The following is a 115,343-nucleotide window of genomic DNA, read 5'->3' on the forward strand; positions in this document are numbered from 1 at the left end:
CGGCCGGGCGCGAGAGGGCCGCGTCGTCCCGCTCGCGCAGGAGATAGACGAGATCGCGCTGCACCGCGCTCGTGTCCTGGAACTCGTCGACGAGCAGCACGTCGACCGAGCCGCGGACCGCCGCGCCGATCGCCGGATCGTCCCGCAGGCCGTCGCGGGCGGCGCGCAGGAGATCCCCGAACCCGAGGCCGCCCTCGGTGCGGCGGATCGCCGAGAGCCGCTCGCGGATCTCCTCCAGCAGCTCGACGATCCGCGCCTCGCGGCGCGACAGCGCCGGGGCCTCGCGGAGGAAGCCGAGCAGCTGCTGCGCCTTGTCGCGGTGGGTCTCGCCCGGCAGCGCCTCGCGGAAGGCGATGAGCGCCTCGTCGGCCGGCGTGGACTTGCTCTTGTGCGGCTTGCGCTGCGTGAGGAGCTCGATGAGCGGGGCGCTCGCCGCGCTCGCGGGGAAGGGCGCGCCGCCGTCCTCGCGGCCGAGCGCGGCCGCGAGCGCCGCCGCCGGCGCGCGGAAGGCGGCGCTGCCGAGCGCGGCGCTCTCGGCGGCGAGGCGGCGGAGCTCCCGCGCGAGCGCGCCGGCCTCGGCGGCGTGGTCGGACACGGCGAGCCGGCGCGGCGCGAGGCCGTCCTCGTCGAGCCGGTCGAGCAGCCGCGTGACCTCGCTCCGCGCGGCCTCGACGCCGCCCGTCGCGGCGATGAGCGCGCGCGCGGCCTCGGCGCGCTCGCCCCCCTCGGCGAGCGCGCGGCTCAGCGCCTCGTCGACCGCGAGGTCGCTGAGCGCCTGCGCCTCCTCCTCGTCGAGGATCCGGGCCGAGGGCGAGAGCCCCATCGCGATCGCGTGCCGGTCCACGATCTGCTTCGCGACGCCGTGGAGCGTGTCGATGCGCGCGGCGGGGAGGCGGGCGAGCGCCTCCTCCGCGCGCTTGCGCAGCTCGGCGACGGGCAGCGACGCGCCGCCGAGGCCGGCGACGGCCGCCTGCCGCGCCCGGAGGATGTCGGCGAAGGGGATGTCCGCCTCGCCGTTCCAGCGGGCGATCTCGCGGAGCGAGCGCTCGACGCGGTGGGCGATCTCCCGCGCCGCGGCGCGCGAGAACGTCGTCGCGACGATGCGGTCCGGCGGCACGGGCGGCGCGGCGGACGCGGCGTCGGGCAGGCCGAGGGAAGTGAGGCCGAGCGCGAGCAGCACGTAGAGCGCCGTGAGGCGGTGGGTCTTGCCGGTGCCGGCGCTCGCGGCGACCACGACGTTGCGGCGGAAGGCGTAGATGAGCGCGTCGCCCTCGGCGAGCTCCGCGCCGCGCGGCGCGGCGCTCACGCGACCTCCTCCGCGGCCTCGTCGCTCGGCACGACCGCGGGGCGGCGGCACACGTCGCGCGCGTCGCACCGCGCGCACATCGTCGAGAGCGTCGGCCGCGGCGCGGCCTTGCCCTCCCAGAGCGCGACGACCGCGGCCCGCGCCGTGCGCGCGGCCTCGGCCCAGCCCTCGGCGAGCGCGCGCTGGTCCTCGGCCGTGCGCGGCCACAGCTCGATCAGCCCGCGCTGGCGCACGCCGATGTAGACGGCCCGCACCTCCTCCGCGCCCAGCGCGCGCGCCGCGATGGCGCTGTACAGCGGCAGCTGGAGCGCCCTCCGCCGCTCCTTGGCGTCGGGGAGCTTGCCGGTCTTGTAGTCGACGACCCGCACGACGCGCTGGTCGGTCGATCGATCGAGCCTGTCGATCTGGCCGTCGACCCACAGGCTCGGGCCGCCCTCCTCGTCGGACAGCGGGGGGAGCTCGAGCGGCTGCCAGGGGGGCGGCTCTCCGGCGCCGAAGCGCCGCTCGGCGAGGAAGAAGCGGAGCTCCGGCGACGCGTCCTCCCCGTCTCCGTCGAGCGTGCGGGCCACGACCTCCATCACGTCCGCGATCGCCTTCTCGACCGCCTCGCGGCGGAGCGGGGCCATGGGCGCCGAGACGCCGAGCGCCGCCTCGGCCGCGGCGCGCGCCGCGGCGAGCTGCTCGGCCGGATCGCGCTCCGGGCCGAGCTCGCGCAGCGCCTCGAACGAGGCCTGCAGGGCGCGGTGGATCAGCGTGCCGCGCTCGCGCGCGTCGGCCGACTCGGCGAGATCCTCGGCGCGGCGCACGTGCAGGACGCGGCGGGCGAACGCCGCGAAGGCGCAGCCCACGGCGCGCTCGATGTGGGTGACGGCGATCGGCCTGTCGGGGTGCGCCCCGCCGATCGCGGCCCTGAGCTGCGCGGCGAGCGCGGGGTCGCGGTCGACGAGGACGCGGCCCGTGTGGAGGTCGATCGGCGCGCGCGGATCGAGGAAGAAGTCCGCGCGGGCGCGCTCGATCCGGATCCGCTCCGCGAGGTCCGCCGCCGGCCGCCCGCCGCCCGCGAGGGCGATGAGCTCCGCGTCGCGCGGGCCGAGGGGCGCCGCGTCCGGGGCGACGCGCGAGGCGGGCTCCGTCCGCTGGTGCGCGCCGGCCGCCGCGGCCGCGATGAAGAGCGGGTGCGGCTCGTTCGGCTCGCTGTCGTCCCCGCGCGTGTAGCAGAGGGCGACGCGCCGGGCGCCGGCGAGCGCCCAGCCGAGCTCCGCGCGCTGGGCCGCCTGGCGCTCGCGCCCCGTCGCGGGGCGGCTCGGCGCCGGCAGCCTCCCGCGGAGCGCCTCGCCGAGCAGCGTCTCGTCCGCGCCCGGGCTGCCGCCGTAGGCGCGCGCGTCGAGCCCGGTCACTACCACCACGTCGTTCTCGAGCGCCGTGAACCCCGCGGCGACGTCGATGCGCACCGCGCCGGCGCGGCCGGCGTCGCCGCGCGGCCCGGCGCCCTGCTCGGCCGCGGCCCGCTCGAGCTCCGCGTAGATCTCGGCCGCGGTGGCGGGGCGCTCCTCGCAGCCGAGGTCGTACGCGGCCCGCGCGAGCGCCTCGGCCTGCTCGCGGATCGCGCGCGCGGCCCGCGCGCCCTGACCCATCGCACCCATCGCCTCGAGCGCGCCGCCGCTCCGCCGCTCGCCGCGCAGCGCGGCGCGGAGCTCCTCGATCCCGGGCTCGCCGAAGCCCAGCTTGTCGAGGAGCGACAGGAAGCGCCGCACGATCTCGGGCCGCGTCGTCGCCTCGCCGATCCAGCGGGCGCTGGCGAGCAGCCGCTCCAGCGCGTGCGGCATCCACGCCTCGTCGTCGCCGTCCTCGTCGCCGTGCGCGCCGCCCAGCACCGAAAAGCCCAGGGCGAGCTCCGCGTCGCTCAGCGCCTCTTGCGCGGCCGCCGGCGGCGTCCGCGCCGTCCCTGCGCGGCGGTCCGCGCGGCGGGCCGCCACGACCGAGATGAGGCCGTCGATGAGCAGCCGGCCCGTGCGATCCACCTCGACCGGCACGTCGCGCAGCCGGTGGGCGAGGTCGGTCGAGCGCCGCTCCGCCTCGGCGGCGGACGTGCGGTCCATCCAGGCGCCGGCGTGGACCCCCGGGGCGCGGAGGATCTCGATCGCCTGCTCGCGGCGCACCGGCCCGACGGCGAGGCGCAGGAGGGCGAGCGCGACGCGCCCGTCGGGGCAGCTCGCGGCGGCGCGGCCGCGGGGCTCCGACGAGCGGACGCCCGCGTCGGCGAGGGCGGCGCGGAGGGGCTCGAGCGCGGCGTCGTCGAGCGCCGGCACGACGAGGGCGATCCGCTCGGGCGGGATCCCGCGGCCGAGCGCGGCGGCCACCTCGGCGGCGGCGGCGCGCGCCTCGCCCTCCGGGGTCTTCGCCGCGATGGCGGCGAGCGGCTCCGCTCCGCCGTCGGGCACCCACGCGATCTCCGGCGCGTCCTCGAGCGAGGCCCAGCGCCGCTCCAGGGCGTCGGCGACCGGCGCCGCGCCGTCGTCCGGCAGCGCGGGCAGCTCGACGGTGACGCCCGCGCCGCCGCGGGCGCGGACCGCGGCGTGGAGCGCCTCGACCCAGGCGAGATCGTCGGGCTCCCAGGCCACGGCGCCGCGGATCGCGACCTCGCGCGGGAGCGGGAGCGCGGCGGACGCGCCGGCCGAGCGGAGCGCCCGCGCGAGCAGGAACCCCGCGCAGCGCGGGTCGACGAGGCGCGCTGCCCGCAGGGCGGCGTCCGCCCGATCGAGGACCTCGGCGATGGCGATCGTGTACGGGGTCCCGAGCGCCCGCAGCTCCGCCGGGGAGGTCCCGGCGCGCCGGAAGGCCCCGAGGGCGCGGTCGATGGCGTGCGCGAGCGCGACGCGCGCGGCGGGCTCGACCGGCTGCCGCAGCCGATCCGGCGGCAGGGCGTCGAGGGCGAGCCGGGTGGCGAGGCGGGTGGTGTGAGGGCTCGCTATGGCGGCGTCCGGCGCCAGCAGGGCGAGCGCCTCGGAGACGAAGCTCCACCGTGAGCGGATTTCCTGGTCCGCGGTGCGCGCGTCGCGCAGATCGAGAGAGGCGAGCTCGCGTTCGACGTGCCGCTCGGTCGGGACAATGAGGAGCGATGTTCTGCTCACCACCGCGAGACGGCCGAGCGCCGCTCCCGGGAAGCGCAGGCGCCCGCCGCGGCAGGGGGCTGAGAGGGCGCCGGCGCATCTGAATGCACGTCCAGCAAGGGGTACCTCACGGCAGACCCTTTACTTCATGCATCCGTCCCCTCGCAACCTCCGCCGGGGGCGCGCCTTGTTGAAAAAGTCTCGCGGAATGTGGGAATTCTTGTGGGGAAATCGGAATGCGTGTTGAAAAACCTGTTGGGAACCCTGGACGGTCCGCGCCGTAGCCTCCGTAGATCTGCGGAGTTGCACCCAGCGAGCGCGCGCCGGAGCACGCCCGGGGCGCTCAGGGGTTTTCAACAGGCTCAGCGGCGGGCGGCGGCGATCGGAGGCGACCGGGCGTCACGACGGGGGCGTGAGCCGTCTCGGTAGACCGAGCGGGGAAGGGCGGACGGAAGGAGAGACGGGGAGGGGGTGGCTGGGCGCTCTGTCGCGAGGCGCCCTGTCGGTCGGGTCGGTTGCGTCCGTAGGCGTCGGTTGCGGAGAGAGCTAGCGGCGCGCCACGTCCTTGTCGCGGCGGACGCTTGTGTCGTCGGCCGGCGGCAGATCGGCCACGCTCGCTGGCAGCACGGCGGGCGCCGCTGTCACGCTGCGCTGCTCGTCGCCTCGCGCGGCGGGAGCGGCGCCTGCGGACGCGGCGGCGGACGCGCTCGCCGCGGCGCCCGGCGGAACGTCGGTGGCGGCGGCGGTGGTCGCCCCGGCGCCGGGGGGCACCTCGGACTGTGCGCGATTCCGCACGGCGGTCACCGCCTTGTCGGCCGCCTTGACGAGCTGTGTCGTCACGACCGAGGGCGGGAAAGGGAGCTTCGGGGCGACGAAGAGCTCGAGCTTCAGGATCGTGTGGTGCTCGTCGACGGCGCGGAGCCGCCAGCGGGCGCGGAAGTCGGCGACGTTGCCGCGCTTGTGGCGGCCGGAGATCACCTCATCGGCGCCGTCCTTCGTGGGCGGCGACATGTCGGCGACCGTCCAGATGTGCGCGGCGCCGTTCAGGATCGGCACCTGGAGATAGACCTCGCTCGTGCCCTTGCGCTTCGTGAGCACGCGGCTCTGGTCGAAGGGGCCGATGAACGTCTTGTAGTTGCCGTACGAGGTGACGATCTTCCGGACCGTCGGCAGGGGCGCTTTCACGAGGATCGCCGCGCCCCCGGTGTCGATCGCGGCGACGGGCCCGGTGGTCTTCAGCGTGTACCGGAGCGCCTTCCCGAGCGACGCGAGCTTCTCCGACTCGGCGTCGGCGGCGCGGGCCGCGCGCGGCGAGAGGGAGAGGGCGAGGACGGCGAGCGAGAAGGCGATCAAGGACAGGGACCACAGTTTCTTCATGGACTCTCCTGTTCGAGCGACGTCCGTCAGCGCGGGCTCCCCCCCACGTCGCGGACATGCGCCTCGGGCGGCGAGACCGCAGCCCCTCGCTAGATGTAACCCCGTCAGCACGCGGCCGCACGCCTGCGCACTACAGAAAACATGCTTTCTTCGGACGAGGTCGGAATTCAGCGGTCGGCGTCGGCGCGCTTCGCGTTCACGCCGCGCTGCGCGCTGCCGCCGCTGTCGTCGGTCATCGGCGTCGTGGGCGTCGTGGGCGCGGCGTTCGCGGCCTGTCCGGCAGCGTCGGCGTCGGGCTCGGACGACGCCGCGGGCGGCCGCAGCGGCCGCTCGCCTGGCTCCTCGTCGAGCGGGGCCATCTTGCAGGAGCCGTCGAACTGCACGCCGCGGTCGATGAAGATGGCGGGCGCGTGCAGGGCGCCGGTCACCTTGGATGGAGCGTAGAGCTCGATGGCATCGCGGGCGCGGATGCTCGCCTGGACCTCGCCGCCCGTGACGATGCACGTCACGACGTGGATCTCCCCGATCACGAGCGCCCCTTCGCCGATCACGAGCACGTCCTCGCCGCGGATCTCGCCGCGGAAGCTGCCGTCGATGCGCACGCGGCCCTCGAAGAAGAGCTTGCCTTCGAAGTGCGTACCGCGGCCCAGGAGGGCGTTGATCTCGGTGGGCCGGTGGCCCCCGCCGTCGTCGCCGCGGGGGCTTCCTGGGGATCGCGGCGAGAGGGGCGAATCCCTGTCGCCCGGGAAGGACATCGGCTCCATCGCCTGCTGGCTTACTTCAGGCATCGTCACATTCGCAACGGGGGTGCGCGTCAGTCGCGTAACGGGCGCGCGGCGGTGGCCGTGTATGTTGAATGATTTCAGATGCTTGGGCTCGATTTGCGGCGGGGTACGTTTTCTGCAGAGGGGGCGGACCGAGCAGGTGTTCCGGCGTGCTGATCGCCGGGGGCGCGTGGAGCGTGAGGGTCCGAGGCGACCAGGAGAGGGAGTGGAGATGACGTTCCGATCGTTGCTTGTGGCTGCCGGTGTCCTGGGCAGCATCTCGGTAGCGTCCGCGCAGACGCCGCCCGCGCCGCCGACAGCTCCGCCGGTCGACCCCACGCCGCTCCAGCCGACCGAGCAACCGGCCGCCCCGGCGCCGGCGGCGCCCGGTGCTCCTGCTGCAGCGCCCGGCGCTCCCGCGGCTCCCGGCGCTCCTGCCGCTGCGCCGGGCGTGGCTGCGGCGCCCGCTGCTGCTCCGCCCGCGGAGCCAGCGCCGCCCGCGCAGCCGGCGCCTCCCGGAGAGCCGCCGCCCGCCCCGGTGTCACCGCGGCCCGACGCAGCGGTCTCCCCGACGGTGCAGTGGACTCAGGCCACTGCGGCCGACACCGTCCAGGAGGAAGACGAAGAGACGACCCTGCGCTGGCGAGGGACGACGTTCACCTGGAACCAGGGCGGTAGCACGACCCTGTTCGGTGTCGGCGGGGAGTATATCCCCGCCATCCAGGTCTACGGCTGGGACTTCACGTTCCGGCCCAACTTCTATGTGCTCGACCTGCCCAAGGACAAGGTGTCGGTGTCCGCCGAGATCGGCTGGGTTACCGAGCTCACGAACAGCGACACCACGACGGATTACCGTGAGCCGCAGTTCAAGGACACCGGGCTCAGCGCCCGGTACAGCCGCGAGCTCTGGCAGAGCGGCGGCGCGAACGAAGGCGAGTACAAGACGGACGGGGCCATGCGGCTGCGGGTGCTCCTGCCGACCTCGCCGAACAGCTCGAACTCCGGCAAGTACTTCCTCCTGTCGGTTGGCCCGCAGATCACCCAGAAGATCAAGCTGCTCGGTTCGAAGGCCGACGGGCTGAACAACGTGACGGCGACGCTCGGCGTGACCTACGCCCATCTGTTCGCGGACTCGTACACGCCGGTGAAAACTGGCCTCCGGCGGCCCCGGACGGCCGCGAGCGGTGACCCGATGTTCGACGACCAGCTGAGCGGGTCGTCTCAGACCATGGATAGCCTGAGCACGGGCCTCGAGGTCGATCTGCCGCTCTACAAGGATCTCTCCCTGGCGACGAGCTTCAGGTTCATCAGCCAGTTCAAGCACGAGTTCGAAGGGGGATGCGCCAGGCTCCCGACCGGCTGCGCCCCGTACGAGGGCTCCCAGGGGCCCACCTACGCCGTCCAGACGGCCTTCGATGTCAGCGTGAGCTACCCGGTCTACGAGGTCGTCGGCCTCACGCTCGGGTACAACAACAGCAACATGCAGCTCGGCCTCGACGGCCAGCGCAGGAATTTCTTCCACAGTCCTGACGCTCAGTTCTACCTCGACATCACCGCCAACCTCGACGTCATCTACTCGAAGGTGACCGGCCGCGGGGAGAAGCCCGAGAAGGCGGGCGCCGCCAGCGCTCCGCGCCGGCAGGCGCTCTGACGCGCGCGAGCCGTCGCGGCCCGTCGGCGGCTCGTCAGCGTCCAGTTACGCGCGCCCGCGGCTCTCGCCGGTGGTCAGCCCGCCGGCGATGAGGTGCGCGGCGCGCAGGGGCTCGGGGAGGTGGCCGTTCACCGAGAGCCGCGCGATGAGCGCGCCCGCGTCGTCCAGCGAGATGCCGGCGCGCTGCACGTACACGTCCGCGACCGGCTCCATCGGGCCGGCGCGCTGGATGAGCGCCCACTTGCGGCGCCCTCCGCGGACGCGCGAGAGCAGCGCGTCGCGGATCGCGTCGAGGTCCGGGAGGCGCCGCGCCACCACCACGACCGGCAGGGCGAGGGCTTCGTGGAGCGCCGCGAGATCGACGACGTTGAAGCCCGCCACCGCGATGCCCTGGAGCATGACCACCTGCGCCTGGGCGTAGAAGCGCGAGCCGCGGATCATCGCGGCGATCGCGGGCGTGGCGTTCCGCCCGTCGCGCCTCGCGCGGGTGGAGAGGACGCCCTCGAGGCGCAGCCCCGAAAAGACGGTCCCGACGACCAGCACGTCGCCGCGGTGGTCGCGGGCGAACGGCGCGTCGTCGACGCCGATGACGTGCGAGAAGCGTGGAGCGCGGGCCGGCACACGCGGAGCTTACCGTGCTGCCGTCTTTGCCGGGCCAGGCGGTCGTGCTGTACTGCTAGGATGCGACCTTCCAGGCACCTCTCGCTGAGCCTCTCGCTGGCCCTCGGCCTCGCCTCGTCGCTGGCCTTCGCGCAGGGCGCCACCGCCCAGCCGGCCCCGAAGGCCCCCGCGGCGCCGGAGAAGGCCGCGGCCCCGCAGAAGCCGGCGGTCAACAAGCCGCGCGGCGGCAGCGCGCCGCAGCGCCCCGGGCGCGCGCGCAAGCCCAAGAAGGACGCGCAGGCGAGCCTCGCCGGGCGGCCGGTCGCCACCTTCCCCGGCTTCCGCATGCTCCCGACCGGCGGCTCGCGCGTGTTCGTGCAGATCCACGGCGGCAAGGTCGACGTCGCCGAGTCGAAGGCCGCCGGACGCCTCGTCTACCGGCTGAAGGGCGCGGGGGCGATCCAGACGAACCGCTTCCCGCTCGTGACGTCGTTCTTCGCGACCCCCGTGACCCAGGTGCAGCTCGTCGGCCAGGGCAACGATCTCGACATGGTGATCGACCTCCGCACCCAGGCCGACGCGACCTACCGCGTGCTCGAGACCGATCAAGGGATGGTGCTCCAGGTCGACTTCCCCCCGTCCGTCCCCGAGCAGCGCTCCGCGGCGCCCGCCGAGGGAGCGCGCAAGCGCTCGGAGCGCCGCACGATCTCGCAGGACCCCGGGAGCGACGAGGAGAGCTCGGATCTCTAGAGCGGCGGTCACCCGCTTCGGATACGGGCCCACCTCGACGTTTTCGGTGCTCAGCGCACCGGAGTGCGCTTGCGCGCCGAAAACGCCGATCTGGGCCCGTCTCCTGTGCGGGTGACCGCCGCTCTGCTCTGCATGCAGCACAGGTGGGCGGAAACCGCTGTAGAACTCCGGTCGGCTGCGGCCGAGCTCACCGCCAGACGGCAACTAGATGGCGACGGCCTCCCGCCGGGCCTTCTCCCCGGGCGGGCCCGCGTCCGCGGGCGAGGCCTGCTCGCTCATCGCCGCCGCGGCGAACGTGACGAGGACCATCCACAGGAGATCGGCGAGCAGGAGGTGGACGAGCTGCATCCATACCGGCGCGAGCAAGAAGAGGTTGAGGAGCCCCGCGCCGAGCTGCAGCAGCACGAGCGCTCCGGTCGCCGCCGAGAGCCGCGCGACCTCGGGCGAGGGGCGCCGGGCAGCGACGGCGCCGCGGGCGAAGAGCAGGTAGACGCCGACGGCCGCCGCCACGGTCGGGTGCAGCACGCGCAGCTGCAGCAGGAAGTGCGCCGCGGGCGAGAAATCCTGCGCCAGGCCCTCGCGGAGCGAGGCCGCGGCGAAGAGCGTGTCCCCGAGCGCGGCGATGGCCCCGGTCACGCCCACCGCCAGGACCCCCGCGAGCCCGGCGCCGAGCAGCGCGCCCGTCACCCCCTGGCCGCGCAGGCGCACGCGCCGGCCCCCGCGCGCCCAGTAGAGGGTGCAGGTCATGGCGCCCACCAGCAGGAACGTGTTGATGAGGTGCACGGCCATCCAGATCGCGCGGGCCGCCGACGCGTCGTGGGCGACGTACTCGAGCAGGACGATCCCGGCGCCGACCGCCGCCTCGGTGATCATGAACAGCATCGACGCGGCCGCGCCGCCGCGCACGGGGTGGCCCGACGGATACGCGACGAAGGCCCAGACGAGCTGCAGCGCGACGAGCAGGAACGCGACGCCCGAGGTGGCGCGGTGCGTGAACTCGATGAGGGTCGCCGCGCTCGGAGAGCGTGGGATGACGTCGCCGTTGCACGTCGGCCAGTGGCTGCCGCAGCCGGCCCCCGAGCCGGTCGCGCGCACGAACGCGCCCCACAGGATCACGCCGAGCGTGAAGGCCAGCGCGAGCGCCGCGAGCTTCCAGAACCGCGCCTGAGTCATGCCGGGTCCTTACCGCGAAACCAGCGCGACGGCAGCCCGCGCGAGATCGGCGATGCGGGGGCGACTCGCCCGGGCAACTCCCGCGATCGTCAGCGTAATTGCGCATAATTGCGCGTAATTGCGCGCGACCGCGCGCGAGCGCGCGCGACCTCCGGCGAGGCGGCGTCCGCCGCAGCGCGATCTCGTTGCGCCCGGCCCCGGCTGAAGGGAGGATGTGCCGGTGCCGAACAGCGACGAACTCCGAAGCGCTCCGCTCTCCGCGCCGATCGAGCTCCCGAGCGGTCGACCGGCCAGGATCGTCGTCGCGGACGACGACCGCCTCGCGCGCCAGATGCTGGTGAGCATCCTCCAGAAGGCGGGCTTCCAGGTCGAGGCGGTCGACGACGGTCAGGAGGCGATCGAGCTGATCGGGCGGGGAGGGGTCGATCTCGTGCTCCTCGACATCGTGATGCCCCGGCTCACCGGCCTCGAGGCGTGCAGGCTGCTCAAGAGCATGACCTCCGAGTCGTTCCTCCCCGTCGTGCTGGTCACCGTGAAGAGCGACACGGCGAACCGGGTCGAGGGGCTCAAGATCGGCGCCGACGACTACGTCTGCAAGCCGTTCGAGGAGGAGGAGCTCCTCGCGCGGGTCGGCGCGATGCTCCGGATCAAGCGGCTGCACGACCAGGTCGCGGCGCAGCGCGCCTACCTGGAGCAGCTCTCCATCCACGACGAGATGACGGGGCTCTACAACTACCGGTACCTCTTCACGCGGCTCAACGAGGAGTTCAAGCGCGCGGAGCGCTACCACGAGCCGTTCGCCTGCGTGCTCGTCGACATCGATCGGCTGAAGGTGATGAACGAGACCGGGGGGCGCACGCTCGGCGACGCCGTGATCCGGCGCGTGGCCGATGGGATCCGCCGCTCCGTCCGGGAGGTGGACGTGGTCGCGCGCTACGGCGGCGAGGAGTTCCTCATCGTCCTGCCGAGCACCCACTTCGCCGGGTCGCTGACGGTGGCCGAGCGGATCTGGCGCGAGGCCGCCGGCAACCCGGTCGAGTTCGGCGGAGAGGCGAGGCCGTGCAGCGTCTCGATCGGCGTCGCGCTCTACCCCTCGCGCGACGTCCGCTCCAAGGACGGGCTGATCCGCGCCGCCGAGAGCGCGCTCAACCAGGCGAAGCGCGAGGGCGGCAACCGGATCTGCGTCTTCCAGCAGCACGGCCAGATCTACACGCCGGCGGCGGGCGGCGAGCCGCAGTCCTCGCCGCCGCCGGGGAAGCTCCGCCGCTCCAGCGATCCCGCCTTCGCCGCGACGCACGCGGCGCATACGGCGCATACGGCGCATACGGCGCCTTCGGCTACGGACGAGCCGAGGGAGCCGCAGACGCGCCGGGGCACCGACCTCCCGCCCTTCGCCTCACGCAAGCCGCTGTAGCCCCGCCCCGCCGCGCCGCCTCGTGAACGCCGCAGATCGCGCCCGTATCCTCCTCGTCGACGACGAGCCGGCCCTGCGCCGCGGCCTGGCGCGCGCGCTCGTGCGCGACTTCGACGTCCTCACCGCCGAGGACGGCCCCGCGGCGCTCGGGCTGCTCGCGACGACCCGCGTCGAGGCGGTGCTGCTCGACCTCGCCATGCCGCGCATGAGCGGCGCCGAGGTGCTCGATCGGATCAGGGCGACGTACCCCGACGTCGAGGTCGTGGTGATGGCCGGCCACGCCGACCTCGACGCCGCGATCGCGGCCGTGCGCGCCGGCGCGTACGGGTTCGTGACGAAGCCCGTCGACGCGGAGGCCGCGGTCTCGATCGCGATCGAGCGCGCGATCGAGCGCCGGCGGCTCGAGGGCCGCGCGCGGGCCCTCGAGGAGCGGGTCGACGAGCACGAGCAGCTCGGCGAGGTGATCACGAGCTCAGCCGCGATGCAGGACGCCTACAGGAAGGCGCTCGGCGTGGCGGCCGTCGCCGCGCCCCTCCTGTTGATCGGCGAGCGCGGGACGGGCAAGGAGCTCGTCGCGCGCGCCGTCCACCGGCGCGGCCCGCGCGCCGCGCGGCCGTTCGTCGCCGTCGACTGCGGCGCGCTGCCGGGGTCGCGGGCCGAGGACGAGCTCTTCGGCGAAGGCGGCGACGCCCCGCCGGACGGGCGCGCCCGCGGGGGCCTGATCGAGGCGGCGGACAAGGGCACGCTCTTCCTCGACGAGGTCTCGGCGCTGCCGCCCGCGGCCCAGGCCAGGCTGCTCCGGGTCCTCACGCACGGCGAGATCGCGAGGGCGGGGGGCGAGCCGCGCCGCGTCGACGTGCGCGTGATCGCGTCGACGTGCGAAGGCCTCCGCGAGCTCGCCTCCGCCGGCCAGCTCCGGGAGGATCTCGCGTACCGGCTCGGCGTCATCGTCGTCGAGCTGCCGCCGCTCCGGCGGCGCAAGGAGGACGTCGCGCTGCTCGCGAGCCACTTCCTGAACCGGTGCGCGCGCAGGCACGGGCGCGACGTCAAGCGGATCGGCCCCGAGGCGGCGCGCCTGCTCCGCGAGCACGCGTGGCCGGGCAACGCGCGCGAGCTCGAGAGCGCCATCGAGCACGCCGTGATCTCCGCGCGCGGCGAGGCGATCTTGCCCGCGGATCTGCCGCCCTCGGTGTCGGGGCGCCCCGGGCCGCCGCTTCGCCCTCCGCGGGACGCGCTCGTCTTGCCGGCCGAGCTCTGCGATCTCCCCTACGCGGAGGCCAAGGAGCGCGCCGTCGACGCGTTCGATCAGATCTACGTCGGGCGCCTGCTGGAGCGCACGGGCAACAACCTCAGCGAGGCGGCGCGGCAGGCGGGGATGGATCGCTCGAACTTCCGGAGGCTGAAGAAAAAGGTCGCGTCGCGCGGAGACGAGCCGGCGCAGGGGGAGAGCGACGGGGCGGGGCCGAGCAAGGGCGGCGCGGGCTGACGCGCGGACACGTCGCGCGCGCACGTCGCAGAAGCTTGCGGCCGGCTCGTGCTACGTTGCGCCGAAAATGGCCCGACGCGCTGCACGAGCTGCCCTTGCTGCCGCCGCCGTTTCCCTCGCGGTCCGGCTCGCGCCGCTCCCCGCTGCCGCCGCCGACACCGGCGGGGCGCCCGGGCGGCGGGCGGCGGTGGTCCACGATCTCCCCGGCGTGCTCGCGCTCGCCGACCGCAATCACCCGAACGTCGCCGCCGCGCGCGCGAAGCTCGATCAGGTCCGCGCGCAGCTCGACGAGGCCCGGTACGCCCCGTTCTCGCAGTTCAAGCTGACGGGCGGCGTCGCGCTCGCGCCGACCGTCCGCGGGAACAACGTCTTCAGCCCGAACACCGACGTCTCGCTCACCTCGAGCCTCGGGGTCGGCTGGCGCGTGAACATCGACGGCGTCATCCCGCTCTGGACGTTCGGGAAGATCACGAACCTCTGGGACGCCGCCGAGGCGAACGTCCGGGTCAACCAGGCGAGCGTCGAGAAGGAGCGGGACGCGGTGCGGCTCGACGTCCGCAAGGCCTATTTCGGCCTCCAGCTCGCGCGCGACTCGCGGAGCCTGCTCGTCGACGTGAGGGCCGAGATGGACAAGGCCCTCCGGCGCCTCGAGGAGCAGGTCGAGCGCGAGGAGGGCGATCCCATCGAGCTGCTCAAGCTGCAGACCTTCGGGGCCGAGCTCGAGGCGCGCGGGGCCGAGGTCGACAAATACATCTCGGTCGCGCTGGCGGGGCTGCGCTTCTACACGGGCGTCGCGGATCTCGACATCCCCGACGTCCCGATCCGGCCGCCGAACCACCGGCTCGGCCACGTCACCCGTTACCTGACCGCCGCGCGCCTGTACCGGCCGGAGCTCGCGCAGGCGCGCGCCGGCTTCGACGCGAGGTCCGCGCAGGTGCGGCTCGCGCGCGCGCAGCTGTTCCCCGACATCGGCATCGCCCTGCAGGTCGGGGTGAGCGCCGCCCCGGAGGTCGCGGATCAGCTGAACCCGTTCACCAGCGACCCCGGCAACTTCTTCCATTACAGCGCGGCGCTCGCGGTGCAGTGGAAGCTCGACCTCTTGCCGCAATCGGCGCGCATCCGCGCCGCCGAGGCGCAGCTCGAGGAGATGGCCGCGACGCAGCGCTTCGCCATGGGCGGGGTCGCGACCGAGGTCGAGACCGCCTATGCCGAGGTCGTGGAGGCCCAGAAGCGGCTCGACGCCTACACCAAGGCGGCCAAGTACGGGAAGCGCTGGCTCGTGATGGTGCAGCAAGGAATCGACGTCGGGACGATGGCGGACAAGGATCTCATCGATCCAGCCAAGGCATATGCCACGAACCGATTCAACCAGCTGAACGCGACGATGGATCTCGACATGGCGATGTCGCGGCTCGCGAAGGCGACCGGCTGGGACGCCATCGCGCCGGACGGCACCTGAGCGAGGGGGCGGGCGCGCTGAGGCGCGCGCTGCGTCGCTCGGGCGCCGCTCGGGCGCCGCTCGGGCGCCGCTCGGGCGCCGCTCGGGCGCCGCTCGGCTCGGCGTCACCCCGGCTTGAACGCGACCGTCCTTGGCAGTACGGTGCGCGACAGCATGGGAGCCAACGTCAACGTCGAGCGGGCGCCGCACAAGGTGGCTTTGGCAGCGAACGGTGATGCGGCGCGGCGCGCGACGAGCGGGGCATCCGCGGGCGCCAGCATCGCGTTTTACGTCCTGCTCGCGGCGTCGGCCCTCGCCGTCATCGGCACTCTCCACTTCGTGGCGTACGTCGTGCCGACCGAGGCCTCGATGGGGATCGTGCAGAAGATCTTCTACTTCCACGCCCCCGCCGGGTACGCGATGTACATCGGCGCGACCGTCTGCTTCATCGGCTCCGCCGGCTACCTCGCGCGCGGCACCCAGCGCTGGGACTCGCTGGCGAAGGCCGGCGCCGAGGTCGCCGTCGCGATGGGGCTGATCGTCCTCGTCACCGGTCCGCTGTGGGCCGCCAAGGCGTGGGGCGTGTACTGGACGTGGGATCCGCGCCTCACGACCTCGCTGCTCAGCGTGCTTATCTACATCGCTTACGTCGTGCTCCGCGCCTTCACCGGCGACAGCGACGCCGAGCGCAAGTTCGCGGCGGCCCTCGGCGTCCTCGGCGCGGCCAACCTGCCGATCATCCATTATTCGGTGAAGATGTGGGGCGGTAACCACCCCACGGTCATCACGGGCAAAGGCGGCGGCCTCGGGCACCCTGACATGAAGATGGCGCTCGGCTTCGGCTTCCTCTCGTTCACCCTGCTCACCCTCGCGCTCGTGTGGGCGCGTTACCGCGTCGATCTCGCGTCCGCACGGCTCGCGGAGCTCGAGCAAGAGGCCCTCGAAGCCGGCATCGGAGAGGACTGACAACGTGAAATCCAATCATTCCTTGTTCTCCCATGCGGCGTTGCAGCAGCCGACGAGCACCACGACGGACGACCGAGCGCAGGCGTTCCGCCCCGTCCAGGGGGGGAACGACATGCAGAGCGGAGAGAAGCTGCTGGTCGAGGCGTACGCCGCGATCTGGCTCATCCTCTTCGCGCTGGTCTTCGTCTCCTGGCGCCGGCAGAAGCAGATCGACCGGCGCATCGACGCGCTCGAGGCCGCCGTGCAGAAGGCGCGGGCTGGAGCGGGCCAGGGGGCGAGCTGATGCCGAACCTGGGGGAGATGACCCCGCAGCACGCGCTCTACATCCCCGTGGTGCTGATGCTTGGGCTGATCGTCGGCTACATTCTGGGCAGCCGCGCCGTGCGCGCCGAGCTCGAGCGACGCAGGCGCAGAATGAAGGAGTGACGGGGGCGCAGGCCCTCGTCCCGCGTAGCTGGCGGGCCCGGTGAGCGCCGTCCCCGCCCCACTAGCCGGAGGTCACAAGGTGGTCGATTTCTCTGTGAGCGAAGAGCACAAGGCTCTCATCGATACGGCGCGTCGCTTCACGAAGGAGCGCATCCTCCCGATCGCGGCCGAGTGCGATCAGAAATCGTACTTCCCGATGGATGTCTTCGTGGAGGGCTGGAACATCGGCCTCGTCAACCCGACCTGCCCGGCCGAGTACGGCGGCCCCGGGATGGGCGAGCTCGAGAACGCCCTCCTCGCCGAGGAGCTCTCGTACGGGTGCACCGGGATCCAGACGAGCTTCCTCGCGAACGGCCTCGCGCTCACCCCCATCAAGCTCGCCGGCAACGAGGATCAGAAGAAGAAGTACCTCGGCATGCTCACCGCCGAGCCGATCATGGCGAGCTACTGCACGAGCGAGCCGGACGCGGGCAGCGACGTCGCGGGCCTCAAGACGCGCTTCACGAAGCACGGGGACGACTACGTGCTGAACGGGCAGAAGTGCTGGATCACGAACGCGAGCTACGCGCGCTACTACGTGATCTTTGCGACGTCGAACCCGGAGCTGCGGCACAAGGGGATCGCGGCGTTCATCGTCGACCGCGACACGCCCGGCCTCCGCGTCGGCAAGAAGGAGGACAAGCTCGGCCAGCGGGCGAGCGACACCGCCCAGGTGTTCCTCGACGACGTGAAGGTGCCGAAGGCGAACCTGCTCGCGCCCGAGGGGCAGGGCTTCAAGCTCGCCATGGAGACCTTCAACCAGACCCGCCCCGACATCGGCGCGGCCGCGACGGGCCTGATGCGGCGCTGCGTCGACGAGTGCGTGGCCTACGCCAAGGAGCGCAAGACCTTCGGCCAGCCGATCGGCAACCACCAGCTCATCCAGTGGATGCTCGCGGAGATGGCGATCCGCGTCGAGGGGACGCGCCTGCTCTACCAGAAGGCCGCGTGGAACCTCGATCACGGGGTGCGCGACCCGATCGTCTCGAGCTTCGCGAAGGCCTACGGCGCTGACAGCGCCATGCAGACCGCCGTGGACGCCGTGCAGGTGTTCGGCGGCAACGGCTACGTGAAGGAGTACCCCGTCGAGAAGATGATGCGCGACGCGAAGGTCCTCCAGATCTACGAAGGCACGAGCCAGATCCAGCGCCTCGTCATCGCGCGCCAGCTCCTGGCGTAGCGCGCAGCGAGGGCGACCCGCGTCAGGTCTGCGGGTGCCAGATCAGCGTGAGCTCGGGGCCGAGCGTGAGCGCGAGGCCCTCGGCGGGCACCATCACGCGGCGGACCTTCTGGCCTGCGAACCTCGTCCCGTTCGTCGAGCAGAGATCGAGGGCCATGATCTCCGCGCCGTCCCGCAGGAGCAGCAGGTGGGTCCGCGAGATGTGCGTGCTCAGGACGGCGCGCAGGCCGCGGTCCAGGCAGTTGTCGGCGCGCCCGAGCAGCACGCCGTCGTCGAGCGCTTGCTGGGGCAGCTCGACCGCGGCGCTGCGCTCGCTCGATTGCAGCGTGAGCCGCACGTACCCGCTCTTCGCGCGCGGCGCCACCATCTCCTCGATGTGCGAGACGGGGCGCACCGACGTGATGTGCGAGATCTCTCCGCGCGCGAAGCGGTGGCTGGTCGTGATGCCCTCGGTCGCCGCGGGCGGCGCGGCGCCCTCGCTGACGGCCTTGCCCGCGACGCTCTCGAGGCCGCGCGGCGGCTCGCTCATCCCGCACGAGCTCACCTCGAGCACCCTCGACGAGGCGCGCGGCCCGACCGGGAGCCCGCCGACCACGTGCTTGCCGATGCGCACGAGCAGCGGGCCGCTGACGACGATCGACCGCCGCGGCACGTCGTCGTCCACGAAGAAGGGGATCGAGGTCTGCAGATCCATGAGCCGCAGCCCGAAGCCGCCGTCGGGGAGGTTGCAGCAGGTGGCGACCAGGTGGCGCACGCAGACATCGTCGCCCGACGCGAACTTCATGTCGCAGCGCGGGTGCGAGCCGAAGACGGCATATGCGCCGCTGTTCGCGGGCAGGTCCAGCCACGCGACGTCGCCGCCTGACACCCGGAACAGCCGGTACCCCTCGGTCATCGGCGACTCGGGAGGGTTCAGCGCCATCACCGCCTCGGCGGTGGACAGCGCGCGCCGCATCGTGGCGACGTCGATCCGCGGTTCTATCATCATCGCGCGCTCCACGAGCGGCGCGAGATCGCGCGCCCCGCGGTCCGCGTGGGACCGCCGAGCTCGAGCGTGAACGGCCGAGTCGCTGCGCAGGCCTCCGGCAGAGCCGCGGCAGGTGCGAGCGTGGTGGATGTCAGACAGCGGCGAGGCCTCATGCGGTCGAGCCGAATCCTACCGGAATTTTTCGTCTGGGGCTCTTTCGCTGCGCGCCCCGAATCTGCTGTGGCCGGCGGGGCTCGGATCGAGACGACGGCTGTCCGGTTCAGCTCACGCCGACGCTGACCTCCGCAACGAGCTCGCCGCCCCAGCGCCAGAAGGCGACCGAGCGGCTGAACAGGACGATGACCTCCAGCCCGAGCCCTCCGCCGAATTCGAGCCGAAAGCGCCCGACGTCCACCTCGATGAGTTGCATGCTCCCCGAAGACGCGAGAGTCGGGCCAACCGTGGATCCGTGCGCGTTGCACGCTGGTGTGTCCGCCGGAGGCACGGCCTCGCCTCGGCCGGTGCGCAGGGCGCGCCGGCCCGCGTCAGCGGGGCCAGGGCGAGGCCCAGCTGAGCGCCGCCACGCCAGGGGGGCAGGGGGCGGCAACGTGGCGCGCGCTCGCGGCGGGGACAGGGGCGAGCGCGCGCCACGTTGCCGACCGCCGGCGGGCGCAGGCGAGCGGGCGTGGAGCCGCCGCGCGGTCGCCGACGGACGCGCGATTTTGACGCCGCCCGCACGGTGTCTATCCTGGTCGCGGTGTCCCGGATCCTCCCACGCTTCGACTATCGCATCGAGTTCGCCGCATCGACCGATGTAGGCCTCGTCCGCCCGAGCAATGAGGACCGGATCCTCTGTTGCCCCGAGCTCGCCCTCTTCGGCATCGCCGACGGGATGGGAGGCCACGCCGCGGGCGAGGTCGCGGCTCAGATCGCCGTCGACACGGTGCGCGGCGAGGTGCTCCGCCCGCCCGCCGCCGCCATCCTCGACGCGTACGTGGCCGACCCGAACATCGAGGCGCGGCGCGAGGTGTTCGCGCTGCTCCGGCGCGTGGGCGAGGCCGCGCACGCGGCCATCCTGGAGGCGCGCCGCACGGAGCCGAGCTACCAGGGGATGGGCACGACGCTCGATTTCGTCGTGCTCGCGCACAGCCGGGCGTTCTTCGCCCACGCGGGCGACAGCCGCGCGTACCTGGTTCGCCCGACGACCACCGTCCAGCTCACCCAGGACCATGCTCTCTACGATACGCTCCGCGCGGCCGGCAACCCGACCCCGGCCAGGAAGCCGCAACGGAACCCGCTCGTGAACGCGATCGGGCTCGCGGGCACCGTCGCGGTCGACACCGTGTTCGTCGATCTCTCGCGCGGCGACCGCATCGTCCTCTGCACCGACGGGGTGCACAACGCGATCGAGAGCGAGGCGTCGCTCTCCCGCTTCTGCTCGAAGGGCGAGCCCGAGCAGGTCGCCGCCGGCCTCCTCGGCCACGCGCGCGAGCGGGGGGGCCACGACAACGCGAGCGTGATCGTCATCGACATCAAGGAGCGCTTCGTCAAGCGCGCGGACGACGCCGGCCCGTCCTCGCGCGATCTGTCGGTGCTCTCCGCGTGCCCGCTCCTCGCCGGCATGAGCCCCGCGGCGGTGCTCGGGGCGCTCGCGGCCGGCGTGGAGGTGGAGCTCGGCGCGGGGGATCGGATCCCGCGCGACGTCGCCAGCGATCTCGTCGCTTACCTGGTGCTCGACGGGGCCGTGAATCTGCCGGACGGGCGGCGCGTCGGGTCCTCCGGCCTGCTCTTCCCGGAGTCGCTCGTGGGGGCGCGGCGCAAGGGCGATCTGCCCGTCGCCGCGGCGCGGACGCGGCTCATCCGGATCCGCAAGGACGATTTCGCCGAGGTCTGCGAGCACGACGCGGAGCTCGCGGCCGCCCTGTACCAGCGGCTCGCGCGGTACCTCGCGCTCGGGACCGGATGAGCGCGGCCGCGACGCAGCTCTCCCTGCTCCACCTGGACGATCGCGTCGCGGCCTTCGCGAAGCCGTCCGGGCTGCTCGTGCACCGCGGCTGGGGCGACGCGCCGGTCGTGTTCGTCGACCTCGCCGAGCGCGCGCTGGGCCGGAAGGTCTACCCGGTCCACCGCCTCGACCGGGCGACGAGCGGCGTGCTGCTCGTCGCGCTCGACCCCGCCGCCGCGGCGCTGCTCTGCGCGCAGTTCGAGCAGGGCCTCGCGCGGAAGCGCTACCTGGCGCTCGTGCGCGGCGTGCCCCCCGAGCACGGGTGCGTCGATCACCCGATCCCGCGGCGCGAGGGGGGCCCGCGCGTGCCGGCCGTCACCGACTTCGAGCGCCTCCACGCGCTCGAGCGCTACGCCGTCGTCGAGGCGCGCCCGCGCACGGGCCGCCTGCACCAGGTGCGGAGGCACCTCAAGCACATCAGCCACCCGATCATCGGCGACGTGAACTACGGCAAGGGCGAGCACAACCGCCTGTTCCGCGAGCGGTATGCGCTGCACCGCCTCGCGCTCCACGCGGCCGAGCTCGCCGTCGCCCACCCCGGGACGGGCGCGCCGCTGCGCGTCGCCGCGCCGCTGCCCGACGACCTGCGAGGCCCGTTCGATCAGCTGGGCGTGCCGGCGTGGATCGGCGCTGTCGGCGACGCGGCCGCTAACCCGCCGCTGGAGAGCGGCGCTGCGGGGTGACGCCGTGGCCGGCGCGGATCCCCTCGAGGGAGAGCGCCGGGCCTCGCTGGACGAAGCCGCCGTCGAACGGGTTCTCGGCGAGGAACAGGGGCGTGTCGAGATCGACGAACGAGAACCCGCCGAGGCCGGCGGCGAAGCACGCCGACGCCGTCATCGCGAGGACCGACTCGACCATCCCGCCGATCATGAGCCCGAGCCCCGCGGCGCGGGCGACCGCCGCGATGTCGAGCGCCTCGGCGATGCCGCCCTTCATCAGCTTGATGTTCACCACGGTCGCCGCGCGCTCCGCCGCGACGCGGAGGACGTCCTCCGCGGAGGCGGCGCTCTCGTCGGCGGCCACGTCGACGCCGGCGCGCCGCGTGACCTCCTTCATGCCGTCCCAGTCGTCCCGCGGCACCGGCTGCTCCAGCAGCGCGACGTCCGCGCCGAGCCGGCGCGCGTGCGCGACGAGCGCGAGCGCCTCGCCCGCCGTCAGCCCGCCGTTGCCGTCGAGGATCAGCGACGCCCCGGGCGCGGCCGCGTGAATCGCCTCGATGCGCGCCGGGTCCGACGCGGCGAGGCGGCCGCCGACCTTCACCTTGAGCGCGCGGAAGCCCATGGCCGAGGCGCGCCGCGCGGCCTCCTCCGCGCGCTCCGGCGAGCCGGTGGTGATGGTGATGTCGGTCGTGAGCGCCGTCCCGGAGCCGCCGAAGAAGGCCCAGAGCGGCATGCCCGCGCGCTTCGTGAGCGCGTCGAGGATCGCGGTCTCGATCGCGCAGCGCGCCGCGCCCGCGCCGCCCCCGGACGCCTCGCGGAGCGCGCGCGCGACGGCGCGCCACGCGCGCGCGTCCGAGCCCACCACCGCCTCGCGCAGGGAGACGGCGGCGGCGCGCGACCCGTCCTGCGTCTCGCCGTTGAACGCGGGCAGCGGCGCCGCCTCGCCGAAGCCGAGCGTCCCGTCGGCGAGCTCCACGGTGACGAGGAGGTTCGCCGCGCGCTCCTGCGCGCCGCCTGCGATGCCGAACGGCTCGTGCAGCGGGATGTCGAGCGCCTCGATCGAGACGCGCCGGATCAGGGCGGGGGTCGTCAAGACGAGCGTCTCCTCCTCGGCAGCCTCAAGGGGATCGGCGGCCGCCGTCTGCAGGCGGCGGAGCCGCCGCCGGGCCGAGCAGCGCCTCGATCTCCCGGGAGATCTTGTCCTCCTCGCCGTCCTCGTAGCCCGCGTGGATATGGCGCACGACGCCGCCCCGATCGACGACGAACGCGGTCGGCATCCTCCGCGGCCTGTACGCCTTCTCCGCGCGCTGGTCCTTGTCCCAGAGGATCTTGAACCTGACCCCCGCCTCGTCCGCGAACCCCGCGAGCTGCTCCGTCGAGACGTCCTCGGGTGCGTCGAGGGAGACCGCGATCACGGCGAGATTGCCGCCGAAGCGGTCGACGAGCTCCTGGTACTTGGGGAACGATCTTCTGCAGGGGCGGCAGTAGGTCGCCCAGAAATCGACGATCACCACCTTGCCGCGCGCGTCCTTGAGCGTGGAGGGCCCCTCGCCGCTCACGACCTCGGCCGCGAGCTCGGGCGCCGCCGAGCCGATGAGGCCGCCGCCCGTCTCGGGCGCCGGCGGAGCGACGGGCGCGGCGCCGCCGCAGCCGCCTGCGAGCGAGAGGGCGAGCGATGCGCAGAGGGCCGCGAGGACACGGGCGAACGACGGCGATGGACTGGGCCTCATGACGAGATCTCCCTCCCCGATCAGGGCTCGCGATCGACGATGGAAGCGAGCATCTCTCCCTCGGCGCAGAGCGTCCCGTCGACGCTCGCCTCGCCCCGCAGCTTCCAGACGTTCGAGCGGTGGTGCAGCACCTCGGCGTAGAGATCGAGCCGGTCGCCGGGCGTCACGGTGTGGCGGAACTTCGCCTTGTCGATGCCGAGGAAGAACATGAGGTTCGACGTGGCGTCGAACGGATCCGACGCATAGGCGAGGATGCCGCCGAGCTGCGTGAGCGACTCCAGGATCAGCACCCCGGGCATGATCGGCCGCTGCGGGAAGTGCCCCTGAAACCAGGGCTCGTTGTAGGCGACGCACTTGTAGCCGCGGATGCACTTGTTGGCGGTGATCTCCGTCACCCGGTCGACCATCACGAGGGGGTAACGGTGCGGCAGGATCGACAGGATCTGGTGGATGTCGAGCGTGACGGGCGCTTGGGTTCGCTCAGGCAAGGCCGGCTCCTTTCCGCGGTGTGGAGCGCGCGGGCGGCGCGCTACTTCGCGTCGTCCTTCTTCTCTGCCTTGTCGCCGCCCGCGTCGTCCTCGCCGCCGCCTGTGTTGTAGAGCTGGATGACCTGCTCCGTCAGATCGAGATCGGCGCGGACGTACGGGGCCGCTTGCTTGTCGAAGATGATCTCGTAGCCCGACTTCTTCGCGATCCTGCCGACGATGAGCATCATCTTCTTGAGGATGGGCCCGGTGAGCTCGCCCTGCTTCTTCTGGAGCTCCTTGTTGTAGTCGACGAACACGGTCTGGAGCTCGACCATCTGGCGCTGCCAGTCCTCCATCCGCTTCTGGAGCGACTCGCGCGAGAGGACGCGCGACTGCTTCTCGATGTCCTCGCGCGCCCGCTGGAGCTCGGTCTGCTTCGCGTCGAGCTCCTGCTGCCGCCGATCGAAGAGCTTCTTCAGCGTGGCCTGCGCTCGGATGCCGTCCTCCGTCTGCATGACGGCGTGCTGCACGTCGACGACGGCGATCCGGGTCTCGGCGGCGGCGGCGCTCGGCACGGCGAGGGCGAGCGAGACGGCGGCGGCGCGGGCGATCCGAGCGAAGAGCGGCGCGGGCCGATGGACGGGAGAGCGGGAGACCATTGGAGGCGATTACCCGCCGCGTGACGGACGGTCAAGGTGTGCGGGAGGTCAGAGGCACTTGCCCGAGATGCAGCTCTCGCCGTCGGGGCAAGGCTCGTCGAGCGAGCACTCCGGCGCGACCTCCTCCCGCGTCTTGCAGAACCCGTCCTCGCAGCCGACGAAGCGGCTGTCGATGAGCTGGCAGGCCCGGGTGTTCTCGCACGGGTAGTGGCAGTAGCCGTCCTCCATGCACTCCTGGCCCTGCGCCGCGCAGGCCTTGGCGCCGCAGCCGGGCTGAGGCGAGGGGTCGTCCATGCACGCGCCGGTGGCCGCGTTGCACACCTCGCCGGGCGCGCAGTCCGCGTGCGTCGCGCAGCCGGTGGTGCAGGCGCCGTCGACGCAGACCGCGCCGCCGTCGCACGGGGCCGCGTCGCCGCACTCGGGGTTCGCGGGGTCGGGGACGCAGACCCCGCGGTCGCAGCGCGTGCCGGGCTCCGCGCAGGGCGCGGCGTTGGAGCAGCCGGCGGCGCACTCGCCGTTCACGCACACCCTGCCGTCGCCGCACTCGTAGCTGAACTCGCACGCCGCGATGCAGAGCCCGTCGACGCACCGCGTGCCGTCCTCGCACGCGCCGTCGCCGTCGCAGGGACACGTGGTGAGCTCCGCGTCGCACTCGGCCTCCGCGCCCCCCGCGCCGCCCTGGCCCGCGCCGCCCTGGCCCGCGCCGCCCTGGCCCGCGCCGCCCTGACCCGGGTCTGCCGGACCCGCGCTGCCCGAACCCCCACTGCTGGCGGTGTCGATGTCCGGCTCCACCGGACGACACCCGTAACCGTCGCAGAGGAAACAGTTCTCGCCATCGGCGTCGCACTGGAGCGACGCATCGCCACAGCCGCCGCAGCCCGTCGCGGTCGCGCCGATCATCAGGAACAGCGCGCCACGACCCAGGATCTTCGCAAGGGGGGAATGAAGAAGCATCGAAGTCCTCCAGCGGCGGCCGGCACCGGCGCGGCCTTCCCGCACGACTACCATGACGCGCGCTAACACGCAGCGTGCCACGGGGCGGCAGGAGAGGAGCGCCGGGAAGCCCGACGAGGCCCTCATTCCGTGAGCCCGTTTGTGAACCTGCGTTCACCTGCGCTCGTCGCGCGAGGTTCACTGATCCGTGGGGGCGCGCGGTGTGAGGCGGGGGACGGCCGGCGCTCGGAGCCCCGGCGCTTCCGGTCGGGGCGAAGGCGCGGCGGCGCTCCCTGCGAGCAGCCCGGCCGGTCACCCCGTGACGATCAGGAGCGGTACCCCGCGTTCACGTCGACGTAGCCGTGTCCGAGGTCGCTCGTGAGGTACGCGAAGTCGCCGGGGCCGCTGCCGAGCACGAGCTCGATGACATAGGTGTCGCGCGCGAGCACCTCGTTCGCCTTGAGCTCGGCTTCCGCCCCGACCGGCGCGCCGTCCCGCACGATCGGGATCCCGCCGACGAGGATCTGGGCCTCGCGCGGGTCGAAGGGGACGCCTGCGCGGCCCGCGGCGGCGAGCAGCCGCCCCCAGTTCGCGTCCTTGCCGAACAGCGCGGTCTTCACGAGCATCGACGTGGCCACCGTGCGCGCGACGGCGCGCGCACCGTCGCGGGTCGCGAGCCCGCGGACGCGGATCTCGGCGACGTGCGTGCTGCCCTCGCCGTCGGCCACCATCGAGCGCGCGAGCTCGCCGCACACCTCGGTGAGGCCCGCCGAGAGCTCGTCGCGCGAGACGCGGCGCTGCGACGCGCCGGAGGACAGGAGGAGCACCGTATCGTTGGTGCTGGTGTCCCCGTCGACGCTGCACGCGTTGAACGTCACGTCGCACGAGGCCGCCAGCGCGTCGCTCGCCTCGCCGGCGTCGAGCACGGCGTCGGTGAACAGGAAGACGAGCATCGTCGCGTGGGGCGGGCCCACGTCGGGGTGGATCATCCCGGCGCCCTTGCCGATGCCGAGCAGCGTCGCGCCGGCGCCGAGCTTGCGCTGCGCGAGCTTCGGCCAGCGGTCGGTCGTGCAGATCGCCTGGGCGAAATCGAGGTAGCCCGTCGGCGACAGGCGCGCCGACAGCTCGGGGACACGCTCGATGATCCGGTGCGCGGGCAGGACGGCGCCGATCACGCCGGTCGAGGCGGGGAGCACCTCGTCCTCCGAGGCGCCGATGGACTCGGCGACGGCGCGCGTCGTGTCGAGCGTCGCCTTCCAGCCTGCCTCGCCCGTGCACGCGTTCGCGCACCCGCTGTTGGCGACGACGGCGCGAGCGCGCCCCGATCGGACGCGCTGCATCGCGATGTCCACGGGCGCCGCGCGCACCACGTTCCGCGTGAACATGCCGGCCACGACCGCCGGCTGATCGGCCACCGCGAGCGCGACGTCGATGCGCCCGTCTTTCCGGATCCCGGCGCTGACGGCGCCGAAGCGAAACCCTGCAACTGGCTCGAAGCTCATGAGGGCGCGGAGTCTACGCACGAACGCGCGCCGGGAGAAAGCGACAAGCGGAAGGCGCGCGCGCGGGGACGCGCGGGGAGATGAGACGCCCGGAGGCGGCCGGGCTGAGCGCGGCATTTGCAATGCTCTGCCCCGATGATCGCGGTCCGGATTGTCGACATCAAGGGCCTGTATCTGCCGGGCTTTCCCGACAGCACGGCGCCGCCGGGGACGACGCGGGCGGCTGGATATAAGCCCGGTTACAAGAGCCTCGATGATCGGGGACGCGTCTACATCAACCGAGATCTCGACGGGCAGTGGGCAAAGAATACGCAGCTCGTCGAGATCACCGTCGAGGTGACGAGCTCCGGGGGCGAGCTGCCAGAACGAGCCCGGATTCGCTGGACCGCGCGCGATCCAGACGATCCATCGAATGAGCGGCCGGAGGTGCACCCGGACTGGGCCCCCACCCTCGACGAGAACGATTACGACGCCGCGGGGGACTATGTGGCCCCCGTCGAAGACGACAACGAGGGATCGCAGGACAGGGCGCCTGGCTGGGAAGCGGTGGAGGGCTATGCGCTGTCCGACGCGACGGAGACCAGCGCGAGCACGGCGATCGTGGGGGGGCGGAGCACGATCCGGCGCCACATGACCGATATCGCCGGAGACAACGTGATCGTGCGCGCCGAGCTCGACGCCGACGGCATCGCCGAGGCGGCCGGCGACGAGACCGGGATCATGACGCTCTGGCGCCGGATCGACGTCGAGTACATCCGGATGGAGAGCGCGCCCCCGCTGCCCGTGGAGCAGGCGCCGGAGCACTTCGAGCTGGTCTTCACCCAACTCGACTTCACCGAGGCGCGCGTGATCCAGGACCTGCAGCACATGGCGCTCGACGCGGGCACGCTCGGCGAGATGGCCTCGCGCTTCGTGAGCGAGCAATTCGAGCACGCCGGGGAACCTGGCTGGTTCTGCCTGATCGCCGCGCTCGAGCCGCACCCCGTGCCCGAGATCCCGGGCGAGCCGCTGTTCTCCGGCAGCGTCACGATCCTGGACGGCGGCGAGGGCGAGCGGCGCGGCGAGTACGTGGAGATCCCTGGCGCCTACCCGGACGCGAGCTACGTCACGTTCCGCTGGGAAGGCTGGCGGATGAGCTTCTCGGTCGCGAGCGCGGCCGTCCTCGACGACCCGCCGCGGACCCGCCTCTGGCTCGCGCCGCACGACATCCAGAACCAGTTCACGGCGGGCGACGGGTCCCTGGCGCACGCGTACGAGAGGCGCCTCTTCTTCTTCCCGCGGGCCCGCCGCAGGGACGGGGCATGGGAGCCTCCGGGCTACGGCATCCCCGCGCGCGTCGAAGCCGACGTGAGGGGTCCAGGGGCCTCCTACACCTCCGGCATGAGCCCCACGATCGACATCGGGCCGGCGAGGTACTTCGCCGGCAGGACCATCCTGTTCACCCATCACAGGGCGTGGTGGGACCCCGAGGGGGCGCGGCCCCGGCGCGGCTACGAGCAAGCCACGCTCCACACCATCGTCCACGAGCTCACGCACGCGTTCGGAATGCCGCACAAGTGCGGCTACTTCGATTACCGGACGCCGCGCCAGACGACGTGTTGCATGAACTATCGGTCCCACTGGATGGTGGACGCCGACCAGCAGCTCATCCCTGGAACCGACGGGCTGGTCGGCAACGACCTGTGCGGGCGCCACGTGAAGGAGACCCGGCGCGTGCGCCTCGAGAACAACAGGGGACTTCGATGGAGATGAGGGGCTGTCATGTCCGATGAACACGCGCGGAGCGCCGGGGACCCGGTCGGCCCGCCTGGGCTGGTGCTCCGTTCACTCGATCACGATCGCCGCTATGTGCTCGGCTTTCCCCTGCACGTGGCCATCACGCTGTGCGCCGACCGCCCTCAGGCCTGCATCCTGCGGCTCCCGCGCCCGAGCTGGGCGGGCAACGCCGGCGCGATCGGCCTCCGCCTCGCGCGGGCGGGCACCGGCGAGGAGGTCGTGAGGACCGAGCCCGCGCCGGTCGTGCTCCCCGAGCACGGCACGCCGGTGTTCCGCCTGTGCCCGGGCGAGTGCAGGCGCATGCTCATCGACGTCTCGTCGTACCTCCCGGCGGGGCTCGATCCCGGGCAGTACGCGCTGGCGATCGTCTACGTCGGGCCGCCGGACCGCGCGGAGAGCGCGCCGGCGCCGATCGAGCTCGCGGCGCCGAGCTCCGAGGAGCAGCGCGAGCTCGAGCGCCTCGCGCCCGAGGCCGCCCGCGCGGGCTCCTGGGGCCGCTGGACGAGCCTCCCTCCCGACAACGGCGCGGCGGTCACGAGCCGCGTGGAGCCGGGCGACCCGCTCCGCTTCGACCGCATCCTGCGTTATCTGATGTACGGGCCGCAGCCGCTCGGCGACGTGGATCCGGCCCTCCTCGACGTGCTCCGCGGCGTCTACGAGCCGGAGGCCCACGCGCTCCGCGCCGAGATCTACGCCGCGCGGGGAGACACGGCGCGCTTCGCGGACGCGGCGGCGTTCATCCGGGCCACGTATCCGGGGCTCACCTGGTGGATCGAGCGGATCGAGGCGGGGCAGAGCGAGATCGCCTTCGTCCGGGCATGCCGGGCGAACCCCTGCGGCGGGTGAGCGGCGGCTCCGGTCCGCGCCCGCTCACGCCCTCGCCGCCGCGCCGGCTCCACACGCAGATCACGCGATTGCAACGCGATGGTCACGTTGAGCGGGTTCAATGGTCGCTGAGCGATGCGTGACGCGATGCGGGCCGTGGCGAGGTATTTCTGCAGGAGGACGGGGGCATGAGAGCGCTGCCGCCCGACGCCGTGGCGTCGCTCCCGGGCGCCGAGGCCGCCGCCGTCTCGTGGCGCACGCAGGGCCAGCGCTACATCACGATCATCGTCAAGGCGAGCTTCGCGTTCACGCCCGGCGCGGCCATGTGGCGGACGGAGCCGCAGGAGATCCTCCGCGCCGAGGTCCATCACGGCAAGAACCCCGCGCGGAGCGTGCGGTTCACCGGCGATCTCGCGCCCTACCTGGGCCGCGCGGACGTGCTTTTCACCGGCGACGCGCACGCCCCTGACGGGGCGCATGTCGAGCGCTTGCCGGTGCGGCTCGCCGTCTTCGGCGCGGGCGGCTGCGTGCTCGACAAACGCCTCCTCGTCCGTGACGAAAAGCCGTTCCAGCGGATGCCCCTCGTGTACGAGAAGGCAGCGCGCGGCGCGAACGGGTGGGAGAACCCCTTCGGCATCGACGCGGGCGACGGCGAGGCCAAGGTCCTCGATCCCCAGGACCCAGCGCGGCCCGCGGGGCTCGGCCCGATCGCGCGCGCCTGGCCCGTGCGCAAGCGGCTGCTCGGCAAGACCCGGCGCGAGACGCTCGAGGGCCCGAACGCGGAGATCCCCGCTGGCTTCGACTGGTCGTACTTCCAGGCGGCGCCCCCGGACCAGCGGACCGAGTATCTGCGCGGCGACGAGTGGATCGTGCTCGAGAACCTGCACCCGGCCGCTCGCCGGCTGGAGATGCGCCTGCCCCGAGCGCGCGGCGTTGCGCGGATCCAGGGGCTCGCCGCGCCTCCTGCGATGGGGGGCGACGTCATCGAGCTCAACGCGGACACGCTCCGGATCGACGGCGCCGAGCAGCGCTGCACGGTCGTGTGGCGTCAGATCGTCCCCGTCCCCGACGACCTCGCCCTCGGGGCCGTGCGGATCGCGGCCGGCGTCGCGGTCGGCGGCGAGGAGCTCGCGTGGCCCGACCTGCGCCCCGGGCGGGCCTCGGGCGCCGCCGGAGCGGCTCCGGATGCGCTCCCGATCGGCCCGCGAGGGACCGTGCACATCGAGGACGCGCCCGGCCAGGCGCGCCAGCGGGACGGGGATCCGGGGCGCACGATCCACCTCTCGGACGACGAGATCGAGATCATCGACCTGATCCAGCGCCCGTCGCCGCTGCAGACGGTCGCGCTCTCCGACGAGCAGGGCGAGGCCGCGGTGCGCGCGCCGGCGCTTCCGTTCGCGCCCGCGCCGGGATCGGCGCGGCAGGGCCGGCCCGAGCCAGCGCGACCGCAGATCGATGCCGTCGCGAGCGCGACGCTCGTGCTCTCGAGCGAGGAGGAGGTGCGCGTCGGTGAGCGGCCCGCGATCCCGTTCTTCTTCGACCCGGGGCCGGCGCCGCGCGTCGAGCTCAGGGCGCCGATCCCCGGCGCGCCCTGGTCTGGCGCGCTCGCTTCACCGGCGCCCGGCCCGTCCATGGGGCTCGCGACCCTCGCGCTGGAGGAGGCTCTGCCGCCGCCCGCCGAGGTGTTGCCGCCGCCCGTCGAGTCTTCGTCCTGCGCCGCCCCGGCCTCGGGCGTGCTCGCGCGCGAGCCCGAGCGACCCGCCGCGTCCCGCTTCTTTCACGTCCTCCGGCGCGAGGACGAGCCGCCCTCCGCGTCGCTCCCGCCGCTCGGCGACGGCGACGAGGTGAGCCTCGAGCGGTGCGCGATCGTCACGGCGGAGCTCGCCGAGAAGCCGGTCCCCCGCGCCGACGTGCTCAGGGCGCACGGCCTGTCGGAGGCGCGCTGGGCAGAGGCCGAGCGGCGGTGGAGGGACTCGATGGCGGAAGAGGCCAGGCGCCGCGAGCGGGCGCTCCGCGACAGGTTCGACGCCGCCTATGTCGGCGCGTGGGAAGCCGTCTGTGGCCCGCTGCATGCGGCCGACTATGCCCGGTTGATCGTCGCGACCGAGCGCAGCGGGGGCGCCGCGGCGCTCGGCGACCGCGCGATCCGACGCACCGTGTGGGTGCGCATGAAGCGGCTCTGGGCCAGGCGCCTCGCCGACGATCCGCGCCTCAGGGCCCGCGTCGAGGCCGAGATCGCGAGGCTGCGCGAGGCGCCGCGCCAGCGCGCGCAGGCCGGCGCTCCCGCGGCGTACGCCGTCTGATCCGCGTCGCGCGCCGTGCCCCTTGACCGCGGCGCCCGGGGTTCCGAACATCATCGCTGGTGCAAGCGATGGTCCGTTCATGATCGACGCGTCGACGCTGGGCAAGGAGCTCGCGGGCCGGTACAGCGTGGAGGGGCTGCTCGGCGTGGGCTCGATGGGCGCCGTCTTCCGCGCGCGCCACCTCGCGCTCGCGCGGGTCGTGGCGATCAAGGTGCTCACCGGGCACACGGATCCGAACGCCGGGGAGCGGATGCTGCGCGAGGCGCGCATCTCGGCGCTCATCAAGTCGCCGCACGTGGTGGGCTGCTACGACTTCGGCTTCCTCTCGAGCCGATCGCCGTTCATGGTGATGGAGTACGTGGGCGGCCCGTCGCTGGCCGCGCGGCTCCAGGATGGGCCGCTGCCGCTCGACGATCTGCGGCGCTACATGCTCCATGCGGCGCGGGGGATGGCCGCCGCGACCGAGCTCGGCGTGATGCACCGCGACCTGAAGCCGTCGAACATGCTGATCGCCCCGTCCGGGGAGCTGAAGGTCGCCGATTTCGGCCTCGCGCGCCTGACCGCCACGACGGGGCCCTCGGCGCTCCGGGAGCAGCCCCTCACCGCGATGGGCACCGTGCTGGGGACGCCGTTCTACATGGCGCCCGAGCAGGCGTGGAGCCCGCAGGAGAGCGACACGCGCGCGGACATCTACAGCTATGGCGCCTCGTTCTACCACGCGGCCACGGGACAGCGGCCGTTCGAGGAGCAGGAGCTCTTGCCGCTCCTGCTCGCGCACCGGCAGGACATCCCGGCCCGTCCGCGGGCGCTCCGTCCCGAGCTCGACGAGGATGTGCAGACCGTCCTGGAGCGCTGCCTGGCCAAGGACCCGAAGGACCGCTTCCAGTCCTTCGACGAGATCGACACCGCCCTCGTGGGCGCCCAGAGCACCCGCTGGGGGGATCCGCACGACCTGACGCTCCGCGTGTACATGGAGCAGTACAAGCGCTTCCGGCCTGCCCTCCTGTCGGGCGGCCCTGCGGGGCCGGTGACGGCCTTCCAGTTCCACGGGGACAGGACGCTCTCGATCGTGCGCGCGAACATCGCGGGCGTGTCGGCGGACGCGCTCGTGAGCGCGGACGACGGGCAGCTCACCATGTCCGGCGGCGTGGCGCTCGCCCTGAACCACGCGAGCGGCGGCGTGTGCCACATGGAGACGCGCAAGTACGTCCCCGTGCGGCACGGCGGGGTGGTGGTCAGCTCCGGCGGCAGGTTGAACGCGCGGTTCGTGTTCCACGCGATCACGCTCGACTGGGATCACGTGGCGACCTACAGGCCGACGCGCGATCTCATCCTGCGGCTCCTGGAAGGGTGCTTTTATCACGCGGACACGATGAAGCTCCGGAGCATGGCGCTGCCGCTGCTCGGGGCGGGGAGGGCGGGCTTCTCGCCCGCCGAGTGCCTCGACACGATGGTGGAGTTCCTCGTGAAGGCGATGCTCCTCGGAGGGACAGGGCTGTCGCACGTGACGATCGTGCTCCGGGAGGGCGCAGGGGTCTGAGGGAGCGCCCTCTTGGCGGGTAGCGCCGCGTCATCGCCCCCGGCGACCACGTTCACGACCACGATGGGGACTGCCGGGGGGGCGGGCTTGATACCCGGAACGCGCTTGGGCACGGCTCCTGCGCAGCTCAGCCGGCCTCCTGTTCGTCGATTTTGTGTCCTGTATCACTGAATGCCGCCTCCTGCGCAGCCATGGTCACCTCCTGCGCAGCGTCGGCGGCTCTCCTGCGCAGCCATGGCCACCTCCTGCGCAGCGCCGGCGGCTCTCCTGCGCAGCCATGGCCACCTCCTGCGCGGCGTCGGCGGCTCTCCTGCGCAGCCGTGGCCACCTCCTGCGCAGCGTCGGCGGCTCTCCTGCGCAGCCGTGGCCACCTCCTGCGCGGCGGCGGCGGCTCTCCTGCGCGGCCACGGCCACCTCCTGCGCAGCGCCGGCGGCTCTCCTGCGCCGCCACGGCCACCTCCTGCGCAGCGCCGGCGGCTCTCCTGCGCCGCCACGGCCACCTCCTGCGCGGCGGCGGCGGCTCTCCTGCGCGGCCACGGCCGCCTCCTGCGCGGCGGCGGCGGCTCTCCTGCGCGGCCACGGCCACCTCCTGCGCAATCTGTTCTGGTCAGCGTTCCGGTCGATCGATACCCTCATCGATCGTTTGGCCCCCCATCCGGAGGGGCGCTGGCCCCAGCAAGGAGGCGTATCTTCACCATGGCACCGAAGGCATCACCCACCGCCACGACATCCAGGACCACGAAGGCCGCGAAGAAGCGCGCTTCGAGCGATGCGGAGGGCCTGGCTCTCTCGTCCCGCGGAGCGGCGGAGTACACGCTGAGCCCCGACCGCGAGGCCGAGCTGCGCCGAGAGGCCGAGTCGCTCGGTGACAGTACGATGTATTTCCCAGGCAAGCTCGCTCGCCGCGTCATCTGGTCGAGCCGCATCCAGCTCGCCGCCGAGCGCGACGCGGCGGATCTCGTGCGCACGCCGTTCGCCGACGACGAGCCCCCGCTCACGCGCGAGGAGATCCGCGGGTTCCGCGACAAGATCGAGCTCCTGCGCGCCACGCAATCGCGCTGGCAGGCGGCGCAGCAGCGCCAGGAGCGGGCAGCCGCGGACTTCCAGACGCCGGCCGCCGAAGCCGCCCAGATCAAGCAAGCGCTCCTCCGCTTCTTCGATCTCCGCTTCAAGAAGAGCCCCGAGGGCCAGAAGCGGCTCATGGCGATCCGGGCGGGCAGTGGAGACGCGGATCTGGTCCAGGACGTCTCCGATCTTCTCTTGCTCTGCTCCGAGCACGCGGAGGCCCTTCAAAAGGCGCCCCGCGGCGAGGCTGCCGCTGTTGCCCGTCTCCGCGAGCTCTCGCCGGTGCTCGCGCGCATGCTCGCCGACAAGACGTTCACGCCCGAGGCGCAGCGCTCGCGCAAGCTCCGCGACGCCGCGTACACCCTCGTCGTGCACGCCGAGCGGCGGCTGCGCGCCGCCGCGGAGTACTGGTACGCAGGCACCGACAAGCTGAAGGACTATGCGCCGTTCCCCGTCGCCCGCGGCGCCTCCGCCGGAGGAGAGGAGGAGGGCGAGGCAGACGGCGCGTCCGAGGAGGCCGAGCCGGAGGACAGCGCGTCCGAGGAGGCCGAGCCGGAAGACGACGAGCCGGATGAGGACGGGGACGACCAAGAGTCGCCCTGATCTCGCCTGTCACGAACCCCTGCCGGAACGGCCCCGAGCCGGCCCGACCGGCGAGCCGCTCGGCTGACGAAGACTCCCAATCACATCACTGCCAGCACACCGGCGTATGCCCGGGACGGGTCGACTCATGTCTCTGCGGATTGCTCGCCGATTTTCTGTTTGACGCCCAGATCCCCCCAAGAACAATGGCGGGTGTCCCCACACCGCGTGTCGCGGCTCGGCCAGGAGCGTTCACCATGTCGATGCGCTTCCACGGCAAGGTCGGCCTGCTCTGCGCTTGTAGCCTCGTCGTCGCCCCCGTCCCGGCGCTGGCGCTCGAGTTCAGCGGCGGTGTCAGCGTCGGTGGGATCCAGGTCGGGACCGAGCCCAGGCTCGCCGTGAGCCCCTTCATCGGGTGGCTGTGGCGCAGGACGAGCGACTTCCGGATCGAAGTCCACAACGTGCTCAGCGTCGTTCCAGGAGCAGGCCTCGGCTTCTACGATCGGACGGCGGTCACCTTCGGGTACACCACGAAGACCGGCAACGTCAGCCTCGGGCCGTCGCTGTCGGTCTACATGATGCAGGTGTGCGGCGCCGTGATCTGCGACCGCGTGATGGGGGTCGCTCCGGGCGGCCGCGCCCAGTCCGACTGGTACTTCGCCGGTCGTCTCGGGGCGTCCACGAGCGTCAACGTGGACTGGGCCGGCGGGAGCAGCCGCGTCCTTCCTGGCAGCATGGTCCTGATGGTCACGGCTGGGCCTATCTGGAGGTTCGGGGGAGAGTCAAAATGAAAATGAGCAGGCTGATCGTTCTTCTGGTTCTCGGTCTCACGGGGTGCAACTTCGACATGGGAGAGTGCTATGTCCGGGGTCATGGAACGGAGGGGGCCGGCGGGGGCATCATCACCCCTACAGGCGGCGTCGGAGGCTTCGGGTATGTCCCGCTGCAGCCGCAAAACCACACCGGCTACGACGAGGATCCGTGCAGCGGCGGCTCACAGCTCGCCGAGTGCACGGTGACGTGGAAGGCTGGCTCGACTCAGTGCAAAAACTGGGGAGAGACCGGTCCCTGCACCTCGCTCTACCAGGGCCAGCATGCGAGCCTGGACGAGGCCAAGGAGCGATGTGAATATGCCAACGGGGTGCACCTCGGCTCGGGCGCGCAGTCGTGCGGCCCGTGCCGGTGGGTGAATGGCGCGAATGACGATCCGGTTGAAAGGTGCAAAAAGAATTGCGAAGCGATCAACAGGGATTGTATAAAGAATTGTCGGATGGGGGACCAGGATTGCATGTACAAGTGCAATCTGGAACTTGGTGACTGCCTCAAGGATTGTGAAAGATGAACATCTTGGAGATCGTCTCCACCTTCACGCCATCGGACGGAAGCGCGCCGCGGACCATAACGATCCGCATTAGCGACCTTCGCGAGGAACCGGACGGGTTGTGGTCTGTGGCCGTGGACGTGCTAGGGTTCAAGACCGATGACCACGTGCGCCTCATGGGCGCTGACTGGCTGAACACCATCGAGAGCGCAGCCGGCTTCATCCGTAGGCTGGCGGGAGGCAAGGTCAGGGATTACGGTGGTACCATCACCCCGCTTCTCCTTCCGCCTTGACGTCTTGGCCGCGAGAGCCAGAGTTCGCGCCGCGCGACCTCGGATCGAGGCGCCCCTGGGCCGCGGCGGTTGCGCCGGCGTCGATGCCTGTGGTCCCTCTATTGCCGGCGTCCAGCGACTTCGGGATGGTGAACTCATTCGGTCGACCAACGCTTTCGAAAATCCGGCATTTCGCCGCCCTCGATGGCGAGCGTCCACGTTTCCAGCAGTGATGCGTGCCCGTCCCAGAAGCTCTTGCAACCGTCGATGTAGTCGATGACAGCATCTCGCTGCCCGACGGCGAGCAACTGGGACGCGAGCCCGAAATCGGGCCCAAACGAGTTGAGCTGTGGCGAGCCACGGACCTCGCTGGCTGCCCGGAGATGTTCTGCCGCGCTGGCCGAGTCGTTGCGTGCCATCGCGACCTTTCCCAGTGCGATGTGTGCGTAGTGCACGGCGTTTCCGTACTCCCATGAGTCGGCGTGATCCGCGGCATCGGCAAGCAGTCGCTCTGCGGCTTCCGTCGCCCGCTCGTAGTTCTCACACATGACCGCCGCCTTTGCGATGTCCATGAGAATCCCGAGCGCTCCAAGTGTACAGCGCTCAAGTGTGAGCGCCGCTTCGTATTCCGCGAGTGCTTCGCGTGCAATTCGTTTGCGCTCCTCGCTCGATGTCGCGCCAATGCTGGATCTGAAGTGCAGATGTCCTAGGCGCTGTCGCCAGGCTGACTCGTCTGGTTCGATGGTGGCTCCTCGCTTGTACAGCTCTTCAGCTATGTCTGGATCTCCGGACTCAAGAAAGCCGCCGGCGTTCCTGAGGATGGCGAGCACGTTGGGGCTGTTGGATACCGTGCTCAGCCAGAGGCGTTTCCCCTCTTTGTATGCATCCGGGTAAAATTCCGGGTGGATGCGCGCGAAGGCAGCAAGATCGATTTCTGGGCGATGTGCGATCAGCCAGTGAATGTGGTCTGCGCGTCGCTGCTGTGCGTCGTCGTTCGGGTCCGTGAAATAGAACCCGAGCAACTTGGCGCGCGCTTCGATGTCGTTCGAGCTCTTCAGCAGGTGGGTCTCGAGGGCTGCCGCATCTTGCGCTGCCAGGTCGATGCCATCGGTGCACAGGGAGAGCCAGTCGGGTGCGCGTTCCATGATGCTGCGAGGATAGCGCACCTGGCGGGCGCATGTCGGTGACCTCGGTGCCGTTGCTGTCTACCCGACCGAGCTCGTGCACGTCGCCCAGGACGTCGCGTCCCATGGCCCCGGAGGAGACCGCGCGGCGCGGGGTAGAGGATCGAGGGCCTCAGGGCCGCGGCAGTGTGACTCGGACGTTCCTGCGGGCGTCTGGCTGTCCTGGTCCGCGGCTACGCTCCCTGGTCCGAGCCGGCGAGCTCGCCGCGGCGAGCGTCAATCCAGCTATTCAGGAAACCGCAGCGTCTTGACGGAGTTGCCGTCCTCCGCCGCCGTCGTGCTGCCATCATAGTTCCGGCTGATGCCGCCATGGCCCGGGGGGCCGATGTCGAAGGTGACGCCCTCGAGCGTGAGCTGGTCCTCGTCGAGGTAGGCGACGCCGATCGAGTCGCCGCCTCGCCCCGGGCCGCCGTAGCCGCCGGGCCCTCCTTCGCCGCCGCTGCCGCCCCTGCAGCCCTGAAAGGCGTCCAGATCGGCGGCGCCCGGCGCGCCTCGACCGCCTCTGGCGCCTTCCTGGGGTGGCCCGCCGTCGCCGCCCTTGCCGCCGGAGACGGTCGTGATCACGCTGTCGCGCACGGTCACCCGGGCGTGAAGCGCGAGGACGCCGATGGCCGGATGTCCGTTCGCTCCCCCGCGACCCCCCCGGCCTCCGCAACCGCCGGCCCCGCCCGAGCCTCCTCCTGCGCCTCCCTTGGAAGCCGCGCCGCATGCGGCGAGCCCGCCCAGGCGACCGCCGCCGCCGCCGCCACCCTGGCCCGGCGTTCCCCACGTCCCCTCGCCCCCCGTGCCGCCCTCCCACCCGGTCTCGGTGAGGCGCCCGATGCCCGTGCCGGGAACTCCCCGCGTCCCCGGAAACCCAGCGACCCCGTCGGATCCGATGCGGCACCAGACGCTGCCCTCCTCTCCGGTGCCACCGAGCCCGGAGGGCGAAGGGTCCAGCCCTGAAGCGGGCTCCCCGTCGCCTCCATCCCCGGCGCTGTCGGGCAGCCCGTCCCCTCCCTTGCCGCCGATGCTCGTGAGCCCGCTCTCGCACTCGTTCACGTTCGCAGGCCCGCCGGCGACGACGGCCGCCGAGCACGCCTCCGCGGCGTACATGCCATCCGGTCCGGCCGGTGGGCTGTAACGAGGCCACATCTCGCCGTCGAGGCCTGGCACGCCGCCGTCAGCGCCGATCTCGCTCCGCAGGATCTCCACTGCCGTGTTGGACTGAGCGAGCACGCCGATCGGACCCCTCGCGATGAAGTGGAGGTCGGCGAGCGTCGACACCCCGTCCGCGGCGCCGCTGTCCTCGGGCCCAGCCGGCTCGACGATCACCAGGGGCCCGTCGACCGTCACGCGATTGAACAGGGTCCACGGGCGCGCGGGATCGCGCTCCCATTTCAGGCAGTGGAAGCCCCCGAGAAGATCCACGCCGGAGGGCACCCTGAACTGACTCGGGATGAATCCCTCGTTGCAGAGGAACACGCGCCCTCGTCGGGTGCGCGCGAGCTCGATGGCGCGCTCGACGGTGTACACCGGCTTCGCCTTCGTGCCGGGGTTCCTGTCGTCGCCGCCACCGACGTTTCCGGCGAGGAACACGCCGCAGCCGTCGTCGAGGATATCGGCGGCGACGTGCTCGACGCAGACCGACTCCGGGGGCGGCTCGTCCTCGCACGAGGTGCCTTCACAAGGCGTCACGCCAGGGTCGTTCACGCCGGGAGCGGTTCCGCAGCCGGTCGCCCACGGCGACAGCAGAAGGACGAAGGCAGCAGCGGTGCTCTTTCTCATGAAGCTCTCCTGACGTGCGCCTCCGGCACAGGGCGGTTCATCGAGGCGGTTCCGGAGCTTGCTCATCGAACCTGTACCAGAACCACGCAGTCCCATCGTTCCCCGTGCCGTACTTGGTTTCCGCGGATGCATTGCCACCGGGCCCTCCCTTGCCGGCTTGTCCGGGCAAGACCGTCGCGAGCTCCAAGATGGCCACGGAGGCGCCCACCGAGGCAATGCCGAACGAGTGGCCACCGTGACCGCCGCCAGCGTCGCCCCCGCGACCGCCGGCGCCGCCAAGGCCTCCGTCGCACCCTCGCGACGTGTTGGTCAAGAAACCGCGTCCACCTTTGCCGCCGTCGACGCCAAAGCCGCCCCACTGGCCCGTTCCGCCGACCCCGCCGTTGCCGCCCTTGGCGCCGAGGACCGTGCTGGCATCGACCGTGAGGTCGCTCCCCTTCAAGGCCACGATGGCGATGCTCGCGCCGCCGTAGTCGCCTCCCTTGCCCCCCTTGCCCCCGCACCCGCCGCTGCCGCCTGATCCGCCGGCCGCCCCGCCCTGGGGCCGATCCGCCGGACACGCGTTCGTGGGGACGTTCATGCGGTCGCGCCCTTTTCCACCGCCACCCCCGCCGCCGCCCTGGCCGACGCCGCCCTTCTCCCCGTCTTTACCGCGGACGCCGACCCATCCGTAGATGTCGAGGAGGCCAGCTCCCGCCGCTCCGGCGCCGCGCTCCGCATCGGCGCCGTTGGCTCCCTTCTGCCCATCGGTGCACGCCATGCCGGACGCGCCGCTGCCAGCCAGGCCGCGCTCCTCCGAAGTCCCGACCGCCTCCGGCAGTCCTGGCGTCCCGTCGCTACCCGCCTCGACGCCTCCACGAGCCCCCTCGCCACCCGTCGACTCGATCCCGTCGTCGCACAGGGTCACGACCGGAAGGGCGCCCTGCGCGGCGTCCGCGGTGCAGGCGTCCGCGCCGTTGTTCCCGACCACGCCGGCCTTCGCGCGGAAGCTCGGCGCGTCCTCGCCGGGGTCTCCATCCTTGCCATCGCCCGCGAGGATCACGCTCGACCGCACGATCGCCCTGGCCCTCTGCTCCAGGATCATCGCGATCGACGACTTGTGGTCGCTCGCGGAGGCGTCGGCCGCCTCGACGCGCACGCCGAAGATCACCGACGTCGCGTCGTCCCGCCCGATGACCGCGTCGTCCCCCGCGATGACGCGCACCGGGATCCCCACCGGCGGAGCGATGACGGTCAACGCGCTCTGCTCGTCGAGCGGCCCTCCGTAGGACCAGTCGCCGCCGGCGCACAGACGGCCGCCCCAGAGGTCGACACCCTGGGGGAGCGAGATGGCCTCCTCGAACGACCCGCCGCACGCGTACACGCGCCGGGTCGGCGCCTCGCCGTGGCCTCGTCCGTGCGCGGCGAGCCCGATCGCGTGTTGCAACGTCCTCACCGGCGCGCCCTTCGTGCCGGGGCTGTCGTCGTCGCCCCCCTTGCTGACGAACACGCCGCACAGGTCGAGCGCCGGCGCCGTCGTCGGATCCCCGTCACAAGGAGACGGCTCCGGCGGCGGAACCTCGCACCAGTAGCTGTCCGCGCAGCTGTCGGAGTAGCACCCCGTGTTGCCGGCCGCTCCGGCCAGACCGAGCGCGACGGACGCCAGCGCACGGAGGACCCCTCGAGCGCGACCCATCGATCTAGAACGCATGACCTCGTCTCCGCCTCACCATGCTCCTTCGAGGAGCACCCCCGCCCGTTCGCTCGTTGCCATGGGCACGACGCGGATACCCGTGGCGCTCGGTTTCACCTTCGCATGGCTGCTGCCAGCGCCGGCCGAGCTCGTGAAGCCGGTTGGGGCCCCAAACGTGAGAAGAATCGAGCACACATGCGCAATGAAACACACGGGGGCATGCTACTCACGCCTGCTGCGCAGGGTCAATCCGCAGGAATCTACGAATTTTGGCCCATTTGCGAGAAAATGTCACCCGAGACCGCAATGCTGCCGTTGGTCTCAAAGGGTCAACGGGCCTTACCAGCGAGTCAAGGTGCCTCGCATGGCGCGCTTTCCGGTTGACAACGCACCGGTACTGCGCAGCCCAGACGCGGCCGTTCCGCCCTCGGTACCTTCGCCTCCGCCGTCGTGACCGCCCGGATCGCGCGGTCGTCGCTTTTCCAGGAGAGTGAACGAATCTAGGGCCGACAGAGGTCCATGATCGAACCCGTGCGCGCAGCGTGGCTGTATCTTGCGCGGCACGGCACAGCGGAACTGCCGCGATGAAGCCGTAAGGACCCTTGACTTTCGCCTCATGGATATAAGAATATTCCAAGCCGCCCTTGACGGTCCGGGCTTCTCTCAGCCGGGCGCCGCAGCCGGTCGCGGGATCGCGCAAGGGCCGACGCCGAGTGAGGCTACTGCGGGGATTACTTGCTTCTTGCGGCTGCGCGTCCGGGGTGCTCTCGCTCTCTCTGAAGTGATGCCTATCCCCATTACATGGGGTATTCGCATGTGAGTGTCTGAGTGTCTCTTCGACAAACGTCGTGATCGCCAGGCCTGTGGTCGGCGCAGGCACTGCGGGTGCATCCATGATCACCGGGAACATGGGCGCGCTCGCCGGAACATTCGAGTTTTGACCGCTGGATCGAAGGGGCCGCAGACGGCTCGATGGGTTCATGAATCCATCGAGAGAAGAAGTTTGAGGCTCGGCCGGTCCATCATGGAGAACCCTTCAAATGCGCGTCGCTCCCTTGCTTGTCTACGTATCCGCTTCGGTCGCATGCGGCCTGCTGGCGTGCAACGCCGAGCGCATCGTGGGCGAGGACCTCGAAGTCCCGGACTCCTCGTCGAGCAGCTCGTCGTCGAGCAGCAGCTCGGGAACGGGCGGCGGCGGGGCCGGCGGGGGCTCGTCGTCGAGCAGCAGCTCGGGAACGGGCGGCGGCGGAACCGGCGGGGGCTCGTCGTCGAGCAGCGGCTCGGGAACGGGCGGCGGCGGGACCGGTGGGGCGGGCGGGGGCTTGTCGTCGAGCAGCAGCTCGGGGACGGGCGGCGGCGGGGCCGGCGGGGCCGCCGGGGAGGGTGGGGCCGGCGGCGCGCCCGACACGTGCACGACATCCGAACAGTCGGTCTGCAGCAATCAAACCGGCGACCACTGCGGCTTCACCTATCAACTCTGGGTGGACCAGGGGACCGGCTGCCTGACCAGCACCGCGGATGGCTTCAGCGTGGAATGGAGCGATATCAACAATTTGCTGGGCCGCAAAGGCCTGAGGCCCGGGTCGGGGAATCAGATCGTGACCTACGAGGCTGACTTTCAGCCAGCGGGCAACGCCTACCTGGGTGTCTATGGATGGACGAAGAACCCGAACGTCGAATATTATATCGTTGACGGCTGGGGCACCTGGCGCCCCCCTGGCGGAACAAGGACCATGGGCACCGTCACGAGCGACGGAGGCGTCTATGAAATCTACAGAATCGATCGATCCGATGTGATTGGGATTGATGGCGTCAATGCCCCTCCCCAGTTCTGGAGCGTTCGCATGCAGAAGCGCACGAGCGGAACCATCACCGTCGCCAACCACTTCGACGCATGGAAGAGCCTGGGCATGAACATGGGGACCTTGAGCGAGGTCTCGATGCTCGTGGAAGGATATCAGAGCAGCGGAAGGGCCGAGGTGAGCTTCTCCATGAGGTGAGCGCCGGGGAGCGAGCGTCGACCCGCCCCGCCCCCCGGGCCGCTCGCCGAGCTAGCGCCCGCTCGCGCCGTCTCCCCGCGCGACCACGGACACCCGCAGCGCGCCGACCCCGCGCGCCTCGGCCGTGGCGCCGGCGATATCGATGACGAGCTCGTCGCCGGACACGATCGGCCCCACGCCCTGGGGCGTCCCGGTCGCGATGACGTCGCCAGGCTCCAGCGTCATCACCCGGCTGATGTACGCGACCAGCTCGGGCACTCCCCAGATCATCTGCGCCGTCATCCCGTCCTGCCGCACCTGGGAGTTCACGACTGCCCGCACGCGGAGCGCCGCGGGATCGAGCGCCGTCTCGATCCACGGCCCCACGGGGCAGAACGTGTCGAACCCCTTGCCCCGCGTGAATTGCACGTCCTTCCGCTGCAGATCCCGCGCGGTGATGTCGCCCAGGCAGGTGTACCCGAGCACGTGGTCCAGCGCGTCCTCCAGCCGCACGGCCCGGGCGCGGCGGCCGATGATCACGCCGAGCTCCGCCTCGTGCTCGACCCGCTGGCTCTCCGGAGGGAGCACGATGGACTGGCCAGGACCGATGAGCGCCGAGGGCGGCTTGAGGAAGAGGAGCGGCTCGACCGGGACGTCGTTGCCCAGCTCCTGCGCGTGCGCGGCGTAATTGCGCCCCACACACACGATCTTCGTGGGGGCCACGGGGCAGGCGAGGTCGATGTCGGTCCACGCCACGGCCTCCCCCGTGGTCTTGCCGCCGAGCCAGGGCGGAGCGTCCAGGACGAGCGCGGCTGCGCCGTCGAGGCGGGCGAAGAAGGCTGGGCGATCCTGATCGGGAGGCGCGAGGCGAGCGAAGCGCATGGCGCGAGCAAAGCGCGATCTTCGCGTCGCGGCAAGCCTCGGAGACCCGCGCGCCGCGACGTTCGAGCGCCGGGCGCCCGCCAGCGCGGAGCTCGTGCGTCGTGGTCGTCTCGCGACGTCGGCGGCGGGCCGCCGTCACCGAGGAGGCGCCGCGACGCCCCGGCGTCGCGCGACGAGGCGAGCCTCGTGATGCCCTTCCTCGAGCCACCCTTCCTCGTAACGGACCACCTCGAGCGCCTCGCCGAGGAGCCCCGGCAGCTCGCCGTCGTCGAGCAGCCAGCGCGCGCTCGGGTGCGCGTGCCGCAGCAGGTTCGACCGCGTCGGGTGCACGACGACGAGGTGCCCGCCCGGGGCGAGCTCCGCCGCGCAGGCCGCGAGCCTGCGCTCGAGGAAGTAGAAGATCAGGAGGAGGTCCCACGGCCCGGCGGGGAGCGGGTCGCGCTCCACGTCGAGCGCCACCGTGCGCAGCGCGAGCCCTTCTCTCGCCGCGGCGGTCCGCGCGACGCCGAGCCCGACCTCGGAGATGTCGGCCAGCGTCACGTCGAGCCCGCGCCGCGCGAGCCACAGGGCGTGACGACCCGCGCCGCCCGCCAGGTCGAGCGCGCGCCCGCGCCGGGGCAGGAGCGGATCGAGCGCCGTGAGCACGGCGGACGGCTCCCCCGGATCGCCGCCGCCCTCGCGGTAGCGGGCGTCCCACCTCGTGCGATCGTCGTCCGACACGCTGTCCTCCTGTCCTGCTGGCCGCGCCGGGGCGAACACCGGCGAGCGCCCCTCGCCGGCGCGGAGCGTACCATCCAGCGGGGCCGCTCCGGCGCGGGGTGGCGGCGGGGCCGCTCCGGCGCGGGGTGGCGGCGGGGCCGCCTCGGCGTGGGGCGACGGCGCCGGCCGGCGTCTTCTGGACGCGCGGCATGACCTGGCCTAGCACGCCGGCGGTTTGCCATGCCCGAGTGCCTGACCCTGGCCCCGACCCCGGATCCCCGCCGCTTCCGCGCGCCCGACGGCGCGCTGCTCTCGCCGCCCGAAGGCTGGGCGTGCCTTCCCCCGGGCGACGCCGGGCTCACCCGCCGGGTGAAGCTCGCGGGCCCGTCCTGGATGGTCGTCGAGAAGCGCGGGAGGAAGACGTTCTCCCGGGGTCTCTGGGCGCCGGCCGCCACCATCGAGGCCGCCCGCGCGGCGCTCGAGGCCGAGCGCAGCACGCCCGCGTACGCGAAGAAGCGGGAGGCGGATGCCCGGCGGAGGGAGCGCGACCAGGAGGAGTACGTGCGCGAGTTCGAGGCGGCGGTGGCCGCGTTCCTCCGGTTCTCGCCGCGCTACGCGGCGCTCGCGCGGGCGATCGCGACCAAGGTGACGCTGCACGCCACGCCGGTCGGCAGCGGCACCGTCGCCCGCACCGAGCGGATCCCGGTCGCGCAGCGCGCCGAGTCGGCCGTGATCGCCTGGATGCGGCACCAGACCACGGCCTACGACTCGATGGCCATCCCGCGCGTGAAGGGGATGCGCCGCGAGGTGCGGCGCGAGCTCGCGCAGATCTCCCGCGCCATCCTCGATCTCCATCGTGGCGACGCGCCGCACGCGGGCGCGTCGTGCCCGCTCTGCGCGGCGCTCTGACGCGCGGGGCGGCGCGGGGCGAGCCCGTCACGCGCCGAGCAGCCCCTCGCCGACCAGCCGCGCGCGCAGCCCCGCGGCCCCGTCGAACACGTGCGCGCGCATCCCGATGGCGGCCGCCGCCTCGCAGTTCTCCGCGCGATCGTCCACGAACAGGCACTCGCCAGCGCCGACCCCGATGCGCGTCATGAGCCGATCGAAGAACTCGCGCGCCGGCTTGCGCACGCCCAGGTGATGGCTCGAATAGACGCCCTCGAACAGGACGTCGAGCGCGAACGCCTCGCGCACCTCCTCGACCCACACGGGGTAATTGCTCGCCACGAACCTGAGCGCGCGGCCCTCGAGCGACGCGACGACCTCCCGCACGCCGGGCAAGAAGCGATATCCCGCGCGGCGCACCCGGTTGAACGCGTCGAGGTCGAACGAGAACCCCTCGGCGCCTTCACGAAAGAACCGGCGAGCGAACTCGGCCTCATCGATCTCGCCGATCTCGAACGCAGGCCAGCACGTGGGGTCGCGGTGCTTGGCGATCTCGGCGCGCGCGGCGGGCGCGGCGGGCGCGGCGGACCGGATCGCCGCGGCGAGCGCTTCCCGGTACGGGTCGTAGAGGACGGTGTCCATCAGATCGAAACACACTGCGCGGACCATCAGGCGCGAACCGTAGCACCGGCGCGCGCCTGTGTGCGCACACAGGTCACACGGGCGCACAGGCGTGCGGCCACACGGGTGAGTTGCGCTGAAGGCGCGCGGGCCAGCGCGAACCAGCGCGGGCCAGCGCGAACGAGCCCGATGTCACGAAACTGATACGAGCTACGAACTTTGAGAAGGCGCATCTCGCAATGCGCTGCGCGATGGCTTATACTGGGCATGGGTGGCGAGTTCTCAGGAGCGTGGTCCGGCGATGCGCCGGCTCCTGAGGTCTCGTGTGGTGGTCTGCTTTATCTACCGGCGCGCGGCGCCGGTACTTACTTAAAAAGGAGTCAGGCCATGAGATTGCCTGCGATGGGCATTGCCTTGTTCACGGTCGCCGTGGCCAGCGCGGCGTGCGGCGGCGGTGGTGACGAGAACCTCAATCAGAGCGGCTCGGGCGCCGGGAACAGCTCGGGTAATGGGAGCGGAGGCGACGACGGCGGCTTCGGTTCAGGGGGGGTGACCTCGGGCAGCGGCGCCGGCTCGGGCAACCCCAGCAGCGGCGCAGGCCCTTCGACCGGGGCCGGCGAGGCGTGCGCCACGCAATCGGCCCAGGCCGGGCTCCAGCCCGTGTACCTGGCTGTCGCGTTCGACGTGTCAGGCAGCATGGGGATGAACGACAGGCCCTCGCACAGCAAGGAGCTCAAGTGGGATCCCGTCGTCGCCGCGACCAAGCAGTTCTTCAAGGATCCGGCGTCCGCGGGGCTCACCGCCTCGCTCACGTTCTTCCCCGGCGAGCGGCGGATGTGCGACGCCAGCACCTACCGCACGCCGGACGTCGAGATGACGCCGCTGCCCTCCGAGGCGTTCGGCGAGGCGATCGACGATGTCACGCCCGCGAACGACGACGACTGGGGCACGAGCACGCCGACGGCGTTCGTGGTCGACGGGACGGTCACCTTCATCAAGGCGCAGCGCCAGGAGAACCCCGGGAAGTACGCGCTCGTTCTCGTGACCGACGGCTACCCGCAGCGCTGCAGCCGAGACGCGGACAGCATCGAGGCCGTCGTCAGGCGTGTCGAGGGGGCGCACCAGGACAACGTCCCGACCTACGTGATCGGGGTGGCGAACCCGCCGGAGGACGAGCCGGGGAACGTCGACAACCTGCGCGACATCGCGGTGGCGGGCGGCACGGGGAAGGCGTTCATCATCGAGACCGGCAACCCCGACGCGACCGCGACCGCGTTCAGGGCGGCGATCGACGAGATCCGCGGCGCCGCGGTGTCGTGCACGGTCGCGATCCCGGCCGCTCCCGACGGGCGGACGTTCGACAAGCAGCGGGTGCGCGTGACGTACACGAGCGGAGGGGGCCAGCCGAAGGCCGTCGCGTACGATCAGGAGTGCGCGAGCGCCGACGCCTGGCGCTACGACAATCCGTCGAACCCGACGCAGATCGAGCTCTGCGAGAGCGTGTGCGGCGCGATACAGTCCGATCCCCAGGCGTCCCTGGGCGTCGACTTCACCTGCGAGGACGTGATCGACATCCCGCAGTGATCGGCGGCGGGGGCGCACCCTGATCCGGGCGCGCCCGCCGCGCGCGTGGCTCGGGGCGCGTGGCGCGCAGGCCCGCGTCGCGAGCGCTTCCCTCAGGGCGCGCAGGCGGCCTGTGGGCTGAAGAGCGCTTGGGCGAGGCTCCGGTAGTCCTCGTGGGGCACGCCGCCGCGGAGATCGCCGCCGAGCTTGTAATAAAAGCACCGCGAGGCGGGGATCCCGGCGGCCGTGTACGTCGCCACGTCGCTCGGCATGTTGCCGAAGCCGAAGGAGGGCACGATGCCCGTGCGCGCCTTGAGCCATCCGAGCTCGATGGTCTTGTACCTGGCCGCCGCGCCGCCGAACGCGCCGGTGACGCCGATGGTGGTGTGGAGGATGCCCGGCGGGAAGCCCTGCTCTCGCAGCCAGACCCTCGTGCTGCCAACGAGCCACTCGGGGCGCGCTGTCACATAGAAAAGGTAGATCCCGCTCTCGGCGAGGGCGCGCATCGCCTCTGCCGCGCCGGGGTGGGCGGCTGGCGGGCCGCCGCCGACGAGCTCGCTGACGACCGCCACCTCGCTCGACGTGAGCGTCCCGTCGACGTCGGTCACGGCCACCTGCGCGCCGGGCGGGAGGACCTCGATGAATAGATCCGCGCTCGTGGCGTCGCCGGCCACGGCGAGGTGGACGCGGTGCCGGCCGACCTCGAGGCGCCGGCCCGCGGTGAGGTCGATGTAGACGCGCCCGCCGGTGTCCGGGATCCCCTCCGTGGTCGGGTGCGGGTGGTCGTCGTCGCTCGTCCGGAAGGTGCCGAGCCGCTCCCAGGCGCCGCTGCAGCCGCGGAGCAGGTAGGCCTCGACGTCCTCATCCTCGAGATCGTCGTCCTGCGGCCCGTAAGCGAGCTTCGCGATGGCCCACTGGGGCCCGTCGGCGCGGGCGAAGAGGTCGCGCCCGCGGTGGCGCGGCCACCCGGCCGCGACCAGGCGCGAGCGCGTGTGCCTGAACCCGCGCGGCAGGGCGACCGGGGGCGGCGTGTCGCAGGCCGGACGGGCCGGGCAGGCGCCTGCCCTGGGCCGCGGCGGCGCGGGAGCGTCCGCGTGGCGCGGGGCACCGGCGCAGGCGACGAACGAGACGGCGGCGAGGACCAGCAGGGCGAGCGGAGCGGGGCGCACCATGTCCACGTATACCGCGTTGGTCGTGGTCGTGAACGTGGTCGTGGTCGTGCGCCGGCCGACGTGAATCGTGAGAGCGGCGATCTCCGGGTGACGTTCACGTTCACGATCGAGCCGTTGACGACCACGACCACGTTCACGTCCACGTCCACGTTCACGACGGTGATCGCTAAGGTTCAGGTCCAGAATCCGGTCGGCTGCCCCAGGAGCGCGGCGCCGACCTGGCCGAACCAGCCCTCCGCGGCGGCGGCGTGCTGCGAGAAGGTGTGAATGTCCCGGAACCGCCGTTGCACGGGCGAGGCATTCCGGGCGACTCCGCCTCCGCCTGCCTGATAGCAGGCGTCCACGGCCCGGGCGGTCACCTCCGTCACCCAGGCCAGGGCGCCCGAGATCCGCGGCGCCATGGCGAGGGCGGCGCCCGGGTTGTTCACGCACGCGTCCCAGAGCTCGTCCCCCGTGTCGCGCAGCAGGGCGCGCGCCGCGCGGACGCTCGTCTCGGCGCGGCCGAGGTTCACCTGGAACAGCGGAGAGTCCGCCAGCTGGGCGCGCGCATACAGCCGCTTCTTGCCCGAGCTCGCGAGCGTCACGACGTCGTCGAGCGCCCCCTGGGCGATCCCCACGGCCACGGCCCCCATGTGGAGCACGAAGTGCAGGAGCGGCGCGACGAAGCCCGGCCTGGCTACCGACGGCTCGCCCCGGAAGATATCGAACGTGTTCGCCTCGGGGCAGAAGGCCCCTTCCAGCGCGATGTCGTGGCTCCCCGTGCCGCGCAGGCCGAGCACGGACCAGGTGTCGATGATGCGCGCCTCGCTCGCCGGGAACAGCATGCCCCGCATCTCTGGCATCTCGCGCACCTCGCCCGCCTCGCCTGCCGGGCTCATCCTCGGGCGGCCGCCGTCCATGATCACGCAGTTCCCGAACAGCCAGCTGGCGTGCTCGCAGCCGCTCGCGAAGCTCCAGCGCCCGGTGACCCGGTAGCCGCCGTCCGTCGCGTGGGCTTCCCCCTGCGCGTTGAAGCCGCCGCCGATGATCACGTCCGGCCCGCCGGCGTAGATGGCGTCGAAGCGCTCGCGCGGCAGGAGCGCGAAGAGGTTCGGGCTCTCCGAGCCGATCATCACGGTCCAGCCGGTGGCCCCGTCCGCCCGGGCGAGCGCCTCGAGGACGTCCATCCCCGTGCGCAGATCGACCTCGTGGCCGCCGTGGCTCCTCGGCACGAACATCCGGAAGCAACCCGCCGCCTTGAGCTGGCCGAGGAGATCCGCGGGGAGGCGCCGCGCCTCCTCGATCTCGGCGCTCCGTGAGGCGATCGCGGGGGCCAGGTCACGGACGGCATGCAGCACCTTCGCGGCGTCTTCGTTCTTCATCGCTCGCTCCTCGAGATGGGGGTTGGCGGAGCCCGTGAAGGCCCGGCAAAACGGCTCATCGTACGGCGGTTCTGGCGCTCCGCGCGGACTTTCGGCCCCCCTCCGCCAGGAGGAGCGTCATCGCGGGTCGGTCACGCGGCCCAGGAACAGCACGGTGCCTGTCGCGACGTCGCGGATCAGGAACACGAACGGGTGATCCGCGCGGAACACCTGGGGCTGCGCCGGGGCCGACCGTGTCGTCATGACGACCCCCGTGGCCGCGGCGGCCTCGGTCCCTTCCTCGTTGACCTCCACGAACGCCTTGTGGCGGACCTGGGAGATGAAGAGCGGCTCCGCCCTCGTGATCCCGGTGAAGTCGGCCTTCTTGTCGTCGAACGCGAGCGGCATGCCCAGCGCGCTCAGGGTCGACGACAGCTCGAGCTCGGCGGTCATCTTGAAGCGCGGGAGCGCCACGTCGACCCGCGCCGGCTGGAGCGCCTCCACGTACGCCTTGAGCTCCCCCGCCGCCAGGCGCTGCTCCACCTTCGCCAGCCCGTCCACCTGCGCGGGCAGGACGACGACCATGGCCAGCCGGCGCTCGGGGCTCTGCGCCTCGTACGCGAGCTCCAGCACCGACGCGTCAGCGGTCTTTCCAAAGCCCGCCTGGAGCGTCTTGCGCATCATCGGCACGGCCGGCGCCGTCCCGGGCTTGACCGTGAACGGCTCGTTCTTGGTGGCCTGCTTGTCGAACGGCGTCGCCCACTTCCCCTTGAAGTAGACGGCGTTCGTGAGCACGAGCCGCGTGAGACCGGTGATGCTGCCGGCGGGCATCAGGTCCTTGATCTTCCCGTTCGTCTGCTGTTCGACCCATTGATTGATGCGCCCCCGCGCCGGCTCGCTCCCGCCCTTGAAGTCGACGAGCTCGATCCCGGCCCCGTAGTGCTGCTGGGTGGTGCTCTGGAACGCGGGCTCGATCGGAAGCCCGGCCTGGCCCCACAGCCGGTTGGCGATCCGGAGCTCGGGCCCCTTGGGCCCGGTCTCCAGCGCCAGCTCCTTGAGGAGCCCGCCGAACGCGGGGTGGAGCGCCTCGGGCGGGAGGGTGAACTCGAGCGTCTTCGCCATCTGGGCCGCGGTCTCGCCCCGGGCGCCGGCGTAGGTCATGGCCAGCGCGGTCGAGATGCTCGCCGGCGAGAAGAAGAGCTTGTCTTTCGTGGCGGCGAGCTTGCCGTAGAGGCGCTGCGCGAACGCGGCGTTCGTGTCCGCGAGCGCCGGGGCCGGCGGCGGGTCGGCCTGCTGAGCGTCCGGCGTGGCGGGCTCGCTCGGCCCAGGGGTTGCCGTCCCGGCGGCCGGCTCCGGGCCCTGACAGACGCGCACCCACTGGCACGCCCCGTTCTGGGCGCGCACGCACTGCGGGGCGCCGCTGGAGCCATCGTCGCAGACGGGCACCGAGAGGGGGCCGCAGTCGGCGGGCCCGCACCAGGACGCGCTCGGGGCCGGCGCGGCCGGCGGGGCGCCGTCCCGGGCCTGACACCCGAGCCCCAGCAACGTGCACAGCGCGGTCGTGAAGAACGAGATCGGTCTGGCCATGGCGCTGCGGTACCAGCGCGCGAGGCCGGCGGGAAGCTCGACCGGAAGGTGGAAGGCGGCGAGGGCGTGCGCCCCTACCGCGCCGGCGGGCGTCGCCGCGCGCCGCGCGACGTCAGAAGTTGTGGACGAACGTGAACCGGCCAGCGAGCTTGTTCCCGCCGGCCTGGCTCTCCTCCTGCGTCTCGTAGCCCAGGTAAAGGAGCAGCTTGTTTCCCGTGCCGTAGTTCAGCCCGATCACGCCGCCGACCTGCAGGCTGGCGAAGCCGCTCTCGTCGACGCTCCCCTCGTCCACACCGGCGGTCAAGGGATCGTCCACGGAGGTCACGACCTCGTTGAGGTCGACCGTTGCCTCGAGGTGCGGGCCGATGCCGAAGTCGTCGATGGGGTAGTAGAGCAGGAAGTCCCGCGTGTAGACGTAGTTCTGGACGCTCTCGTTGAACATGCTGGAGAACGACCCCAGGATCCACGACTCGAAGTAAACGGGCTTCGCGTCGACGAAGGTGAACAGCTGCGGGGCGACCAGCGCCGCCGGCTCCATCGTCATGAAGTTGAACGAGAAGCCCACCATCGGGTTGAGGGTGACAGGGCCCATCGTGAAGGCGGGCCCGATGTCGAACTCCGCGGTTCCCAGCGTGGTGAGGTAGATGTCGCTCGAGAGGCTGATGGGGCCGACCTGGTGCGTGGCGCCGGCCCAGAGCTGGAGACCGAGGCTGTCTGCGTCGAAGCGGAACCAGCTCGGGATCGGCGCCGGCGCGGCGGGCTCCGCCACGGGCGCCGGCGCGGCCGCGGCCGCTGCGCCCGGATCAGCCGGGGGCGGCGCCGGATCCTGAGCCCAGGCGGCCGGCGACGCGAGCAACCCCACGACGCAAGCGAGCGCCGAGCAACATCTCCCCATATCGTTCTCCATCATCGAATTGCCTCCTCTGCGCAGCATGAGGTGAAAGCAACATGAAACATGAGAGCAACATGAAACATGAGAGCAACATGAAACATGAGAGCAACATGAAACATGAGAGCAACATGAAACGTAACGGCAGTCGGCTGACACTAACGTAATGGAGAGCAATTAGGCAAAGCCGATGTGCACGGAGAGCCTCCGAGCGGCGCGCGGCGGCGTGGCCTGCGTGCGCTGGCGCAACTCGCTAGCGACAGGCGTCGTTCGGGCAGGGGAGCGGCTTGAGCCGTTGGCGGCGCTCGATCGGGCGAGGCGCCGTTCGCCGAGGGCCGGGGGCGCGCAGAGGGGAGAGGGCCTGCGCGTGGTTTGAGAGGAGGATCACAGGGGGATGTACTGGATGCCCGCGGCCGCCCCGAGGGACGCGAGCGCGGCGGCCCCGACGAGGAGCAGCGTCATCTTCAGCAGCGTCCCCTCGATCTGGTCGGTGACGAGGCCGTCGACGCCCTGGGCGAGCTCGTCCCGCACCTTCAGCAGGTCGATGCCGCCTCCCTGGTTGGCCTCGTTGCGGAAGCGCGCCAGCGTCAGCGTCTCGATGGTCCCGAGCAGCTGCGCCTCGATCCTGCGCCGCAGGAACCCCCGCACGCCGCCCCCCGTCGGCGCGGCCTGCACCCTGTGGATCACGGCGAGGCGCAGGCGCTTCACCGCCTCGTTGAGCGGGACGCGCTCCACCGCCTGCGCCATCCGCCCGCCGCGGGCGCCCGCCTCGGCCTGCTCGGAGACGCCGAGCAGCCGCTCGAACACGGCGGTCACGAGCATCCCGCCGAGGCGCTTCGCCCGCACGATCTGCAGGATGCCCGTGCCGAGCGCCCGCTTCCACGACAGCGTGAAGCCGATCACGGCGGAGAGCGCGAGCGCCGCGACGGCCGCCAGCCCCCCGCGCAGCGCCGAGCCGTCGGCCGCGATGGCATACGACGAGGCCGCGAGGACGAGGGCCAGGAACGACATGGCCGCGGCGGTCAGGAAGAAAGAGCGGAGCGCAGGTCCCAGCGCCCCGGCGACACCTTGCATGAACGGTCGAAGATCCATGACCGCTCAGCTGACCACGCCCGCCGCGCGGCGAAAATGCCGAACCTGGCGGGCGCGCGTCGATCACGATCACGTCGAGCGCGGGGAGCGGGCCCGGAGGGCGCTCCTCCCGGCTCAGCGGCTCACCGGCTCAGCGGCTCACCGGCTCAGATGACGCCGAACTTCTTGCCGACCTTCTCGAACGCCTCGAGCGCGTGATCGAGGTGCTTGCGCTCGTGGGTCGCCATGTAGCTCGTGCGCAGGACCTGCTGCTTGGGCGGGACGCCGGGCGTGATGAACGGATTCACGTAGAGCGAGTAGTCGTCGAGGAGCGACTTCCACATCATCACGGTCTTGAGATCGTCGCGGATGTAGATGGGGATGACGGCCGTCTCGGTCTTGCCGAGCTCGAAGCCGAGCCGCTGCAGCTCCGTGCGCATGTACGTGAAGTTCTCGCGGAGCTTCTCCTGGCGCCAGGGCTCCTCCTGCATGACCTCGAGCGAGGCCATGGCGGCGGCCACGCAGGGCGGCGCGGCGCTCGCCGCGAAGAGGAAGCTGTAGGCAAAATGCTGAATGTAATCGAGCACCTTTCGCTCACCGACGAGCCAGCCGCCGATCGAGGCGAGCGACTTCGAGAAGGTGCCGCCGATGAGGTCGACCTCCTTCCCGAGGCCGAAGTGCGCGGCCGTGCCGCGGCCCCCGGGGCCGATGACGCCGAGCGCGTGCGCGTCGTCGACGAGGAGCCGCGCCTTGTGCTTCTTCACCACCTCGACGATCCCGGGCAGACTCGCGATCTCGCCCTGGGCGCTGAAGACGCCGTCGGTGATCACGAGGGCACCCTCGGTGTCGGCGAGCTCGGAGAGCGCGCTGTCGAGCGCGGCGGGATCGCTGTGCTTGTAGCGCACCATCCGGGCGCCGGCCGCCTGCGCGAGCCGCACGCCGTCGTAGATGGATGCGTGATCGTCCTTGTCGATCATCGCGACGCTCCGCTTGTTGCTGAGGAGCGCCGAGATGGTGGCGATGTTCACCTGATAGCCCGTCGTGAACACGAGCCCCGCCTCCTTGCCGTGGAAGGCGGCGAGCTTCTGCTCGAGCTCGTTGTGGAGGCGCATCGACCCGTTCACGAGCCGCGAGCCGGTCATGCTTGTGCCGTATTTGTCGATGGCGTTCCGCGCGGCTTCCCGCACCTTCGGGTGGGTCGTCAGCCCGAGGTAGTTGTTCGAGCCGAGCATGATCACGGTCCGGCCCTCGAGCTGCGCCTCGGGGCCGTTGTTGAAGTCGAGCGGGCGGAAGAAGGGGTAGACGCCCATGGCGCGGGCGTTGTCCGCGGTCATGAACTTGTACGCCTTCTCGAACACGTCGCGCCCGCCGATCCGCGACAGCGACGTCCGCGCCGCCATCTGGGTCGCGAGCTGCTGCTCGGCCGCCGCGGCCACGTAGGTGCCGGCGCCGTTCGAGCCCGCGCCGTTCGCGCCGACGCCGTTCACGTGCGTGCGGGCGGCGGCGCGCTCGGCGGTACGTTCGCGCGGCGCGTCGCTGCTCGCCGTCTCCTCCACGACCGACAGCCCCGCGCCCCCCGCGCCGCCCGCGGCGGGCTGGCGGGCCGCCGCGCGGGACGGCGTCGCCACGTGGACGCCGGCCTCGTCGTCGAGCGCGGGATCGATGTTCGGGAGCGCGTGCCCGTTGAGCAGGATGTCCCAGGCCTCCGCGGCCCGCTCCCGGGCGGCGCGCAGGCGGTTCTTCGCGTCCATGACCCCCGTGGCGAGCCGCATCACGCGATCGTTGCTGACGACACGGACGACCACGCCCGACGAGGTGAGCTTCTTTGCTTGGTCGACCAGACGATCCTTCATCCTCATGCCCTGGCTCCTCACGCGATCGAATTAAGGGGCGCGGTCCTGTCCGCGAAAGCCGCTCCGGCGTGCAGGATCGAGGCCTCGCGGGCCCCTGCTGGTTCCCTGCGCGTGTCGCCGCTAAAGCAGCCTGCGCGGGCCGCGTCAACTGCCACCACCGCGTCGTCCCGGCGTGCCACGAGCGCCGCGAAGCGCCGTCGCCGCGCACGCGCATTCCGCGTCGCGCAGGGGCGTTCGCGCGGTGCGCGGCGACCTTCGCAGAGCTCGCCCGCCGGGGGCCCGCGCGCGCCGCGCCCGACTCCCAAACACCGCGGAGGACAGGCTGCGGCAGGGGCAAAGACGCAACTCGTTGCGGAGTGGTGCGCGCCGGTGTAGGAAAAGTTTTCAGGGTGTATGCGCCGTGTCCTAGTCGTTGACGACGAAGAAAACCTGCGCCTCGTGGTGCGCACCTTCCTCAAGCGGGATGGCTACGAAGTCGAGGCGGTCTCGAGCGGCGAGGAGGCGCTCGCGATGGTCGAGACGTTCGGGCCCGACGTCATCCTGACCGACGTCCGGATGCCCAGGATGGGCGGGCTCGATCTGCTGGCGACGCTGAAGGCGAAGGGCAACGAGGCCACGGTCATCGTGATGAGCGCCTACGGCAACGTCGACCTGGCGATCGAGGCGATGAAGGCCGGCGCCTATGATTACCTCCAGAAGCCGTTCAAGGCCGAGGAGGTGCTGCTCACGCTCCGCAAGGCCGAGGAGCGGGAGGCGCTCCGCCGCGAGAACCGCGTCTTGCGCCAGGAGATCCGGCGGGAGAACCTCTTCGAGGAGATCCTCGCGAAGAGCCCGCCGATGCAGGTGATCTTCAAGACGATCGCGAAGGTCGCCGACTACAAGACCACGGCGCTCATCACGGGCGAGAGCGGCGTCGGCAAGGAGCTCGTGGCCCGGGCGATCCACCGGCGGTCGAGCCGCCGCGGCGGGCCGTTCGTCGCGGTCAACTGCGGCGCCATCCCGGAGAACCTGCTGGAGAGCGAGCTCTTCGGGTACAAGCGGGGCGCGTTCACCGACGCGGTGAACGACAGGGCGGGGCTGTTCGAGCAGGCGAACCACGGCACGCTGCTGCTCGACGAGATCGGCGAACTGCCGCTCGCGCTGCAGGTGAAGCTGCTCCGGGTGCTCCAGGAGGAGACGCTCCGCCGGCTGGGGGACAGCAAGGACATCAAGGTCGACGTCCGCATCCTCGCGGCGACCCACCGCGACCTCATGGCCGAGACGCAGGCCGGCCGGTTCCGCGAGGACCTCTTCTACCGGATCAACGTGCTCCCGATCGCGATCCCTCCGCTCCGCGAGCGGCGGGAGGACATCCCGATCCTCATGGATCACTTCCTCGCGAGGAACAACGCGCGGTTCGGCATCAACATCCGCGGCTTCGAGCCCGAGGCGAGGCGGCTGCTCCTGGAGTACCGCTGGCCGGGCAACGTGCGGGAGCTGGAGAACACCGTCGAGCGCGCCATGGTGCTCTGCGAGGGCGAGCGCATCGGCGAGGCCGACCTGCCCGAGCGGATCCGCGAGGCGCGCGATCCGATCCAGATGCAGCTGACGAGCGGCGAGCTGTCGATCAAGAAGACGTCCCGCGTCATCGAGGAGATCCTCATCCGGCGCGCGCTCCAGAAGACGAAAGGCAACCGGACCAAGGCGGCCGAGGTGCTGGAGATCAGCCACCGGGCGCTGCTCTACAAGATCAAGGACTACCGGATCGATCTCTGACGACGACGTGACCGCAACCAGGCGCGGGCGGCACAACAGCTCTCTTGCGCCCGTCGCTTCAGGCGGCTACGTCGTCCCGCTCCCCCATGAAGAAGAACTACGTTCTCGACGCGAACGTCCTCCTCCACGATCCGCACGCGATCTTCAGGTTCGAGGACAACGACGTCATCATCCCGATCTACGCGATCGAGGAGATCGATCAGTTCAAGCGGGAGGGCTCCGAGCGCGGGCGCAACGCGAGGACGATCGCCCGGCTGCTCGACGAGGTCCGCGGCGCCGGGACGCTCGCGACCGGGGTGCTGCTCGAGAGCGGCGGAACGCTGCGGATCGCGATCCCGGAGCGGCGGCCGGAGCTGCTCGTGGGGCTGGAGTCCGGATCGCAGGACAACGCCATCCTGCAGACGGCGATCGACATCCGCGATCGGCACAAGGATCGGCCGACCATCTTCGTGACGATGGACACGAACCTCCGGATCCGCGCCGACGCGCTCGGGATCCCGGCGGAGACGTACGAGAACCAGCGGGTTCACGACCCGGCCATCGAGCAGTCGGTGGTGGAGATCGAGGTGCCCGGCGCCGAGGTCGACGCGTTCTTCCAGAACGGCTCCCTTTCCGTCGCCAACGTCGCGGATTTGTTGCCGAATTCTGCGGTGCTGCTCCGCGACGCGGGGGCGCCGAGCCACACGGCGCTCGGCCGGTTCGACGCGGCGCGCGGGCAGATCGTCGCGCTCCGCGTCGGGCGGGAGGGGGTGATGGGGGTCCGGCCGCGCAACAAGGAGCAGGCGTTCGCGCTGGACCTTTTGCTCGACGATTCGGTCCGGCTGATCACGCTGATCGGCAAGGCCGGGACGGGCAAGACGCTCCTCGCGCTCGCGGCGGCGCTCAAGCGGACGACCGAGGACAACGCCTACAGCCGGCTGCTCGTGAGCCGGCCGATCATGCCGCTCGGGCGCGATCTGGGCTTCCTTCCGGGCGACGTGGACGAGAAGCTGAACCCGTGGATGCAGCCGATCTTCGACAACCTCGAGTTCCTGTTCTCGAACGGCGGCACGAGGCCGGGGCGCGACGCGCGCGGCTTCGTGGAGCTCCTGGAGAGCGGGCAGATCCAGGTCGAGCCGCTGACCTACATCCGGGGGCGCAGCCTGCCGCACCAGTACCTCATCGTGGACGAGGCCCAGAACCTCACCCCGCACGAGGTGAAGACGATCATCACGCGGTGCGGCGAGGGGACCAAGATCGTGCTGACCGGCGACCCTCAGCAGATCGACAACCCGTACGTGGACCACGCGTCGAACGGCCTGCTCGTGGTGGCGGAGCGGTTCAGGCGCGAGCGCATCGCGGGTCACGTGGTGCTCGCCAAGGGCGAGCGCAGCGAGCTCGCGGAGCTCGCGGCGAACCTGCTCTGAGGCGGGTGGCACCGGGCGCGCGGCGCTCTCACGGGGCAGGGGCACACGGGGCAGGGGCACACGGGGCGGGGGCGTACTTGGAAGGAGCGGCGGGCCGTGGCGCGGCGTCCTCGAGCTAGGTCGGCCGAGCGGCCGGCGCCTCCGGCGTGGGTGCCGGACGCGGATCGGCTCCTCGGCGCCGCGGCGCGGCGGATCCGCGTCGTCGGGTCGAGCACGCCGGTGAACCTCGTCGAGGAGCTCGCGCGGCTCGCCGCCTCGTGGGCTCGGAGCGGCGGGGAGCTCCCGCGGTTCGCCTACGCGCCCGCGCAGGACCACGGCGATCTCCGGAAGGCGATGGAGGCGGCGGCCGAGCGGCTCGCGGGGCAAGGGGAGCTCGGCGCTGTCTACGCCGGCCGCGCGAGCGAGCTCGCCGCGGAGGCCGCCATCTGCGAGGCCGCGGGCGGGGCCGGGTGCTGGGCCGCCGCGCGCCGCCGCTACGCCGCGCGCGACGCGTTCGACGAGCAGGCGGACGCGCTCGCCGCGACCTGGGTCGAGCAGGAGGCGGGCGCCGCGTCGAGCGACGAGGAGCGGGTGCGGAGCGATGACGCACGCTCGCCCCGGTCGCTCGTGTCGCGGATGCGCCGCGAGATCGGGGCGCGGCGCCTGCCCCTCCGGGTCGTGATCGCCGACATCGCGCCGCTCGCCGCGACGGGCGACGGGGTGATCCAGGTCGCGCGGGGGCGCATGCTCACGCGCGACGACGTCGAGCGCACGGTGCTCCACGAGATCGAGGGGCACGCGGCGCCCAGCGTGCGCGCCGCGGCGCTCCCGCTCGGGATCTTCGCGATCGGGACCGCGAACGGGGGCGACGATCAGGAGGGCTGGGCGCTCGCGCGCGAGCGCGCCGCGGGGTACCTGGTCGGCGCCCGCCGGATCGAGCTCGGGCTGCGCCACCTCGCCGCGCGGAGCGTCGAGCGCGGCGCGGGCTTCGTCGAGACCGCGCGGCTGCTCGAGGCGCGCGGCGCGCGCTCCACGGCAGACGCCCTGCGCATCGCGGCGCGCGTCCACCGGGGCGGCGGCCTCGCGCGGGAGGTCGTCTACTTGCCGGCGCTGCTGCGGGTCGAGGCGCTGCTCGTGGAGCAGCCGGCGCTGGGGCCGGTGCTCGCCTCGGGCCGGGTCTCGGTGGGCGCAGCAGCGTCGCTCTCGTCCTGGGCGAGGGAGAGGGGATGAACCGTGGTTGCCCAGCTCGATCGGGGTTGCCCGGCTCGCTGGGGAGGATGGGAAGCCGGGAAGAAAAGTCCGAGCCTCGCTGAACTTCGTGCCTTCCTGTGAAGCCGATCCCATGAAATGAAGGCAGCGCCGGTCGGGTGAGGAGCGGGCGAGAAAGGGGGCTGCGTGAAGGGAAGGATCACTCCAGCCGCGCGAGCACGGCATGGAACGCGCTTGACGTCGTGGCCGGCGGGCGGGCTGCCTCGCGCGTGCGGTCGCGTCCGGGTCGACCGCGCGGCGTGCGGCGGCGGTCCTGGGCGCGGATGGGCCGGTGGGCGGAGGCGGGCATGAACTCGAAGAAGGCCATGGAGAGGGAACCCAGGCGGCCGCCGAGGGGAGGCGAGGCCCCGACGGTGGTCCTCAAGGGGGACCTCCATGTCCTGGAGCTCGGCGCGGGCCTGATGCTCGACGTGTTCATCAACGTCGAGGGGCGCCTGACGACGTTCGTCAGCCTGGATGGCCAGCTCATCGCGGAGCTCCGCGTCGCGGGTCTCGCCTGAGGTCCCGGGCCGATCAGGGGCCCGAGAACTCCCGGACGACGCGGAGGATGCCCTCCCCGTAGCTCGAGATCTTCGCCTGCCCCATGCCGCGCGCGAGCGCGAGGTCGTCGAGCGACGCGGGCCGGATCCGCGCGATCTCCCGGAGCGTCCGGTCGTGCGCGATGACGTAGGCGGGCAGCGACTTCTCCTTCGCGAGCGCGGCCCTGTGGGCCCGGAGCGCCTCGAACAGCGGCACGTCGCGCTCCTCGAGCTCGACGCCGGGCTCCGCTTGCGCGCGCGAGGCGGGGAGGGGGGCGCCCGGCGCGGGGCGCGCCGCGTCGTCGCTGGTCGCTGCGGACGTGAACGCCTGCGGGGCCGGCTGCGCGCGCGCCCGCGGGGAGGGCGCGGCCGCCGGCGAGCGCGCCGGGGACGGGCCCGGCGCCGCGCGGCGCGGCCGCCGGCGCGCGGCGGGGACCGGGAGCCGCACCCGCGCGGGCACGTCTCCGCGCATCACGCGCCAGCCCGCCGGCGTGATGAGGGGGACGGGGAACTCGCCGGTCGTGAGATCGATCCACGCGTTGGCGAGCAGCGCGCGGAGGATCGACATCGCCTCGTCGTGGCTCTTCTTCTCGAGGACGCCGAACGTCGAGAGCCGGTCGAGCCCCATGCGGCGGACGCGCTCGTTCGACTCGCCGATGAGCATCGACGCGACCGCCTGCAGCCCGGCGCCGCCCTTCACCCGCGCGACGCCGGCGAGCGCGCGGCGCACGAGGTCGTTGTCGCGGGCGAGCGCGGCCGGGTCGCTCGCCTCGAGGGCGTCGACCTCCAGGCAGACGTCGCAGTGGCCGCAGCCGCCGAGCGACTCGGCCTCGTCGCCGAAGTAGCGGAGGATGAAGTCGTGCCGGCACGTCGCGGCGTCGACGTAGCGGAGCAGCTCGCGGAACAGCCCCCAGGCGCGCGCGGCGTCGTCGGCGCTCGCCTCGACGCCCCCCTCGCCGAGCTGGCAGAGCCGGCGGCGCAGCGCGATGTCCGCGGGCGCGAACAGGAGGAGGCCGCGGGCCGGGCCGCCGTCCCGCCCGGCGCGGCCGACCTCCTGGTAATACGCCTCGATCGACGACGGCGGCTGGGCGTGCACGACGAGGCGGACGTCGGGGCGGTCGATCCCCATGCCGAAGGCGTTCGTGGCCACGACCACGGAGAGGCTCCGATCGGCGAAGCCCGCCGAGATGCGCGCGCGGGACTCGGGGGCGAGCCCGGCGTGGTACGCTTCCGCGTTCCAGCCGGCGTCGCGGAGCGCCTCGGCGAGGCGCTCGGCTCCCTTGCGGGTGGCCGCGTAGACGATGCCCGCCCCGCGGGGCCGCCCGGGATCGCCGAGGGCCTCCAGCAGCGCGCGCGCCGTGCGGCGCCCGGCCTCGCGCGGGCCGTCGACGGCGGAGACCTGCATGTGGAGGTTGGGCCGGGCGAAGCCGCGCAGGATCACCTTGGGCGGCGGCTCCTCGGGGCCGCGCCCGCTCACCGCATCGCCGCCGCCGTCGCCCGCGCCGTCGGGCGCGGGCAGCGGCCAGCCGAGCCGGCGGATGATCTCGTCGCGCGCGTCGGGGGTCGCCGTCGCGGTGCAGGCGAGGACCCGGGGCGGCCGGAGCCGCGCGAGCGCGGCGCCGATGCGCAGGTAGTCGGGCCGGAAGTCGTGCCCCCACTGGACGATGCAGTGCGCCTCGTCGACGGCGACGAGCGAGAGGCGGCTCGCGGCGAGCGCCTCGAGGAACCCGTCGAGGGCGAGGCGCTCGGGCGCGGCGTAGACGAGCTTGTACTCGCCGCGGCGGAGGGCGGCGAGGCGGCGGCCGTTCTCCTCGCGCGCGAGGCTGGACGCGATGAACGTCGCCGGGATGCCGCGCGCCTCGAGGGCGCGGACCTGATCTTCCATCAGGGAGATGAGCGGGCTCAGGACGAGCGCCGTGCCGGGCAGGGCGACGGCCGGGAGCTGGTAGCAGAGCGACTTGCCGCCGCCGGTCGGGGCGACCACGAGGACGCGCCCCGCGCCCCCGAGCAGGGCCTCGATCGCCTCCCGCTGCCACGGCCGGAACGCGGCGATGCCGAACCGCTCCGCGAGCACGGCGTCGAGCGACGGTGGCGGGCTCTCCGGCGGGCGCAGCGGGGAGGGGGCGAGGCGCTCGGTCACGATCGGCGAGGGGCGTTCAGCGAGGACCATGGCGGCGTCATCGAGCGAGCGCCGTGCCTGCCGAGAGCCCTAGCATTTCCGCGCGCTTGCGTCGCCCGGTGGGTGGCGGCGCCATGGCGGTGATCAGGCCTGGACGACGCCGATGCCCTTGGCGAGCGCTTCCATGTCGTCGAAGTGATAGACGTGGCGACCGCTGCGCCCGTCGAGCGCGGCGGCGACCATCGCGCCGGCGACGGTCCTCGCGTCGATGGGCCGGTACCTGCGCAGGCCGCCCTTCATCGTGAACCGGAGCGTCTGCGCCGCCGCGACGCCGATGGCCTCGCCCTTCCTGACCTCGCCCCGCTCGCCGAGGAGCAGGCTCGGCCTGAAAACGTGGACCGCCGCGAAGCTCGCCGCCGAGAGCTCCTGCTCGAGCTCGCCCTTCACGCGCAGGTAGAAGCTGGTCGAGCGCGGATCGGCGCCCACGGAGGAGACCAGGACGAACTGCTTCACCCCGGCCTTCTCGGCGAGCCTGGCGATGGTGATGGGGTAGCGATAATCGATCTCGTAGAAGGCCTCTTCGGAGCCGGCCTTGGCGATCGTCGTCCCGAGCGCACAGAACACGTCGCTCACGCCGGCGAAGTCCGCGCCTTCGAGCCGGTCGAAGTCGACGATGCGCTGCGAGAGCCGCGCATCCTCGATCGGGGCCGGGCGGCGGAGCAGGGCGACGACCTTCGTGTACGCTGGCTGTTGCACGAGGAGGCGCAGGCAGTGGCCGCCGACGAGGCCCGTTCCTCCCACGATGAGAGCTGTCTTGTCGACCGTCATGTCTTCCATGTCCGTGCGGAATCACCCGCGGAGAGCGCCGCCGCGGGGATCCACAGCCGTACCACGCAGCGTAACGCAAGCGGCGCGCGAACCATAGCGGCCGGCCGCGCGCGGCGCGAGCGGACCGACGGCGCGGCCTCCCCACGCTTCCTTTCCTGGTGTGTCCGGGCGCTACATGCTCTGTCCGTGGCCAGTTACGCGCCAGTCACGCGCCAGTCACGCCAGCCACGCGCCGCGCTCGCCCGGCCGGAGCAGCGTAGACGGACGACCGCAGTCCTCACGTGAGCGGCGCGCTGGCGACCTTCTGCGAGCGCTTCGCGCGCTGGGCGTGGAAGGCCTTGACCGCCATCGGGATGACCAGCTCCCGGTGCTTGGGTACCAGGTTGTTCGGCAGCTGTTCGACTGGCCACCAGGCGCCCGTCGCCGGGACCTCGGCGAGCTTCGCCTGATGGACCCGGGAGAGCATCCAGCCGCGCGCGGCGGCCGAGAAGTAGTCGCCGACGAACGTGAAGTCGGAGATCGTCATCCCGACCCGGTGGAGGACGTGCTCGGGCTGCTCGCCCGGCGAGAGGACGCTGCCGGGGCAGCACCACTCTCCAGGGCCTGCCGCCGACGCTCCGCGCTGTGTCAGGAGCACCTCGAGGGCGCCGGAGTCCGCGTTCCTCCGGAGGCATACGGCGTCCGCGGCGAGGTGGATGGGGAGCCGGGAAAGAGCGTTGATGAGCGAGCTGCCGAGCGGCTCCCGTGGATCGACGTACCCGAGGAGCCAGCCGGCCATCGACTTGATGAGCCTCATCTCGGCACCCTCCGCGAGGGCGCGCGCCGGGGCCGCTGGAGCACCGCCCGCCGGGCGTTCAGGCGGGCGCGCCGGCGCTGCTCAGGGCTGGACGTCGTGCCAGGGTCGTTCTTGGCGCTGCTGCCGGGGCGGCGCGGCCGGGTCGATGGGATCGAGGTTCGAGTTGGATCTTTCATAGAGGTTGCTGCGTTGGTGTCGTTGTGCGTTGTTGCGTCGTGTTGGACAGGTTCAGATCTTCATGTCGTTTCTCCTGGGATGTCGGCTGCGCCGACGACGTTGATGAGCCTACAATGCGCTCTGTTTCTTTGTCGTTTCAGTCGTGCAGCTCGGACGTGAATCATTGTCCTGCGTCGTCGCTCGCGAGTCTCGCCGAGCTCCTGACGCCGGTGTTCGGGTGTCGTGGGTGAGAGTCGCTGGTGCTCCGGGAAGCGCGAGCGCGCGTGCGTTCGCCGGGGCATCGATGACATCGGGGTGTCAGCCGGGCAGCCGTCGCGTCGTCCGCGCTGGCCCGCCGGCCTCATCCCCGTCGGCGCCCTCGGTCACCTCCGCATCGACGTCGATGACCTGCCATGACGCCGGTCGCCCGCGGGACGCGCCAGCGCGCCCCTCGGCGCGCTCGCCGAACGGTCCGCCGCCCAGGTCGATGACCCTCATGCTGAAGAACGCGCCGTTGCCGGGGCCGCCGACGCCGACGCCGGCGGCGCTCGCCGCGGCCACCCGCCGCTCGAACCGCTCCCGCACCACCGCCGCGATGCGGCGGCGCACCGGCGGGAGCAGGAGCAGGAGCCCTGCCACGTCGGTCAGCACCCCCGGCGTGACGAGCAGGGCCGCCCCGAGGAGCACAAGCAGCCCCCCCGTGAGCCCCTCGTCCGGGACGCGCCCCGCGGCCATCGCGCCGCGCCACGAGGCGAGCACCTTGAGCCCCTCGCGCTTCGCGAGCGCTGCGCCGAGGACCGCCGTCCCGAGCGCGATCGCCACGGTAGGCCAGAAGCCGATGACGTCGCCGATCGACAGGAGGAGCCAGAGCTCCAGGATCGGGAGCGCCGTGAAGAGCAGGATGAGCTTGCCCATGACCCCCGTCGTCTAGCGCCGCCCGCCACGCCGCGCACGCGTGAGGCCGCCCGCCGCCGGCGTCGCTGCCGAGCGCCGTCATCGCGCGCCGCGCCGTCATCGCGCGCCGCGCCATGATCGGCCGCCGCCGAGTCCCGCGAGGCCGGCTGTTCCATGCTCCGCCATGGATCCTGCGCCGGAGTACCGGCCGCGGTGAGAGTGCGCTAAGAGCGCTTGCCCCGGAGAAATTCATGACGACTGTCCCCGTGGAGCAGGAAAAGGTGGAGGCGTGCCGCGCGTTTGCCGCCGACATCGCCGACGAGGTGCAGCGCTTCATCGACCGCCACACCACGGTCGGCGTCGAGCGCACCGTCGCCCGCGCCTACGGCGTGGTCGGCGCCGACGCCGAGGGGACGCCGCTCGTGAACGCGCTCGTCGATCGCATCCACAGGGCGGGGCAAGCCGGCCGCGGCGTCGCGTACCACCTCGGCCGGGCGCTCTGCGAGGGCGCCGGATCGGTGCAGGAGGCCGCGGAGATGCTGGCGTTCAGCGAGGCGGCCGACCTCGGCGCGGGCCCCTCCGCGGCCGAGGCGCGCGGCGCGCTCGAGGCCGCGACGCGGGAGGCGATCGCCCGGATCGACAGGGCCCGCGACGAGCGCGAGGCCACCAAGGCGGCGCACCGGGTCGGCGTCGCGCCGCTCAAGTACGTCATCGTCGCGACGGGCAACATCTACGACGACGCCGTGCAGGCCAAGGCCGCCGGGTTCGCCGGCGCCGACATCGTCGCCGTGATCCGCGCGACCGCCCAGTCGCTCCTCGACTACGTCCCGGAGGGGCCGACCACCGAGGGATACGGCGGCACGTACGCGACCCAGGAGAACTTCAGGATCATCCGCCGCGCCGCCGACGAGGCGACCCGCGACACCGGCACCTACCTCGCGCAGACGAACTACTCGTCCGGCCTCTGCATGAGCGAGATCGCCTGGATGGCGGCGGTGGAGCGGCTCGACATGCTGCTCAACGACGCGATGTACGGGATCCTGTTCCGCGACATCAACATGCAGCGGACGTTCATCGATCAGTATTTCTCCCGCAGGATCATCGCGAGGAGCGGCATCGTCATCAACACGGGAGAGGACAACTACCTCACGACCGCCGACGCGGTCGAGAAGGCCCATACGGTGCTCGCGTCGCAGTTCATCAACGAGGCGTTCGCGCGGCGCGCGGGCCTCCGCGAGGAGCAGATGGGCCTCGGCCACGCCTTCGAGATCGATCCCTGGCTCGAGGACAGCCTCCTCTTCGAGCTCGCCCAGGCCCAGCTCGTCCGGCAGATCTTCGACCGGCACCCGATCAAGTGGATGCCGCCCACCAAGTTCAAGACAGGCGACATCTTCCACAGCCACGTCCACGACGCGATGTTCAACCTGGTCGGGATCACGACCGGCCAGTCGATCGAGCTGCTCGGGATGTTCAGCGAGGCGGTCCACACACCGCTCCTCATGGACAGGTATCTCTCGCTGAAGAGCGCCCGCTACATCTTCACGGCGGCGCGGCACCTCGGCGACGAGATCCAGTGGAAGCCGGGCGGCATCGTCGAGCGGCGCGCCCGCGAGGTCCTCGACAAGGCGCACGAGCTGCTGCGGGAGGTCGAGCGGGAGACCGTCTGGGACGCCATCGGGCGCGGCGCGTTCGGCGACGTCAGGCGCACGCGCACCGGGGGGAAGGGGTACTCGGGGGTCGTCGCGCGCCACCCGGAGTACCTGAACCCGATCCTCGAGGTCCTGGAGCGGCCATAAGCCGACCGGAATCTGCGAGCATGGGCGCATGAGCGGACGGACGCCCGAGGGGAAACGGCGCGGCGGTTCGCCTTACCGGAGCGACGCGACCGACGCGGTGCGGATCGAGATCCTCGAGGATCGGGTCGAGGAGCAGCGGCAGGCGCTCGACCGACAGCAGCGCGCGATCGACGAGCTCAGGCAGGAGCTCGAGCGGATGCGCGCTCAGCTCGCTCACCTCCCGGCGCCCGCGCCCCCCGCGAAGGCGAAGCCGCCGACGAGGGACGACATCCGCCGCGCGGCCGAGGATCTCCTGCGCCGCGCGGGTCGCCTTCCCTCGTCCGAGGTGTTCTCCGAGCTGCGCAAGCTGGTCGACGCCCACCCGTCGCACGGCTTCATCGAGGAGCTCGTCGATCGGGTCCACTGCGCCCGCTGCGCGCGGCGGATCCGACGCCCGGATCCCAGCGAGCCGGCCCACCACGAGCGGTACTGGTCGGGTCGATGCCCGCGCTGCAACGAGCCCCTCTCCTTCCAGCGCTGACGCGCCGATCGAGGGGAACGGAACGATCGGAAAAGGGACCGCCGAGGCGCCATGGACGCCAGGAACCCCTGGATCTCTCCTTCTTACATCGTGGCGTCTCACTCCCTTCTCGTCCCAGCACAGCGCCAGAGTCGGGCTCGAACCGCTCCGGGAAGCCACGTCACTGGAGTCTTCAAAAGGCATGCTCTCGGAGCTGTCGTGTCGTTTTCGCTCGCTCTCTGCGGCGCGATCGCCCTAGCCGCGCGAGGCCGCCTGGCGCTACTGTCAACGAGGGATCGGCGCAGTCCGCCCCCTGTAGTCTGTAGACGGAGGTGAGCATGACACCGCGAAACATCCTGCGTGCGTACGGCGACCGAGAGGGGGACGGGATGGTCCAGATGTCGTTCACGCTCCGCGTCCTGCCGGGTGACCGCGCGCGCGAGGCGGCGAAGCGCTTTGCCGAGTCGCACGGCCTGCGCGAGCCGCTGGTCACGGCGATGGAGCAGGCCAGCCGGGAGCACACGTATTTCGTCGTTTACGGGCACTCCCAGCACGGGGTCGACCTCTCGGACATCGAGGTCCAGGAGCTCGCCGCCCAGCCGCTCACCCGGGACGACATCGAGGCGCAGGCGAAGAAGCTCGGCCGGAAGATCGTCGTCGTGGGGGCGTGTACGGGCAGCGACGCGCACACCGTCGGCATCGACGCGATCCTGAACTACAAGGGGTTCGCCGGCGAGAAGGGGCTCGAGAGCTTCAAGTGCTTCGACGCCCACAACCTCGGCGCGCAGGTCGAGAACGCCGAGCTCTGCGAGAAGGCCAAGGCGCTCGGCGCGGACGCGATCCTGGTCTCGCAGGTGATCACGCAGCGGAACTGCCACAAGGAGAACGCGGCGGCGCTCGTCGACCTGGCGACGCGCCAGGGCTTCCGGGACAAGGTGATCCTGCTGCTCGGCGGCCCGCGCATCGATCACAACCTGGCCGTCGAGCTCGGCTTCGACGCTGGCTTCGGCCCGGGCACCAAGCCGATCACCGTGGCGTCGTTCCTGGTCGAGCGCCTCGTGGGCCGGGCGTAGGCGGTCAGGCGACGAGCAGGTGGTAGGCGGCCGAGAGCTCGGCGAACCGCGCGGTGCGCTGGGCGCCGTCTCCGGCGTGCGCGGCGGCGCGGTCGGGGTGCAGGGACGCGGCCAGGCGGCGGAATGCGCGGCGGATCTCGGCCTCGGTCGCGCCCTCGCGCAGGCCCAGCACATCGAGCGCCCGGCGGCGCGGCTCGTCCGCCCGAGCGGCGCGCGGCGGCGCGCCCGCCGGCCCGCCGTGCGCGGCGCGCGCCGACGAGCCGGCGCGCCGCTGCCGATCCCGCGCGCGCGGGCGGCCGTGGAGGAAATCGCTCGGCGGGAGCGGGCCGGTCTGCCGTAGCGACCCGGCGAGGGGCCTCGCCGTGTGGAAGCAGATGGTCGCCTCCTCGATGCTGAAGAGCGCCTCGAGGCGCGCGCGGAGCTGGATCCGGAGCGCGCGGTCGACCGCGGTCGCCGGGATGAGCCCCGCCGCCACGAGCACCTCGCCCGTCCGGCGCCCCCGGTGCGCGGCGACGAGCGCGGCGAGCCGCTGGATCGACGGCTCGGGCGCGGAGCCCTCCTTCGCGAGGATCTCGCCGAGGCGGGGCACCCGGAGCGGCGTCTCGACGGCCGTGACGAGGCCGGAGAAGAGCTGGATCCTGTGCTGGCGGCCCGGCACCGTCGAGCCGCTCGGCGTCCGGAGCTCGCAGAGCTCCAGGAGCCCGGTGGTCTTCTCGCGGTGCAGCGCGCCGAGCAGGTCTCCCAGGGTCGACGTGGAAAGGCGGCTGGGCAGTTGCATCGAAGGCGGCGTTATCACTGCCGCGCTCGATCGGGCAAAGAAGCGGCGCGGGCGCTCGGGCGCGCGGCCGTCGCCCTGGCCGGACGGGCCCGCTCGCGCGCACCGTCGCTCGGCGCTCGCTCGGCCCTCGCTCGATTGCGTTGCGCGCGCCTGCGCGCACGAATATGTGCCCGGGCCGAGGCCCGCCGTGCGAAGCTCCGCGCGAAAACGGCACGGCGCACCGCGCCGGCGCGCGGATCAGGAGGAATCTGCGATGGGCTTGCTCGACGGAAAGGTCGCGATCATCACGGGAGCCGGCGGCGGGATCGGCCGCGAGGAAGCGCTGCTGTTCGCCCGGGAGGGCGCGAAGGTCGTCGTCAACGACCTCGGCGGGACGCGCGACGGGTCGGGCTCGAGCGACGCGATGGCGGCGCAGGTCGCGGAGGAGATCAAGGCCGCGGGCGGGCAGGCCGCGCCGAGCTTCGACAGCGTGGCGACCCCCGAGGGCGCGGCGAAGATCGTGAAGACCGCCGTCGATGCGTTCGGCCGGGTCGACATCCTCGTCAACAACGCGGGAATCGTCCGCGACAAGACGCTCCTCAAGATGGATGAGGGCATGTGGGACGCCGTCATCGCCGTTCACCTGAAGGGGACGTTCCTCTGCACGCAGGCCGCCGCGAAGCAGATGGTCGCGCAGGGCGGGGGAGGGCGGATCGTCAACACCACGAGCGTCTCCGGGATGCTCGGCAACTTCGGGCAGGCCAACTACGCGGCGGCCAAGGCCGGCATCTACGGCCTCACCCGCACCGCCGCGATCGAGCTGCAGAAGCAACGGATCACCGTCAACGCGGTCGCGCCCATCGCCAAGACGCGGTTGACGGAGGATCTGCCCATGTTCCAATCGGCGGGCGACACGCTCACGCCGGCGCACGTGGCGCCTGCGGCGCTGTTCCTCGCGTCCGACCTGTGCGCCGACAAGACCGGCAACGTCCTCGCCGTCGCCGGTGCACAGATGTACATTTACAAGGTCGTCCAGAGCCCAGGGAAGTTCAAGGACGAGGGCGGCGTCTGGACGGCGCAGGAGATCGCGGATCACTGGGACGCGATCATCAAGCTCTGATCCTGGCGCCGGCGCGACGGCGCAGGGCGCCTCGCGGAGGGCGGGCGCGGCCGGGGCGCCGGCGCGCGAGCCGACCGTTGCTGCGCTGATCCCCGGATGCTAGGTTCGAACCGCTTCCGGGGTACGTTTGGCGCATCGGCGCACTGTTCGAGCAGGTCGTTCACGCGGAGTCTGGAGGTGCCACCGGTGACCGTCTTTCGCTGCTGTTACGCCTGCGCCATGTCGTGCGGTGCGGCCTCTGCAGCGCGGAGGCGTTGAGCGCCGTGTCGCGTGACGCCCACATCCCGCTCGCCCTGTGGATCTGCGCGGCGATCGTGGCGCACATGGCGGGCGGCGGCGGCGCCGTCGAGGTGGCGCAGGTCATCGAGGATCGCGCCCAGCTCCGCCAGATGGTCCACGCGGTGAGGGATGGCCTCAGGCCGGGCGACACGACGTTCGAGATCCTGACCGACGGCGCGGCGCTCACGCCGCCCCCCGCCCCGCTCGCACCGCCTGAGCGATCGTCGGACAGCGAGCCGGATAAGGACGCGACGCCCGATCCGCAGCAGCCGGAGCCCGAGCCGACCAAGGCGGCGACGATCCCGCCGCGGAAGCCGCCGAAGGCCGAGCCGCCGCGCCAGGCGAAGGCGCCTCCGCCCGCGCAGGCAAAGCCCGAGCCGCCCAAGGAAGAGGTGACCAAGATCGTACCGGTCCAGCCGGCGCCGCCGCCGCCGCTGCCGCCGGCGGATCGACGGATCGCAGTCCGCCAGCACGTCCAGAAGGACCAGCAGGACAACCCCGAGGCGAACCGGATCGCGGACGACGCCAACAAGGTCGACGAGGAGACCATGGCGCAGATCCGCTCGAAGGATCAGGACGATCCCGAGCCGACGCCCGGGACGCCGTCGGGGCCGAAGGCGCCGACGGACACGGTCGGCGACAGCGACCACGATCACAGCGGCCACAGCGAGGAGCGCGCCGGCAACGACAAGAACGCGCCCGGCGAGGGGAACCCCGAGAGCGAGAGCGCGGAGCACCACAGCCCGGCGTCGCCGGCGCAGGCAGCGCAGGCCTCCCGGGCGGCGTCCCCCCCGAGCGTGCCTGGCGCGAGCGGCGGCGCTCGCGTCGCGCAGGTCTCTCCCGCGCTTCCGCCGCCGGAGAAGGGCGCCGCGGGCGGCTCCGGCCCTGCGTCGCCCGAGGTGATCGACGGCGCGCGCGGCGGCTACACCCTCAATCCGGCGAACCCGGGCGGCGACGGCAAGAGCCGCGTGGCCGGCAAGAAGGCGACGCCGCAGCCCTACCAGAGCCCGGTCCGTGTCGGCTCGATCGGCCTCGGCGCGCCGGGGCTCCCCGGCGGGCCCAACCTCAACCTGGACATGACCGGCGTGCAGGCGGCCGTCGGCAACGAGAAGCTCAGGGCGGAGCGGGCCTCGGACGGCGCCTCCCGCAGGAGCGCGCACCGGGGCTCGTGGGAGACGACGGACAAGTGGAAGAAATGGCGTGCCGCGATCGAGAACTACGATCCTTCGGTCAAGCCCGGCAACCAGACCTCGCTCAACGCCGCGCGGGTGCCGTTCGCGACGTACATCAACATGATCCACAACCGGCTCCACCCGATCTTCGCGGAGGAGTTCCTGGCGTCGCTCGAGAGCTTGCCCTCCGGGCACGCGTTCAACCAGAACCGGGTCACGCACGTGGAGATCGTCCTGAACAAGGACAGCGGCAGCGTCGTGCGCCTCGGGGTCACGAGGCCGAGCGGGATGACGGCCTTCGACATCGTCGCGCTGAACTCGGTGCACCGCGCGTCGCCGTTCGGCAAGGCGCCGGACGCGATCGTCTCGCCGGACGGCAATGTGTACCTTCACTGGGAGTTCCACCGGGATCCGTACGACGCGTGCTCGACCCGCAACGCCCGCCCGTTCCTGCTGAAGGCGCCCTCCGGCGCCGCCCCGATCGAGCCGGCGCCTGTGCGCAAGGGGCCGCGGCCCGTCCCGGGCGACGAGGGGGCGCCGGCGCCGCCAGGCCCGCTGCTTCCGCTCAGGCGTTAGGTCCCGGCTCTGCACCGGGACCGCGGCGATGTATCCTCCGCGTCATGCCGAAGGATTCCGACGAGGCCGTTCGAGTGACCAACGCGCGCATCGAGGCGGCGCTCGCGGATTCCCCGGCGTTCACCCGAGTCGAGCCGCAGTTCTACGTCGTTCGTCAGGGGACAGCGTACGTCTACCTTCATGTCCTTCCCTGGGCGCCCGATCGCGCGCTCGTGCGGCTCGTCGCGCAGCTCGCCCGCGGCGTCGAGATGACGCCGGACCTCGCGATGAAGCTGCTCCGCCTGAACGCGCGCATCCGCTTCGGCGCCTTCGGTTACGTCGCGCAAGGCTCGTGTGTGGTCATCGTCCACACGCTCCTCGGCGGCGAGACGCTCGACGCCGACGAGATCCTTGTCGCCCTCCGGGATCTGTCCGTGCTCGCGGACGAGTACGACGATCGCATCGTCGAGGAGGCCGGCGGCCAGCGGATGCAGGACCTGATCGACGCCTCGGCGACCGCCGCGGTCTTCACGGATCTCGAAGCCCCCCGCGCCTGGGACAAGGGCTGAGCGACGGGCGCTGTTCTTCATGCTCCTCACCATCGATCTCCCACCCGAAGGCCCTCCTCCCTCCGCCGCGCCGGACGCCGCTGCCTCGCCCCGTCGCGAGGAGGGCGGCGAGCCTCCGCCCGCAGAGCGCCGGTCCTCCGCCGCCGGGCGGCCTCCGCTCGCCGGCCTGCCCGTGCTCGCGCTCGTCCGGCCGCTCGCCGTCCTCGCCCTGCTCGCGATGATCCTCGGCCGCATGGTCGCGCCGGCGATGGTCGGCCTGGCGGTGGGCATCGAGCGCGCCGTCCACACGATCGAGCTCGCCGGCGCCGGCGCCTCGCAGCTCTTCGCGATCGGCGCCATCGTCGTCGCGATGGCGCTGATCAGCGCGGTCGTGCGGAGCCGCGTCCCGTACGCGCTGCGGATCGGCGCGATCGTCGCGGGCAGCTTCGTCATCCTGGTCGTGCTGCACGCGACCGTGCAGCGCGTGCCCGATCTGTCCGCCGCGCTCATCGGCGTGAGCGCCGCGATCCTCGCGCTCGGCAGCGCGTGGGAGGCGCTCCGCGTCCCGTTCGTGCGGCCGGTCGCGGCCGCGCTCGGGCTCGTCGGCGCCTCCGCGCTCGTGCGGCTCGCCGGCGTCCTCCTGGCCGTCTGGGCGAACGACCGCGGGTCGAAGGCGCTCGCCGGCGCGACGAGCTCCGTCGCGACCGCCGCGTTCGCCCTCGGTGCGCTGGCCGTCCTCGCGGCGACGGTCGCGCTCGGCGCGGGCCGCGAGGCGCGGACGCGTGACGCCGAGCCGCCGCGCCCGCGCCTCGTGAGCCCGCTCTCGCTGGTGGCGCTCGCGTCGGCGCTGTTCGCCACGCGGGCGGCGCTCGCGGGCGCCTCCGACGACGCATCCATGGTCGAGGCGCTCTTCCGCCGCGCGCTCGACCGGCTGCTCACCCGCCCCGCGCCGGTCGTGCCGCTCTCGATGCAGCTCTTCGTCGCCGCCCTCTCGGTGGTGGTCGCCGCGCTCGCGCTCGTCGCCCCGCCGCGGCTGCCGGCGCTGGGCGGCGCGCTCGCGCTGCTGCTCGTCGCGGGCAGCGCCCCGGAGGTGCCGCTCGGCGCGCTGTCGCTGGTGATCGCAGCGCTCTGCATTGCGCTCGCGGCCCGCGACGAGCGCGGCTTCTGGGCGGCCATGCTCGCGAACGAGCGCGAGCGCACCTCGAGCTCTCTCCCGGGCGCCGGGAAACCGGACACCACCGGCGGCGCGTCAGGTTGACGCGAGCGACGACACTCGTTAAGCACGCCCTCGCTGTGCGGAAGAACAGCGCGCGGCATTCCACCCGCTGCTCGCCAGAAGGACGCGGGGGGAGCCGCCGCCCGGTCCAGACGATCCCTCCTTGAAAAGGCCAGGTCAGGCTCGGAGGGGCGCGAACCAGGCTCGCGTGGCGCGCCGCGGGCGCGGGAGAGTCCTCATGCATCGTCGCGATCTCGCCTCGCTCTCTGCGCTCGCGCTCACCGCGCTGGCGCTCGCAGGGTGCCCCGAGGAGCCCTCGAGGCCCGGCGGCGGCACGGCCGCGACCGCCACCACGGCGGCGCCCCCGGTGGCCTCGGTCGAGAAGCCCGCCGCGGCCCCGCAGGGGTCCGAAGCGCCGAAGGCCACGGCGCAGGAGGCCGCCCCGGCTGCCCCCGCGGGCAAGGGGATCATCAAGGGGGTCGTCAAGTTCACCGGCAAGCCGGTCGAGATGAAGGTCCCCGCCGCGCGCAAGGACGCCCCGGTCTGCCAGGACAAAGATGTCCTGTACAACGCGGTTGTCGTCAACGATGGCAAGCTCAAGGACACCTTCGTCCGCATCGCGGTCGGAGGCGTGCCGGGCAGCTGGAAGGCGCCCGACGCGCACGCGGTGGTCGACCAGCAGGACTGCATGTATGTGCCGCGCATCCAGGGCGTGGTTTCCGAGCAGCAGGTCGACATCAAGAACAGCGACCGGACGCTGCACAACGTGCACACCTACAAGGGCTCTGAGACGCTGTTCAACCAGGCGCAGCCGGGGGGCGCCGCGCCGCTCACGAAGGCGTGGAAGGACGGCATCATCAAGCTCACCTGCGACGTCCACCCGTGGATGCGCGGCTTTGTCGTGGTGACGGATCACCCGTTCTTCGCCGTGAGCGGCGATGACGGCTCGTTCACGATCGAGAAGGTCCCTGCCGGCAAGTACAAGCTCGAGGCGTGGCACCCCCACCATGGCCTGAAGACGGCCGACGTCACGGTCGCGGACGACAAGCCCGCCCAGGTCACGTTCACGTACGCCGGCACCGAGCCTGAGCCGGCGGAAAACAAGGACGAGCTCAAGGGCCTTTGGTGAGCTCCATGGCAGCGCTCGCAGCAGGCGTCGCCCCGCCCCGGGCCGCCCGGCTGGCGGCGAGCGGCGCGGTGGAGCGACCTTTCCAGGCTCGCTCGACGCGCAAAGAACGGATGAGCACGCCACGACGGTTGCCGCAAGGCGACTCGTGCCCTAAAGGGAGGCGGGCGACAACTGACGAACTCGACTCCCCGAGCCGTGTTGTGCGCGCTAGTCTCCCGGCCCCGATGCTGTTTTCTCCCGCCTCCCGCGCTCCGGTGATGACGTCGTTTTTCAGTGTGGCTGTCCCGAGACCAGGGATCGTCGGGGATGTCGCGCGAGCGCGCGGCGCGGGCGCGGGCGCCGGGCACAGCAGCGAGGTGCGCGCGTGACCATGAGCGTCGAGCAGGCCGCCGAGCGCGCCCCGGTCCCTTACGTTCGCCAGGCCGAGCCGTCCGAGGGCGGCGGCTGCGCGGTCCCCACGAGCACGCGCCCGCTGCTCAAGGGAGTGGCCGATCTCGTGAGCCTCACCAAGCCGCGCATCACGAGGATGGTGGTCGCGACGATGCTCGGCGGCATGTGGGTCGCGAGCCGTTATCTCCGCGCCGGACTGGCGGGAGAGGCCGCGATCGAGCGCGCGGCGGTGCCGCCGGCGCAGCTCGCGCTGGCGTTGCTGGGGACGGTGCTCGTCGTGTCCGGCGCCAACGCGCTCAACATGTACATCGAGCGCGACACCGATCTGCTGATGGAGCGGACGCGGAGCCGCCCCTTGCCGGCGCGGCGGCTTTCGCCGGAGCTGGCGCTCTGGTTCGGGATCGCGCTCTCGGCCACCTCGATTCCGGTGCTGCTCGTCGGGGTGAACGCGACCACGGGCGTGCTCGCCGCGGCGGCGCTGCTCAGCTACGTCCTCGTCTATACCCCGCTCAAGCGCAGGACGACGCTGTCGCTGCCGATCGGCGCGATCCCCGGCGCCATCCCGCCGCTGCTCGGGTGGACGAGCGTCACAGGGCAGATCGACGCGCCCGGCTTCCTGCTCTTCGCTGTCATGTTCCTCTGGCAGATCCCGCATTTTCTCGCGATATCGCTCTTCCGTCAGGACGAGTACCAGCGCGCGGGGCTCAAGGTGCTGCCGCTCGAGAAGGGCGATCTCACGACGCGGCGCCACATCGTCGGCTACCTCGCGCTGCTCGTGCTGTCCTCGGTGCTGTTCGTCCCGCTCGGCGTGGCGGGCCCTGTCTACCTCGGCGCCGCGATCCTCCTCGGCGGCGCGTTCTTCGGGCTCGGCGTCTACGGTCTCCGCGCGGGCACCGGCGCTCGCTGGGCGCGTCAGGTCTTCTTCGCCTCCATGGTTTACCTGGTGCTCCTCTTCGCTGCGCTGATGATCGGCGCCTGAGCGGCGCCTCGTCGCCTTGACTCATTGACGACAGGCCCTTAAGCGTCACCGGATGGTCTCAACGGAGCCCACGCGCCACGCGAGCGGCGCTCTGCCGCCTGCGGAGCCGACCGGCCAATCATTTCCGTCCGACCGCGGCGACGCGGGGAGGCCCCGGCGCGGCGGGCTCGTGGGCACGCCGGTGTTCTGGGCCGCGATCCTCGCGCTGGTCGGGCTCGTGGCGCTCGTCGCCATCGGGGTCGCGGGGCGCGCGCTCCACGGCCGGGCCGCGGAGACGCCCGCGATCCGCATCCCTCTGCCCGCCTTCGAGCTCACGGATCAGCGGGGCGCGCGGTTCGGGCTGGAGCAGCTCCGGGGCCGCGTGTGGATCGCGGACTTCATCTTCACGACCTGCCCGACCGTCTGTCCCAAGCTCACGCAGCGCATGAGCGAGATCGAGCGCCGAGGGCGCGATCTCGGTGACGCGCTCCACCTCGTGACGTTCACCGTCGATCCAGAGAACGACACCCCGGCGGTGCTCGCGGCCTACGCGGCGTCGCAGCGGCTCCCGCTCGAGCGCTGGACGTTCCTGACAGGCCCCCTCGATCAGATTGAGTCGACGGTCCTCGACGGCTTCAAGATCGCCATGGGCAAGAAGGAGTCGAGCCCTGGCCTCTTCAGCATCTTCCACGGCGAGCGCCTCGTGCTTGTCGATCAGCAGGGCGTGATCCGCGGCTACTACGAGGCGAACGACGACGGGCTCGACGCGATCCTGCGCGACGCGGGCGCCCTCGTGAAGTCGAGGTGAGCCGCTCGGGCCCTCCTCACGCCTCGATGGAGAGCCGCTTGATCATCTTCTGAAGGCCGAACCTGGACAGGCCCAGCAGCTTGGCGGCCTGCGTCTGGTTCCCGCGCGTGCGCTCGAGCGCGTCGCGCACGAGCTCCGTCTCCAGCGCGTCGATCCTCGCTCGGACGTTGAGGCCGAGCTCGCGGGGCATCGCGTTGCCGCCGTGCGCGATCTCCGGTGAGAGGTGCTCCCGATCGATGGTCCCGTCGCAGAGCACGATCGCCCGCCGGATCTCGTTCTCCAGCTGGCGCACGTTGCCCGGCCACGCGCAGGCCGAGAGCCGCTCCATCGCCCCGCGCGTGACCCGGACCGGGCCGCGGCTGTGCTTCTCGACGAGGTGCTGGACGATGAGCGGCACGTCGGTCGCGCGCTCACGCAGCGGCGGCACCCGGATCGTGATGATGTTCAGCCTGTAGAGCAGATCCTCCCGGAATGCGCGGGCCCGCACGAGCGCCTCCAGATCCCGGTGGGTCGCGGCGATGACCCGCACGTCGACTTTGCGCGCGCGCTCCGAGCCGATCGGCCTCACGAGGCCGTCCTCGATGACCCGCAGCAGCTTCGTCTGCATCGCGAGGCTCATCTCGCCGATCTCGTCGAGGAACAGCGTGCCCCGATCGGCCACCTCGAAGAGCCCGGCGCGCGGGCGATCCGCGCCCGTGAACGCGCCGCGCACGTGCCCGAAGAGCGCCGACTCGAGGAGCCCTTCGGGGATCGCGCCGCAGTTCTCGCTCACGAACGCGTGCGCGGCGCGCGGGCCGTTGTGGTGGATGGCCCGCGCCACGAGCTCCTTGCCGCTGCCGGACTCGCCGCACACGAGCACCGGCACCTCGGAGGCGGTCACCCGATCGACGAGGCGCAGCATCGCGCGCAGCGGCTCGCTCTCGCCGATGATGGCGTCGTACCTGTAGCGCGTGTCGCGGCCGCCGCGCGCCCTGGCGAGCTCGAGCGCCGCGGCGTCGAGCTCCGCCTCGCGCCGCGCGAGCTCCTCGGCGAGGCGCGACGAGGCGCGCTCCGCGCGGCGCGCGGCGCGGCGCAGCTCGACCTGCGCGCGCGCGTCGGAGATCGCCAGCGCCGCGACCGACGCGATGGCGCGCGCCCACCGCAGCTCCTGCGCGCCGAACGCGCCGCGGCGCACGCGGTCGTCGAGGTAGACGACGCCGAGCGCCTCGCCGCGCGCCACGAGCGGGACGGCCAGCACGCTCCGCAGCTTCAGCGCGTGCACGCTGTGATGCACGCTCGGCAGCTCCCCCGCCGCGTCGACCGCGACCACCGGCTCGCGCGCCTCCAGGGCGCGGCGCGCGAGCGTCTCCGAGAGCGCGAGCTGCTCCGCGCCGAGGCGCGAGCGCGCCAGGTTGCGCGCGGCCCGCGGGACGAGGCGCCCGTTCGGGGCGCGCAGGAGCAGGAGCCCCCGCTCGACCCCCGTCCAGAGCACGAGCGCGTCGACGACCCGGTCGAGCAGCGGCGCGAGCCGCTCGCGCTCGCCGAGCGCGCCGACGAGGGCCTCCAGATCGCGCGCCTGCTCGGGCCGGAGCCCGCTCTCCGGCATCGCCCGCGCGCGGACGACCCACGGGAGCGACCGGACCGCGCCGGAGAGCGCCGACGCCCCTGGCGAGGCAGCGGAGGCGCCCGCCGAGCCAGCGCCCGCGGTGCGCCCGCAGAGCTCGCGCGCGGCGTCGGCGAGCGCCGCGAGCACCCGGTGCGCGACGTCCGTCTGCCCGGCCCTGACGGCCAGCGCGTGCGCCGCGGCCAGCGCCGGGCCGCGCGCCGCGATCGGGGCGCGGGCGCCCGCGAGCGCGGCGATCGCGGCGAGGACGCGGTCGCTGCGGCCGCGTGACGCCGACGCGCCCGACGCGCCCGCCGGGCCGCGCGGCGCGTCGTCCGCGGCGCTCGCGGCGCCGACGTCGTCGGCGGCGAGCGCGATCGCGGCGCGCGCTCCCCACCAGTCGAGCCGCGAGGCCGCCGCGGGCTCCGGGCCGTTCGCGAGCTCGTCGAGCTCCTCGACGCGGGCCCCATCGAGCTCGCCCGCGCCGTGGCGGAGGAGCCGCGCGGCCGCCCTGAGCGTGTCGTCCGCGGAGCCTCCGGCGAGGAGCGCCGCCGCGCGCGCCGCCGCCGCGCGCGGGTCGACGTGTGATCCGACGTCCGCGCCGACGACGCCGTCGCCCCGCGCCGCGACCACGTCGGCGATGGCCCAGAGCGCGTAGGCCTCCGCCTTCGCGTCGCCCGCGTCGCGGGCCCGCGCGATGGCGTCCTCGGCGGTCCGGCAGGTCTCGTGCACCAGGCCCGCGGTGGCGTAGGCGGCGGCGCAGGCGAGCAGCGCCCGGGCGCCCTGCGCCGGCCGGCCGAGGTGCTCCCAGAGCAGCGCCGCGCGGGTCGAGGTCGCGATCGCGCCGTCGAGATCGCCGAGATCCACCGCCGCCGCCGCCTCGCCGGTCCGGTAGGTCGCCTCCTCGACCACCGCGCCGGCGCGGACGGCGTAGTCGACCGCGGCGCTGAACGACGCGTGCGCGCGCTCCGGATCGCTCGCGTGCCACGCGTAGCCGCGCACGGCGGCCATCCGCGCCAGCTCCTCCACGGAGCTCGCGAGCGCCTCGCCGCGCGCCACCTCCGACAGCGCCCGCGCGGTGTCGCCGCGCAGCACGGCGAGCAGCGCGCGCACCTCGCAGAGCGGCGCCGTGACCGCGTCCCCGGCGAGCGCGTCGGCCGCCTCCAGCGCCCCCGCGTCGATCGCGACGCGCGCGAGCACCGCGCGCGCGCGCCCCTCCGGGTCCGCGCCGGCGTCGATCGCGGCGCGCGCGCGCTCCTCGGCCAGGGCGCGATCGCCGGCGCGCCGCAGCACCTCCGCCGCGAGCGCCGCGGCCTCCGTCGCGCCTCGAACGCACGAGCGCAGCATCAGGCTCCGCGCGCGCCCGGCGTCCCCGTGCAGCCGGAGCGCGTTGGCCGCCGCGACGACCAGGCTGGCCGGCGCGTCGTCGCGCTGCTCGATCGCCTCGAGCGCGAGCGGATCCGGCGGCACACGCGCGATCGCGAGCGCCAGCGCCGCGGCCTCCGCCGCGCCGATGGCCTGCGCCTCGGCGGCGCCCTCGGCCGCTCCTCGGTCCTCCGGCCCCGCGCTCGCCCGCCGCCGCGCGCCGCTCCCCGGGGTTCCCAGCACGGCCGCCTCGACGTCCGCGAACGTCCAGGCGCGCGGCGGGACCTGCCGCGCGAGCGCGACGAGCGCGTCCGCGAGCGCCCTCTCCGGCGCAGACGCGAGCGGCCCCATCGGCCACGCCGTCGCGCTCGTCCCCGCGAGCGCGGTGAGCCACCGAGCCACGCGGTCCGGCCCGAGCCGCCCCAGCCACGCCGCGTCGCTCTGCGGCGGACCCACGCGCGCCGCGCCGTCGCCCGCGCGGAGCGACGCGCCGGAGAGCGCGCGCACCCGCTCGACCACCGCGAACGCGTCCACGAGCCAGGGGGCGACATCGTCGCGCACCCCGAGCGCCGCCTCGAGCTCGTGTCGCCGCAGGCGCAGGTAGGCGGCCCGCACGCGGCGCGCGTCGCGGTCCTGTCGATCGCGCTCTGCGCCGGGCGCCCCCGCATCCCGGCCGGCGTGCCCCGCGGGGGGAGCGGCGGACGGGGGCCGCGCGCGCCGCCCGCCGGCGATAGCGGCGCGGGCCGACTCGGTGACCCACGCGGACGACGGGCGCGCCGCGGGCGAGGGCGAGAGGAGCGCCCGGCAAATCGCGTCGAGCGGCGGCCCGGCCGCGCTCTCCGCGGCCGCCGCGGCCCGCGCCGCTCCGATGGGATCGTCCGCGTCCGCCACGCCGGGGAAGGCGATCTCGGCGAGCAGCGTCCCCAGCGCGAGCAGATCCCTCGCCCGCGCGTCTCCGAGCTCGGCGTCCCCGCGCGCGATGTACCGCAGCGTCGCCCCGTCCACGGACGTCTCGTGGATCGAGCAGGCGAGCCCCAGGTCGATCACCGCGATCCGCCCCTCCGGCGTCAGGATCAGGTTCTCCGGCTTGAGATCTCCGTGCGCCAGGCCGATGCCGTGCAGGTCGGCGAGCGCCTCGCCCGCGTCGCGCGCGGCGGCGAGCGCGAGCGCCGCGCGCTCGCCAGGGGGCAGCCCGCGCAGGGCGTCGGCGACGGCCCTCCCTTCGATCCAGCGCATCGCGACGAACGCGCGCCCCTCCTCGCCGGGGGCGCCCTCGGCGCGCGCGGCGCGCGCGACGCCAGACGGCGCAGCGAGCCAGCCGACGTCGACGAGCTCCGGCAGCCGCGGCGAGAGCGCCAGCGCCGCGTGCAGCGCCTCGCGGCCGAGCACCCGCCGCACGGAGGCGCGCTGCGCCGCGGACGTTCCGCGCTCGCGCGGCTCGATCTTGAGCGCCACCACGCCGCCGCGCTCCTGATCGACGGCCCTCCAGACCTCGGCCGACCCGCCGGACCCCGCGACGTCCAGCAGCCGGAAGCGCTCTGCCAACCGAGGTGTCACGGTCGACGGCTCGCTCATCCCCAGAATGCTCCCGGTCGAGGAGCCACCTGTCAACCCGGTTACGGATCCGGCGGAGCGCCCCCCGCCGCGCCCGCCCCGTCTCCGCTGCCGCCTCCGCCGCCTGATCCCTCGCCGCAGATCGGCGCGCCGCCGTCTGGCAGATCGATATCGACGGCCCCCGCGTCGCTGCACGTGTCTTCCGGGCCCTTGCCGTAGTGGTCCGCCACGAAGCGCGCGAGCGACGTTTTGTCGAGGCACGTCGCGGTGTACGTCGCGCCCCAGGCCGCGGCCGCGACCGGGGTGTCCAGCGCGCTGTCGGGCGTCATCACGAGCCGCGCCTCCGGCCCTCCCGGCACCAGGAGGCACTTCGGATCGGAGGCGGCCTCGGCCCGCACCTCGTCGAGCACCGCCTTCACCTCTGCGCAGCCGGACGCGGCGCACCGGTACGCGAGGACGATCGCGCCGTGCTCGAGGTTGTGGACGTACATCTCGCGCGGGACCTCGGACTCGAAGCGCTTGTACTCGGCCCACAGGCCCCAGTGATCGCCGCCGCTCGGCGGGTTGGTCGCGTACTGGACAGGCGCGCACGTGGCCACGTGTTGCGCCGATGTAACGGGGATCCCCGTCTTGACGACGACCTTGCACTCGGCCTCGCCCGGGAGCGGCGGCGCGTCCGGAAAGCTCGTGACGGTCTCGGGTTGTTGCGGCGCGGGCGCGGCGTCGCCCTCGTCGATCGGGGGCGAGCTCGTGCCACACCCGCTCAGAGGAACGGCGAGCCCGGCGACCATCGTGGCAGCGACACACATCTGCGCGAAACCGCAGTGTTTCATGGTCGAAGCCTACCATGTCCGACGCGCGACGCGCGTTGCCCTGGCACGTCGGCTCTGGTGTACTTGGGTCCCCTAGCGTGGCGAAGCAAGAGAACGATCACCGGCAGACGCTCGTCACCTGCACCGCGATCGCCCCGCCGGTGCCGCCGGTGGCGCCGGGCACCGCGTGCCTGGTGGTGATCTACGGCACCGAGCTCGGGCGCCGCATCGCGCTAGGGACCGGGGCGATCGAGTGTGGGCGCGCGATACAGACCGATATCCCGCTCGACGACGACGCGGTGAGCCGGCGTCATGCGCGCATCTCCTGGACGGGGATGAGCTACGTTGTCCGCGATCTCGGCTCGACCAATGGCACCTACGTGAACGACGTCTCCGTCGATGAGCGCGCCCTCAAGGACGGTGACCAGGTGAAGATCGGCCGGACGATCTTCAAGTTCATCCAGGGTGGGAACGTCGAGCTCTCGTATCACGAGGAGATCTACCGGCTGATGACCTTCGACGGTCTGACGCAGGTCCACAACAAGCGCTCCTTCGAGGTCGCGCTGGAGCGCGAGGTATCGCGGGCTTGTCGCTACCATCGCCACCTCGCGCTCATCATGTTCGACATCGATCACTTCAAGAACATCAACGACACCCGCGGGCACCTCACGGGCGACGCCGTGCTCCGCCAGATGGCCGCGCTCGCCGCTGCGAACGTCCGCCGCGACGACATCCTCGCGCGCGTCGGCGGGGAGGAGTTCGCCCTGCTCGTGCCGGAGATCGCCGTCGACAGCGCCCGCCTGGTGGCCGAGAAGCTGCGCGCGCTCGTGGAACGCACGCCGTTCCGCTTCGAGGACGGCGAGGTCGCCGTCACCGCGAGCTTCGGGGTCGCCGGCGTCACGCCGGACGCGCCGGTCTCGCCGATGGAGCTCTACCGCCGCGCCGACGAGCGGCTCTATCATGCGAAGAAGGCCGGGCGGAATCGCGTGATGTGACGCCGCGCAAGCGCCGTCAGGGCGAGGCAGCCGGGGCGGAGCAGTCTCGCGGCGCGGCGCCGTTGAGGATCCACGCGGACAGGATGTCCATGCCGTCCACGTAGGGCGTTGTGTTCTGATCGTCCGGCTCCTGGGGGTGGAACCAGAAGATCGGGTTTGATGGCGGGGGCGGCATCGGCATCCCCACCACGAACGCCGCCTGCAGCCGCTCGTTCTCCTGGCGGAGCTTCTCCGCCGCATCGGCGGGCAAGGAGGGATCGACCGCGCTCTGCCCGATGAGGATCTTGTAGAGCAGGTAGCTGTTCCCCGGGTTTCCCGGGTCGATGAGCGGCATCGCCCTGCCGAAGCGCTCCGGGGATGCCTCCCCCACGTGCGCCTTCTCGCCCATCTGGGTCTGGTGCGCGGTGCGCCCGATCGCGGTCTTGAACAGCGGATCGAGCTGGTTGAACGCCGTGCCCAGGTTCAGGTCCAGCCCTGCGGCGGCGCTCGCGCCGTTGTGGCACCCGAAGCAGCCGTAGAAGAGGTAGTACGCGGCGCCCCTCACGCAGGCGACGCACGTCGGATCCGCGGGAGCGTCGCCCTGGCAAGCTGCCGTGGCCGTGACGCACTCGAGGTCTCGCTGGCAGAAGAAGTCGCCGCTCGGCGGGCGCTCCGGCATCGCCTGAGGCGGGTTCGTCGCCGCGACGGAGAACTCGATGCGCGTGTTGCCGCCGAGGGGCGCGCCGTCGAACGCGCGGACGCCGGACGAAGCAGCCTCGTCCGCCGGCTTGAAGACCGTCAGCGCATACCGGGTCCCGGGAACCAGGCCCGGCATGCCCTCGATCTGGCGGAAGATGACCTCCCGCTGGACAGGGTTGTACGTGGGCGCCAGGGCGATCGGATTGACGCAGTCCGCGTAGGTCTGGACCGTGGCCAGATCGCCCGAGACGCACACGGATTCGGCGCCGACCGTGGCGCTCACCGAGCTCGGCAGCAGGTAGCGATCGAACTTCAGCACGAAGCTCGCGGTCGACAGGACCTCGGTCGTGCCGGCGGGATCGAGCGCGGTGCGGACGGGCTGGTAGTTCTGGTCCAGGCTGGTCGTGGCGCGCGCCTCGATCAGCTGGACAGGAGGGGCGTCGATCGGCTGGAGCGTGGCCTCCCCCACGTCGCAGCCGGCCGTCGCGAGGGCCGCCTGCAGGCAGAGGGGGAGGGGGGCGAGGCGCGTCGCGCGAGCCAGCGTGCTCAGCTCTCGGAGTAGAGCGAGAGCTGCTCGCGGACGACCTTCTCGTTCACCCCGGACTGGATGTGCTCCTTGAGACAGTCGGCCAGCGTGATCAGCATGTCGTCTACCCCTTTCTCCTCGATGAGCTTCGACAAAAGTTGGCGTGCCTCCCGTCCGTCGTCCTCGCGGAGGAAGCCCCGCACTGTCTCCAGCGTGATTTCCCCCTGGAAATCGAGATAGAGGTTGTCGATCAGGTACTTGATCAGCTCCTTCACGCCCGTTCTCCTTGGCGTTCGCGGCGATCGTTAGGGAAGCCGCGCGCACTTCGCTATACCCGTCGCCGGAAGGCCAGGGCAAGGAATATACTGACGGATTTTGACTTTTCATTGGCACCGCTGCACGAACCTGTCGCTCGACTGATGGCACACCAGGCACGGACGCGGGTTCCGGGAGAACGCCGTCTTGCACTTGCTCTCGAACCCGAGCGGGTGCGGGTTCAGCCCTTGCCCGCCTGACGCCCCGCGCGTCGCGTGGCAGGTCGCGCAGTCCCGCTCGGTGTGGCAGGAAACGCACGCATTCAGGTTTCGCTCTGCTTCCCAGGCGTGGTGCTTCGCGCTGCGCGGCGCCGTGGTCCACTCCGCCGGCGGGGGATGGAAGCGGCGCCCCGCGGGCCGCGCTGCGCTCGGCGCCTCGCGCGCCACGCCCGTCCGCCGGTGACAGTCCGCACAGAACGTCTGCTCCTGATGGCAGCTCACGCAGCGAGGATTGTCCTGCCGGGCCGCTTGCGGGTGCATCGAGAGGAAGTCGTTCGGGTGGACATTGCGCGGACGGATCTTCCCGTCGTGGCAGTCGGTGCAGTAGTTCGCGCTGTGGCATGACCCGCAGAAGGCGCTGTCGTTCGCGGCGATCTGCTTGTGCCGCTCGAGCCAGTCGGGCGTGTGCCCCGCGCTGTGCAGCCACGCGGGCGGCAGCAGATCGCCCGTGGCGAACGCGGTCACGAGCCGCCCGTCGGGGCGCGTCAGGTGGCAGACGTCGCAGTCGCTCTTCGCCTCACCCTGCGCCGCGCCGCTCATGTTGTGGCACGTGAAGCAACCGGCCATGCGCGGCAGCTGATCTCGGGTAGCGAGCTCGATCTGGTCGACGCGGCCGTGGCACTGGCTGCACTTGATGTTCCGGCTCACGTGCTTCGCGTGAGGGAAGCGGAGGTTCGCGTGCGGCAGCACGAGCGGCGCCACCTTTCCGTCGCTGCCAGCGTTCTCCCCGATATGGCAATACGCACACTGTCCGTTCTCGTTCGTCCCCGCCTTCACCTGGGTGAGGTCGGAGTGATCGACATCATGACAGTTGTCGCACGTCTCGCTCGGCTTCGGCAGCAGCCGGTCCGTCACCGCGCCGCTCGTGTAGGCCGCGCCGTGGCACGATTTGCACGTCTGCTTGAGCCCTTTGACGTGCTTCTTGTGGTTGAAGCGGATCGTCAGCGTCTGCGGGGGGTAGATCTCGTCGCTCGGGACCGGGGTCGCGCTCGTCCCAGGCGGCATCCACGCCAGCGGCACCTCCGCGTCGTCGGGCATCGGGTGGAGGCCCGACGTGTACCCGCCGCGCGCCGCCTTGGCGGGCGCCTCTCCCTCGGCGTCGCCTTCCTCCGCGTCATCCTCTGCCGCCTCGGCGCCGTCGTCTCCCGCTGCCGCCGGCGGCTTCGGCTGGGCAGCCGCCTCGGGGCCCACGATCGCGAGCGCCAGCGCGCCCAGGCACGCGACGATCGCGACCCACCCAGGGACGAACCTCGCCTCGTCTCGCCGGGCGCGGCGGCGTCCGTCCTGTCTTGCGTCCATGCGATCCTCGCTCACGGCGCCACCCGCAGGTTCACGAGGCCGACGATCCGGAAGCGCTGGCCCACAAGCCGGTTCATGTCGTGCTCCCACTCGATCTTGAAATCCGCGGCCTCGCCCGGCCGATACCCGGCCCCGAGGACATATCCGAACGACGTCGCGCCCCGGTCCGGCCTGAGCGGATCCTCCCAGTCGTAGAGCGACATCCGCGCTCCGAGCGCGTAGCGCTGCCCGCTCAGACGCTTCTCTCCCGAGAGATCGGCCCCCGTCCGCCTCCCGCGCTCCCCCGCCTGCAGCATCCCGCGGAGCTCGACCGACGTCGTGCGGGTGCGGTAGCGGCCCGCGAGGTTCGCGAGCACGTCGGTCGAGATCGTCGTGGCGCGGTTCTTCTCGTCGCGCGCGTAGTCGCGGAGATCGCCGTCATTCGGATCGAGCGACGTCGCGCCGACGCAGCCCGGTCGCCTCACCGCCTCGCACTGGCCAGCGCCGAACTCCTCCGGGTTGCCTTCGGCGATCCACATCCGCGTGCCGCCCCAGGCCGCGACATCGATCTCGCGGGTGATGTCCACCGCCGCCCGTCCGGTGATCGTGGTGATCGGATCGTGGGTGAACCAGTTCCAGATCGAGTCAGCGTCGAACGTCGGAACGAAGTAGTCGACGTCCGCCCCAAGCGTGACGCGGCTCCCGGCGTACACCTCCAGGCCGCCGTAGAACGAGCCGACGAGCTGGTTGTAGAAGTCGTAGGTCACTCCGCCCTTGATGCCACCGAGATCCGGCTTGTTGATGTTGGCGGCATACCCGAGGCGATCCTGCGAGATGCGCGACTCATCGGACGTCCGGACGCCTCCGTCCGGATCCGGGAACTGCTGGGTGACAGAGGTTCCCAGGTTGTAAACGCGGCGGTAGGTCAGGCGACCGTGGATGTAGTTCGGGCCGGCGCTCTCGAGCGCGACGCCGAACGCCGGCGCCAGATCGGCCTCCTGATACGACGGGAAATCCGCTGCGCTCCCGGGCTGCGTCCGGTCGTCGCCGAAACCCCGGTGGCTGCCGCGCCAGATCCCCTGCCGCTCGAAGCGCGATGTGGAGAGCGGCAGGCCGCCGCGCTGCTCGAGCCCGCCGTACGCCTCGAGTTGAACGTAGTACGGCGTCGTCAGCCGGACGAGCGCGCCGTCGAACGACCACCACCCGAGCACGTCGCTCACGTACTGGCGGCCGACCCGGAAGCCGAGCCACCCGCTGGCGACGTTCCGCCCTTCGACGTACGCGTACATCAGATCGAGGGGCGCCTCGCGCAGCCCCGGGATGTAGCGCGAGCCGCCATCGATGCTGTAGTCGGTCTCGCCGCCCCGCTGCGCGCCGTCGAGGTGGCCATTCATCCCGAAGTCCGCGTCGAGCCGGAGCCGCACGGTCGCCGAGTAGTCGGCCTCGCCTGGGGCGGAGTCGCCCTGGAGGTTGTAGACGGCGAGCCCCAGCGTCTGAAGGAGCCGCCGCCGCTCGATGTTCGTGTCGCCCCACGGGCCCGCGACCTCGTAGGCCTGGACGCCGGTCGTCGACTCGACCTCGAAGTCGGCTGCGGCCGCGGTGCGCGCGGCGAGCGCGCAAGGCAGCAGGCACGCCGCGGCCAGCGCGCGTGACAGGGGGAGGCGACCGAGGGGGACGCGACGGGCGCTCTCCACGAGCGTGCCTGGGCGCGCGTCGCTGGAGCGCCGGGGACGAGGTCGTGACGGAAGCTCCGCCATCCATGAGCGGTGCTCAATCACGGACTGCGCTCGCTTTCGTCTTGTGCGGGCCGGTCTGCGCGGCTTCGCTCTCAGCTGCCGCCGAGGGCTGAACAAGCATGGCGTGGAGTTTCGTCCACGTGCGGTGATGCTGTCAACCCGATCGCAGGACGAACGGACTTGTCACGATGCGCGCCGGGTCAGCTGTATCCAGCGCCCTTCCGGAGCTTGCCGTCCGAGCCCACGCTGAAGCCGTTCGAGTCCTGGAGCGCCTGGCTCGCGCTGCTCCGCAGCTCGGCCGGCACCGTCCAGCCCCGGGTCATCAGCCCCTCGGCGACCTTGTTCTTCACCCGGACCGACTCCTCGGCCGCGAGCATCTTCACCAGCGCTGGCACGCTCGCCTCATCCTCCTGGGAAAAGATGGTCTGCACGGCGTGGAAACGGACCGTCTCGTTGACATCGTCGAGGAACCGCTCGACCGCCACCCGCACGTCGTCGCCCTTGATGTCGCCCAGCGCCATGATGAGCTGCTGCTTCGGCTCGACGTTGCGCGCATACTCCGTGTCGAAGCGGTCGAGCAGCTGGACGAGCTCGGTCCGGTACCCGGTGTCGTCGAGCAGCGCCCGCAGGATCTTGAGCGGCCAGGTGAGCGCCTCGGCCTTGATGCAGAAGTCGACGACGGCCGGCACCGCGTCCTTGCCTGCATCGACGATCCCCCGGAACGCCAGATCCTTCTCCTCTTGATCCGTGATGGAGGGGTCGATCGAGAACGTGAAGCGCCTGAGGAGCGCCGCCGCCGCATCCGCGCTCTTCATCGCGGCGAGCGACTGGATGGCGTCGAGGCGGTCGTACGTCTGAGCGCGCTTGTCCGCGACGACCTTCGCAGGCCCAGCCACCTTCTTGTCGGAGGGGGCGCCCCCGGCAGGGGGGTTGCTTTTGCGGAGAAAATCGAAAATACCCAACGCTGACCTCTGGTGGCTGTCCCCGCCGCCCGGTCCGAGCTACCCGGCGATCGTCGCCCGATCTATAGCGGGGCGCATCTTCGTGCGCTACGGGCTCATCCGCGTCGTTCGGCTCGCTGCGGCGTGCTCTCGTACGCCTCACGCGCCTGCCTAGCGGCTGAGCCCGTATCACAGGAACCTGCACCCCGCTAGAGTGGCTCCCTGCAGAGGGCCTCCCCGCCCGAGCTACCCCGGGCGGACCGGCTCGGTCACCGCGAGCCGGCGCAGCCGTCTACTCCGTCGTCTTGATGCCGGTGGGGAACTGAATGCTCAGGCTCACGGTGACCATGCTCGTGAAGTGGAACTCGCGGTCCTTGTCGTCCACCTTGCGGTCAGGGAACGCCTCGTCCGTTCCGAGCCCGTGGTTGTCGAAGCCCGAAGTATTCCATGCGAACGGCAGGGCGCGCCACTCCGCGCCGAAGCCGATGAAGTCCGACGGGTAGAAGTTCCAGCCGAGGCCGAACGTCGGCGCGAAGGCCATGCGGCTCTCGAGCCCGAAGGTGTCCGCGCAGGAGTTCTGGGTGGTCGTGCCGCACTCCTTGCGTTCCTTCACGCCGATCGCCGCGGCTCCCGCGAAGAAGCTCACGTCGGTGTCAACGAAGAGCTCGGCGAACAGCGCCAGCTTCCCGCGGAAGGGAACGACCGTCACCTGGGGCGCTGCGACCCACTGGATCTGTCCGAGCTGATCCTTCGTCAGATCGCCCTTGGTCAGGTTGACCCTGGTCAGCTGGCACGCCGTCGTGAACGGCTGGGTGTCGCAGTTACGCCCGTCGATCGCGACGCGCTGGAGCTCGTCCGTCAACCCGGTGTTGTACTGAAACCCGTACCCGCCCCAGGCGCCGAAGCCGAGCCAGTCCGTGAAGTGGTAGGTGAGCCGCAGGCCCGGCATGATCGTCCGCCGGTACTCGTCCAGCAGCGTGAACGATGCGCCTGGAGCCACCTCGAACCGCCCGTCACGGTGGAGCCGGAGCTTCCGCACGGCCGGCGCGCCGGCCAGAGGGCCCGTGAGCTGGATCTCCTGCGCCTCCGCGGGCGCAGCCGTCATCAGAAGTGCACAGCCGGTAAGCCCTGCCACCACGGTGCAGAGGCTCTGGACGAATCGACGCATCATGCCTGTCCCCGTCTTTGGCTGAATCATCCTATGTCTCGCGCTCGGCGTCTGCGCGTCCCCGCGTCCAAAGTCCTCACTTCGGCAGCCGGTATTCCCAGGAGAACGGCAGGAAGACCGACAGCCCGACCTGCGCCTGTACGTTGTTGGTGAAGCTCTTCCCCTCGGCGAGCCAGGTGCTCTTGTCCTGAGGGTTGTTCGTGTCGACGCTGGGGTTCTCGAGCTCGTCGAAGAAGATGTAGTCGCTGACCTCGAACATCGCCGCAAACCAGCGGTTGAAGAAGATGCGGAGGCCACCGCCGACGTGGAACGAGAGCTTCGGCTTCCAGTCGAAGGTGCGGTTGTCGGGATCGACGACGGCCATGGGCCTCGTCGAGATCGCGCCGACACCGCCCAGCACGAAGAAGTCGTAGTGGAAGATGAAGTCGCTGAACCCGGCGAATTTGCCGTACGCGGGGACGTACGTGAAGTTCGCATTCGCGTTCCACTGATACTCGGTGATCGGCTCGCCGATACGCGCCGCCCTGCTCGTCTGGAAGTTGAAGTCCGACGGCGTGTTGAGGCCACCGTACCAGTTGCCGTTGACCCCGATCGCGAGGACGTTGGTGAGGTACCAGTTGACAGCGAGCCCCGGCCCGTTGTGGCCGACGAACTGATCGTTCATCGTCAGCCCGAAGTACGGGTTCACCTCGAAGCGGTGGTAGCGCAGCGCGTAGATCTGCTGCACCGCGTAGGTCTCGTTCTTGAGATCCTTCGCGGCCTCCTTCTCCAAATTGATCGTGGGACACGCCGTCGGGTCGATAGCACAGATGTCCCCAAGCCCCGTCGTCTCGCCGCCCTCGGCAGGGGCCGCGGGTGCCTCCACCGGCTCCGTGCCTTCGGCAGGAGTCTCTGGCTCGTCGAGGTTGATTTCCTTGGGTTGCCCTTTTGGCTGAGCTGATGCCGTAAGCGGCATCGCGACCAGCGCAGCCGCAACGAGAAGCCCCACGCGAGCCTGGTTCATCGCCATCCCTTCCGAAGTCCGTGCGATGCGAGCGATCGATCGCCCAGGTAGTACAGCTTCCTAACTACTCGAATTCATTAAATAATTCGGTCAACCGCCAAGCCCGACGGACTATATCACGTCGAAAATAAAAGGATCAACAACCAAATCCTTTTGCCACGGACGACCGGCGGCGTCGCAGAGGGGACCCGCCGGGTGGACACGCGGCGAGCGGCAGACTCGCTGCACAATCACCGCGGGCTCGGATCGCCGGTGTGCCTGCGCCGAGGGCGCGACGGTGGTGGCGCCTGACGGGTTCAGCGGCACAGGCGCGGCGTGCTGAGACATCGGAGCCATCGCCCGTTGGTTGGACCGGTGTCGAGCCGCGCGATTGGGTGGTGAGGAGAGATCGAGCGCCGCCGGCGCTCACGCCGCGACCGCGCTTCAGGCGGCCGCGTCTTCGGAGCCGCTGGCGCGGCCGAGCATCGCCTCGACGAACTCGTCGGGCTCGAACTCGCGGAGGTCTTCCGCGCGCTCGCCGATGCCGACGTACCGGACGGGCAGCCCATGCTCGGCGCAGATGCCGAGGATGACGCCGCCCTTGGCGGTGCCGTCGAGCTTCGTCAGCACGATGCCGGTGATCGGCAGCGCCTCCTTGAAGAGCGCGGCCTGCTGCATGGCGTTCTGGCCGTTCGTCGCGTCGAGCACGAGCAGCGTCTCGTGAGGCGCGCCCTCGAGCGCCTTGTTCATGGTGCGCGCGACCCGGGACAGCTCCTCCATGAGGTTCGTCTTCGTGTGCAGCCTGCCGGCGGTGTCGGCGAGCACCACGTCGGCGCCGGTGTCCTTCGCCTTCTGGATCGCGTCGAAGATCACCGCGCCGGGGTTCGCGCCGTCCTTGCCGCGCACGACCTCGCAGCCGACGCGCTTGCCCCAGACGTTGAGCTGCTGCACCGCCGCCGCGCGGAACGTGTCGCCCGCCGCGAGCACTACCGTCCGGCCCTCGGCCTTGAGCTGCGTCGCGAGCTTGCCGATCGTGGTCGTCTTTCCCACGCCGTTCACGCCGACCACCATCACCACGGTGGGCTGCGCCTTCAGCGGCAGCCCGCCGCCGGCGCCGACGCGCAGGATCCGCTTCGCGTGCTCGCGCAGCGCGTCCCAGACCTTGTCGGTGTCGGCGAGCTCGTTCCTGCTGAGCGCCGACCGGATCTCGTCGAGGAGGAGCTCTGTCGTCTTCACGCCGACGTCCGAGGTGAGCAGCACCTCTTCGATCTGCTCGACGACGTTGGGATCGATCTCCTTCTTGCCGGCGAACAGCGCCTTCAGCCGGCCGAAGAACCCCTCGCTCTCCCGCACCTTCGTGAGGCCTTTGCGGAGCCCCTCGATGTCTCGCTTGCGCGCGGCCGGAGGCGCGGTCTCCCGCGCTGGCTTGGCGGTCGGCTTGATGGCCGGCGCCTCGATCGCGGGCGCGATGGGCGCCTCCGCGACCGCGGGCTCGGGCGCCGCCGGCGCAACGGCGGGCGGCGGCGCGACGGGCGCCTCGACGGGGGCGGGCGCCGCCGGCGGCTCCTCCTGCGGCGCGGGCTCCTTCGCCTTCGCCGGAGGAGCTTCCTCGGCCGGAGGCTTCTTCTGGGCGCGCGGCTTCTCGGTCGGCTTGTCCGCCGGCTTCTCGGAGGGCTGCTTCGCCTTCTCCTGGAGCTTCTTCGGTTCGGGGGGCGCTGCGATCTCCGGTGGCGGCGCCTTCTTCGTGACGAAGTAGACGATCGCCGCCACCACGACGAGGCCGACGATAATTAGGGCGATTTCCACGTTGGCGTTCTCCGGCGAGGGAGCCGACTATATGGGACGCACCCCATACGTCAACGTGCGGTCGCGCGGGGGCGCGATCCGACCAGCGAAACGGCAGATCGGCGCGGCGACGGGGCCGGCGCTCCGCGGGCCCCGTCGCCTGGCTCACGGGGCCAGCGGCGAGGCGCCCGGCTTGGGCTCCGACGCCCCGAGGTCCTGCTCGATCCGCTCGTCCACGGGATCGGGACCGAAGGCGGCGTGCTCGATCCGGCTCGCCCAGAGCTCGACCTCGCGCTGCTGAACCCTGCTCGCCACCCGGCGCACGTGCCCGGGCGTCGGCTCCGGCGGCCCTTCGAAGGGCGCTCCCTGGCGCCGCGCCCAGCGCACGAGGCGATCGAGGACGGCACGGCGCCGCGTGACCAGCGCGATGCCCAGCTTGCTCGGCGACGGGAGCGCCTGCTCATGGCTGCTGTGCGTCGGCGCGCGGACCACGAGCCTCGCGTCGCTCCGGTACGGCGCCTCGATCGAGAACTCGCCGACGTCGTCGGTCAGCGCGCGGGCGATGACGCCGCTGCCGTCGAAGGCGGGGACGACGATCACGAGCTCGGCGCGCGCGATGGGCGTTCCGTCATGCGCGTCGGCGACGGCGCCACGCCAGCCGGTCGCGCCCTCGAGCGGTCCCATGACGCGCACGCCGGCGCGGCCGGGCGGCGCGACGGGCCGCTCGTCGCCCGCGCGCGTCGTTGCGGCGCGCTTCGGCGCCCGCCGCCAGCCGCCGAGCACCCAGCCCGCGATGGCGAGGACGGCGGCGCCGAGCGCGATCTGCCGCCACGCCCCTGGGCCCGCGACGGGCACGTCGATCGCGAGCTCCGCGCCGGGGATCCACCACGGAGAGGCGGGCACGTAGCGGAGCGAGATCGGGACCGTCCCCGCTCGCTCGGCGGTGAACGCGGCGATCACCCGCGCCTTGCCGCCGATCACGGTGGCCGCCCCGACGGGCTCGCCCGCGCGCAGCGCCTCGACCACGCCGCCCTCGACCGGGCCGCGGGACGAGCGCACCTCGACGTCGATCGGCACGCCGTCCTCCGCGCGCGCCGGCTCGACAGGATGCGACAGATCGAGCGTGACCTGCGCGTACCGCACGACGCTCTGGCTGACGCTCGCCTTCGCGAGCGTGGCGGTTCCATCGAAGCGCGCGCGCAGCACGCCCTGGCCGGCGCCGTCGAGGCGCTCGGTCGGGAGCTCGAAGCGCGCGCGGCCGTCGCCGCCGGTCGGAGCCTCCGCGAGCCGCGCGCCGCGCTCGTCCTCGAGCACGACCGGGAGGCGCTCGCGCTCGAACGGCGCGCCGCTCCCCACGCCGCGCGCGCCGCTGCGATCGAGCCGGAGCGCCACGGTGACGTTCACCGTCGGGCGATCGAGATCGACCGCGTCGACCGGCGGATCGAACCGGAGGATCACCGGCGCGAGCGGGGCCGCGTGCGCCTCGATCGGGATCTTCGCCTCGACCGCGTCGTAGAGCTTTCCCCCGGCGAACCGGATGCGCAGCGTCGCGTCCGCGAGCGGCGCGCGCCCGCGGAGGCAGAACCCGCCGCGCTCGTCTGTCGCGATCACATAGCCGCCTTGCGAGGGGCGGGGCTCGCGGGCGCGCGCTGTGCCGTCGGCCGCGCACCCGTCGACCGCCGGCAGGACCGCGGGGGCGCCGGCGCTCGTGAGGGCGTCGATGGAGAGCGGCGCCTCGGCGATCGCGCTCCGCGCGTCGTCGACCACGCTTCCGCGCACGACGAACCCGTCGGGCTCGGTCCATGCGACCGCCTCGATCTGCGCGCTTCCGCGCACATGGATGCGGAGCGGCGCACCTTGCGTCTGCGCGTGCGCCGCGTGCGCCGCCGCGAGCGCCGTGGCCGCGAGGAGCGCCCACGGCAGGCATCGTCTCAGTCCGTGCATCTCCCGAAGGCCTCCGGCGAGCTCCTCGTCATGGTCGCGCATTATCCGTCACGCCGACGCGGCACGGGCAAGGGGGAGCTGCCGAAGCCGTGCCGAGCCCGCGCTCGCCCGGCGTCTGCTGCGCGAGCGCGCGAGCGAGCGAGCGGCGAGTGCGGACGTAAGCGGACGTGAGCGGACGTGCACGCGAGCTCGCGGCAGCGCGTCGGGTCGATGGCGGCAGCGGTGGGTAGATAAGCGGATGGTGAAGCCGTGTTCGCCGTGAGCCCAACATGGTTCACGCGTTGAAGCGCCGCGGGCAGGCCGCGTCAAACCGTCCAGTCTGGTCGCAGCGAGGAGCGAGCGAATGCAAGGCAAAAGTGCGAGCGTGTGCGCACCAATTTTCGGGTGTAGACCCGCTGATCCGATCGCCACGGCGGCGATGCGCTCGTGTATCGTCGGACGTGGAATGCGTCGGCCCTTTTCAGTGCTCGTGTTGCTGGTTGTGACGCTTGTACTCTCGCTGATACCCACGAGGCTCTACGCGGATCAGCGCACGAGCTACCTCGCCGACCAGCTCAGGACCAACGAGGACTATCGCGTCCGCACGCAGGCGGCGCTCGCGCTCGGCGCGTCGGGAGACGACGCCGCCACGAGGCCGCTGTGCGACGCGCTCACGGACAGCAACGCGTCGGTCAAGGTCGCGGCGGCCGCGGCGCTCGGCAAGCTCGGCAAGCCCGCGGGGCTCGCGTGCCTGGAGCGCGCCGAGGGCCGCGAGCAGACGCCGGCCGTCAAGTCGCAGATGCAGAAGTCGATCGCGGCGCTGTCCGCCGGCGGCGGGGGCGGCTCGGCGGCGCCGCCGCCTCCGGGCGCGGACACGAAGTACTACGTGGCCATCGAGATCACGAACAAGAGCGGCCGCCCCGAGTCCGAGATCGAGCCGCTCGTGCGCGCCGCGATGCAGTCGAAGATCCTCGCGAAGGGCGGCTACGCGGTCGCCCCCAAGGGCGAGACGGTGGCGCAAGGCAAGAAGATTCTGAACGGCAAGAAGCTGAAGGGCTTCTATCTCCTCGCCACGGTCGAGCCCGCCGTGTACCAGGGCGGCAACCTCACCCAGGTGGTCCGCGTCAGCATGTGGACCTATCCGTCCAAGTCGCTCCAGGGGGAGTTCGCGCCGAAGCTCACGCAGAGCGGCACCCCGAAGAAAGACGTCCAGAGCGAGAACATCCTGATGAAGATGTGCGTCGAGAACGCCGTCGACACCTTCCACAAGGTCGTCGCCTCGCTGTGACGCACCTTCGCTGCTCGATATTGGCTTTTCCAGTGCCTCACGACCCTTGTCATCTCCAGCCAGCTTCGAGGATCCCATGAGCGACGCTTCCAGCACGGCCCCGCAGACCTCCGCGCCGGAGGTCAGAGCGCGCTACCAGCGGAGCGCGCGGAACTACCTGCTCGACCAGAACTTCCAGCTGAAATACACGGGGTTCCTCGTGGGGATCAGCCTTGCGCTCTCCGTGGCGCTCGGGATCCTCCTCTGGAACGCGAGCTCGAAGATCATCGAGCAGAGCCGCAGTGCGGTGCAGCAGGGACAAGAGACGGTCCGTCAGGGGCAGGAGACCGTCAAGCGCGGCCAGGAGGTGCTCGTCCAGAGCCGTCGGGTCAGCGAGGTCGTCGCGATGAACATCGCGAAGGAGTACAAGGATGACCCCGAGCTCGCGAAGACGTTCGGCGAGGCGGCGCAGCGCGACGAGAGCAAGCTGAAGGACGAGCAGGCGCGGCTCGAGCGCGACGCGGCCACGCTGCAGCAGCGGGCGGAGGCGCTCGAGCGGCAGGCCGCCGAGGTCGCGGACAACCAGCAGATGCTGCTCCGTCTCATCGTCGCGCTCCTGTCGTTGCTCGTCCTCGGCGTCGGCGTCGCGGGCATCGTCTTCACGCACAAGATCGCCGGGCCGATCTTCAAGATGAAGCGGCTGCTCCGTCAGGTCGGCGAGGGCAAGCTGATCGTGCGCGAGAAGCTCCGGAAGGGCGACGAGCTCCAGCACTTCTTCGAGGCGTTCGAGAAGATGGTCGAGGACCTGAGGGCGCGCCAGCAGGGCAAGATCGCCAAGATGGATGCGATCCTCGAGAAGCTCGAGGCGGGGGCGCGCGCCGAGAAGGGGACGATGGAGATCGACCCCGAGGGCCTCTCCCAGCTGAAGCGGCTCCGCAGCGAGATGCAGGAGCAGCTCGACGCGTGATCGAGCCCGCGCGCGCTCGATCGACGTACGCGCCGTCCGAATCCAGCCCGAAATCAAGCCAAAAATAAGAAACATCAGGCCGCGCGCTCCGGACCCCTCCGGCCCTAGCGTCGCCGCGCGGTGCTCGCGCGCACAGGAGACGGGTCCAGATCGGCGTTTTCGGCACGGAGGCGTACTTCAGTACGCCGAGTACCGAAAACGTCGAGATGGGCCCGTATCCGCAGCGCGCGAGCACCGCGCTAGAAGGCGGCCTTGATGATCTCGACCGTCGCTTCGCCGCTCGGGAGGAACGTCACGGACGCGGCGTCGAAGCGCATCCGCTCCACGCCGCGCACGCGCGAGAACGTGGCGCGCCAGAGCCGCTCGCCCGCTCGCCGCACGCGGGCGCGCTTGCGCGCGTCGATGCTGTCGAGGGCGCGGACGTACGAGCCGGCGCCGCGCGTCCGCACCTCGATGATCGCGATGACGGGGCCGTCGCGCGCGACCACGTCGATCTCGAGCCGCCCGACCCGCGCGTTGCGCGCGACGATCTCCACGCCTTGCGCGGCGAGGTGAGCGACCACCGCGTCCTCCGCGCGCGCGCCGAGCGCTCGCCGCGCGTCGGCCGCCGGAGCGCCGGCGGACCCGATCGCGGTCCGGCTCGTCGCCGAAGCCGCCGGCGCGCTGCGCGTCACGGTGCGCCCGGGCGGCGGGCCGTCGTGTGAGCCAGAATCGTCGCTGGGAGGGAGGGAGAGGGAGGTGCCGGCCAGATCGGCCGTCGTCGGGCGAGGGCTTCGCGAGCCGCGACGGCCGGTCACCCGACGCCTAGAAGCCTTCGCACTGGTCCGAGTTGGCGCGGCCCTGCACGTCGCCGCAGGCCCCCTCGTTCTCGAACTGCGTGTTCTGCTTGATGCAGTACTTGCCGGTGATGTTCGGGTCCCCGAGGCCGACGTTCGGCCGGATCTCCGAGCAGGTGAAGCCCTGCGGGCACTCGCAGAAGTTGAAGTTCGGATCGTCCGGCTCGCCGTCGGCCACGCCGCACCGGCACGAGCAGTACACCGCCTGCTGCGCGTTCCGGTTCGAGGTGGCGGCGCACTGGCCGCACACGGGCGACGCGACCTGGTCGTCGGTCCCCGGCACGCAGCAGGCTTTGCCCTCGTTCTCCGCCGCCGACTTGGTCGGGTCCTGGCAGCCGGTGAAGCCGTCGCGGCAGAGGTAGAGCTTGCAGACGCCCTCCTCGCACTTCCAGCCGGTGCCGGGGCAGTCCGCGTCGCCGCCGCAGCGACAGAAGGCGCCCGCGGGGTCGCACATGCCGCTGAGGCACTGGCTCTTGCCGCCGTCCGGGTTCGACGGTTCGCAGTCGGGCGCGTACGTCCCCGACTCCTCGCAGTCGCTGCACCCGGCCTGCCCGGGTGTGCACGTCGCGGGCGCTTCCTGGCCGAGCGGGCAGCTCACGCGCCCCTGGAAGTGGTTCACCAGGCAGATCCGCGTCTGGCACTGGAAGGATCGCGATTCGATGTTCTCTTCCGTCACCTTGAAGCCAGCGAACTGCGAATCGTACTCGTCTTCAGGCAGACACGGGTCGCCGACGCCGCCGCTCTCGCACGCGGAGGGCAGGCTCGCCATTGCGACGACGCTGAGCAGGCCGAGCAGGCCGGACAGAATGGAACGGGTCATCAGAACGTGCTCCTTCGGCGGCGGTGCGCGCAACCGCTTCGGCAGAGGCGCGCGGACGGGAGGCAAGAAAACGCTCAAGTCGAGGTGCTCAAAGGCACAACGTCAGCGGTTGGACCCTAGACGAAGCGCGCCTCGAGCGTCAACAGCCGGATGGGGCGCGCCCGTCCACGTCGCCGAGGTGGGCGGGCGCCGCCGGTGCGAGGCGTTCGACCCTGAGCGCGCTGGTCCCTTGGCAGCGGGCGGTCAGGCTGCCGCCTGGGCGGCAACAGTGCGGCAACAGTGCGGCGACAGCGCGACGTGCGACGATCGCGCTTAAGGAAGCGAGCGCGCCTCCGTTCGATAATTCCACCGTCGACTCCTACGCAGTGCGCAACCCCAAGGTCGACCCGGCGCCCGGTGTCTCAGGACGGGAATGCAAGAGGGGGCCCCTCGCCCGGCATCGCTTGACAAGCTGCGCGCCACAATCCTACCATCCCCCGCCACACGCAAGTATCCGTTGATTCTCATTGAACTTTTTGGTTCCTGACCGAGCTGCCTCGGGGGTCTACGGCGCGCGTTCTCCGTGTGTGGAGCCGCGAACGGGGCGAAGGGGCCACGATCTTTACGTCGCCGAAAGCGAGGAACGACGATGCGGAACCGGGTGGCGAGTATCTGCCTTGTAGCTTCTGCCCTGTTGCTATCCCCCGCCGTGGGGCATGCGCAGCCCGGCAAAGGTAAGCCCGTCGCGGCTGAAAAGGCGGACGCCAAGGGCGACAAGAAGCCCAGCAAAGAGGTCAGCGCCGACGAGGATGCGGGCCCCGTGACCGCGGGCCAGATGACGGAGGAGGCGGCGCAGGGCAAGCGGCTCTTCGACAGCGAGCGGTGGAGCGACGCCGCGCGGCAGCTGAAGCGCGTCGTCGACGGCGACACCGGCGATGACGAGGGCAACAAGCAGATCGCCCAGTACCACCTCGCGATCGCGCTCTACCGCCTGCAGTTCTACCAGGCGAGCTACGCGATCTTCTCGCAGATCGCCGACAAGCCGAACCACCTCAAGTTCAACGAGACGCTGCTCTGGCTGTCCAAGCTCGCGACGCAGCTCCCGGAGCCGGCGGACATCATCGAGCGCGTCGGCAAGTACAAGACCGAGCAGATCGCGCGCTTCAACAACCCCCAGCAGCGCGACCTCTACTGGCAGCTCAACTACCTGCTCGGCCGCTACAAGTACCGGAACCGGAACTACGAGGAGGCCATCAGCCTCTTCGCCAAGGTCGACCCGAACAGCAAGTACTACGTCCAGGCCCAGTTCTTCAGCGGCATCTCGTACGTGCAGCTGCGCAAGTCGGTGCCGGCTGTCAAGTCGTTCCAGCGCATCGTCCAGGCGATCGACGAGGGCGTCGAGGGCCTCGAGGACGAGGCGCGCATGCGCGACCTCGCGTTCCTCTCGATGGCGCGCACCTACTACTCGGCCTCCGTCCGCCTCGACGACAACAACGTTCCGACGATCGACGCCGCGAAGCTCTCGGCCGCCGTCAAGTACTGGAACCGCGTCGACGTCGCGAGCGAGTACTGGCTGGACAGCCTCTTCGAGCAGTCCTGGGCGTACTTCATGGCCGGGCTGTACCCGCAGGCGCTCGGCAACATCCACACGATCGAGTCGCCCTACTTCCCGAACTCGTTCTATCCCGAGGCCGACATCCTGAAGGCCGTCGTCTCGTTCACGATCTGCCAGTACGGCGACGCGACCACGATCGTCGCGAAGATGAAGAAGAAGTACGAGCCGATCAAGAAGGACCTCGAGTCGATCCTGGTGCGGTACCAGGGGGAGGGGAACGAGGAGCGCTTCTTCCAGTTCCTGAAGGACGTGGGCGCCGGCAAGGGCGACATCCCGCCGAGGGTCCGGCCGATCGTCGAGAACGCGCTCTCCGACCGCCAGCTCCGCCGCAACATGGAGTACGTGCGCATCCTCGATGAGGAGGCGGATCGATTCAAGAAGGCGCCCGCCAACTTCCGCAACTCTCCGGTCGGCAGCGACGTGACCGACGCGCTCGAGTTCGCGAGGAGCCTCGCGATCCGGAACGCCGGCACGCTCGGCCGGGAGCGCTACCAGCGCAACCTCGACGAGCTCAACGAGCACCTCCGCGACTCGTCGAAGATCCTCATCGACATCACCGCGGCCGAGAGGAACAAGCTCGATCAGCAGGTCGTCAGCGGCCAGCTGTCGAAGGAGGACGCGCTCACGTACGGCGTCGTCAAGCCCGACGACGAGCACGTGCTCTGGCCGTTCGACGGCGAGTACTGGCGCGACGAGCTCGGCTTCTACCGGCAGGTCGTGACGTCGAAGTGCAGCAAGTGAGCGAATTCATCATGGTTGGCCCCGCGGCCGGAGGTCGCGGGGCAGGCAGCGCTTCCTCACGGGGGTCCGTGGCGGAGGGACGGAGATGGAGATGAAGCAGTCGAAGTTCGGTGTACTGCATGCGCTCCGCGCGGCGGCGGGTACGTTGGCCGTGGCGGCGTGCGCGGTCACAACGAGCCCCGCGTCGGCGGCCGACGCGTGCATCACGCAGCCGGCGAAGGATGCGATCGCCGCCTGTCCGGGCGGCAAGCTCCAGGTGTCGGCGGGCAAGAAGCCGCAGGTCAGCTTCAAGTCTGCCCCGCAGGGGATCCAGCTGAAGAAGCGCGATGACCTGACGAAGCCGACCAATCCGACGGCTTCACAGGCCTCGGCGCAGCGCGACGAGCGGCGAAATCGCCTCGCCCCGAAGGTGAGGAGCCTGCTGGTGACGGAGATCCAGGGGCTCGAGGGGCTGTACTCCTCGACGCCGAAGAACGCGCCGGACCGGCCGAAGCTGATGCGGCGCCTCGCCGAGGGCTACGTCGAGCTCGAGTCGGCGGCGTTCCGCGACAAGACCGAGGGGCAGATCAAGGCGGACGAGGCCAAGCGGAAGAACCCGAAGGCGGTCGCCGGGATCCGGGCCGAGGTCGCCAAGGCCGACAAGATCCTCGTCCTCGCGCGTAAGCAGGCGATCAAGTACTACACGGACCTGAAGACGCAGTATCCGAAGTACTGCCAGAGCACCAACGCGGCCGACCCCGCGAAGAGCACGGGCTGCACGGACGAGGTCCTCTACTACCTCGCCTACGAGTACGAGCAGGCCCAGCAGCTCGAGGACGCTCGCAAGGTCTACTTCGAGCTCATCAAGAACTGGCCGAACTCGAAGTACATCCCGAACGCGTACCTCGCCTTCGGTGAGCTCTTCTTCAACGAGGCGCAGGGCGACCCGTCCAAGTGGGACCTGGCGGAGCAGTCGTACGTCAAGGTCACCCAGTACCCGCCGCCCGAGAACAAGGTCTGGGGCTACGCCCACTACAAGCTCGGATACGTCTACTGGAACAAGGGCGACTTCGCCCGCGCCATCAGCGAGTTCAAGAAGACGATCGAGTACGGGCAGCAGTTCCAGCAGATGCCGAACGCGGCGCAGCTCGCGGTCTCGGCGCGGCGCGACATCATCCCCGTCTACGCGCTCGCGGGCGACCCGCGCAAGTCGCACGACTTCCTCCGTCCGCTCAGCGGCGACGCGAGCGGCAGCTCCGAGAAGACGTTCAAGATGATGGACGACCTCGGGCAGAACTACCTCGACACCGGTCACTACAAGGAGGGCATCGAGCTCTACACCGACCTGATGACCCGCGATCGGGGCCCGAGGTACTGCGTCTACCAGGGGCATATCGCGGAGGCGACGCTCGCCATGAAGTCTGGCAACAAGGACCAGATCATGGGCGAGCTCGGGCGCCAGCTCGACGTCCACAACAAGTTCCAGGGCGAGGGGCACCCGGCGGACGCCAAGCTGAAGTGCTCGAACATCACCGCCGGTCTGCTGACCGAGACGGCGATGGCCTGGCACCTCGAGGCGGTGGGCTCGGGCGGCGTGCGCGGCACCGGCGACAAGAAGACGATGCAGCTCGCCGCGCAGCTCTACGACAAGGTCGTCAACAACTTCAAGCAGGAGCAGTTCGCCAAGTTCGAGTTCCCCCGCATCCTGAAGGAGGACTGGCCGAACATCTTCAAGATCAAGTACGCGATGGCCGACCTTCTGTACTTCCAGAAGGACTGGGCCAAGTGCGGTCCCGCGTTCGACTCGGTCGTGGCCGAGGACCCGAACGGGCCGCAGGCGGCTGAGGCCGCGTACGCCTCGGTGCTCTGCTACCAGAACATCTACACCGAGACCCACAAGGACGGCTCCGACAAGAAGGGGTCCGGCAACCTCCCCGACGGGGGGACGGGCAAGAAGGGCGACAAGAAGGCGGAGAAGGCGAAGTTCCAGCCGAAGGACTTCAGTGACAGCCAGAAGGGCATGATCACCGCCTTCAACCGGTACGTCTGCTACATCAAGCCTGCGGCCAACGACAAGGAGGCCCAGGAGCAGTACGTCGAGGTGAAGTACGCGCGCGGCCGCACGTACTTCGAGGCGCAGCACTGGGAGGAGGCCGCGCTCGCGTTCCGCGACGTGGCGCTGAACCACGCCGACAAGGAGGTCGGCATCTACGCGTCTCAGCTCTACCTCGAGTCGCTCAACGTCCTCGGCGCGAACATGGATCCGCCGCGTCCGTCTTGTTACGACGACATGGCCGCGGATGTGCCCAAGTTCATCGACCTCTACTGCAAGGGCGGCAAGGAGAAGGAGAACGCCGAGCAGTGCGGCATCCTGATCCGCATCCAGCGCGACATCGAGCGCCTGCGCGCGCAGAAGCTCGTCGAGGCTGCTGACGCGGCCGGCGGCGTCGAGGCCCTCAAGAACTATGAGAAGGCCGCCGTCGCCTACATGGACATGTGGAAGAAGTACGGCGAGGCCGCCTGCGAGGCGAAGCAGCCTGCGTGCGAGAAGAGCGAGGAGATCCTCTACAACGCGGCCAAGGCGTTCCAGGCCGCCCGCCTCATCGCCAAGTCGATCTCGGCCCGCAAGATCCTGCTCGACCCGCGGTACAACCTCCACAACACCGAGCTGGCGAAGACGTCGATCTACGAGATCGGCGGCAACTACCAGGCGATCGCGGTCTATGACGAGGCGGCGAACTGGTACGAGCGCTACGCCCGCGAGAACCCGAAGGGGGAGAAGGCCGCCGAGGCGCTCCAGGACGCGGTCGTGCTGCGGCTCGGCCTCGGTCAGGAGGACCAGGCGATCAAGGACGCCGACCTCTTCAACAAGAACTACGGCAAGGCGAAGCCGGCGCAGACGGCGCAGATCGCGTTCGCGATCGGCGCGCACTACATCGACCGCGAGGACTGGGATCAGGCGCGCCGGCGGCTGTCGACGGCGATGCCGCAGATCGATCGCAACGCGACGTTCGACGTCCAGGTGCAGGCGCACGCGATGTATGCGCGCGTCCTGCTGCAGACGAAGAGCGTGACCCCGGCGAACGGCGAGTACAACAAGGTCCGCGGCTACTGGAAGGACCCCGCGGCCGCGCTCAAGAAGCTCGACGCGATCGGCGGCGAGGAGCCGGAGAAGCTGCGCCGGCTCGGCAAGGTGCTGACCGCGGTCGGCGAGGCCTACTTCCACTTCGCCGAGCAGAAGCGGAAGGACGTCGATAAGATCAAGTTCCCCGAGTACAAGGGCTCCGGGAACCGCGAGGACGTCCTCAAGCACATCAACACCAAGGTCGCCGACTGGGTGAAGAAGAAGCGCCCGGCGATCGAGGCAGCCGACGCCGAGTACCAGAAGATCCTCAAGCTGGAGCCGACGCCTCCGCCGAAGTGGGTCATCGCGGCCGGTGCGCGCGTCGGTCAGATGTGGGGCAAGTTCGTCGCCGAGTTCCGGGCCGCGCCCATCCCGAAGGAATGGAAGGGGCACGGCATGGTCCCGGGCACCGACGTCTCGTACGACGAGATCCGGGGTGAGTACTACTCGCGCCTCGACGAGGCGAGCGAGCCGCAGAAGCAGATGGCGAAGGGCGCGTTCAAGACCTGCCTCGACCTGTCCGTGAAGTACCAGTACTTCGACGACTACTCGCGTACCTGCGAGGTGTGGCTGTCGAAGAACTACGGCGCCGAGTACCACCTCATCGACGAATTCCGTGGCTCGCCGTCGCGGGTCAACTCCGGCATGAGCGAACGCCCTGCGCCGCTGAACCTCGACGGGACCCCCTTCCGAGAAGCGCTGACCGCGACCGACAAGCCGGCTGCGAGCAAGGACAAGGAAGAGGGCGAGGACAAGAAGGCGGGCGAGGACAAGAAGGCGGCGCCGGCGGCGGCTGGCGCGTCCAAGGAAGGCTCGGCGCTCGATCGGGCCACGACCCGACCCAGGAAGTGATGGAGCGAAACATGAGAAGCATCACCTCATTGGCAGCGGTTGCGGTGCTCCTTCTGGCCGCGACGGGTTGTGGCGGCGGCAGCACCGGCGGTTCGGCCCAGGGCGCGAAGGACCCGACGACGGGCAAGACGATCACGGACAGCAAGGGCCAGGCCGTGTCGGTCGAGGCGGCCAACAAGTTCAAGACCGCCATGGACGCCATGGTCCAGCACGACAAGGCTGGGGACTGGTCCGAGGCGACTTGCAGCTCGACGGCCCAGCTGTTCCTGGACGCGGCGGACCAGCAAGGGGACACGACGTTCGCCGAGGCCATCTACAACGCGGGGCTCGCGTACCAGCGTTGCAAGAAGGACTCGGAGGCGAAGAAGCACTTCACGCAAGCGCTTCAGAAGAACCCGAAGTTCCACCCCGCGCGGGTCCAGGTGGCGCTCTACAACCTGGCGGAGTCGGGCGAGAGGAACCTCGATGCGGCGATCAGCGAGATGCGCCAGGCCGCCGTCGTCGATGCTCAGTACAAGAACGTCGAGGCGCTCGTGCACCTCGCGCTCCTGTACATGAAGCGCGGCAACCAGGTCGCGGACAACGATGGGCCCAACGACTTCCAGCGCGCGAAGCGGTACATCCAGAGCGCGCTGGCCGTCGATGACGCCTTCATGCCCGCGTTCAACCAGCTCGCGATCTACTACCTGGAGACGGCGAAGCAGAAGGCGGGCAGGAAGACGGGCAAGGCGGTCGCGACCAACGTCAGCAAGCAGAAGAAGGTCGACACCCAGGCGCTGGAGCTCGCGGCGCTTGTCTGCTCCCAGGCCATCCGCAAGAACCCCAACTACGCGCCGATCCACAACACCGCGGGGATGATCCAGGTCGAGCTCGCGAACCTGAACGGCGCCGTGCAGGAGTTCAACCTCGCGAGGAGGCTCGATCCGACCTTCTACGAGGCGCAGATGAACTACGCGGCGGTGAACCTCCAGTTCCGCGGGTTCCAGCAGGCGGACGAGGCGTACCGCGCGGCCCTGAAGATGCGTCCGAACGACTACGACGCTCATCTGGGCCTCGCGCTCGCCCTGCGCGGTCAGATCGACGACGCGAACTTCGACAGCATGGTGGCCGCCGCCAGCGCTGAGCTCGAAGCCGCCAAGAAGGTCGCCCCCGAGCGCGCCGAGACCTACTACAACGAGGCGATCCTGACCCAGGAGTACAAGGCGAAGTCGGGCGGCAAGGGGGCCGAGGGCGCCCTCATGTCGGCGAAGGGGCTGTTCGGTCAGTTCATCCAGAAGGCGGGCGCCAGCGCCGAGTTCGCCGACGCGGTGAAGCGGTCGAAAGAGCGTATGAGCGAGATCGACCAGATCATCGCCTTCAACAAGCAGACCGAGGCCGAGCGGAAGGCGGCCGAGGCCGACATGAAGACGAAGGAAGCCGAGCAGGAGGCAGCTGCCGGGAGCGAGGGCGAAGGGGGCGAAGCGACGACCCCGGCCCCGGCTCCTGCCCAGTAGCGGAGCCTCGTCCCGCGCGCCGTCGAGGCGGGGTGCAGGTTCGTGTGGCACGGGCTCAGCCGCTGGGCAGGCGAGTGAGGCGTACAAAGGTACGCCGCAGCGAGCCGAACGACGCGGATGAGCCCGTCGCGCACGAAGATGCGCCCCGCCACAGCGGACGTCGCGATCGGTCCGGGTCGCAAGGAGGGTGAGCGAGGGATACGGTAGTATTCCGGACGAGCTCGACGGGCGGGGCGGACCGCGTGGCGGTGCGACAGACAACGGCACCTGGAGCCCCCTTCTCTCGCTGCACGAAGCTGCATCAAGGAGAAGGGGGTTCGCTCTTTTTCGTCTTCGTCGCAGCTCTCTGGGAACCTTGGGTGGAATCGGTTGTCGAGGCGTGTGTGGGTCGTGCTCTCCGACGCCTCGATAGCATGCGAAGCTGGTTGACCGGCCGCCGCGGAAGGCGGTACAATGGCACTGTAACCGAGTCGAAACATTGTGAGGAGGCTGGAATGAGAGGGTTGACCCGATTGGGTGCGGGAGTCGTGGCTGCCGTTCTTACGAGCGTGGTCGCCTCATCGGCGTTCGCGCAGGGAGCGGCTCCTGGCGGTGGGAAGAAGGACGAGGGGTACGGGTACGAGTTCTCGGACGATCCGCTGAACGCCGGCGGGTTCGGCCCCAACGACGCCACCATCCGTGTGCGGCCCGGCCCTGTCCGGACGACGCTGATCAGGCCCCGCACCTCGTTCGTTCCGGAGATGCTCAAGTCGGTCGAGAACCTCTGATGTGACGGGCAGGTTTGGCACCTGCCCTATCGATTTACCCCCCGGTGCTGGGGGCGTGCGCCGCGCGGCGCATAGGGAAGGCTGGCGGAGATGGAAGGCAAGCAAAGGGTCGCTCTCACATTTGCGCTCTACCAAAACGATGCGCTCGTCCGCCGGGAGACGATCACCCAGGATATCGTCAAGGTAGGCAAGGACGCGAAGAGCCATCTGCGTGTCGATGACGAGCTTGCCTCGCGCATGCACGCGGTCATCGAGGTCGCCTCCCCGCAGGACATCACGCTCATCGATCTCGGCAACGAGCCGGGCACGATGGTGAACGGGGCGCGTGTCAACAAGTGCAAGATCAGCCCAGGCGATCAGCTCCAGATCGGCGGCACGAAGATCATGCTGGAGCGCGCGGAGCCGGTGGCGGTTGCCGCGGCCGCGGGCCCTGCGAAGCCGGTTCCCGCCAACCCGTTTGCGGCGGCGCCTGGTGGGAACCCGTTCGGCGCTGCGGCGCCCGGGAATCCGTTCGCGGCCGCTCCGCCAGGGAACCCGTTCGCCGCGGCCGCCGCGGGCGGGGCGGACCCGTTCTCCTACAACAACCCGTTCGCGCAGTCGGCGCCGGCCGTCGACGAGGTGCCCCCGGACGCGCCCGAGGGCTCCTACACGTACACGCTCGTGAAGAACGGGCCGGACGTGCCGAGCGACGAAACCGAGGTCCCGGCGGCCTCCGTCGAGATCATGATTCTGTGGGATGCCGCGGTGCTCCACGTCGCGCACCTCACGCCGCCGCGCTCCTTCTACGTGGGGGAGGAGGCGGGGAAGAACTTCAAGTGCGACTACTTCATCCCCTCGGAGAAGCTCGGCACGACGCGGGCGCCCATCATCCTCGCGGATCGCTCCGGCTCGGTCTCCGTGGTGCTCCTGCCCCGCGCGACCGGCACCATCGAGATCCCGGGTAGGCCGAAGATGACGGTGCAGCAGGCGATCGATCAGGGCCTCACGCAGCCGTGTTCCGAGCTCTCTGGCGCCTATCAGATGGCGCTTCCGTCGGGCGGGAAGGCGAAGGTCGAGATCGACGGCATCGTCTTCCAGGTGTCCGCCGTGAACGCAGGCAAGGTCGTGGCCGGCCACCTCCAGCTGGACACGCAGAGCCTGCTGTACACGGGCCTCTCGATGGCGGTTCACCTCGGGCTGCTCGCGGCGATGGCCTTCTTCATGCCGCCCCTCGGCGATACCGGCGAGGACGGGATCTCCGCTGACCAGCAGTTCCTCATCCAGCAGTACCTCGCGGCGGCCGCCGAGAAGGAGATGGAGGAGAAGGAGACCGAGCAGGTCGCCGAGAACGCGGCGGACAACAAGGAGGGTGGCACCGGTACCCGCGCCAAGGGTGAAGAGGGTTCGATGGGTAACCCGAACACCAAGGCCACCGGCAACCGCTACGGCGTCCAGGGGCCCGCCGACAACCCGGATCCGCACATCGCCCGCCAGGCCGCGCTCCGCGACGCCGCGGAGTTCGGCATGATCGGGCTGCTGAACGCCGGCGCCGGCGGCGATCCGAACGCGCCGACCGCGCCGTGGGGACGCGACGATTCGCTCGGGAACGATCCGCTGAGCGCCCGCGGCAACATGTGGGGCGATCAGATCGGCGACTCGTTCGGCGCTGGCGGCCTCGGTCTCTCCGGCATCGGCGAGGGCGGTGGCGGGCGCGGCGAGGGCATCGGCCTCGGCTCGATCGGCACCATCGGGCACGGCGCCGGCACCGGCACCGGCCAGGGCTTCGGCTCCGGCCATGGCCGCCTCGGCGGGTCGCATCGCACCAAGCCGCCGCAAGTGCGCATGGGTGCGACCAGCGTGAGCGGCCGTCTGCCCCCCGAGGTCATCCAGCGTATCGTCCGCCAGAACTTCGGCCGATTCCGGCTCTGCTACGAGAACGGGCTCAGGAACAACCCCAATCTGCAGGGCCGTGTCGCGGTGCGCTTCGTCATCGGGCGCGACGGCGCGGTCTCCAACGTGGGTAACGGCGGTTCGGATCTGCCCGATAACGGCGTGGTTTCCTGCGTCGTTCGGGCGTTCTACGGCCTGTCGTTCCCGCAGCCCGAGGGCGGTATCGTCACGGTCGTCTACCCGATCATGCTCAGCCCCGGCGGCTGAGCCCGCCTCGCCGCTCGGTTCGAGCGAACGCCCCGCACGCGAAGTGCGGGGCGTTTTCCGTTTCAGCGCTGGATGTGGCCGGATGCGGCCGGCGCCAGGCGCGGCCAGGGGTCTGCGGCGAGCGCCGTGGGGTGGCCAGCTCGGCGTCCGCCGCGCGGGGTGGGGCGGGGGCTCCGCGTGGAGGCGCTGCAGCGAGGCGCATGCGCGGGGTCTGAAGCCCTGGACTTCCGCGGTTGCCTCCGCCTATTCTCGCGTCGCCGCGCGAGGTTCAACGCGCGCCACCTCGGGACGCTTGTGACGGTGCCACACGGAGCGGGGCAGCCCGTCTCCTAGATTGCTGACGGAGCGGCGCAGCCGTCTCCGGGATGCTGACGGAGCGGCGCAGCCGTCTCCGGGATGCTGACGGAGCGGCGCAGCCGTCTCCGGGATTGGGGACGGAGCGGCGCAGCCGACTCCGGGACGTTTTGAAGAGGGGCGACGCGACGCCCAGGTCACTCAGAGGCCGGCGATGCCGGGGCCATTCGAAAGGTGAGCGAGATGAAGCTTGGGGCATTCTTGATGGTTGGCCTGGTCGCGGCGAGCGCGGCAGGCCTGGGCTGCAGCCGCCATCGCCAGGAGGCCGTCATCCTGGCGAATCAGGCCGACAAGGAGGTCGCCGTCAACCCCGACGGTGCGGCCAACAAGTACGAGCAGGCGACCAAGCTCGACCCGAACAACCACCGCATCTTCTTCAAGCTGGCGATGGCGCACAAGAAGCAGGAGTCGTGGGACAAGGTCGCATCGACGCTGGCTCGCGCCACGCAGATCGCCCCGAAGTTCGCCAACTACTGGTTCGAACGGGGGTGGGCGCTCGAGCAGCAGGCGAAGAAGAAGACGATCTCGTACGAAGAGGCCAAAGAGCCGTACCAGAAGTGTATCGAGAACGACCCCAACTTCGCGGATTGCTACTCCCAGCTCGGGAACGTCTATCTCTGGACGGACGACGAGCAGAAGGCGCTCGAGAACCTGACCAAGGCGATCGAGCACAATCCGAGCGAAATCCGCTACTACGCGGCGCTCGCCGACCTGTACACCCGTCTCGGGTACACGAAGGAGGCCGAGCAGGTGCTCAAGGAGGCGAAGTCGTTCGCGAAGCCGGGGGACAAGTACCTCTTCGGCGTCCACAGCCTGCTCGCGTCGGTCTACCAGGACCGGGGGTCCACGGCGGAGATGGTGTCCGAGCTCGAGGCGGCCAAGGCGGTGGCGCCCTCGGATGGGCCCGAGTCGGTGCAGATTCTCTGGAGTCTCGGGAGCACCTACGCGACCCTGGATCCGCCGCGCAAGCAGGAGGCAATCCAGATGCTCAAGGGGTTCACCACGCGCGCCTGCAAGGGATCGAAGGCGGCGAGCTTCAAGACCGAGTGCGAGACGGCGAACACGCTCGTCGCGCGGCTCGGCGGTCAATAGCCGTGATGCCGCGCGCGGCACGGGGCACGTAAGCGTTTCAATTCGTTCGAAGGTCGGGGCCGAGGGTCGATAATCAATGGATCTTGCGCAGCGTCTCAATCATCTCGAGTCGGTTCATGACTGGCAAGGGCTCGTCGAGGAGCTCGAGAAGGGGATTGCGGCCGAAGGGGACGCGACCCGGAAGGCGGCATATCACCTGAAGCTCGGGCGGCTGCTCGAGGAGAAGTTCCTTCAGGCCGTCAAGGCGCTGAAGCACTTCCAGGACGCATACAAGCTGAATCCAGCGCTGCTCGAGGCGCTGGAGTCGGCTCGTTCCATCTACTGGGACCTCGGCAAGACCAACATGGTCCAGAAGCTCCTGGAGCTCGAGCTGAGGAACGCCCCCGAGGGCACCGCGGCCGCCGAGCTCCGCGTGGAGCTCGGCGACGTGCTCTGCGACGCGGGCGATTTCGAGCGCGCGACGGAGATGTACGCGAAGGGCCTCGCCGCGTCCGGCGGGACGAGCGAGGAGGCGCGTGCCTGCCTCTTCGACATGCAGGTCGATCAGTCGTCGTGGTCGGCGCGCATGGCGGAGCTGGTGGACGCGGCCGACGCGGCCGCGAGCATCGACGAGCGCAAGCGGCTGCTGCTCCGCGCGGCGCGCCTCGCGAAGCGCTTCGATCGCGGTCAGCTCGAGGACCTGCTCCGGAGGGCGTACGAGACGGCGCCTTCCGACAAGCAGGCCGCGGCGATGTTCGAGGGGCTCCTCGTCGAGGCGGAGCGGCCGCAGGCGATCGTGGAGACGCAGCGGCGCATCCTCGACGCGCGCGCCGGCGTGGCGCGCGGAGAGGCGGCGTTCAAGTTCGGCGTCCGCTGGGCGACGCGGCACCAGAACGTCGAGATCGGATCGAAGCTCCTCGAGGAATCGCTCCGGTTCGATCCCTCGAACGAGGCTGCGTTCGCCTACCTGCGCGAGCTCTGGGGGACGAAGGAGGGCAACTGGGAGCGCGTCGCGTCGCTGGCGGAGAGCGCTGCCAACCAGAACGGCAGCTCCCCGTACATGATCGCGCAGGCGGGCGGCATCGCCTGGCGCCAGCTCGGCAACCTGATCCGGGCCAGGAGCTGGTTCGAGAGGCTCTCGGCGGTCGCCCCGACGCACCCGAGCGTGAGCGCGTTCGAAGCGCAGATCGGCGAGCGCCTCACGGCCGCGCCTGTCGCGCCGTCCGCGCCTCCGCCGGCCGCTGCCGCGCCTGCGCCCGTCGTCGTCGCGCCCGCGCCCGTCGTCGTCGCGCCCGCGCCTGTCGTCGTCGCGCCTGCGCCCGTGGCCGTCGCGCCTGCGGACGCCACGCCGCTTCCCACGAGCGCGCCTGCGCCCGTCAGCGCGCCGGCCCCGCTCAGCGCGCCGGCCCCGGTGAGCGCGCCGGCCCCGGTGAGCGGCAGGGCGAGCGCGCCCGCGAGCGCTCCTGTCGACGCCTCGTCGGTGGACGCGCGCGACGCGAGGTCCTCGGTGGCCGACATCGAGCCGCCGCCTCCCGCGCGGGCTCCCGCCGAGAGCAGGCCTGCGGATTCGGAGGTCGGCCGGCGGCCGACAGCGCCGCCGCCTCCAGGCGCGGAGGTCGCGGGCCGCGTCGAGGAGCTCAAGGCCAAGGCCCAGAAGCAGGAGCAGGCCAAGCGGTACAACGAGTACGTCAAGACGCTGATCGAGATCGCCGAGGCGGTCTCGGATCCTGCCGAGAAGATCGACAACTACGCGAAGGCGGCGGAGCTCTACTCGGGCAAGTTCTCGAACGCGGCCGAGGCGGTGAAGTGCTACGAGTCGATCCTCGCGATCGACGGCGAGCACGCGCAGGCGATCGACTTCCTCCGCCAGAGCTACGAGAAGCGGCGCGACTGGGAGAAGCTCATCGGGCTGCTCCGCCGCGAAGCCGCAGCGCTCCCGGAGGGCGGCGATCGCGCCGCGAAGTACCTCGAGATCGCGAAGCTCGCGTCCGAGCGGGTGAAGAAGGTCGACTTCTGCATCGAGCTCTGGGACGAGGTCCTCGCGAACGACCCGGAGAACCCCGAGGCGCTGAACGCGCTGGCCGGGCTCTACGAGAAGAACAAGGACTACCAGGCGTTCGCGAGGGTGCTGCAGAAGCAGGTCGACACGACCTTCGACAGCACCCAGAAGCTCGCGCTCCTCAGCAAGCTCGCGCAGCTCTACGGCGAGCGCCTCAAGGACGACGAGGCGGCCGTCAAGGCCTGGCAAGAGGTGATCGCGCTGAACCCCCAGGACCGCAAGGCCCAGGAGGCGCTCAAGAAGGCGTACCTCCAGCTGCAGCGCTGGGACGACCTCGAGGTGTTCTACGCCGAGAGCGGCAAGTGGGACGAGTTCATCCGGGTCCTCGAGTCGCAGGAGGCCAAGGAGACCGACGACGCGGCCAAGATCAGCCTGCTGGTCAAGATCGCCGAGCTCTGGATGGTCCAGAAGCAGAAGGCGGATCGCGCCGCGCGCGCCTACGAGAAGGTGCTCTCGATCGACGGCTCGCATCTCGCCGCGGCCGAGGCGCTCATCCCGATCTACACGCAGGCGAACAACCCGAAGGGGCTCGCCGGCGCCATCGAGGTGAAGCTCTCGCACGACCAGGACGACGTCTCCCGGCTCGACCTCTACCGGCAGGTCGCGGCGCTCTACGAGACGCGCCTCAAGGAGCCGCAGCGGGCGTTCGAGCGTTACCTCTCGGCCTTCCAGATCGCCCCGCAGGACGAGCAGTGCATCGATGACGTCGAGCGCGCCGCGCGCTCGACGGAGGGGTGGGACGCCCTGATCCAGGCCTACTCGTCGGCGATCTCGCGCGCGGAGGGCGAGGGGGACATCGCGCTCGGGGTCGATCTCCGGCTCCGGCTCGGGCGGGTGTTGCTCGACGAGGTGAAGCGCATCGACGAGGCGCTCTCGCAGTTCCGCGCCGTGTACGAGGCGGACGGTGAGAACCAGGCCGCGATCGGCGCGCTGGAGCGGCTCTACCGCGAGACGGGCCGGTTCGGCGAGCTGCTCGGCATCTACGAGAAGAAGCTCGGCATCGTCACCGAGCCGGAGGAGCGCAAGCAGATCCTCTACGCGATCGCGGAGCTCTACGAAGGGGAGCTGCGCGACGCGGCGCAGGCGATCGGGACGTACCGCCAGGTGCTCGACGACGAGCCGACGGACCCGCAGGCGCTCGCGGCGCTCGACAAGCTCTACCGCGAGCAGCAGGACTGGGAGTCCTACGTCGACGTGCTCCGCAAGCGGATCGACTCTCCGCTCGACGAGCAGGCGCTCATCGACCTCAAGTTCCGGCTCGGGAGCACCCTCGAGAAGCACCTGAACGATGCGGCCGGAGCGCTCGAGAACTACAAGGAAATCCTGATCCTCGATCCGGGCAACGACGCGGCGCGCCTCGCGCTCGAGGCGCTGCTCTCGAACGAGTCCCTGCGGGCCGAGGCGGCGGCCATCCTGCAGGAGATCTACGAGGGGCGCGGCGACTGGGAGAAGCTGATCCAGGCGCTCGAGATCCTCGCCGCGGCCGAGGGCGACACGGCGACCCGCGTCGCGCTGCTCCGGAAGGTGGCGCGGACGGCGGCCGAGAGCCTGAGCGACCTGGGCCGCGCGTTCGACGCGCAGTCGCGGGCGCTCAAGGACGACCCGTCGCACGCCGAGACGCGGGCGGAGCTCGAGTCGCTCGCCGCGCAGGCGGGCGCCTGGGACAGGCTCGACGTCATCTTCAGCGAGATCGCCGATTCGCTGAGCGACGCGCGGCTGAGCCGCGAATACTGGATGCGCCTCGGGAGCATCCACGAGCGGCTCGGCAAGGTCGAGGAGGCGGCGAACGGCTACCTCCGCGTGCTCTCGATCGATCCCGCCGACTCGGAGGCGCTGGAGGCGATGGACGAGCTCTACCGGCGCACCGAGCGCTGGGGCGACCTCATCGGCGTCTACCGGCGCCGCATCGAGCTCGTGCACGAGCCGACCGAGCGCGAGGGCCTCTATGCGCAGAT

The 115,343-nt window shown here is 71.4% G+C and carries 91 protein-coding genes (2 of these 91 cut by a window edge); 46 read left to right on the top strand and 45 right to left on the bottom strand.

The window, feature by feature from the left end:
- The 4 genes from WMF34_RS14810 to WMF34_RS14825 form a co-directional block, all read right to left on the bottom strand.
- Positions 1-1,306, bottom strand: the beginning of a protein-coding gene (locus WMF34_RS14810) for a UvrD-helicase domain-containing protein (protein WP_437993686.1). The gene continues 2,738 nt to the left of window position 1, outside the view; the window shows 1,306 of its 4,044 coding nt (coding positions 1-1,306); its start codon is at positions 1,304-1,306; its stop codon lies off the left edge, out of view.
- Positions 1,303-4,437, bottom strand: coding sequence for a PD-(D/E)XK nuclease family protein (locus WMF34_RS14815; RefSeq protein ID WP_437993687.1), 3,135 nt, complete (start codon positions 4,435-4,437; stop codon positions 1,303-1,305). Before WMF34_RS14815 ends, WMF34_RS14810 begins: the two co-directional genes overlap by 4 nt.
- 525 nt (positions 4,438-4,962) lie before the next feature.
- Positions 4,963-5,793 carry an SRPBCC family protein gene (locus tag WMF34_RS14820; RefSeq protein ID WP_012235473.1) on the bottom strand — a complete coding sequence of 277 codons (831 nt, stop codon included), beginning with the start codon at positions 5,791-5,793 and terminating at the stop codon, positions 4,963-4,965.
- Between the two features lie 167 nt (positions 5,794-5,960).
- Complete coding sequence (locus WMF34_RS14825) at positions 5,961-6,581, bottom strand: bactofilin family protein (RefSeq protein ID WP_231864839.1); 621 nt, start codon at positions 6,579-6,581, stop codon at positions 5,961-5,963.
- Positions 6,582-6,789: 208 nt separating this feature from the next.
- Here WMF34_RS14825 and WMF34_RS14830 point away from each other — a divergent pair, with 208 nt between their 5' ends.
- The gene (locus WMF34_RS14830; protein WP_437993688.1) at positions 6,790-8,208 is read left to right on the top strand and encodes a hypothetical protein; all 1,419 of its coding nucleotides are present in this window, start codon (positions 6,790-6,792) and stop codon (positions 8,206-8,208) included.
- A 45-nt stretch (positions 8,209-8,253) separates the two neighbouring features.
- On the opposite strand, the gene WMF34_RS14835 is transcribed toward WMF34_RS14830, so the two are convergent.
- On the bottom strand, positions 8,254-8,829 hold the full coding sequence (locus WMF34_RS14835) for a DUF99 family protein (RefSeq protein ID WP_044964916.1): 576 nt from the start codon (positions 8,827-8,829) through the stop codon (positions 8,254-8,256).
- A 60-nt stretch (positions 8,830-8,889) separates the two neighbouring features.
- Here WMF34_RS14835 and WMF34_RS14840 point away from each other — a divergent pair, with 60 nt between their 5' ends.
- Positions 8,890-9,558, top strand: a complete 669-nt coding sequence (locus WMF34_RS14840) for a hypothetical protein (protein WP_437993689.1) — start codon at positions 8,890-8,892, stop codon at positions 9,556-9,558.
- Between the two features lie 204 nt (positions 9,559-9,762).
- On the opposite strand, the gene WMF34_RS14845 is transcribed toward WMF34_RS14840, so the two are convergent.
- Positions 9,763-10,731, bottom strand: coding sequence for a COX15/CtaA family protein (locus tag WMF34_RS14845; protein WP_437993690.1), 969 nt, complete (start codon positions 10,729-10,731; stop codon positions 9,763-9,765).
- A 220-nt stretch (positions 10,732-10,951) separates the two neighbouring features.
- Between WMF34_RS14845 and WMF34_RS14850 the strand changes: the two genes are divergently transcribed.
- The 7 genes from WMF34_RS14850 (at position 10,952) to WMF34_RS14880 (ending at position 17,680) form a co-directional block, all read left to right on the top strand.
- Complete coding sequence (locus WMF34_RS14850; RefSeq protein WP_437993691.1) at positions 10,952-12,145, top strand: diguanylate cyclase; 1,194 nt, start codon at positions 10,952-10,954, stop codon at positions 12,143-12,145.
- 22 nt (positions 12,146-12,167) lie between these two features.
- Positions 12,168-13,631, top strand: a complete 1,464-nt coding sequence (locus WMF34_RS14855; protein ID WP_012235479.1) for a sigma-54-dependent transcriptional regulator — start codon at positions 12,168-12,170, stop codon at positions 13,629-13,631.
- 67 nt (positions 13,632-13,698) lie between these two features.
- Entirely contained in the window at positions 13,699-15,090 is a 1,392-nt protein-coding gene (locus WMF34_RS14860) for a TolC family protein (RefSeq protein WP_437993692.1), read from the top strand.
- 153 nt (positions 15,091-15,243) lie between these two features.
- Entirely contained in the window at positions 15,244-16,035 is a 792-nt protein-coding gene (locus tag WMF34_RS14865; RefSeq protein WP_012235481.1) for a cytochrome c biogenesis protein, read from the top strand.
- Between the two features lie 4 nt (positions 16,036-16,039).
- Positions 16,040-16,318, top strand: coding sequence for a CcmD family protein (locus WMF34_RS14870; RefSeq protein ID WP_012235482.1), 279 nt, complete (start codon positions 16,040-16,042; stop codon positions 16,316-16,318).
- Positions 16,318-16,461, top strand: a complete 144-nt coding sequence (locus tag WMF34_RS14875; RefSeq protein ID WP_012235483.1) for a hypothetical protein — start codon at positions 16,318-16,320, stop codon at positions 16,459-16,461. The genes WMF34_RS14870 and WMF34_RS14875 overlap by 1 nt, the downstream gene beginning before the upstream one ends.
- 94 nt (positions 16,462-16,555) lie before the next feature.
- Positions 16,556-17,680: an acyl-CoA dehydrogenase family protein gene (locus WMF34_RS14880; protein WP_437993693.1), complete on the top strand. Its 1,125-nt coding sequence runs from the start codon at positions 16,556-16,558 to the stop codon at positions 17,678-17,680.
- Positions 17,681-17,702: 22 nt separating this feature from the next.
- Here WMF34_RS14880 and WMF34_RS14885 read toward each other — a convergent pair whose 3' ends face one another.
- On the bottom strand, positions 17,703-18,668 hold the full coding sequence (locus WMF34_RS14885; protein WP_012235485.1) for an FHA domain-containing protein: 966 nt from the start codon (positions 18,666-18,668) through the stop codon (positions 17,703-17,705).
- Positions 18,669-18,927: 259 nt separating this feature from the next.
- Positions 18,928-19,077 carry a hypothetical protein gene (locus WMF34_RS14890; protein ID WP_157906681.1) on the bottom strand — a complete coding sequence of 50 codons (150 nt, stop codon included), beginning with the start codon at positions 19,075-19,077 and terminating at the stop codon, positions 18,928-18,930.
- A 327-nt stretch (positions 19,078-19,404) separates the two neighbouring features.
- On the opposite strand from WMF34_RS14890, the gene WMF34_RS14895 reads away from it, so the two are divergent.
- Positions 19,405-20,613 carry a protein phosphatase 2C domain-containing protein gene (locus WMF34_RS14895; protein ID WP_012235486.1) on the top strand — a complete coding sequence of 403 codons (1,209 nt, stop codon included), beginning with the start codon at positions 19,405-19,407 and terminating at the stop codon, positions 20,611-20,613.
- Positions 20,610-21,335, top strand: a complete 726-nt coding sequence (locus WMF34_RS14900; protein ID WP_437993694.1) for a pseudouridine synthase — start codon at positions 20,610-20,612, stop codon at positions 21,333-21,335. Before WMF34_RS14895 ends, WMF34_RS14900 begins: the two co-directional genes overlap by 4 nt.
- Here WMF34_RS14900 and WMF34_RS14905 read toward each other — a convergent pair.
- The 6 genes from WMF34_RS14905 to argJ form a co-directional block, all read right to left on the bottom strand.
- The gene (locus WMF34_RS14905) at positions 21,301-22,404 is read right to left on the bottom strand and encodes a dipeptide epimerase (RefSeq protein WP_437993695.1); all 1,104 of its coding nucleotides are present in this window, start codon (positions 22,402-22,404) and stop codon (positions 21,301-21,303) included. The two genes, WMF34_RS14900 and WMF34_RS14905, sit on opposite strands and share 35 nt — an antisense overlap.
- A 25-nt stretch (positions 22,405-22,429) precedes the next feature.
- Positions 22,430-23,041: a TlpA family protein disulfide reductase gene (locus WMF34_RS14910; protein WP_437993696.1), complete on the bottom strand. Its 612-nt coding sequence runs from the start codon at positions 23,039-23,041 to the stop codon at positions 22,430-22,432.
- A gap of 20 nt (positions 23,042-23,061) precedes the next feature.
- A complete protein-coding gene (fabZ, locus tag WMF34_RS14915) occupies positions 23,062-23,529 on the bottom strand; it encodes a 3-hydroxyacyl-ACP dehydratase FabZ (RefSeq protein WP_012235490.1) in 468 nt (155 codons plus the stop codon).
- 41 nt (positions 23,530-23,570) lie between these two features.
- Positions 23,571-24,167 carry an OmpH family outer membrane protein gene (locus WMF34_RS14920; RefSeq protein ID WP_012235491.1) on the bottom strand — a complete coding sequence of 199 codons (597 nt, stop codon included), beginning with the start codon at positions 24,165-24,167 and terminating at the stop codon, positions 23,571-23,573.
- A gap of 48 nt (positions 24,168-24,215) precedes the next feature.
- A complete protein-coding gene (locus WMF34_RS14925; RefSeq protein WP_437993697.1) occupies positions 24,216-25,121 on the bottom strand; it encodes a hypothetical protein in 906 nt (301 codons plus the stop codon).
- 305 nt (positions 25,122-25,426) lie between these two features.
- Positions 25,427-26,602, bottom strand: coding sequence for a bifunctional glutamate N-acetyltransferase/amino-acid acetyltransferase ArgJ (argJ, locus tag WMF34_RS14930; protein WP_437993698.1), 1,176 nt, complete (start codon positions 26,600-26,602; stop codon positions 25,427-25,429).
- Positions 26,603-27,028: 426 nt separating this feature from the next.
- Here argJ and WMF34_RS14935 point away from each other — a divergent pair, with 426 nt between their 5' ends.
- The 8 genes from WMF34_RS14935 (at position 27,029) to WMF34_RS14970 (ending at position 36,307) form a co-directional block, all read left to right on the top strand.
- A complete protein-coding gene (locus WMF34_RS14935; protein ID WP_437993699.1) occupies positions 27,029-28,354 on the top strand; it encodes a hypothetical protein in 1,326 nt (441 codons plus the stop codon).
- A 9-nt stretch (positions 28,355-28,363) separates the two neighbouring features.
- The gene (locus tag WMF34_RS14940; RefSeq protein WP_437993700.1) at positions 28,364-29,224 is read left to right on the top strand and encodes a hypothetical protein; all 861 of its coding nucleotides are present in this window, start codon (positions 28,364-28,366) and stop codon (positions 29,222-29,224) included.
- Positions 29,225-29,391: 167 nt separating this feature from the next.
- Positions 29,392-31,506 (top strand): DUF2169 domain-containing protein, encoded by a 2,115-nt coding sequence (locus WMF34_RS14945; RefSeq protein WP_437993701.1) that lies wholly within the window; start codon positions 29,392-29,394, stop codon positions 31,504-31,506.
- A 79-nt stretch (positions 31,507-31,585) separates the two neighbouring features.
- Complete coding sequence (locus WMF34_RS14950; protein WP_012235497.1) at positions 31,586-33,046, top strand: serine/threonine-protein kinase; 1,461 nt, start codon at positions 31,586-31,588, stop codon at positions 33,044-33,046.
- Positions 33,047-33,742: 696 nt separating this feature from the next.
- Positions 33,743-34,714, top strand: coding sequence for an ATPase (locus WMF34_RS14955; protein ID WP_437993702.1), 972 nt, complete (start codon positions 33,743-33,745; stop codon positions 34,712-34,714).
- A 236-nt stretch (positions 34,715-34,950) separates the two neighbouring features.
- Positions 34,951-35,484 (top strand): hypothetical protein, encoded by a 534-nt coding sequence (locus tag WMF34_RS14960; protein ID WP_437993703.1) that lies wholly within the window; start codon positions 34,951-34,953, stop codon positions 35,482-35,484.
- Between the two features lie 2 nt (positions 35,485-35,486).
- Complete coding sequence (locus WMF34_RS14965; RefSeq protein ID WP_437993704.1) at positions 35,487-36,035, top strand: hypothetical protein; 549 nt, start codon at positions 35,487-35,489, stop codon at positions 36,033-36,035.
- The gene (locus WMF34_RS14970; RefSeq protein WP_437993705.1) at positions 36,032-36,307 is read left to right on the top strand and encodes a hypothetical protein; all 276 of its coding nucleotides are present in this window, start codon (positions 36,032-36,034) and stop codon (positions 36,305-36,307) included. Before WMF34_RS14965 ends, WMF34_RS14970 begins: the two co-directional genes overlap by 4 nt.
- A gap of 134 nt (positions 36,308-36,441) precedes the next feature.
- Here the strand turns inward: WMF34_RS14970 and WMF34_RS14975 are convergent, their stop codons facing one another.
- The 4 genes from WMF34_RS14975 to WMF34_RS14990 form a co-directional block, all read right to left on the bottom strand.
- Positions 36,442-37,431 (bottom strand): tetratricopeptide repeat protein, encoded by a 990-nt coding sequence (locus WMF34_RS14975; RefSeq protein ID WP_437993706.1) that lies wholly within the window; start codon positions 37,429-37,431, stop codon positions 36,442-36,444.
- Between the two features lie 264 nt (positions 37,432-37,695).
- The gene (locus WMF34_RS14980) at positions 37,696-39,237 is read right to left on the bottom strand and encodes a hypothetical protein (RefSeq protein ID WP_437993707.1); all 1,542 of its coding nucleotides are present in this window, start codon (positions 39,235-39,237) and stop codon (positions 37,696-37,698) included.
- Positions 39,238-39,274: 37 nt separating this feature from the next.
- The gene (locus tag WMF34_RS14985; protein ID WP_437993708.1) at positions 39,275-40,912 is read right to left on the bottom strand and encodes a hypothetical protein; all 1,638 of its coding nucleotides are present in this window, start codon (positions 40,910-40,912) and stop codon (positions 39,275-39,277) included.
- A 1,060-nt stretch (positions 40,913-41,972) separates the two neighbouring features.
- Positions 41,973-42,323 (bottom strand): hypothetical protein, encoded by a 351-nt coding sequence (locus tag WMF34_RS14990; RefSeq protein ID WP_437994725.1) that lies wholly within the window; start codon positions 42,321-42,323, stop codon positions 41,973-41,975.
- On the opposite strand from WMF34_RS14990, the gene WMF34_RS14995 reads away from it, so the two are divergent.
- Positions 42,232-42,909, top strand: coding sequence for a glycoside hydrolase family 11 protein (locus WMF34_RS14995; protein ID WP_437994636.1), 678 nt, complete (start codon positions 42,232-42,234; stop codon positions 42,907-42,909). The two genes, WMF34_RS14990 and WMF34_RS14995, sit on opposite strands and share 92 nt — an antisense overlap.
- A gap of 51 nt (positions 42,910-42,960) precedes the next feature.
- Here the strand turns inward: WMF34_RS14995 and WMF34_RS15000 are convergent, their stop codons facing one another.
- On the bottom strand, positions 42,961-43,770 hold the full coding sequence (locus tag WMF34_RS15000) for a fumarylacetoacetate hydrolase family protein (protein WP_012235501.1): 810 nt from the start codon (positions 43,768-43,770) through the stop codon (positions 42,961-42,963).
- A gap of 135 nt (positions 43,771-43,905) precedes the next feature.
- Positions 43,906-44,490 (bottom strand): class I SAM-dependent methyltransferase, encoded by a 585-nt coding sequence (locus WMF34_RS15005; protein ID WP_044968501.1) that lies wholly within the window; start codon positions 44,488-44,490, stop codon positions 43,906-43,908.
- Between the two features lie 219 nt (positions 44,491-44,709).
- Between WMF34_RS15005 and WMF34_RS15010 the strand changes: the two genes are divergently transcribed.
- Positions 44,710-45,378, top strand: coding sequence for a DUF2293 domain-containing protein (locus tag WMF34_RS15010; RefSeq protein WP_437993709.1), 669 nt, complete (start codon positions 44,710-44,712; stop codon positions 45,376-45,378).
- A 27-nt stretch (positions 45,379-45,405) separates the two neighbouring features.
- Here the strand turns inward: WMF34_RS15010 and WMF34_RS15015 are convergent, their stop codons facing one another.
- Positions 45,406-46,023: an HAD family hydrolase gene (locus WMF34_RS15015; RefSeq protein ID WP_437993710.1), complete on the bottom strand. Its 618-nt coding sequence runs from the start codon at positions 46,021-46,023 to the stop codon at positions 45,406-45,408.
- Between the two features lie 339 nt (positions 46,024-46,362).
- Here WMF34_RS15015 and WMF34_RS15020 point away from each other — a divergent pair, with 339 nt between their 5' ends.
- Positions 46,363-47,559: a vWA domain-containing protein gene (locus WMF34_RS15020; protein WP_437993711.1), complete on the top strand. Its 1,197-nt coding sequence runs from the start codon at positions 46,363-46,365 to the stop codon at positions 47,557-47,559.
- Positions 47,560-47,651: 92 nt separating this feature from the next.
- Here the strand turns inward: WMF34_RS15020 and WMF34_RS15025 are convergent, their stop codons facing one another.
- The 6 genes from WMF34_RS15025 to WMF34_RS15050 form a co-directional block, all read right to left on the bottom strand.
- The gene (locus tag WMF34_RS15025; RefSeq protein ID WP_437993712.1) at positions 47,652-48,710 is read right to left on the bottom strand and encodes an LNS2 domain-containing protein; all 1,059 of its coding nucleotides are present in this window, start codon (positions 48,708-48,710) and stop codon (positions 47,652-47,654) included.
- A 173-nt stretch (positions 48,711-48,883) separates the two neighbouring features.
- The gene (locus WMF34_RS15030) at positions 48,884-50,071 is read right to left on the bottom strand and encodes an acyl-CoA dehydrogenase family protein (protein WP_437993713.1); all 1,188 of its coding nucleotides are present in this window, start codon (positions 50,069-50,071) and stop codon (positions 48,884-48,886) included.
- A 117-nt stretch (positions 50,072-50,188) separates the two neighbouring features.
- On the bottom strand, positions 50,189-51,637 hold the full coding sequence (locus WMF34_RS15035) for a serpin family protein (protein ID WP_437993714.1): 1,449 nt from the start codon (positions 51,635-51,637) through the stop codon (positions 50,189-50,191).
- A gap of 112 nt (positions 51,638-51,749) precedes the next feature.
- Positions 51,750-52,547 carry a hypothetical protein gene (locus tag WMF34_RS15040; RefSeq protein ID WP_012235509.1) on the bottom strand — a complete coding sequence of 266 codons (798 nt, stop codon included), beginning with the start codon at positions 52,545-52,547 and terminating at the stop codon, positions 51,750-51,752.
- A 363-nt stretch (positions 52,548-52,910) separates the two neighbouring features.
- Positions 52,911-53,600 (bottom strand): hypothetical protein, encoded by a 690-nt coding sequence (locus WMF34_RS15045; protein WP_231864844.1) that lies wholly within the window; start codon positions 53,598-53,600, stop codon positions 52,911-52,913.
- A 164-nt stretch (positions 53,601-53,764) separates the two neighbouring features.
- On the bottom strand, positions 53,765-55,450 hold the full coding sequence (locus WMF34_RS15050; RefSeq protein ID WP_437993715.1) for an aminotransferase class I/II-fold pyridoxal phosphate-dependent enzyme: 1,686 nt from the start codon (positions 55,448-55,450) through the stop codon (positions 53,765-53,767).
- Positions 55,451-55,843: 393 nt separating this feature from the next.
- Here WMF34_RS15050 and WMF34_RS15055 point away from each other — a divergent pair, with 393 nt between their 5' ends.
- The 4 genes from WMF34_RS15055 (at position 55,844) to WMF34_RS15070 (ending at position 60,359) form a co-directional block, all read left to right on the top strand.
- Complete coding sequence (locus WMF34_RS15055) at positions 55,844-57,205, top strand: sigma-54-dependent transcriptional regulator (RefSeq protein WP_012235512.1); 1,362 nt, start codon at positions 55,844-55,846, stop codon at positions 57,203-57,205.
- Positions 57,206-57,291: 86 nt separating this feature from the next.
- Positions 57,292-58,611 carry a PhoH family protein gene (locus tag WMF34_RS15060; RefSeq protein WP_012235513.1) on the top strand — a complete coding sequence of 440 codons (1,320 nt, stop codon included), beginning with the start codon at positions 57,292-57,294 and terminating at the stop codon, positions 58,609-58,611.
- A 150-nt stretch (positions 58,612-58,761) separates the two neighbouring features.
- Positions 58,762-59,820, top strand: coding sequence for a tyrosine/phenylalanine carboxypeptidase domain-containing protein (locus WMF34_RS15065; protein ID WP_437993716.1), 1,059 nt, complete (start codon positions 58,762-58,764; stop codon positions 59,818-59,820).
- 326 nt (positions 59,821-60,146) lie between these two features.
- Positions 60,147-60,359, top strand: a complete 213-nt coding sequence (locus tag WMF34_RS15070) for a hypothetical protein (RefSeq protein WP_012235515.1) — start codon at positions 60,147-60,149, stop codon at positions 60,357-60,359.
- A gap of 13 nt (positions 60,360-60,372) precedes the next feature.
- Here the strand turns inward: WMF34_RS15070 and WMF34_RS15075 are convergent, their stop codons facing one another.
- The 4 genes from WMF34_RS15075 to WMF34_RS15090 form a co-directional block, all read right to left on the bottom strand.
- Positions 60,373-62,547, bottom strand: a complete 2,175-nt coding sequence (locus WMF34_RS15075) for a RecQ family ATP-dependent DNA helicase (RefSeq protein WP_437993717.1) — start codon at positions 62,545-62,547, stop codon at positions 60,373-60,375.
- A gap of 93 nt (positions 62,548-62,640) precedes the next feature.
- Positions 62,641-63,333, bottom strand: a complete 693-nt coding sequence (locus tag WMF34_RS15080; protein ID WP_012235517.1) for an oxidoreductase — start codon at positions 63,331-63,333, stop codon at positions 62,641-62,643.
- Positions 63,334-63,601: 268 nt separating this feature from the next.
- The gene (locus WMF34_RS15085; RefSeq protein ID WP_012235518.1) at positions 63,602-64,120 is read right to left on the bottom strand and encodes an NUDIX hydrolase; all 519 of its coding nucleotides are present in this window, start codon (positions 64,118-64,120) and stop codon (positions 63,602-63,604) included.
- A gap of 474 nt (positions 64,121-64,594) precedes the next feature.
- Positions 64,595-65,191, bottom strand: a complete 597-nt coding sequence (locus WMF34_RS15090; RefSeq protein ID WP_012235519.1) for an FxsA family protein — start codon at positions 65,189-65,191, stop codon at positions 64,595-64,597.
- 230 nt (positions 65,192-65,421) lie between these two features.
- Here WMF34_RS15090 and WMF34_RS15095 point away from each other — a divergent pair, with 230 nt between their 5' ends.
- The 3 genes from WMF34_RS15095 to WMF34_RS15105 all read left to right on the top strand — a co-directional run bounded on the left by WMF34_RS15095 (position 65,422) and on the right by WMF34_RS15105 (position 68,538).
- Positions 65,422-66,966 carry a lysine 5,6-aminomutase subunit alpha gene (locus WMF34_RS15095; protein ID WP_437993718.1) on the top strand — a complete coding sequence of 515 codons (1,545 nt, stop codon included), beginning with the start codon at positions 65,422-65,424 and terminating at the stop codon, positions 66,964-66,966.
- Positions 66,967-66,994: 28 nt separating this feature from the next.
- On the top strand, positions 66,995-67,486 hold the full coding sequence (locus WMF34_RS15100; RefSeq protein ID WP_437993719.1) for a hypothetical protein: 492 nt from the start codon (positions 66,995-66,997) through the stop codon (positions 67,484-67,486).
- Positions 67,487-67,803: 317 nt separating this feature from the next.
- Positions 67,804-68,538 (top strand): OAM dimerization domain-containing protein, encoded by a 735-nt coding sequence (locus WMF34_RS15105; RefSeq protein ID WP_012235522.1) that lies wholly within the window; start codon positions 67,804-67,806, stop codon positions 68,536-68,538.
- Between the two features lie 4 nt (positions 68,539-68,542).
- Here WMF34_RS15105 and WMF34_RS15110 read toward each other — a convergent pair whose 3' ends face one another.
- Complete coding sequence (locus tag WMF34_RS15110) at positions 68,543-69,316, bottom strand: J domain-containing protein (RefSeq protein ID WP_012235523.1); 774 nt, start codon at positions 69,314-69,316, stop codon at positions 68,543-68,545.
- A 253-nt stretch (positions 69,317-69,569) separates the two neighbouring features.
- On the opposite strand from WMF34_RS15110, the gene WMF34_RS15115 reads away from it, so the two are divergent.
- From WMF34_RS15115 to WMF34_RS15145, 7 genes are all read left to right on the top strand, one after another.
- On the top strand, positions 69,570-70,415 hold the full coding sequence (locus WMF34_RS15115; RefSeq protein WP_437993720.1) for an SDR family NAD(P)-dependent oxidoreductase: 846 nt from the start codon (positions 69,570-69,572) through the stop codon (positions 70,413-70,415).
- Between the two features lie 263 nt (positions 70,416-70,678).
- Positions 70,679-72,442 carry a hypothetical protein gene (locus WMF34_RS15120; RefSeq protein ID WP_437993721.1) on the top strand — a complete coding sequence of 588 codons (1,764 nt, stop codon included), beginning with the start codon at positions 70,679-70,681 and terminating at the stop codon, positions 72,440-72,442.
- 44 nt (positions 72,443-72,486) lie between these two features.
- Positions 72,487-72,990, top strand: coding sequence for a T3SS (YopN, CesT) and YbjN peptide-binding chaperone 1 (locus WMF34_RS15125; RefSeq protein WP_012235526.1), 504 nt, complete (start codon positions 72,487-72,489; stop codon positions 72,988-72,990).
- 19 nt (positions 72,991-73,009) lie between these two features.
- Positions 73,010-74,227, top strand: a complete 1,218-nt coding sequence (locus WMF34_RS15130; protein ID WP_012235527.1) for a hypothetical protein — start codon at positions 73,010-73,012, stop codon at positions 74,225-74,227.
- Positions 74,228-74,423: 196 nt separating this feature from the next.
- On the top strand, positions 74,424-75,314 hold the full coding sequence (locus WMF34_RS15135) for a carboxypeptidase regulatory-like domain-containing protein (RefSeq protein ID WP_012235528.1): 891 nt from the start codon (positions 74,424-74,426) through the stop codon (positions 75,312-75,314).
- Between the two features lie 370 nt (positions 75,315-75,684).
- Positions 75,685-76,683 carry a heme o synthase gene (cyoE, locus tag WMF34_RS15140; RefSeq protein ID WP_437993722.1) on the top strand — a complete coding sequence of 333 codons (999 nt, stop codon included), beginning with the start codon at positions 75,685-75,687 and terminating at the stop codon, positions 76,681-76,683.
- 52 nt (positions 76,684-76,735) lie between these two features.
- Positions 76,736-77,470, top strand: a complete 735-nt coding sequence (locus WMF34_RS15145; RefSeq protein ID WP_012235530.1) for an SCO family protein — start codon at positions 76,736-76,738, stop codon at positions 77,468-77,470.
- A gap of 16 nt (positions 77,471-77,486) precedes the next feature.
- Here WMF34_RS15145 and WMF34_RS15150 read toward each other — a convergent pair whose 3' ends face one another.
- Both WMF34_RS15150 and WMF34_RS15155 read right to left on the bottom strand, forming a co-directional pair.
- Positions 77,487-81,992 (bottom strand): sigma 54-interacting transcriptional regulator, encoded by a 4,506-nt coding sequence (locus WMF34_RS15150; protein ID WP_437993723.1) that lies wholly within the window; start codon positions 81,990-81,992, stop codon positions 77,487-77,489.
- 41 nt (positions 81,993-82,033) lie between these two features.
- On the bottom strand, positions 82,034-82,804 hold the full coding sequence (locus WMF34_RS15155; RefSeq protein ID WP_437993724.1) for a DUF3105 domain-containing protein: 771 nt from the start codon (positions 82,802-82,804) through the stop codon (positions 82,034-82,036).
- A gap of 77 nt (positions 82,805-82,881) precedes the next feature.
- On the opposite strand from WMF34_RS15155, the gene WMF34_RS15160 reads away from it, so the two are divergent.
- Positions 82,882-83,778: a GGDEF domain-containing protein gene (locus WMF34_RS15160; RefSeq protein WP_012235533.1), complete on the top strand. Its 897-nt coding sequence runs from the start codon at positions 82,882-82,884 to the stop codon at positions 83,776-83,778.
- Between the two features lie 16 nt (positions 83,779-83,794).
- Here the strand turns inward: WMF34_RS15160 and WMF34_RS15165 are convergent, their stop codons facing one another.
- From WMF34_RS15165 to WMF34_RS15205, 9 genes are all read right to left on the bottom strand, one after another.
- A complete protein-coding gene (locus tag WMF34_RS15165) occupies positions 83,795-84,925 on the bottom strand; it encodes a hypothetical protein (RefSeq protein WP_437993725.1) in 1,131 nt (376 codons plus the stop codon).
- 77 nt (positions 84,926-85,002) lie between these two features.
- Positions 85,003-85,257 carry a hypothetical protein gene (locus WMF34_RS15170; protein WP_044964942.1) on the bottom strand — a complete coding sequence of 85 codons (255 nt, stop codon included), beginning with the start codon at positions 85,255-85,257 and terminating at the stop codon, positions 85,003-85,005.
- A gap of 108 nt (positions 85,258-85,365) precedes the next feature.
- Positions 85,366-86,814 (bottom strand): cytochrome c3 family protein, encoded by a 1,449-nt coding sequence (locus tag WMF34_RS15175; protein ID WP_012235534.1) that lies wholly within the window; start codon positions 86,812-86,814, stop codon positions 85,366-85,368.
- Between the two features lie 11 nt (positions 86,815-86,825).
- Positions 86,826-88,487 (bottom strand): hypothetical protein, encoded by a 1,662-nt coding sequence (locus WMF34_RS15180; RefSeq protein ID WP_437993726.1) that lies wholly within the window; start codon positions 88,485-88,487, stop codon positions 86,826-86,828.
- 242 nt (positions 88,488-88,729) lie between these two features.
- Positions 88,730-89,425, bottom strand: coding sequence for a HEAT repeat domain-containing protein (locus WMF34_RS15185; RefSeq protein ID WP_044964943.1), 696 nt, complete (start codon positions 89,423-89,425; stop codon positions 88,730-88,732).
- 337 nt (positions 89,426-89,762) lie between these two features.
- Positions 89,763-90,641, bottom strand: a complete 879-nt coding sequence (locus tag WMF34_RS15190) for a hypothetical protein (protein WP_012235537.1) — start codon at positions 90,639-90,641, stop codon at positions 89,763-89,765.
- 73 nt (positions 90,642-90,714) lie between these two features.
- A complete protein-coding gene (locus tag WMF34_RS15195) occupies positions 90,715-91,503 on the bottom strand; it encodes an outer membrane beta-barrel domain-containing protein (protein WP_231864847.1) in 789 nt (262 codons plus the stop codon).
- A 561-nt stretch (positions 91,504-92,064) separates the two neighbouring features.
- Positions 92,065-93,426 (bottom strand): signal recognition particle-docking protein FtsY, encoded by a 1,362-nt coding sequence (ftsY, locus tag WMF34_RS15200; protein WP_437993727.1) that lies wholly within the window; start codon positions 93,424-93,426, stop codon positions 92,065-92,067.
- 144 nt (positions 93,427-93,570) lie between these two features.
- Positions 93,571-95,349: a carboxypeptidase regulatory-like domain-containing protein gene (locus WMF34_RS15205; RefSeq protein ID WP_437993728.1), complete on the bottom strand. Its 1,779-nt coding sequence runs from the start codon at positions 95,347-95,349 to the stop codon at positions 93,571-93,573.
- Positions 95,350-95,830: 481 nt separating this feature from the next.
- Here WMF34_RS15205 and WMF34_RS15210 point away from each other — a divergent pair, with 481 nt between their 5' ends.
- Together WMF34_RS15210 and WMF34_RS15215 are read left to right on the top strand one after the other, a co-directional pair.
- Positions 95,831-96,616: a HEAT repeat domain-containing protein gene (locus tag WMF34_RS15210; RefSeq protein ID WP_044968514.1), complete on the top strand. Its 786-nt coding sequence runs from the start codon at positions 95,831-95,833 to the stop codon at positions 96,614-96,616.
- A gap of 76 nt (positions 96,617-96,692) precedes the next feature.
- Positions 96,693-97,562, top strand: coding sequence for a HAMP domain-containing protein (locus WMF34_RS15215; RefSeq protein WP_012235542.1), 870 nt, complete (start codon positions 96,693-96,695; stop codon positions 97,560-97,562).
- A 239-nt stretch (positions 97,563-97,801) separates the two neighbouring features.
- Here the strand turns inward: WMF34_RS15215 and WMF34_RS15220 are convergent, their stop codons facing one another.
- Together WMF34_RS15220 and WMF34_RS15225 are read right to left on the bottom strand one after the other, a co-directional pair.
- Positions 97,802-98,236: a YraN family protein gene (locus tag WMF34_RS15220; protein ID WP_049876262.1), complete on the bottom strand. Its 435-nt coding sequence runs from the start codon at positions 98,234-98,236 to the stop codon at positions 97,802-97,804.
- Between the two features lie 130 nt (positions 98,237-98,366).
- Positions 98,367-99,218: a hypothetical protein gene (locus WMF34_RS15225; protein ID WP_012235544.1), complete on the bottom strand. Its 852-nt coding sequence runs from the start codon at positions 99,216-99,218 to the stop codon at positions 98,367-98,369.
- Between the two features lie 673 nt (positions 99,219-99,891).
- Between WMF34_RS15225 and WMF34_RS15230 the strand changes: the two genes are divergently transcribed.
- The 7 genes from WMF34_RS15230 to WMF34_RS15260 form a co-directional block, all read left to right on the top strand.
- Complete coding sequence (locus tag WMF34_RS15230) at positions 99,892-101,553, top strand: hypothetical protein (RefSeq protein ID WP_157906685.1); 1,662 nt, start codon at positions 99,892-99,894, stop codon at positions 101,551-101,553.
- Positions 101,554-101,644: 91 nt separating this feature from the next.
- Positions 101,645-105,508, top strand: a complete 3,864-nt coding sequence (locus WMF34_RS15235; protein WP_231864849.1) for a tetratricopeptide repeat protein — start codon at positions 101,645-101,647, stop codon at positions 105,506-105,508.
- 11 nt (positions 105,509-105,519) lie between these two features.
- Complete coding sequence (locus WMF34_RS15240) at positions 105,520-107,001, top strand: tetratricopeptide repeat protein (protein WP_231864850.1); 1,482 nt, start codon at positions 105,520-105,522, stop codon at positions 106,999-107,001.
- A 527-nt stretch (positions 107,002-107,528) separates the two neighbouring features.
- Positions 107,529-107,768: a hypothetical protein gene (locus WMF34_RS15245; RefSeq protein WP_157906686.1), complete on the top strand. Its 240-nt coding sequence runs from the start codon at positions 107,529-107,531 to the stop codon at positions 107,766-107,768.
- A 90-nt stretch (positions 107,769-107,858) separates the two neighbouring features.
- On the top strand, positions 107,859-109,904 hold the full coding sequence (locus tag WMF34_RS15250; RefSeq protein ID WP_012235549.1) for an AgmX/PglI C-terminal domain-containing protein: 2,046 nt from the start codon (positions 107,859-107,861) through the stop codon (positions 109,902-109,904).
- Between the two features lie 537 nt (positions 109,905-110,441).
- Positions 110,442-111,350 carry a tetratricopeptide repeat protein gene (locus WMF34_RS15255; protein WP_231864851.1) on the top strand — a complete coding sequence of 303 codons (909 nt, stop codon included), beginning with the start codon at positions 110,442-110,444 and terminating at the stop codon, positions 111,348-111,350.
- Between the two features lie 76 nt (positions 111,351-111,426).
- Positions 111,427-115,343: the 5' end (the start) of a tetratricopeptide repeat protein gene (locus WMF34_RS15260; protein ID WP_437993729.1), read on the top strand. Its footprint extends 7,624 nt past the window's final position; 3,917 of the gene's 11,541 nt are visible here — the first part of the coding sequence; its start codon is at positions 111,427-111,429; its stop codon lies beyond the right edge, outside the window.

The organism is Sorangium sp. So ce145, from assembly GCF_051525985.1.
GTDB lineage: Bacteria > Myxococcota_A > Polyangia > Polyangiales > Polyangiaceae > Sorangium > Sorangium cellulosum_B.

Bases quoted from the DNA above. Each gene is read 5' to 3' on its own strand.
- WMF34_RS14820 (WP_012235473.1), bottom strand. From the start codon at position 5,793: ATGAAGAAACTGTGGTCCCTGTCCTTGATCGCCTTCTCGCTCGCCGTC.
- WMF34_RS14825 (WP_231864839.1), bottom strand. From the start codon at position 6,581: ATGCCTGAAGTAAGCCAGCAGGCGATGGAGCCGATGTCCTTCCCGGGC.
- WMF34_RS14830 (WP_437993688.1), top strand. From the start codon at position 6,790: ATGACGTTCCGATCGTTGCTTGTGGCTGCCGGTGTCCTGGGCAGCATC.
- WMF34_RS14840 (WP_437993689.1), top strand. From the start codon at position 8,890: ATGCGACCTTCCAGGCACCTCTCGCTGAGCCTCTCGCTGGCCCTCGGC.
- WMF34_RS14845 (WP_437993690.1), bottom strand. From the start codon at position 10,731: ATGACTCAGGCGCGGTTCTGGAAGCTCGCGGCGCTCGCGCTGGCCTTC.
- WMF34_RS14860 (WP_437993692.1), top strand. From the start codon at position 13,699: ATGGCCCGACGCGCTGCACGAGCTGCCCTTGCTGCCGCCGCCGTTTCC.
- WMF34_RS14865 (WP_012235481.1), top strand. From the start codon at position 15,244: ATGGGAGCCAACGTCAACGTCGAGCGGGCGCCGCACAAGGTGGCTTTG.
- WMF34_RS14875 (WP_012235483.1), top strand. From the start codon at position 16,318: ATGCCGAACCTGGGGGAGATGACCCCGCAGCACGCGCTCTACATCCCC.
- WMF34_RS14885 (WP_012235485.1), bottom strand. From the start codon at position 18,668: ATGATGATAGAACCGCGGATCGACGTCGCCACGATGCGGCGCGCGCTG.
- WMF34_RS14890 (WP_157906681.1), bottom strand. From the start codon at position 19,077: ATGCAACTCATCGAGGTGGACGTCGGGCGCTTTCGGCTCGAATTCGGC.
- WMF34_RS14900 (WP_437993694.1), top strand. From the start codon at position 20,610: ATGAGCGCGGCCGCGACGCAGCTCTCCCTGCTCCACCTGGACGATCGC.
- WMF34_RS14910 (WP_437993696.1), bottom strand. From the start codon at position 23,041: ATGAGGCCCAGTCCATCGCCGTCGTTCGCCCGTGTCCTCGCGGCCCTC.
- WMF34_RS14920 (WP_012235491.1), bottom strand. From the start codon at position 24,167: ATGGTCTCCCGCTCTCCCGTCCATCGGCCCGCGCCGCTCTTCGCTCGG.
- WMF34_RS14925 (WP_437993697.1), bottom strand. From the start codon at position 25,121: ATGCTTCTTCATTCCCCCCTTGCGAAGATCCTGGGTCGTGGCGCGCTG.
- argJ (WP_437993698.1), bottom strand. From the start codon at position 26,602: ATGAGCTTCGAGCCAGTTGCAGGGTTTCGCTTCGGCGCCGTCAGCGCC.
- WMF34_RS14940 (WP_437993700.1), top strand. From the start codon at position 28,364: ATGTCCGATGAACACGCGCGGAGCGCCGGGGACCCGGTCGGCCCGCCT.
- WMF34_RS14945 (WP_437993701.1), top strand. From the start codon at position 29,392: ATGAGAGCGCTGCCGCCCGACGCCGTGGCGTCGCTCCCGGGCGCCGAG.
- WMF34_RS14950 (WP_012235497.1), top strand. From the start codon at position 31,586: ATGATCGACGCGTCGACGCTGGGCAAGGAGCTCGCGGGCCGGTACAGC.
- WMF34_RS14955 (WP_437993702.1), top strand. From the start codon at position 33,743: ATGGCACCGAAGGCATCACCCACCGCCACGACATCCAGGACCACGAAG.
- WMF34_RS14960 (WP_437993703.1), top strand. From the start codon at position 34,951: ATGTCGATGCGCTTCCACGGCAAGGTCGGCCTGCTCTGCGCTTGTAGC.
- WMF34_RS14965 (WP_437993704.1), top strand. From the start codon at position 35,487: ATGAGCAGGCTGATCGTTCTTCTGGTTCTCGGTCTCACGGGGTGCAAC.
- WMF34_RS14970 (WP_437993705.1), top strand. From the start codon at position 36,032: ATGAACATCTTGGAGATCGTCTCCACCTTCACGCCATCGGACGGAAGC.
- WMF34_RS14975 (WP_437993706.1), bottom strand. From the start codon at position 37,431: ATGGAACGCGCACCCGACTGGCTCTCCCTGTGCACCGATGGCATCGAC.
- WMF34_RS14980 (WP_437993707.1), bottom strand. From the start codon at position 39,237: ATGAGAAAGAGCACCGCTGCTGCCTTCGTCCTTCTGCTGTCGCCGTGG.
- WMF34_RS14985 (WP_437993708.1), bottom strand. From the start codon at position 40,912: ATGGGTCGCGCTCGAGGGGTCCTCCGTGCGCTGGCGTCCGTCGCGCTC.
- WMF34_RS15000 (WP_012235501.1), bottom strand. From the start codon at position 43,770: ATGCGCTTCGCTCGCCTCGCGCCTCCCGATCAGGATCGCCCAGCCTTC.
- WMF34_RS15010 (WP_437993709.1), top strand. From the start codon at position 44,710: ATGCCCGAGTGCCTGACCCTGGCCCCGACCCCGGATCCCCGCCGCTTC.
- WMF34_RS15015 (WP_437993710.1), bottom strand. From the start codon at position 46,023: ATGGTCCGCGCAGTGTGTTTCGATCTGATGGACACCGTCCTCTACGAC.
- WMF34_RS15020 (WP_437993711.1), top strand. From the start codon at position 46,363: ATGAGATTGCCTGCGATGGGCATTGCCTTGTTCACGGTCGCCGTGGCC.
- WMF34_RS15025 (WP_437993712.1), bottom strand. From the start codon at position 48,710: ATGGTGCGCCCCGCTCCGCTCGCCCTGCTGGTCCTCGCCGCCGTCTCG.
- WMF34_RS15030 (WP_437993713.1), bottom strand. From the start codon at position 50,071: ATGAAGAACGAAGACGCCGCGAAGGTGCTGCATGCCGTCCGTGACCTG.
- WMF34_RS15035 (WP_437993714.1), bottom strand. From the start codon at position 51,637: ATGGCCAGACCGATCTCGTTCTTCACGACCGCGCTGTGCACGTTGCTG.
- WMF34_RS15040 (WP_012235509.1), bottom strand. From the start codon at position 52,547: ATGATGGAGAACGATATGGGGAGATGTTGCTCGGCGCTCGCTTGCGTC.
- WMF34_RS15045 (WP_231864844.1), bottom strand. From the start codon at position 53,600: ATGCAAGGTGTCGCCGGGGCGCTGGGACCTGCGCTCCGCTCTTTCTTC.
- WMF34_RS15050 (WP_437993715.1), bottom strand. From the start codon at position 55,450: ATGAAGGATCGTCTGGTCGACCAAGCAAAGAAGCTCACCTCGTCGGGC.
- WMF34_RS15055 (WP_012235512.1), top strand. From the start codon at position 55,844: ATGCGCCGTGTCCTAGTCGTTGACGACGAAGAAAACCTGCGCCTCGTG.
- WMF34_RS15060 (WP_012235513.1), top strand. From the start codon at position 57,292: ATGAAGAAGAACTACGTTCTCGACGCGAACGTCCTCCTCCACGATCCG.
- WMF34_RS15070 (WP_012235515.1), top strand. From the start codon at position 60,147: ATGAACTCGAAGAAGGCCATGGAGAGGGAACCCAGGCGGCCGCCGAGG.
- WMF34_RS15075 (WP_437993717.1), bottom strand. From the start codon at position 62,547: ATGGTCCTCGCTGAACGCCCCTCGCCGATCGTGACCGAGCGCCTCGCC.
- WMF34_RS15080 (WP_012235517.1), bottom strand. From the start codon at position 63,333: ATGGAAGACATGACGGTCGACAAGACAGCTCTCATCGTGGGAGGAACG.
- WMF34_RS15085 (WP_012235518.1), bottom strand. From the start codon at position 64,120: ATGAGGCTCATCAAGTCGATGGCCGGCTGGCTCCTCGGGTACGTCGAT.
- WMF34_RS15090 (WP_012235519.1), bottom strand. From the start codon at position 65,191: ATGGGCAAGCTCATCCTGCTCTTCACGGCGCTCCCGATCCTGGAGCTC.
- WMF34_RS15095 (WP_437993718.1), top strand. From the start codon at position 65,422: ATGACGACTGTCCCCGTGGAGCAGGAAAAGGTGGAGGCGTGCCGCGCG.
- WMF34_RS15100 (WP_437993719.1), top strand. From the start codon at position 66,995: ATGAGCGGACGGACGCCCGAGGGGAAACGGCGCGGCGGTTCGCCTTAC.
- WMF34_RS15105 (WP_012235522.1), top strand. From the start codon at position 67,804: ATGACACCGCGAAACATCCTGCGTGCGTACGGCGACCGAGAGGGGGAC.
- WMF34_RS15110 (WP_012235523.1), bottom strand. From the start codon at position 69,316: ATGCAACTGCCCAGCCGCCTTTCCACGTCGACCCTGGGAGACCTGCTC.
- WMF34_RS15115 (WP_437993720.1), top strand. From the start codon at position 69,570: ATGGGCTTGCTCGACGGAAAGGTCGCGATCATCACGGGAGCCGGCGGC.
- WMF34_RS15125 (WP_012235526.1), top strand. From the start codon at position 72,487: ATGCCGAAGGATTCCGACGAGGCCGTTCGAGTGACCAACGCGCGCATC.
- WMF34_RS15130 (WP_012235527.1), top strand. From the start codon at position 73,010: ATGCTCCTCACCATCGATCTCCCACCCGAAGGCCCTCCTCCCTCCGCC.
- WMF34_RS15135 (WP_012235528.1), top strand. From the start codon at position 74,424: ATGCATCGTCGCGATCTCGCCTCGCTCTCTGCGCTCGCGCTCACCGCG.
- cyoE (WP_437993722.1), top strand. From the start codon at position 75,685: ATGAGCGTCGAGCAGGCCGCCGAGCGCGCCCCGGTCCCTTACGTTCGC.
- WMF34_RS15145 (WP_012235530.1), top strand. From the start codon at position 76,736: ATGGTCTCAACGGAGCCCACGCGCCACGCGAGCGGCGCTCTGCCGCCT.
- WMF34_RS15150 (WP_437993723.1), bottom strand. From the start codon at position 81,992: ATGAGCGAGCCGTCGACCGTGACACCTCGGTTGGCAGAGCGCTTCCGG.
- WMF34_RS15155 (WP_437993724.1), bottom strand. From the start codon at position 82,804: ATGAAACACTGCGGTTTCGCGCAGATGTGTGTCGCTGCCACGATGGTC.
- WMF34_RS15175 (WP_012235534.1), bottom strand. From the start codon at position 86,814: ATGGACGCAAGACAGGACGGACGCCGCCGCGCCCGGCGAGACGAGGCG.
- WMF34_RS15190 (WP_012235537.1), bottom strand. From the start codon at position 90,641: ATGATGCGTCGATTCGTCCAGAGCCTCTGCACCGTGGTGGCAGGGCTT.
- WMF34_RS15205 (WP_437993728.1), bottom strand. From the start codon at position 95,349: ATGCACGGACTGAGACGATGCCTGCCGTGGGCGCTCCTCGCGGCCACG.
- WMF34_RS15215 (WP_012235542.1), top strand. From the start codon at position 96,693: ATGAGCGACGCTTCCAGCACGGCCCCGCAGACCTCCGCGCCGGAGGTC.
- WMF34_RS15225 (WP_012235544.1), bottom strand. From the start codon at position 99,218: ATGACCCGTTCCATTCTGTCCGGCCTGCTCGGCCTGCTCAGCGTCGTC.
- WMF34_RS15235 (WP_231864849.1), top strand. From the start codon at position 101,645: ATGAAGCAGTCGAAGTTCGGTGTACTGCATGCGCTCCGCGCGGCGGCG.
- WMF34_RS15240 (WP_231864850.1), top strand. From the start codon at position 105,520: ATGAGAAGCATCACCTCATTGGCAGCGGTTGCGGTGCTCCTTCTGGCC.
- WMF34_RS15250 (WP_012235549.1), top strand. From the start codon at position 107,859: ATGGAAGGCAAGCAAAGGGTCGCTCTCACATTTGCGCTCTACCAAAAC.
- WMF34_RS15255 (WP_231864851.1), top strand. From the start codon at position 110,442: ATGAAGCTTGGGGCATTCTTGATGGTTGGCCTGGTCGCGGCGAGCGCG.